This is a genomic window from Actinacidiphila oryziradicis (assembly GCF_005047355.1).
Classification (GTDB): Bacteria; Actinomycetota; Actinomycetes; order Streptomycetales; family Streptomycetaceae; genus Actinacidiphila; species Actinacidiphila oryziradicis.
In genome coordinates, this window is sequence record NZ_SUMC01000037.1 from 1 (window position 1) to 83,017 (window position 83,017).

Consider the following 83,017-nt stretch of genomic DNA (forward strand, 5'->3'; position numbering starts at 1 on the left):
GAACACCGCGGGGCGGCTCTCACGCGGAACCTGTCGACGACGCACCAGCGCCGCCGAGCGGACCGGCTTCCACCACCTGTACGCCACCGGAGTCCACACCCTCACCCCGAGGTTCGGACCCCACCGCCACGACAGACGGCCACGCCGCGCCCGAAAAGCCTGAATCACTCAGGCACACACAGAGTTCCAGAGACGCTGCGGTGCGCAAGATTGAGCAGGGCAGGAACCCGGCGGGCGTCACGGTCGAGCTCCGCGACGGCACATACCGGTTGAGCAAATCGTGGGAGTTCGGTGCGGCCGACTCCGGCAGCGCCGGTCACCCGGTCGTGTGGCAGGCAGCGCCGGGCGCGCACCCGGTGATTTCCGGCGCCACCCGGGTCACCGGCTGGTCCCAGGTCGGCAGCACCGGCGTGTGGTCGGCGAGCATGCCCGTGGCAGCGCCAGCTGGCAGCTCTACGTCGACGGCACGGAAGCGTCCATCGCGCAGGCCACGCCGGCGGGCTGCTGTTCACCCAGCACACCACGATTGCGCACAACGACCTCTACGACCTGCCGTACACCGGCATCACCGCGGGCGTCATCGAGGGCCACGTCGACGACGCCAACCACCCACAGAACTCCACCAACATCAACGCCGACAACACGATCAGCGACAACCTGATCTTCAACGTCATGCAGGTGCTCGCCGACGGCGGGGCGATTTACATGGAAGGCCACCAGGCGCAGTACGTCTACCAGGCCGACGGCACGATCGACGCGGCGGCCACGCTCGCCAACGGCCTGCACGTCACCGGCAATGTCGTGTACAACGATGGCGCCAGATACAACGCGTTCTATGACGACGCGGGTTCGGAATGGATCACCATCAGCGGCAACGCGGAGTTCCACCCGCTGAGCTCACTCGGCCAGGGCGGCTGCTCGGCCACCGGCCACTTCTAGCGTGGATGGGCGAGACAGGAGTACACCCCAGCATGGTCAGCACCACCACCCCCGCTTCGGCTCCCGGAGAGGATCCGGCACCGCGCCCGCTCCGGTTCCGGCTGACGCGGACCCGGAAATCGGCCGCCCAGCAATCCTGCAGCTCGGGGACGGCCATTCCGCCGACCGGACCGCCGAATACCGAGCCGGTGCCCCGTGGTCGGCCGCTTCACCGTACGGGCGTGCCCGTTGCCCCCGTGGGGAATTCCTCGATGCCGAGTACCCGCAGCAGCTCCAGCCGCTCGCGGGCCTCGGCGTCCCCCGGGGTGAGCACCAGCAGTTGCTGGCCCTGGTCGGGAGTGACCAGGGTCTCGCAGTCCATCAGCAGGCGGCCCACCCTCGGGTGCAGGAAGGTCTTGCGGTCGGCGCGCCGGACCGCCACCTCGTGCTCGGCCCAGAGTCGGCGGAAGTCGGCGCTCGCGGCCTGCAACCGGTCGACGAGTCCTGCGACCGTGGGGTCGCCGGACCGGCGGCCGACGACCGCGCGCAGGTCGGCCACGAGCTGGCGGGCGTGGTACTCCTGCTCCTCGGGCGGGTGGACGGCGCGGGCAGCGGGGTCGGTGAAATAGCGGTGCACGACGTAGCGCCGGTCGCCGGAGAAGCCGGTGTGGTCGCCCATCAGCAGGACGGCTGCCCGGTTCTGGGCGAGGACCTCGCCCAGGTCGGACAGCACCAGGGCCGGGGTGTCGCCGAGCAGGTCGAGCATGCGGATCAGGCCGGCGCGGGCCAGGCGGGCCACCCCGTCGGCGGGCGGGGGCCGGTGGCCGGCCAGGTGGAACAGGTGGTCGCACTCGTCGTCGGAGAGGCGCAACGCCCGGGCCAGCGCGCCGAGCAGCTGGGTCGAGGGCTGACTGCTGCGGCCCTGCTCGAGGCGTACGACGTAGTCCACCGACATGCCGGCGAGCATGGCCACCTCTTCCCGGCGTAGGCCGGTGGTGCGGCGGCGGGGGCCGTCGGCGATGCCGACCTCGGCCGGGCGGATCGCCTCGCGGCGGCGGCGCAGGAAGTCGGCGAGCTGGTCACGTTCCATGGCCCCATGGTCCCTCGCGAGGGCGAGCCGAGCCAGGGAGCGGCTCTCCCATGATGAACGCTCCGCTCCCGTACGTCGCGGCGCGGGCGCAAGGTGGGTGACAGATCGACGACGAAGGAGAACGCGATGCAGATACGAACCCTGGGCAGCACCGGCCCGGCCGTTTCCGCGCTGGGCCTGGGTGCGATGGGCATGTCGGGCGCCTACGGCGCGGCCGACCGCGCGGAGAGTATCGCCACCGTGCACGCCGCGCTGGAGGCCGGCGTCACCCTGATCGACACTGGCGACTTCTACGCCATGGGCCACAACGAGTTGCTGCTCGCCGAGGCGCTGCGCGGCCGGGACCGGGACAGCTACAGGCTGAGCGTCAAGTTCGGCATGCTGCGCGGGCCGGGCCCGGAGTCCGGCGGGACTGATGGCCGTCCCGAGGCGGTGAAGAACTTCCTGGCCTACTCACTGACCCGGCTGGGCACCGACCACATCGACATCTACCGTCCCGCCCGGCTGGACCCGGCGGTGCCGATCGAGGAGACGGTGGGCGCGATCAAGGAGATGATCGACGCCGGGTACGTGCGGCACGTCGGCCTCTCGGAGGTCGATGCGGCGACGATCCGCCGGGCGCACGCCGTGCATCCGGTCGCCGACCTGCAGATCGAGTACTCGCTTCTGTCCCGCGCGGTGGAGGCTGAGATCCTGCCCACGCTGCGGGAGCTCGGCATCGGCCTGACCGCGTACGGCGTCCTCAGCCGCGGCCTCATCTCCGGGCACTGGTCCGCCGGCCACACCGCCGGCCCCGGCGACTTCCGCGCCTTCAACCCGCGGTTCTCGAGCGGGAACGTGGAACACAACCTCGCCCTCGTGGAGGCGCTGCGCCGGGTCGCCGAGGCGAAGGGGTGCACCGTCGCCCAGCTGGCCATCGCCTGGGTGGCTGCACAGGACGAGGACATCGTTCCGCTGGTCGGCGCTCGCACCCGCGAGCGGCTGGCCGAGGCGCTGCCCGCGATGGAGCTGAACCTCACGACGGACGACCTCGCCGAGATCGAGAAGGCGGTGCCGCAGGGCGCGGCGCGCGGCGACCGATACCCGTCCGCGTTCATGTCCAGCCTCGGCGTGGGGAACTGAGTCCGGCTCTCCGGCGGGGCCCGCTCCGGCGCGGGTTCCGCCCTGAAGTCGGCACCCTGGGCAACGAGGTTCTGTCCCGCAAAGTGTGAGCCTGGGCAGAGCAGGGCCACGGCGGCAAGCGTCCGGCCGTAGCCAGCGGCATCCCGGTTCCGCAGGACGCACCAGCCTGGACCGTCTTGATCAATCACGGTTGAGGGGACAGAGCCCTCTTCTCGCGAACGGAGCCAACCGTTGACGCGGTTCGCGGATGGGACCACCTCGGCGACTGCCGCTCCTGACTGGCGGCCAGAATGCCATCGGCGTCCGGTCGAGGGTCAGAGCGCGCTGGTCGGGGCTGCGGTGGTCGCGCAGGCGACGCGCGGCGTCGGCGCAGCGCATCGCAGTGCGTTCGCCGATGCCGAAGACAGAAGCCAGGTGCAGCGCGTCCGGTCCGTGGCTCAGAGCTTCTTCCAACTGGCGGTCCATGCTGCAGTCGGCGGTCCTGCCGTCGGTGGCGGGATGCGTCAGGCGGCGGTGCGTTCGCTGACGGGTCGGCGGCGGAGGCTCGCCTGCTGGAGAGCCGGCGGCACGTATGCCTGGTCGGCGTGCCGACGTCGGTGCCCGGCGGGACGATCTCGTCGATCCGGTCGAGGATGTCGTCGGTGAGTGCAACGTCGATGCCGGCGAGAAGGTCGTCGAGGCGGCAGTGGCGCAGGAAGTCGGCCAGTTCGGTTCTGTCCACACCTCCCCCATGCCCCGGGACGCCGGACGCAGCCAGGGACTGCCCGTCCCCGGATAAGGACGTCTCTCCCGCCGGCGCCCGCACCGCCGCACGCTGGAAGCCGGCTCGGCGGACCGGCGGCGCCCCGCAGGTGCGACGAGACGAGCACCGGAGGGGTGTCGCGTGCCACAGGTGCCGAGGGCTGGCCCGTCGCGGGGTTGAGGGCCTTCATCGTGCCATCGGATGCCGGTACGGACGACGAGCCGATCAGCATGTCTCCGGTCAGTGTCATCTCAGTGCTCTCCCTTCTCCAGCGCCTGCAGGAGTTCTGCGGTGGTGGTGATGGTGTGGGCGTAGGCGGGGCCGTTGAGTTCGTGGGCGGCGTGCATCATCTCGGGCTCGAAGGCGGCGGTGGCGTCGCGGACGAGGGTGACGTGGTAGCCGAGTTCCATGGCGTAGCGGCCGGTGGTGCAGGTGTTGGCGAGCATGCCGATGACGATGACGTGGGTGATGCCGTGCTGCTTGAGCTGGAAGTCCAGGTCGGTGTTGGCGAAGCCGCTCTGGGCCCAGTGCTCCTGGGCGATCACGTCACCGTCGGCGGGCCGGAAGTCCGGGTGGAACTCCCCGCCCCAGGTGCCCAGCGCGAAGATGTGGCGCTGCTGCCCATGCACCCGCTGGCTGGGGCTGGGGTGGTCCCAGTCCTCGTAGTCGCCTTTCTGCCAGCGGCGGTGGGGGATGAAGAGGATCTGCAGGTGTGCCTGGCGGCCGGCGGCGACAACGGCGCGCAGGTTGTCCAGCAGGCCGACGTCGGTGGCCACGGGCTTGGCCTGGGGCCAGAGCTTGCCTCCCTCGGACAGGAAGTCGTTGTAGGGGTCGACCAGCAGGACCGCGGTGCGGGTGGGGTCGTAGGTGTCGGTCACGGTGCGTCCTTTCCCAGCGTGGATGAATTTCATCATCCACATTCGGGGCGCTAGACGTCATCCCGAATGTCAAGGGAGGGTGTACCTCCCTCGGGAAACGTGTATGATGTTCGTCATCCACATTTGATCGGTGCAGCCTGCCGGATATCGGGGAGGTCACGAGATGGGTCACTCCCAGGCAGCCAAGACGGAGTCGCGTGAGCGGGTCCTGCGGATCACCGCCCGCCGTATCCGCGAGGAGGGGATGACCCGCCCGGGCGTCGCGGACCTGATGAAAGAGGCGGGTCTGACCCACGGCGGGTTCTACAAGCACTTCGCATCACGCGACGACCTGATGAATCAGGCTGCGGCGCTGGCTCTGGCCGACGGGGAGACCAAGATGACGGAGGCCGCTCGTCGGAACCTCGAGGAGCCCCGCACGGGATTGATCGACGATTACCTCAGCACCCGCCACCGTGACGCTCCTGGAACAGGCTGCGCCGTGGTGACGCTCGGCGCTGCGGCAGGCCGCGGCGGTGCCGAGATGAAGGAGGCGTACGAAAAGCAGGTACAGAGCTATCTGGCGCTCATCAGCGAGACGGGGGACGGCGACGACTCCGATGAGGCGCAGGCCGACGCCATGCTCACGCTCAGCGCGATGGTCGGCGCGTTGCTGATGTCGCGGGCGGTTGCCGACCCGCAGTTGTCCGATCAGCTTCTGCAGACGGTCGCCGAGCGGCTCAAGCGCTCGACCGCGAAGGTCTGACCCGGCCGGCACCGACGCCGACCGAGCCGCCGTCTACCAGCTGGCTGCCGTCCTCGCCCCGACCACCCGTCCACCGGCCTGACCTGCCACTACTCCACCCCGGACAGCCTCATATGCTCCGCAACCAACACGTCTTGGAGAAGAATCGTGGCTTCGACTTCGGTAAGCCGGGTTGTCCCCGCCTCCTCTGAGCGCGTGTGGCAGCTCATCGGCGGCTTCGGCTCCCTGCCGGACTGGCTCCCCTACATCCCGCAGAGCACGGCACTGGAGGGCGGCCGGGTACGCCGGCTGAGCAACCCCGGGGGAGAGGTGATCATCGAGCGCCTGGTCGAGTTCAACGAGCAGGAGCGCTGCTACTCCTACGCCATCCTCGAAGCGCCCTTCCCCGTCACCGGCTGCATCTCGACGTTGCGCGTGCACGCCGTGCCCGGCGAGGCAGAGGTCGCCGAGTGCAGTGGTCCGGACGGTTCGTCCCCCAAGGGGTGACCGACGCCGAGGCGGTCGACCTGTTCACCGGCATCTACCGCGGCGGCCTCGACGCCCTGCACAATGCATTGGGCTGAACGCCCTCTCGCACAGCAGGCGCCAGGCGGTGGGGGGTCGGTAACTGGTGGCGGTTGAGTGTCCATGAGTGTCCTTTACTGGTCATGAGTGGTGTATGGGGTTTGCTTATGAACCTGACGGAATGGGCACGGGCGCAGGGGATCGCTCCCCGGACTGCGTACCGCTGGTTCCGTGAGGGCACGTTGCCGGTCCCTGCGGAACGCGTGGGCCCGCGCACGATCCTGGTCAGGCCCTAGGCGTATCGAACGCGGGTCGTCGGATTCACGGCCGCGGAGATCGGCCGGAGCGACGGGGCGGTCACCTCGGTCATCATTAGCTCCCGCCCGCAAGCCGTCGCGGGATCTGCTGGCCGACGTGGAGGTCGAGCTGATCGGGAAGATCTTCGAAAGGAACCGCGATCACGCCGCCGGGCGTCGACGCCTGCCAGGGAACGTTCACTGCACGCCGCGCAGCGCGATCCGCGGCGGACGATCCGTGGCGGCAGTTCCACTGGGAACGCGCTGTCAGGATCTTTGGCCCTGCAGGAGCCGGCGCCTTCCGGGACGACCTCTCTGAAGCGGAGATTCTGGAGCTGGGCGGCGGGCACTTTCTGCTCGCAAGCCATCTGGACGGGAGGCTGACATGGATCGGTTCGTGATCGCCGGCAGTGTTCGACGGCGACCGGCTACTGGGCCAGGTCGACGTGCGGGTGGCGGATGGGCTCATCACCGAAGTCGGCGGCCGGCCCCAGGATGGCGAGCGTGTGGTCGACGGCTCAGGGGCAACTTTGCTGCCCGGCCTGATCGACGCACACACCCATGCCGACCGGGACGCGCGGCGAGCGGCGCTGACCTTCGGGGTGACCACCGAGCTCGACCTGCTGTCGATGCCCGAGGTGATGGGTGCGCTGCGCCGCGAGGTCGCCGCCCGTACCGAACCTGGCCGACGTCCGCGGCGCCTCGGTGGGCCTCAATGTGCCACACGGCCAACCGCACCAGCTACGCCGGGGAATGGGCGATCCGGTCTGGCCGACCGCGACACGGCCGGACGAGGTGCCAGGCTTCGTGGCCGACCGGCTGGCGGAGGGAGCCGACTTGTGGGACTCTGTCGCCCGATCCGCGGTGAGAGCCGATTCGATCAGCCTCACCAGCACGTTCACCGTGAGCCGCCGGTCGGTTGCGTCGAACTCGAAGAGGCCTACCGCCTCGCGCCGCGGCTGCGCTCCCACGAGATGTCCGAGGAGACGTCGTTCGAGCCCGGCGACGTGGTCGCTCACTGCAGTTGGGTCGTGCACGGCACCGACGCCAACGTCGGCACCCGGCCGCGGTGGGTGTACCGGCCGCTGTTCTTTCCCGCCGACGCGGTCTACATGGGCGTGCCGTCGCCGACTATCGCGGGACGCGGCATCGGGCCGTTCGAGATCCTCGACCATCCCGACTTCCCGATCACCTACGAGCCCACGGCGGCTCGTGCGGGCGGATGATCGCACGAGCCGGTGCGGTCACTTGCGGACGAGCATCACTTCGGTATCACCAGGCCAGTCCCAGAAGACCCCTTCGGGGGAGCGCTCCTTCAGTAGTTCGCGCACCTCGTCGGCGAACTCTTCGATGTGATCGCCGAACAGGTGCGGCGCCGCGAAGGACATGGAAAAGTAGTTGGACAGCACGCCGTCGATGTCCTGCACGTGGTCGGGGATGCCGGGGGCGAAGAGCACCCGGGGCGCGCCGAACCGGCTGCTGGCTAGGGCGTCCTGGAGGCTGAGGGCCTGAACCGGCGCAGTGCTCTGACCCGCTCGCCTCTTCGATCCGAGGTACTTCCGCACCAGTTCCCGGATCTCGTCGTGCGGGATGCGCGGCGGCCCGGGGCTCGCCGGGACGGCCCGCCCCTCGGCCTGATGCCCGACCAGGATCAGGGCGCCCCCGGGCTCCAACATGTCGTAGATCGCCTCGGCCACAGGAATCTCGTTGGTCCAGTAGAACGACTGGCCGAATGTAACCAGTCGGTACGGCCCGGGTGCCGCCGCGGGGAGCTCCTCGGCCCTGGCCTGGACCCAGGTGATGTTCGCGATGCCCCGTTCGTCCGCGGCCCGGCGGCCCTCGGCGAGCATAGCCGGATCCGGATCCAGTCCGACGGCCTCCCCGAACAGGTGGGCCAGCCGCACGGTCAGGACGCCGGGGCCGCACCCGACGTCCAGGAGTCTTCCGCTGCCGTCCAGGCCGAGTTCCTCAGCGAGGAGTGCCTCGAGCTGGGGAGAGTACGGGGGCCTTCCGCACCGATAGTGTGCAGCCGCGCCATCGTAGAACGTGGGGTCGTATTGCACCGCAGAACACTACAGGGACCCGCGTCGCGGCCGCTACCTCACGCGATCTCGACACGGATGAGTATGGACCCGTTGCAGTCGTCGCATTCGGTCCGTTGGAACGTCACGTCACGTCACGCCCGTCACGCGCCCGGCCGACGAGAAGCGCTGTCCAGCGTGTGGGCTGCCCAGGTCTCGACGCTCATGCCCACGTGGGCCGCGATGTCCCTGAAGCGCCCCAGTTGCTCAACGCTGACCTCTAAGTGCAGGTCTGCCCCCTCGGCTTGGGAGATTGCGGCCCCGGTCTCGTCGGGCGCGGCCGACTGCGCCGCCGCGCGGAGCAGGTCCCGCAGCATCTCCTTGGCCTGCAAGGCGGCCAGGTCTGCTTGCCGAAGGTCACCGTGAAGGTCAACCCGCGTATGAGGAGCTCGCGTTGGCCGCTGCAGAGGTCTTCGGCGTTGCGGCGCAGGAGCTTGCGGACCTCCCAGACGGGGTTGCCCTTGCGGGGGCGGCGTCCGTGCTGTTTCCAGGCGGCGCGCCGGCCGGGCGCCGGCCGGACAGCGCGGACCTGCCCAGTTACTCTGCGAGTTCGCCCGCTTCCTGGCGACTTCGATGAGCTCACCGAGATCCCGCCGCCGGGCCTGCTGCCCCGCAGCGCCGGGCGAGCGCCGCCGCCGTATCTGTATTCGCAGGCGGAGATCACCGCGCTGATCCACGCGGCCCGGCATCTGGCCCACCCCCTTCGCGCGGCGACGTTCGAGTCCTTCATCGGGCTGATGGCCGCGACCGGGATCCGCACCGGAGAGGCGATGGGACTGGACCGGGCCGACCCGGACCTGGACCGCGGTGTCCTGCTGGTGCGGGGGACCAAGTTCGGCAAGTCCCGGCTGGTCCCACTGCACCCCACCACCGTCGAGCAACTTGCCGGCTATCAGCGTCGACGCGACGAACTGTGTCCGCGCCCTTCACGGTGCCGATCAGCAGCGTGGGCAGGTCAAGCAGCTGCTCGGGGGTCACATCCGTTCCGTGCGGCTGGAGTTCGCGGGCCGCTCCGGCGCGGTCGCTGGTCGGGACGACGCGCTGCACGAGGACGTTGAGCTCCGGGTCGGTGCCGTACTCCGCGGTGAACCGCCGCGCGGTGGCCACCCGGTCGGCGAGGGCCTCCGGGCCCAGCAGGCGCATCGAGCCGTCCGTCTTCCCTGGGGCCGGCTCACCGCCGGTGAAGGCCACGATGTCGGCGTGCCGCGCGGCCAGCCGCAACAGCCGGTTGCCGTTGCCACCGAGCAGCAGCAGCGGGCGCGGGCGCTGGGCGGACGCCGGCTCGTGGGCCTCGTCGGACAGCAGCCGGTCCAGCTCCTCCACGGTCCGCTCCAGCCGGTCGGCGCGGTCGCGCGGGGAGCCGTACTCCAGACCGGGCTGCTCGAATTCCGCCCGTACGTACCCCGCGCCCAGCCTCAGCTCCAGGCGGCCGCCGGTGAGCTGGTCGGTGGTCCCCACCTCGCGGGCCAGCAGTACCGGATTCCAGAACGCCGCGTTGAGCACGAAGGTGCCGACCCTGGGCCGCTCGGTGGCCTGCGCCGCCGCGACCGGCGAGGGGAACGGCGCCGGCCAGCCGAGGTGGTCAGGGACCAGCAGTACGTCATAGCCGAGCGTCTCCGCGTGCCTGCACTTCTTCGTCCATTCCGCGCCGGAGGACGGCGATAGGAAATTGCCCCCGAACCTGAACCGCCGGCAGCCCCCTGAACCCTGGTACCCGCTGCCGTCGTGGACACCGCGACCCTAACTGTTGCCCCTACTAGCGGCAGAGCGCTAGCGTGGAGATATGGCCAAGACCCAGTTGAATGTGCGGGTGGACGAATGCACCGCCGCGACGGCCCGGGCGCGAGCCTCGCAGCGAGGGATCAGCGTGAACCGCTACATTGAGGAGCTTGTCCAGCAGGACGCGGGGGAGAGCGGCCGGATGTTCGTGGAGGCCGCTGCCGATTTCATGAAGCAGTACGAGGCCGTGTTCGCCGACGAGTTCGGAACCGAGCGCGAAGGCCGCCGTTGAGCCTCCGTATCGACCTTGCCTGGCTTCTCATGGTCGCCGAGCACAACACTCCCGGCGATCCGCAGGTCACCGACTGGGGCTCGCTGCTCGCCGCGGTCAGCCGCCATCAGGCCGAGATATTCGGCGTCCCCGTCTACCCCGACGCGCACGACCGCGCCGCCGCACTGTTACAGCTGCTGGTGCATGTACCCGCGCTGGAGCGCTCGAATGTCATGTTCGCCTCGGCGGTTGCCTACGCCTACCTGGTGGCGAGCGGGCTCAAGGTCGCCACATCGCCAGAGCAGGTCCGCGAACTGGCCCGAATGGTCAAGGACGGCACGGCCGGGGTCGGTGAGATCGCGGACGAACTGCGTGGCTGGGGCGTCTAGAAAAACGGCGGGAAGTTGATCGTCCGGTAGGACAGGCCCTAGTCCCACTGCCTGCCGACGGGGATCTCGTCCAGATGCGGCGTCGACAGATGCAGCAGCTCATAGCGCACTGCGTCCGCCTCCGAAGCAGCGTGTTCCCAAAGGGTGAGGCGCACGACCTCCCAGTGCCGGGGGTCGACCGCCACCACAGTGGAGTGCACCCCGGGCTCACCGGCCCGCTTCTCAGCCTCGCCCAGTGCCCGCCCCACCACCACCGCCGGATCCGCTCCGGCCGGGACGGGCTCGCTGTGGCGGCTGGCCGCCCGTGGGGCCGCGCGGCGTGCCGGGCCCTCCAGGAAGGCGGCACCTGTCCAGTGGTGGACCGCGGGCCGTCCGAAGTCGTCGATGATGCCGTTGAATCCGCCACCGCCCCACAGGAAGCGGTTCATGCCGGCGGTGTCGTCCCAGAGGTAGCAGGGCGCGTACTGATTGACCGGTGACCCGTCGGTGCCGCGCTCGCGGATGAGGTACGCCTTGAAGCCGAGGCCCTCGTACGCATCGGTGAGGTGGCCGCGGGTGGCCACCCGACGGCGGATGATCTCCATGTCGTAGTCGGCGGGCAGTGTGATTTCGTACTGCATGGCGTACATCAGCGGGCCCCCTGGGCCAGTAGAACGAGTATTCCGTCCACTGCCTGGTCGAACGGTTCCGTGGAATCCGCCGCACGGGCCAGCACATAGCCGCCCTGGAGTACGGCGACGATCGTGGCGGCGGTGCTTGCCGGATCGAGAGCGGACGCGATTTCGCCGCGCTGCCGTCCTTCGGTGAGGACCTCCGCGAGCCGCTGCCGCAGTCGGCCGAAGGTCTCGTCCACCGGCTGCCGCAGCGCTGGGCTGGCGACAATGTCAGGGTCCTGGGTAAGCCGCCCGATCGGGCAGCCCCGCAGTACGTCGCGCTCGCGCCGGAGATAGGCCGTGATGCGTTCCAACGCGGTGCCCGGCTCGGAGAACTGCTCCTCGGCCTTGGCCCGCATCTCCTCGGCCGTGCGCCGGATGGCGGCCAGTGCGAGGTCGGGCTTGCCGCTGAAGTGGTGGTACATGCTGCCCTGGCCGACGCCCGAGCGTTGGAGGATCGCTTTGGGACTGGTGCCCGTGTAACCGCGCTCCCAGAGCAGCTCCCGGGTGCTCTGGATCAGGCGTTCAGGAGTATCCATGGCCTGGACTGTACATACTGGTAGTTACAGAGGGCAAGACCTGGAGTCCGGCCGGTCGGTCCGGGCATGGCAGGTTCCCCGACGCCGGGGAACCTGCCATGCCCGGGACCGCCGGGCAGGCCCTGGCGGCACGTCAGGCGATGAAGTCCCGCACCTGCTGGTAGACCGCGTAGTCGCTGTTCATGTTGGTGTGGGACACACAGCCGACGTCGACATTGGTCGCGCCGGCCAGAATCGCGCTCGAGTTGGGGATCACGGCCTCGTCGCAGTCCGACCAGTAGCTGCCGTAGGTGACGCTGCCCGGCGTCTCGTCACCCGCGTTCAGCGTGGTGAGGAAGCTGCTGCCGGTGTACATCTCGGCACACGAGGTGTAGAGCAACGAGCACAATGAGGCGAGCGAGGTGCCGTGGTTCGTGCCCGCCAGGGAGACAAAGTCATCGACGTAGGAGGTCCCGCTGTCGAACTTCAGATACCAGCGCCCGACCAGGGCGCCCATCGAGTGGGTGACCAGGTCGACCTTGGACGCACCGGTCTTCGCGAGTACCGTCTGCACCTCGGTGGCGAGTTGCGAGGCCGAGGTCTTGTTCGACTGCGTCCAGTCGTAGGACCAGGCGTACAGCTGGTCCGAGGTGTAGCCGTCGGCCTTGAAGTCGGCGACGAACTCGTCCCAGCTGCTGGCTGAACCGCTCAGACCGTGCACGAAGATGACGGGGTCGTGTGTGGCGGCCTGCGCCGGGGGAACGGCGAGTAAGACAAGCAGAGACGCGAGCACGGTGGTGAAGACCGCGGCCGCTGAGCGGGTGAGGCGGTGCATGGTGCCTCCTGAGGCGTGGGGGGACGACAGGAGTGTGAGGGGCGGCCGGAAGCGGCGCCATCGGTGAAATCGCCGGTCTTTACAGGCAGGTGACTCACCAGTAACGTCCACTACGTGGTGAACCCCCCGCACCCCCCACCGCAATCGCCACTGTCACTGTCCCCGCCAGCGGGGGCGGAGCTCCCGGAGGGCGTCCGGGCACGCCTTTTCCACCTCGCTTACGGCGATCCCCGGATGGCCGCCGCCCTCGCCGCCACGTTGAACGCGCGTCAGCTGTCGGGAGCCGAACCCCTGCCGTCCGAACCGGCCGACTGGGACCCCGGGTTGCTGCGCGAGCACCGACAGCGGGTCCGCGGGCTGCCGGACGACACCCGCTATCTGCTGATGCTCGCCGCCGCCGACCAGCACCCCGTACCGACCCACGCCTTCCTGCGTGCCGTGACCGCCGCCGGGCTCGACACCGGCGTGCTCGAACCGGCGGAGGCGGCGGGCATCGCCCACACCGCCACCACCGGCGTCGTCTTCCGCGACCCCTGGACCCGCATCGCCGCCTACGAGACGGCTCCTGCCGAAAACCGCCGCGAGGCGCACCAACTGCTCGCTCGCGTGCTCGGCGGCGACTGGGAGACCCCGCAGCGCGCCTGGCACCGTGCCGCCGCAGCGCTCGGCCCCAGCCGCCGGCTCACCGCCGCACTGACCGCAGGGGCGGCCGAAGCCCGCCGGGGCGGCCGGCCAGCCATCGCCCGGCCCCTTCTCCAGCGCGCCGCCGAACTCTGCCCGGACCCGGGCGCCAGACCCGGACTGCTCGCCCAGGCCGCCGCCGACGCCTGGCGGTCAGGGCAGTCCGACCGCGCCCGCCACCTGATCACCGGCGCCAGGGACGGCCTGCTGCGAGGCATCCTCGCGCTGCGCGGCGGCGACGCCACCGACGCCTTCGCCGAACTCCTGCGCGCCGCCGACGCACTGGCGCCCGCCCACCCCGACCGGGCCGTCCATGTACTCGCCCGCGCCGCCGAAGCCGCCATCTACACCGGCGACCTGCGCCGTGTCCGCCAGGCCGCCGCCGTCGCCGCCCGCCACGGCCTCGAACCGCCCGGCACCATCAGCGGCCTCGCCGTCGCGGTCGAGGGCCGCTACGACGACGCCCGCGACGCCCTCCGCACCGCTCTCGGCCGCTGCGCCACCGGCGAGGACCCCACCCTCCTCATCCACGGCGGTCTCGCCGCCCTGCTACTCGGCGACGACGACCAGGCCGCCTCCGCCACCGTCCGGGCCGTCGCCGCGGCCCGTGCCCAGGGCAACGCCGTCGCTGTGCCCCAGGCGCTCGAATTCCGTATGTACGCCGAATTCTGGACCGGCCGCCCGCACGCCGCCGAGGCCGCCGCCCTCGACGCCCTCCAACAGTCCCACGAGACCGGCCAGGACAACGGCGCCTGCCATCTCCAGGCCGGCCTGGCCATGTTCGCGGCCATCACCGGCGACGAAGCCACCTGTCGCGCCCGCGCCGAGGCCGCCAGGGCTCACGCCCTGCCCCGCAGCCTCGGCCTCGCCGCCGCCCTCAGCGTCTGGGCCCTGGCCTTCCTCGACCTCACCACCGGCCGCCCCGAAGCCGCCGCCGCCCGTCTGCGCGCCCTGGCCGGCTTCGGGCCCGGCCACGGCCACCGCGCCATCCGGCACCTGGCCACCCCGCATTACGTGGAAGCCGCCGTGCGCACCGGCGATACGCGCGTAGCCCTGGCAGCCCTGGCCGACTACGAACACTGGGCCACCGTCGTCCGCAGCCCCTCAGACCTCGCCCTCGCCGCCCGCTGCCGCGCCCTCCTCGCCACCGGCCCGGACGCCGACGAGCACTACCGCACCGCTCTCGGCCTGCACGCCACCAGCCCCCGCGACTTCGAACGCGCCCGCACCGAACTGCTCTACGGATCCGCCCTCCGCCGCCTCCGCCGCCGCGCCGAAGCCCGTGACCGCCTCCACAGCGCCCTGGAGGCCTTCACCTATTTCGGCGCCCCCCACTGCGCCGCCCAGGCCCGCGCCGAACTCCGCGCCCTCGGCGAGCCCGCCCCCCACGGCCGCACCCCGCCCGGCATCATCCGCACCCTGACCGCCCAACAGCTCGCCATCGCCCGCATGGCCGCCGACGGCGCCACCAACCGCGAGATCGCCGCCAGCCTCGTGCTCAGCCCCCGCACCATCGACCACCACCTCCGCGGCGTCTTCGCCCGCCTCGGCATCCGCTCCCGCATCGAACTCGTCCGACTCCTCGCCACCGTCACCGACCCCTTTGTCTAACGCCGCCCTCGCCCCGCTCTGCGGACTCCGACCGGCGAGCGGGGGGGGGCGCCGGCGCGTGTTCCCGCCGACGGTGAGAGGCGATACGGCGCGGCAGGGTGGTTCGGGAGCGGCGGCCGTGCAGGGCACGTATGCCCCCGCAGGGGAGTCGGTTCGGCGACCGCTGGTTCAGCACCGCCCGCCGTGAGCCCGGCGGCCGGCCGCGCGGTTGGCCGCGCGGTTGGCCGCGGGGCCGCAGCGCCGGGCGGAGGAGTTCCTGTCCGCCCGGACCGGCAGCCGCCGACGGCGGGCGTTCACTTGCCCACTCGGAAACAGTCGGTGACGTGGCTCTCCGCCCAGCGGGGCCCCGGGGCCCGGTTATTGGCCGCCGCCGGCACGAGGCACGTGCTCTGCCGCCCGGCGCGGGATGCGGCTCCCCCGGGCGGCCGAAACCCGCGCCGAGGGCGCGGCCCCTCACGCTCCCGGCGTCCACCTCGCGGCGAAGCCGTCCGCGTCCCACACCCCGCCGAGCTGTGGCGCCAGCCACCCCGGCGCCGCCGAGCGGAAGCCCTCCGGCGGCAGCCCACCGGCACCGTCAGGCACCGCGCCGAGCAGCGGCGCACCAGCCGACTCCGGCAGATCGGCGAGGTTGCAGCGGGCGGCGAGGTCCGGGTCGTCGGGCCAGCTGCCGATGACAACGCCCGCGCACCGCAGTGACCGCGAGCGCAGTGCCTCGGCGGTGAGTGCCGCGGAGTTGAGCGTGCCGAGCCCCGCCGGGACGACCAGCAGGGCCTGGGCGCCGAGGATCCGGGCGGCGTCGGCGAGGGTCGAGCCCTCCTCGTCGTAACGTACGAGCAGCCCGCCCGCACCCTCGACCAGCACTACATCGTGGATGGCGGCCAGCTTGGCCGCCGCCTCGGCGATCTCGTCGGGGTGGACCGGGGCCAGCCCGGAGCGCCGGGCGGCGGTGGCGGGGGCCAGCGGCTCGGGGTAGCGGGCGAGTTCCACCGCGGTGACCGGCCCCGCGAGCCGGGCGGCCTCGGCGGCGTCACCGGGCTCGTCGCCGAGGACGCCGGTCTGCGCGGGCTTGAGCACGGCCACGCTGAGTCCCTGCGCGAGCGAGGCCGAGGCGACGGCCGCGGTGACCACGGTCTTGCCTACCCCGGTGTCGGTGCCGGTAATGATCACAATTGCCATGACGCTCCTCTGTTCCCCGTTTCAACCAGCTGCCGCGGCGTCGCATACCGACGCGCAGATCCGGGCCACGTCCTCGTTCCCGGTGACATACGGCGGCATCGTGTACACCAGGTCGCGGAACGGCCGCAGCCACACCCCGGCGCGCACCGCGGCCCGCGTCGCCGCCGCCATGTCCACCTCATGCTCCAGTTGTACGACGCCGATCGCGCCCAGCACCCGTACATCCTTCACTCCCGGCACTCCGGCTGCGGCAGCCAGCCCTTCGCGCAGCCCGGCCTCGATCCGCTTGACCTCCAGCGCCCAGTCCTGGCCGAGGAGCAGGTCCACGGAGGCGCAGGCGACCGCCGCCGCGAGCGGGTTGCCCATGAAGGTCGGGCCGTGGGCGAGGACCGGCACCTCGCCCCGGGCGATGCCCTCCGCGACCCGCGTGGTGCACAGGGCCGCCGCCATTGTCAGATAGCCGCCGGTCAGGGCCTTGCCGACGCACATGACATCGGGGGAGATCCCGGCGTGCTCCGCCGCGAAGAGCGTGCCTGTACGCCCGAAGCCGGTCGCGATCTCGTCGAGGACCAGCAGCACCTCGTGCTCGTCACAGGCCTCACGCAGCACGCGCAGATACGCGGGGGAGTGGAAGGACATCCCGCCCGCGCCCTGCACCACCGGCTCGACGATGACCGCCGCCAGCTCGTCGGCGTGACGGCCGATCATCTCCCGCAGATGCGCCTCGTACGCCGGGTCGGGACCGGCGTCGAAGCCCGGCGGCGGAGCGTCGGCGAAGACCTGGCGGGGCAGCACCCCGGACCAGAGGCCGTGCATTCCGCCGTCCGGGTCGCAGACGGACATCGGCTGCCAGGTGTCGCCGTGGTAGCCGCCGCGCCAGGTCAGCAGCCGCTGCTTGGCGGGACGGCCGAGCGAGCGCCAGTACTGGAGGCACATCTTCACCGCGACCTCGACCGACACCGACCCGGAGTCGGCGAGGAAGACATGCCGCAGCGGCTCGGGGGTGATCTCCACCAGCCGGGCGGCGAGCCGCACGGCCGGCTCATGGGTGAGCCCGCCGAACATCACATGGCTCATCCGGTCCAGCTGGCCGCGTACAGCCTCGTTGAGCACCGGGTGGTTGTAGCCGTGGATCGCCGACCACCACGACGACATTCCGTCCACCAGCTCGCGGCGGCCCTCCGCCGGCTCGGCCAGCCGCAGCCGGACTCCGGCCGCCGACTCGACGAGCAGTGGCTGCTGACGGCCGGGCATGGGTCCGTAGGGGTGCCAGACATGCTCCCGGTCCAGCGCCAGCAGGCCGGCCGTGTCGTGTGCCAAGTGCGGCTCAGGCATTGGGGGGCAGGTCCGTGCCCGCGCCGCGCCGGCGCACGGCGACCAGGTCCGTACGCGCACCGGCACCGGCACCGGCACCGGCGCCCGCGCCTGCCGCCACCGGCTCCGAGGAGCCGGCGTCATCGCACGGCGCGCAGCCTCTGCCCGATCCGCACCCGGCCGCGGCGGTGTCCGCCCGGTGCTCGGGCAGCGTCACCGTGTCCGTCCCCTCCACCTCGAAACCGGCGTCGGCGATCATCTCCAGATCCGCCCGGCCCGCCTGGCCCTCGCTGGTGAGGTAGTCCCCGAGGAAGATCGAGTTGGCGAGGTGCAGTGCCAGCGGCTGCATGCTGCGCAGGTGCACCTCGCGGCCGCCCGCGAGGCGTACCTCCACATCAGGGCAGACAAACCGCACCATGGCCAGGATCCGCAGGGCATGCCGCGGGGTGAGATTCCACTCCTTGGCGAGCGGAGTTCCCTCGAACGGGATGAGGAAGTTGACCGGCACCGAGTCCGGGTCCAGTGCGCGCAGCGCGAAGACCACGTCCACCAGGTCCTCGTCCGACTCGCCCATCCCGGCGATCAGGCCGGAACAGGCCGAGAGCCCCGCCGCCTGGGCCTGCTGCACCGTATCCACCCGGTCGGAGAACTCGTGCGTGGTGCAGATGTCGCCGTATGTCGCTTCCGAGGTGTTGAGGTTGTGGTTGTACGCGTCGGCCCCGGCCTCGCGCAGCCGCTCGGCCTGACCGCCGCTCAACAGCCCGAGGCACGCGCAGACCTCGACGCCCTCGTTCTGCTCCTTGATCGCCTCGATGGTCCGCGAGACCCGGTCCACGTCGCGGTCGCTCGGCCCGCGCCCGCTCGCCACCAGGCACACCCGCTTCGCCCCGCCGGCGACCCCGGCGGTCGCGGCGGCGGCCGCCTCCTCGGGCTTCAGCCAGGTGTACTTGAGGATCTCGGCCTTGGAGCCGAGCCGTTGCGAACAGTACGAGCAGTCCTCCGGGCACAGCCCCGACTTCAGGTTCACCAGGTAATTGAGCTTCACGCGCCGGCCGAACCACTGCCGCCGCACTTTGCCGGCCGCGGCCACCACGTCCAGCACATCGTCGTCGGAGGTCGCCAGCACCGCCAGCGCCTCGTCGCGGGTGGGCAGCTCACGGCGCAGCCCCTTGTCCACCAATGTCGTCAGCAGATCCATTCCTGAATCTTCGCAGGGAATCCTGGCCTTCAGGTCGCAGGGAACGTGATCCTCGGCTTGTTGGCTCGGAGCGCCACTGCTCCGCTACAGTCTGTATTGCGCCGTTGGCGCCGGTCAGGGCTTGGCCGTCATGCAGGTCGCCACGGTGGCCGAGTGAGAAGGCCCTTCCGTCGGGAGGGGAAGGAGTCACAGGGGCGATCCTGGCGTACTGCCCGCCCTGGGCCGAGGACGGCCGCACAACGTGGGCCGTTCGGGGTCGACGCCCACACCGTGACGGACCGGATAGCGCTACGTTGCTGATCCAGGGCCCCGCCGACCTCAGGGACGAACCGATGAGCCGCCACCCGTTCGACTGGATCGACGCCCGTGCCGAGCAGCGTGCCCGCGCCGGACTCGTCCGCACCCTGCGCCCCCGTCCGGCCGAATCGCCCCTGCTGGATCTGGCGAGCAACGACTACCTGGGGCTGGCCCGGCATCCGGAGGTCACCCGGGCGGGCGCCGACGCCTGCCTGCGCTGGGGCGCCGGCTCCACCGGCTCCCGGCTGGTCACTGGCAGTACCGAGCTGCACGCCGAACTGGAGGCGGAGCTCGCCGGATTCTGCGGCTTCGAGGCGGCCCTGGTCCTGGCCTCCGGGTACGCCGCCAACCTCGCCGCCGTCACAGCGCTCACCGGATTCGGCACCCTGATCGTCTCGGACAGCGGCAATCACGCGTCGCTCATCGACGGCTGCCGGCTCTCCCGGGCGGTGACCGAGGTCGTCCCGCACACCGATCCCGAAGCGGTGCGCAAGGCCCTGGACGGGCACGACGGCCCGGCGGTCGTCATCACCGACTCCGTCTTCTCCGTCGACGGCGACGCGGCCCCGCTCACCGAGCTCGCCACCGCCTGCCGCCGGTACGGCGCGGCGCTGCTGGTGGACGACGCCCACGGGCTCGGAGTGCTCGGGGACGGCGGCCGGGGCGCCGCGTCGGCCGCCGGGCTGGCCGGCGCGCCGGACGTCGTGTGCACCGCGACCCTCTCCAAATCGCTCGGCAGCCAGGGCGGTGTGGTGCTCGGACCGGCGCGGGTGATCGAGCACCTGGTGAACTGCGCCCGCACCTTCATCTTCGACACCGGTCTCGCCCCCGCCGCCGCCGGGGCCGCGATGGGGGCGCTGCGCCTGCTGCGCCGCGAGCCGGAACGGGCGGCCAGGGGCCGGGCTGTCGCCCGGGAGCTGTACGAGCGGCTGACCACCGCCGGCCTGGACTCCGTCGCCCCGGACGCCTGCGTGGTGTCGGTACGGGCGCCCTCCGCCGAGGCGGCGGTGCGCTGGGCGGCCGACTGCCGGGCCGCCGGTCTCGCGGTCGGCTGCTTCCGGCCGCCGTCAGTGCCGGACCGGATCTCCCGGCTGAGGCTGACCGCCCGCGCCGACCTGACTGACCAGCAGATCGCGGACGCCGCCCGGGTGATCGTGACGACGGCGCCCCGCGGCTGAGGTCGGTGCCGTCCGCCGGGTGCTGTCTGCCGCGTGAATACGCCTGCGCGTCGCAGTGTTCACCGTTTTGAGCGACAGATGGATGCGTATCGCTGTGGATCGTCCCGAATAGCGGCACGATGGGTGGACTCTGGCGCGAAGCAGCCGCCCGTGGCCGCACCGCTTGCCGGAGGCCCGGTCACGGCGGGAAAGGGAAGCGTCGCCATGGCAGACCGTCAGGAAGCATCCATCACTCTGCCGAGCGCTCCCGCCTCGGTCGCCGCCGCACGCCGCTACGTATGCGAACTTCTGACGGAATGGGGGATGCCGCAAGACGCCTCCGCCGTCCACACGGTGCGGCTCATCGTCTCGGAACTCACCACCAACGCCGTACTGCACACGTTCGGCCAGTCCCCGACCTTCACCGTCGACGTCCGGCTGGAGCGTGACGAGCGGCTGTGCGTCGGTGTCACCGACAGCCATCCACGCTGGCCCCAGCGGCTCCCGGCGGCCGTCCAGGAGGACAACGGACGGGGCATGGTCATCATCCGGCACCTCGCCGCCGAATCCGGCGGCAGGCTCTCGGTGACCCCGACCGCCGAGGGCGGCAAGACCGTCTGGATCATATTGCCCTGGGCCGCCGCCGCGCGGTGACCCAGGGCGCGGTGACTCGCGGCCGGCGGCTCACCGCACCGGACGGTCGCGGCTCAGCGTCCACGGCAACACCGCCCACAGTCCGGCGCACACCGCAAGCGTGGCCACGGCCGCCGCGATGCCCGCGGCCCGGCCGAGAACGACGTCCACGACGAGCAGCACCGCTCCGGTGAAGGAGAGCGCCAGGACGCCCAGCCCGATCCCGGCCAGACGCGAGGACACGCTCACGAGCTCGTGCTTGGCCCTGCGGCGGAACAGCACCCGGTGCAGCGCCGCCGGAGCGGTGAACAGCGCGGCGGCGAGCATCGCCAGCAGCAGTGCCGCGACATAGATGCCGCGCTGCATCGCGTCCAGGGAGGGGAAGCGCTGGGTGAACGCCAGGGTGAGCAGGAACGCGAACAGTATCTGCACCCCGGTCTGTGTCACCCGCAGTTCCTGCAGCAGCTCCCCGAAGTTGCGATCGTCACGCTCCGTCGCCGTCTCATGGCGCTCCGCGCCCGCTGGGATATCGTTCATACCCTGCATCCTGCCCGGAAGGACCGTGCCGGATGTCCTCCGGCACGAGCAGCGCCTCCGCGCCGACGGGTACGAACCCGGCGGCCAGCAGCGCCCGTACGCTCGCCGCGTTGCCGGGCGCCACCTGGGCCCACAGCGGCCCGGCGTCCGGTACGAGGTGCCGGGCCGCCCGGGCGAACAGCCGGCCGAGACCGGTGCCGCGCGCTTTCGGATCAACCTCGACCGCCACCTCCCATCGCCCCGCGACTCCCTGCCCGACCAGCACCATGCCGCCGGGCGTCGTCCGGGCCCGTACGTTCTCGCGGTGGCGCAGCGCCCGGTCGATCCTCGGGTGCTCGTGGTCCACGGCCGGCTCCAGCCGCAGGCCCAGTCCGGACGGCGGTGGTCCCTGCGGGGCGGTGGTGAGCATCAGGATGTCGATGTTGTTCACCCGGCGGCCGATGCGCTCGCACAGCGCACCCAGGAACGGCGGGTTCAGCGGCGCCGAAAGGCTGTCCGGCGGCAGCAGCCCCCGTATCCACCCGGGATCGGTGTCCGCGAAAACCACGGTGTGCCCGGTGAAGGAGATCACCCCCGCGTCGCGTTCCGACGGCTGTGGCACGATGCTCACGCTGCCGTCCGTCGGCGGGAAGACGCCCCGGGCGGCGTCGGCCAGTATCCGGCGCTGCGGCAGCCACCGGCCCGCGGGCGCGCGCGTCGGACGTGATCTGGCGGACGGGATCGAGATACCGCACGTGCACCTCTCGGCGGACGAGGAGGTTCCCGGGCGGCCTCAACATATCCGCCGACAGCTTCCGGCCGCCCGGGAATAGGTTTCGAGGGGCACCGGGGCCGGGACGGCGCCGCCCCGGCCTCCGCGCTACTTCCCTCGGTTCACGTCAGGTCACATCAGTTCACCCGGCCGTACCAGACGCTCCGCGTCCAGATCTTCTCCAGCCGCACCCTCGCCCCGGTCTTGGGTGAGTGCCAGATCTTCCCGTGACCAGCGTAGATGCCGACGTGGTAGACGTAACGCCCGGAGTGAAAGAAGACCAGGTCGCCGCGTTTGCGGTTCTTGCCGGAGATGTGATGGGTGCTGTTGTACTGCGAGGCCGCGGTGCGCGGCAGCTTCTTCCCCGCTTTCTTGTACGAGTAGAGCGTGAGGCCCGAGCAGTCGAACCGGTTGGGACCGGCAGCACCGTACTGATAAGGGGATCCCTTCTTCGACGCCGCGATGTTGAGCGCTTTCGTCGCCAGTGTCGCCGCGTCGGCCTGTGGGGTGAGCCCCGGCAGGACTGCCGGGCCGACCACCGCTGCGGCGGTGAGGGCCGAGGCGGCCCCCATCCGGGAGAGAAGTGCGGACACACCTGTGAGCGCGGTCATTCGTAACCCTTCGTCGTCCGCCTGCGAAGGATGACCTGTCGGGTTCGGGCAGGCGAAGATGCCCGGCCGCAAAGGCGGCTTCACCCCAAGAGGTCGGCCCACAATCCCGTTGGCCGGCCCCGTCGTGCTGGGTCCTCCGCTCCTGCCGAGCCACTCATGTCGACCTGGCATCCGCGGCGGCGGCAGGATTCGGCGTCCGCGCGGACCGCCCCGTCTGGATGGCGGGGGCTTGTCGGTCGAAATGATGATCACCCATAGATGTGCCCGGTTCACAGCTGAAAGGGAGGAATGTGAGTCTCTTCACGGCTCACCTATCCGGGTGAAATGCCGGTGATAACACCATTGTTGTAGGCCCCGTAACAAGCCCGTTACCAGGGCGGTAACACCGCGCTTAGCACACCATGCGGGCGGAGCGCTCGGCTTGAAGCCGCCAAAATACCCGCCCACCGGTACTCCGAAGGGGGTATGGTGCCCGATCCCGCCGCCCCGGAGTGCCTCAGCGAGGCGGTTCCTGAGGCGGTGTCACCAGCCGTGTGCGCCGTTCGCCGTCCAGCACTTCCAGGGCCCGACGCAACGTCGTCGTGTGCATCTCGCTCTCGCCGCGCGTGTGCATCAGCGTCAGCGCGTCACGCAGCTCCGTGGCGCGCCCCACCAGTGCCTGCGCGGCACGCAGCCCGCTGTAGGTGTCGGTGGCCCGGGCGGGGTTGATCCTGCCCAGCAGGTCCACGATCGCCAGATAAGCGTCTATCAGTTCGCCCTCGGCCCTGGTCAGCGCCGGGAGCGGCGGAAGTTCCGGTACCACGACGGGTCACCGCGTCTTGCGGCTGAGGGTGAGCTGGTCGACCAGCCCGTACCCGAGCGCCGCCTCGGCGTCGAAGATGGTGTCCCGCTCGATGTCGGCACGGATCCGGCCGGGGTCCTGGCCGGTGTGCCGCTCCAGGAACATCTCCAGCTGCTCCCGCATGCGCGTGATTTCCCGGGCCTGGATCTCCAGGTCGGAGGTCTGTCCCTGGACCATGTCGTCGAACGACGGCTGACGGATGAGGACCCTGGCGCCCGGTGTGGCCATCCGTTTGCCCGGGGCGCCGGCGGCCAGCAGTACCGCGGCGGACGAGGCCGCCTGGCCGATGCATACCGTCGCGACATCGCAGGTGACGAACTGCATCGTGTCGTAGATCGCGGTCATGGCGGTGAACGAGCCGCCGGGGGAGTTGATGTAGAGGTTGATGTCCTGCTCGGGAGCCGAGCTCTCCAGATGGATGAGCTGGGCCATCACATCGTTGGCCGAGGTGTCGTCGATCGGTGTGCCGAGGATGACGACACGCTCCTGCAGGAGCTTGGAGTAGGGATCCATGGTTCGAACCCCGCTGCTGGTGCGCTCGGTGAACTCGGGCAGGACATAGCGGGCGGCGGGGCGGAGCATGGTGGTACCTCCATGTAAAAAATGTACAGGACGTACATCTCGTTATGATGGGGAGCATGGCCCATGAAGTCCCGGTGACACAAGCGCGTGCAGAGCTCGCGGAACTCATCAACCGTGTTGTCTATGGCGGTGAACGCGTGGTGGTGACCCGCCACGGCAAGCCCCTCATCGCCCTGGTCTCCGCCGCTGACCTGCGGCAACTCGAGGAGGCCGAAACGGCCCCGGAGGAGCAGGTGATCAGCACGATCTCCGCGGTACGCCCATCGGTGTCCGCCACGGGCGAACAGCGGCGTTTCGGCATCGCTGCCGAGTACCGCGGCACGGTGAACGCGCGCCGCGACGACACCTGAACGCCGTACCGCACCAGGGCGCGCGTAGGACGACGCGAGCGCGTGCCCTGTATCCGTCGTGGCCGCCCGGGCCCGGGTTGCGCGTCGCTCTACGCGCGCTGACAGGGCGCGCCGGGAGCACTTGAGTTAACGCGTACGAAACCCTGCCGAACTAGCCTGCGACTTCCGGACAACGGAAGCTCGGATCCGCGGACCAGGGAAGTTCTGCGGTTTCCGCGCGCCGGGACGACAGCGAGGTGTGGCCATGCAACTGACTCCCCACGAGCAGGAACGCCTGCTCATCCACGTCGCCGCAGACGTGGCGGAGAGGCGCCGCGCGCGGGGACTGAAGCTCAACCACCCCGAGGCGATCGCCCTGATCACCTCACATATTCTCGAAGGCGCGCGGGACGGCCGCACCGTGGCCGAACTCATGGCCTCCGGCCGCAAGGTGCTCATCCGTGCCGACGTCATGGACGGCATCCCCGAGATGATCCACGACGTCCAGGTCGAGGCCACCTTCCCGGACGGCACCAAGCTGGTCACCGTCCATGAGCCGATCGCCTGACGGGGAGGAACCGCGCCGATGATTCCCGGAGAGATCCTGTACGCCGATGACCCGGTGCCGCTGAACGCGGGCAAGCCCGTCACCAGGCTCACCGTCCTGAACGCGGCCGACCGCCCCATCCAGGTCGGCTCGCACTACCACTTCGCCGAGGCCAATCCCGGCCTGGAGTTCGACCGCGCCGCTGCCCGCGGCCTGCGGCTGGCCATCGCCGCCGGAACCGCCGTGCGCTTCGAGCCCGGCATCCCCGTCGAGGTCGACCTGGTGCCGCTCGGCGGCGCACGCATCGTCGCCGGACTGCGCGGCGAGATCGGAGGCGCGCTGTGAGCACTGCCCGACCGCCCGAGGGACACGGGGCGCACGAGGCGCACGCTCGCCGAACGGGCGACTGTGACATGAGCCGCTGCCGCGGCGGAGCGAACGGAGCCGAAGGTGCCTGAGCTGTCCCGCGCTGTCTACGCCGACCTGTTCGGCCCGACCACCGGCGACCGTATACGACTCGCCGACACCGACCTGCTGATCGAGATCGAACGCGATCTGTCCGGCGGCCCCGGCAACGCCGGCGACGAAGCGGTCTTCGGCGGCGGCAAGGTGATCCGCGAGTCGATGGGCCAGTCCCGCGCCACCCGCGCCGACGGCACCCCCGACACGGTCATCACCGGCGCCGTGATCCTCGACCACTGGGGCATCGTCAAGGCCGACATCGGCATCCGCGACGGCCGCATCGCCGCCATCGGCAAGGCCGGCAACCCCGAGACCATGGACGGCGTCCACCCCGGCCTCGTCATCGGCCCGGAGACCGAGATCATCGCGGGCAATGGCAAGATCCTCACCGCCGGCGCCATTGACGCCCACGTCCACTTCATCTCCCCGACCATCGTCGACCAGGCGCTGACCGCCGGCATCACGACGATCGTCGGCGGCGGCACCGGCCCCGCCGAGGGCACCAAGGCCACCACCATCACCCCGGGCCCCTGGCACCTTGCCCGCATGTTCGAGGCGCTGGAGGCGTACCCGGTCAACATCGGCCTGCTCGGCAAGGGCAACACCGTCTCCTCCGAGGCGATGTACTCCCAGCTGCGGGGCGGCGCCGTCGGCTTCAAGATCCACGAGGACTGGGGCTCCACCCCGGCCGCCATCGACGCCTGCCTCACCGTCTGCGAAGCGACCGGTGCCCAGCTCGCCATCCACACCGACACCCTCAACGAGGCAGGTTTCGTCGAGGACACCCTCGCCGCGATCGCCGGGCGCGGCATTCACGCGTACCACACCGAAGGCGCCGGCGGCGGGCACGCGCCCGACATCATCACCGTCGTCTCGCAGCCCCACATCCTGCCGTCGTCCACCAACCCGACCCGGCCGCACACCGTCAACACCGTCGAGGAGCATCTCGACATGCTGATGGTCTGCCACCACCTCAACCCCTCCGTACCCGAAGACCTCGCCTTCGCGGAGTCCCGGATCCGGCCTTCCACGATCGCCGCCGAGGACTTCCTGCACGACATGGGCGCGATCTCGATCATTTCCTCGGACTCCCAGGCCATGGGCCGGGTCGGCGAAGTGGTCCTGCGCACCTGGCAGACCGCGCACGTCATGAAGAAGCGCCGCGGCTCGCTCCCCGGTGACGGCCGTGCCGACAACCACCGCGCCCGTCGCTATGTCGCCAAATACACTATCAACCCGGCGGTGGCCCAGGGTCTCGACGGCGAGGTCGGCTCGGTCGAGCAGGGCAAGCTCGCCGACCTCGTGCTCTGGCAGCCCGCGTTCTTCGGCGTCAAGCCGCAGCTCGTGATCAAGGGCGGCCAGATCGCCTACGCGCAGATGGGCGATGCCAACGCCTCCATCCCCACCCCCCAGCCGGTGATGCCCCGCCCCATGTTCGGCGCCATCGGCCGCGCCCCGGCCGCCAACTCCGTCAACTTCACCACTGCGACCGGACTGGACGACGGCCTCGCCGAGCGCCTCGCGCTGGGCAAGCGGTTCGTGCCCATCCGCAACACCCGAGCCGTCACCAAGGCCGACATGCGGGAGAATGACGCCCTGCCGCGTGTCGAGGTCGACCCGGACACCTTCACCGTCCGTATCGACGGCGACGTGATCGACCCCGATCCGGCGACCGTGCTGCCCATGGCCCAGCGGTACTTCCTCTTCTGACGGCCGCCGACGACTGCTGACGATGACCATGAACGCATCCGCCCGCGCCGCGCTGCTCGTCCTCGCCGACGGGCGGTTCCCGGCCGGGGGCCACGCCCACTCCGGCGGGGCCGAAGCCGCCGTCAAGGCGGGCCGCATCACCGGTCCCGGCACGCTCGAAGCGTTCTGCCGGGGACGGCTGCACACCTCCGGGCTTGTCGCCGCGGCACTCGCCGCGGCGGCGGCCGCCGGACTCGACCCGCTGCTGCTCGACGAGGCCGCCGACGCCCGCACCCCATCACCCGCCCTTCGCGCCACCGCCCGCAAGCTCGGCCGCCAGCTGATGCGCGCCGCCCGGGCCGCCTGGCCGTCGCCCGCCCTGGACGCCCTCGCCGCCGCCCGGCCGCGCGGCGCCCACCAGCCGATTGTGCTGGGCCTCACGGCCCGCTCGGCGGGCCTCGGCCCGCCGGACGCCGCGCATATCGCCGCGTACGAGTCCGTCACCGGCCCGGCCACCGCCGCCGTACGCTTGCTGAGCCTGGACCCCTTCTCCGTCAGTGCGGTCCTCGCCCGCCTCACCCCCGACCTCGACGACATCGCCGGCCAGGCCGCCGAGGCGGCGGTCCACGCGCTCGACGAAGGAGCCGACGCGCTGCCCGCCACCACCGGGCCGCTGCTCGACATCTACGCCGAACAACACGCCGGCTGGCCGGTACGGCTCTTCGCCTCCTGAGCCTTCCCGAGCCGCCCCCACCCCCGGAGCCGACCATGCACCTCGACCACGACCACACCTACCCCGAACGCCACACCTACAGCACCCCGGCGAACCGCCCCGACGGCACCCGTCGCGCCCTGCGCATCGGCCTCGGCGGCCCGGTCGGCTCCGGCAAGACCGCCACCGTCGCGGCCCTGTGCCGCGCCCTGCGCGACAAGCTGTCCATCGCCGTCGTCACCAACGACATCTACACCCGCGAGGACGCCGAGTTCCTGCTGCGCAACGCCGTCCTGCCGCCCGAGCGGATTACCGCCGTCGAGACCGGCGCCTGCCCGCACACAGCGATTCGCGACGACATCTCCGCCAACCTCGAAGCGGTGGAGGACCTGGAAGATGCCCTCGGCCCGCTCGGCGGCCTCGACATCGTCCTCATCGAGTCGGGCGGCGACAACCTCACCGCCACCTTCTCCAAAGGCCTCGTCGACGCCCAGGTCTTCGTCATCGATGTCGCGGGCGGCGACGACATCCCCCGCAAGGGCGGCCCCGGCGTCACCACCTCGGACCTCCTGGTCATCAACAAGACCGATCTGGCCCCCTACGTCGGCTCCGATCTGGCGGCCATGGGCCGCGACGCCAAGGTCCAGCGGGGGGATCTCCCCGTTGTCTTCACCTCCTTGGTGACCGAGGGCGGTATCGCCCCCGTCGTCGACTGGATCCACTCGCAGCTGGCGGCGTGGACCGCCGCGGTTCCGGCGTGACCGCGCCCGGCGCCCTGCGGGCGGCGACCGGCTGCCACGGCGTACGGGCCACCGCCCGCATCGTCGCGGAATCCGACGGCCGTGGCCGCACCGCGCTGCCGGTGCTCGCAGGGGAGGGTCCGCTGGCCCTGCGCCGCACCCGCGCCACCGGGCCGGAGGCCCGCGTCATCATCGTCGGAGCCATGAGCGCCCCGCTCGGCGGCGACCGGCTCGCCATCCACGCCACCGCCGGGCCCGGCGCGGTCCTGCACATCGGCTCGGCCGCGGCCACCGTCTCCCTGCCCGGCCGGGCGCGGGAGCAGGCCCGGTACGACGTGACGCTGGCCGTCGGCGACGGCGCCGAGCTCCATTGGCTCCCCGAACCGCTCATCGCCGCCGCCGGCAGCGACCTGCGCATGACCACCCACGTCGAACTCGCCCCCGGGGCCCGCCTCGTGTACCGCGAGGAGCAGATCCTCGGACGCACCGGCGAGCAGCCCGGCCGGCTCACCACCCGCCTCACCGTCCGGCTGGCCGGCCGGCTCCTGCTCGACCAGCAGCTGTCCTTCGGCCCCGGCGCCCCCGGGTGGTCCGGACCGGCGGTCCTGCACACCCACCGGGCGGCTGGGCAACTCCTCGTTGTGGACCCGGCGTTCGCTGAGAAACCCGCGCAAATCCGAGTCCTCTCCGACGATGAGGGCGAAGCCGTCCTCACCCCCCTCGCCGGCCCGGCCGCCCTGGCGAGCGCTGTTGCTCCGGACGGGCTGCGACTGCGGCGGCTGCTGTCGGCTAGCGTTGCCCCGTGACCAATACGATCAACGACGATTCCCCCGGACGCCACGGCTCCACCGCCACCACGGAGGCCGCCCCGGACCGTGTCGGCCCGGTGCGTACCGAGTACTCCCCGGCCCACGACGGCGACCCCGACCCCGGCGAAATCGTCTGGACCTGGGTCCCCTTCGAGGAGAACGACGGCCGCGGCAAGGACCGCCCGGTGCTCGTCGTCGCCCGCGAGAAGACCGGCACCCTGCTTGCCGTCCAGCTGTCCAGCAAGGAGCACGACTCCGAGCGCGAATGGGTGCCCATCGGCATCGGCCCGTGGGACAAGGCGGGCCGCGAATCGTGGGTCAACCTCGACCGTGTGCTCCGCGTTCACCCTGAGGGCATGCGCCGCGAGGCCTGCGCCCTCGACCGAGGCCGCTTCAACCTCGTGGTCAACCGCCTCAAGGAGCGCTACGGCTGGCGCTGACCGTCACTGCGCCAACAGCCTTGCGATTGCGTTTCTTTGAACGAGCTGTGCCGGGACGATCCTCCTGCGATTCTGTGATCACGCCGCCATAGGCGGTTCGTCACGGCAGGGGGAGGAACCATCGTGAGACGCACAGTCGTGCTCGGCGTCACCGGCGCCCTGATAGCGGGCGCGGTGGCCGCCGCACCAACGGCCACCGCCACCGCTACCCATCGCGCACCGAACAGCCCCGCGGAAGCGTACGGAGTGAAGACCGCCGCGGCGCGCGCCGCCAAGGCGGGCATCGACTGGGCCGCGTGCCCAGCCGACTGGGGCTTCGAGACACCCATCCAATGCGGTTACGTGACCGTCCCGGTCAACTACGCGAAGCCGAGCGGCAAGACGATCAGGATCGCCGTCGACCGCATCGGCAACACCGGCACCCCGGCCGAACGCCAGGGCTCCCTGATCTACAACCCCGGCGGCCCCGGCGGCTCCGGCATGCGCTTCCCGCGCCGGGTCACCACCAACAGCGCGCTGTGGACGAGCACCGCCAAGGCATACGACTTCGTGGGCTTCGACCCCCGCGGCGTCGGCCCACTCGGCGCCCATCTCCTGCGCGGACCCCCAGGAGTTCGTCGCGGCGCCCAAGGCGGACCCGGTCCCGGACAGCGAGGCGGACAAGCTGGCGCAGCGCAAGCTCGCCAAGGAGTACGCGGAAGGCTGCAAGGAGCGCACCGGCGCCGCGATGCTCTCGCAGATGACCACGGCCAACACCGCCCGTGACCTCGACGTCATCCGCGCCGCGCTCGGCGAGAAGAAGCTCAACTACCTGGGCGTGTCGTACGGCACTTACCCGCGGTGGAGTGCACCGATTCCAACTGGCCGACCAGCTGGAAGAAGTGGGACCGCGACAACACCGCGCTCCACAAGAAGTACCCCTTCCTGACCTGGGCCAATGCCTGGATGAACCTGCCATGCGCCACCTGGGGCGTGCCCCAGCAGACCCCCGTCGACGTCAAGTCCCGCCACGGGCTGCCCAAGGTGCTCATCGTGCAGAGCACCCGTGACGCGGCGACCCCGTACTCCGGCGCGGTCGAGGCGCACCGCCGGCTGAAGGGCTCGGAGCTCATCACGGAGAAGGACGCCGGCTCGCACGGTGTCACCAACCTGGTCAACCCGTGCATCAACGACCGGGTGACCGCTTACCTGGTCAACGGCGCGCTCGACGGCCACGACGTGACGTGCGCCCCGCACACCGCCCCGGTGCCGGCCACCACCGGCTGACGCCGCGGTCCCGCACCCCGGAACCCCGGGGTGCGGGACCACAGCCGCTCCAGGGGTACGGATTCTGAACTGCGGGCCAATTCTGGCCCATCCTCCGGTCAGGAAGAGCGTTCCGGCCCGAGGGGATGCTTAACATGACCGGCGTGTTCGATATAGAACCCGGCCCGATATCCCCTCCGGCCGGCCCCTCCACCCGGCGGCGCCAGGTGCTGGTCGCCGGCGGGGCGGTCCTGGCGGCCGGGGCGGTGATCGCGGGAGTGCTGACGGCCGGGAGCTCCGGCCACGGCCGGGCCCAGCATGCGGCGGTCACCTCCGACGGTCTGCCGCACACCTCCGTCGAGGTCTCGCCCAGCGCCTGCGGGCACGGATGGAGCCGCCCGAAGACGGGGCAGCAGGTCTTCGACCTGCGCAACACCTCCAGCGCGGCGTCCGAGGTGGATCTTACCGACCCCAGGACCGGAGCCGTTTACGGCGAGATCGAGGGGCTGGCACCCGGCACCGCACGGCCGATGCAGGTGACGCTCGGTAACGGCACGTACGCCTTCAAGTGCCTGCCCGACGACGCGGACGCCGTCACAGGCCCCACGGTCCAGGTGACCGGCGCCACCGGGAAGAGCGGTCCGGCCGCCGTACCGGTGACCCAGCAGGACCTCATTCCACTCACGCTCAGTTACCAGAAGTGGATCCAGGCCCGCACCGTCGAACTCGCGAAGAAAACCGAGGCCCTGAGCGCCGCGATCGACCGCGGTGACCTCAGGGCTGCCCGCGCCGCCTGGCTGTCCGCACACCTGGTGTACGAGCGGATGGGCGCCGCGTACGGGACCTTCGGCGCTGCGGACAAGGCGATCAACGGCACCACCGCCGGGCTGTCCGGCGGTGTCCACGACACCCGTTTCACCGGCTTCCACCGCATCGAGTACGGCCTCTGGCACAGCGAGCCGGCCGGGAGCCTGCGTGGCCCGGCGGACCGCCTCGTCAAGGACGTGCGCGCCCTGCGCGACAACTGGCCGCAGCAGCGCATGGACCCGGCCGTCCTGGGTCTGCGGGCGCACGAAATCCTGGAGAACACCATGCAGTCCGAGCTCACCGGCCGCACCGACTACGGCAGCGGTACGAACCTGGCCACGGCCCGCGCGAATCTCGACGGCACCCGCGTCCTGCTGGGCTGTCTGCGCCCGCTGCTGAAGACCCGCGACACCGGGCTCACGCTTCTCGACTCCTCGCTGAACCGCACCCAGCAGACACTCGACGAGCAGCAGCACGACGGCCGCTGGACCCCCGTGGCACAGCTGGACCGTACCCGGCGCGAGAGGGTGAATTCCGCAGTGGGGGCACTGCTCGAGCAGTTGGCCGATGTCGCCACGCTGACCGACGTACGGAGGACAGCGTGAACGAGGTGAGACGCCGCGGCTTCCTTGCCGGCGCGGCAGCCGTGGCCGGCGCCGGACTCGTCACCGCCGACCGCAGCGCCGCGGCCGCCGCGACGGTCTCCGCGGCCACCGCGCAGCAAGTACCGTTCCACGGCGCTCACCAGGCCGGGATCCTCACGCCGGCGCAGCGCGCTACGGCGTTCCTGTCGTTCGACGTCACCGCCGACGGGCGCCGGGAGCTGACCGATCTGCTGCGTACGGTCACCGACCGGGCCCGATTCCTCACCACCGGCGGCACACCGGTGTCCGACGGCATAACCGCCCCGCCGACCGACTCCGGCACCCTGGGCCCCCAGGTCGAGGCGGACGGGCTGACTGTCACGGTCGGTGCGGGTGCGTCACTCTTCGACCACCGCTACGGGCTCGCGGACCGCAAGCCGCGACGGCTCGCCACCATGTCAGCCTTTTCCGACGACGACCTCGACCCGGCCTGGTGCCACGGTGACCTGAGCGTGCAGTTCTGTGCGGGCGGTACGGACACGGTGCTGCACGCCCTGCGCGACGTCGCCCGGCACACCCGGGGCGGCATGCAGGTGCGCTGGCGTATGGACGGCTTCGCCAGCCCGCCCCGACCATCCGGCACCCAGCGCAATCACCTGGGCTTCAAGGACGGCATCGCCAATCCGGATGTGCGCAGCGCGCGCGAGACGGACCGCCTGGTCTGGGCGGGGAAGAATTCCGGCGAGCCGGACTGGGCGGCGGGCGGCAGCTATCAGGTCGTACGGCTGATCCGGATGCTGGTGGAGTTCTGGGACCGGGTGTCGATCAACGAGCAGGAGCGGATATTCGGCCGTGCCAAGGACACCGGTGCGCCGCTGGACGGGACGCACGAGTCCGACACACCGCAGTACGCGCAGGACCCGAAGGGTGACGTGATCCCGCTGGACAGCCACATCCGGCTGGCCAACCCGCGTACCGCCCGGACTGACGACGAGCGGATCCTGCGCCGTGGCTACAACTACGACCGCGGCATGGACACCAACGGCAACCTCGACATGGGGCTGATCTTCTGCTGCTACCAGCAGGATTTGGTCCGGCAGTTCGAGACCGTGCAGAAGCGCCTGGCCGGCGAGCCGCTCGTCGACTACATCACGCCGTTCGGCGGCGGCTACTTCTACGCCCTGCCGGGCGTCCGCGACCGGAACGACTGGTTCGGCAGGACCCTGCTGGCGTAGGGGCCGGCCGGACAGGTTAAACACAGGGTCAAGCTTTCCCCTTGTGTTCATGACCACATGTTCACCAATGCGCCACCGGCGCGATTCTGAAGCGCTGTGCGGCAGGCGGAGTATCCCGCTCGTACCGTTGGGAACGCACGCGAAACACTGGAGAGCGAGCCATCATGGCAAGACCAGCACGCTGGGCAGCATTCGTCGGAGCTGCGGCGCTCACTGTACTCGGCGCAGCCGGGCCGGCCGCGGCGTCCGGTCAGGCGGGGCAGAAGTCCGGCGGTGGCACGGCCACGCCGATCAAGCACGTGGTGGTCATCTACGGCGAGAACATCTCGTTCGACCACTACTTCGCTACGTACCCGCAGGCCGCCAACACCGATGGAACGAAGTTCACGGCATCGAAGCGGACCCCCAAGTCCGACAACCTCCTGAACGCCGGACTGCTGAAGACCAACCCGAACCTGTATCTGCCCAAGCGGCTTACCTCCTCGCAGGCCATGACCTGCGACCAGAACCACTCCTACGGTGCCGAGCAGTACGCCGCCGACGGCGGCAAGGCCGACAAGTACGTCCAGAACACCGAGACCAGCAAGTGCAGCGCCGGTCTGTTCGGCGAGCCGGGCCTGGTCATGGACTACTACGACGGCAACACCGTCACCGGGCTGTGGAACTACGCCCAGAACTACGCCCTGAACGACAAGTCGTTCAGCTCGGTCTACGGTCCGTCCACCCCCGGCGCGATCAACCTGATCTCGGGGCAGACGCACGGCGGGATCTCCGTCGACCCGAAGACGGGGCAGCAGACCGCCACGCCGGACACCTCGGTCCTGGCGGCGGGCTCGGTGAACGCCAAGGGTGTGGGCACTGTCATCGGTGACCCCGACCCGGCGTACGACGACTGCTCGGGCAAGGACCACACCTCCACCAGCAACCTCCTGGCGATGCAGGGCAAGAACATCGGCGACCTGCTCAACGCCAAGGGCGTGACATGGGGCTGGTTCCAGGGCGGTTTCCGGCCCGGCACGGCCTGGAACGGTACGTCGGGCACCTACGCCACGTGTGCCAATGTCACTCACACCAACCTCGGCGGCGCCGCGGTCGAGGACTACAGCCCGCACCACAACCCCTTCTCGTACTACAAGTCCACCTCCAACCCGCACCACTTGCCGCCTAAGAGCATCAGCGAGATCGGCCACAACGGGCAGGCCAACCACAACTACGATGTGACCGACTTCAACTCTTCGTTGAAGGCGGGCAACCTCCCGGCGGTCAGCTTCCTGAAGGCGGCCGAGTACCAGGACGGCCATGGGGGCTACTCCGATCCGATCGATGAGCAGCATTTCGTGGTCAACGAGATAAACGCGCTGCAGCAGTCCCCGGAGTGGAAGAGCACCGCGGTCATCCTTGCCTACGACGACTCCGACGGCTGGTACGACCACGCGTACGCCAAGCCGAAGAATGGCTCGACGGACACCAGCCTGGCCTCCAACGGCCTGGCCACCGACAGCCCCGCGTGCCAGACCGGCCCGGCCGCCGCGGCCGGTTACAACGACCGTTGCGGTCCCGGCACCCGGCAGCCGCTGCTGGTGGTCTCGCCCTACAGCAAGGTCAACGCGGTCGACCACACCGCGACCGAGCAGGCCTCGATCACCCAGTTCATCGAGAACAACTGGGGTACCGGCCGGATCGGTGACGCTTCGTTCGACAAGGGGGCCGGCACGCTCACCAACATGTTCGACTTCAAGCACCCCAACAACAAGCAGGTGCTGCTGAACTCGGACGGCTCGGTCAAATCGGTGAAGAAGATCCCGCACTACACCGCCACGGCCGCCAGCACCTTGGCCACGGACAACATCGCCGCACAGCCCCTCGCCGCCACCAGCACTTCCTCCCAGTCCCTGCCGATCGGCATCGGGGCCGGGGTCCTGGTGGCCGGGGGAGCGGGCGTGGCCCTGGCCATGCACCGCCGTCGCGCCCGCGGCGCCTGACCCGGCGCACCGCCAAGCCGGTTCCGGCCCGTCCCGAGGGGGCGGGCCGGACCGGCGCGGTGCCCGGCTGTTGGCGTGCTGGCTCCGCCCCGTCTGCCGGGGGTGGCGGTCCTCCCCCAGCTACCTCCCCCAGCCTTCGGCCGGGAGGTGCCCCCAGCCTTCGGCCGGGAGGTGCCCCAGGAGGTGCCCCCGCAAGCGCCGGACGGGCTGGGTGGTCGTGCGTGCCGGCACGCGATGTGGTGGTGGGGGTCGGGGCCGCTGTGGGGTGATCTCCTCGGGGCTCGCGCGTACGGGTCCGCAGTGAGGGCGCCCGGGGTGTATGTGCCTCCCCTGCGGGGACACCCCGGCGCGTCCCCTCCCGGCCGGACAGGCGCGTGACGTCCTCGCCGTGGCGGAGACCGTAAAACCAAAGGCACCGCACCCCGGGGTTCGGACCGCAAGGAACACGCACCGTGAGGCGTTGAACCGGGCTGAGGGTGGCCGCGGGTCTGCCCGAATCCGGCGGTGCGGAGGGTCTGCTGGAAACATAAGGCCGCGGCCACGCGAATCTGCGGGCCGCGGCTGAGGTACTGGCAGGCCACCATCGGGTCTGAAGAGAACCGAGGACAAGCTTGCGCCTACGAGGTGGGCTTCCTTCGTCGGCATTGTCCGAATCAGGTATTGGAGGTCGCCTTCTGGTCTCACTGGCCGTCCGGCCTCTCAGCGCTTCCTTGGCGACACTTTCCAGAAAACCGTAGCTCTCCAAAAAAACCCTGCCGCTTCGGTCGAGCTCCCTCGCTCGCCCCGCAGGCTTAAACCCAGGATAGCTCCGTCCATATTGTCTGACTAGTCCGAATCGGAATAAATCTCGGATTTATTCCGATCCCGGCCGCCCCATCACCTCCGTGATGCCACGTGCGTCGAGGTACGACGCGTCGTCCGCCCGTGCGGCCAGGACGACAGCCGGCCGGACCCCTTCCGTACGCAGCCGCATCCACGCCTCGAAGTAGCCTCCGCCGGGTCCGGACACCGAGCGGGTGGACGCAGTGCAGTCCAGGGCCAGCGCGGTGGTGCGCGGCTGCGGGGCGGGCGGCTCCCTGCGCAGGTCAGCGACGGTGCCGGCCAGAGCGTGGGCAATCGGCTTGGCGCTGCCCGACGAGTCGAACAGGCCCAGGGTGTACTCCAGCTCCGGGTAGTCGGCCAGGGAGCGGTCCACGTCGTGGGAGGACCACCAGGTCACTCCCCAGAGCCCGGCGCAGCCGGAGGCGTTGAGTAGGGTCTGGCGGGCGAAGTGCGGCGCGTCCGCCGCCGGGATGTGTGGCTCGGGGGCGCCGGTCTCCTGCACCCAGACCGCGCGCCCGGTGTCTTCCGCGTAGGCCTTGGCCAGTTCGACCCCGTACTCCGCGAGGTGCAGCACCTGGGGGGAGCGGGGGCCGTAGCGGCGGGCGCAGTCGCTGGAGAAGACCCACGGGTGGACGGTGGTCACATCGCCCTTGCGGGCCGAGGCCTCCGGGGTGAAGGGATGATCGTCGTCGTACCAGGCGGCGTCGAAGGCGGAGTGCGTGGCCAGCAGGCCCGGCCGCCCCCCGGAGAGCCCCTGGCGGGCCGCGGCGAGCAGTGTGTCGAGGTAGCGGTCCACTTCCCCGGCGGTCACCGGATTGTGCTCGACCATGTTGTTGAGCTCGTTGCCCAGCTGCAGGCCGATGAGATTGGGCCGGCCGGCGAGGGCGCTGCCCAGCACTCGCAGCAGTTCGGCCTGTGCCTCGATGGCCTCGGCATCGGTGAAGACGTTGCGGTGGTGCCAGCTGCGAGTCCACTCCGGGTAGAAGTCGAAGCTGGACAGATGGCCCTGGACGCCGTCCACCAGGACGTCGAGACCGGCCTCGCCCGCGAGGTCGACCAGCTGGACCAACTGGTCGACGGCGCTGCCGCGGATCATGGTCCGGTTGGGCTGCAGCAGTGGCCACAGATGGAAGACCCGGATGTGATCGAGGCCGAGACCGGCGATCTGCGCCAGGTCATCCCCGGCATGCGCGGGGTCGAAGTCGTACCAGGAGTGGAACCAGCCCCGGCGGGGTGTGTAGTTCACGCCGAAACGGAGCGCGGTGGCAGAGTTCACGGTGGCTCTCCAGAGTTTTTGATGTCCGCCGGGGCTTGTCCGCGCTGAATGTATCAACCACCATGGTCGCCGATGAAGAAAAATCTGAACCAGGATTTCGTCGTCGGTGTGGACGCGGGCGGTACCCGCATCCGTGCCGTCCTGGCCCGCGCTACGGACGGCAGCCCGCTGACCGAAGGAGCAGCCGGACCGGGCAACGCCCTCACCGTCCCCCTGCCTGAACTCACCGACCACCTCGCCACGGCCGTCGCCGAAGCCGTCCCGCCGGAACTGCGCCCCCGCGTCTCGGTCGTCGTCGCGGGGTTCGCCGGAGCCGCCCGTACCTCTCCGGACGAACCCGGCCGGCTCGCCGCGGACTCCGCGCTGAACGCCGCACTGCGGCGGCTCGGCATCACACCGTCGGTGACCGACATCTACGGCGACACCGAGGTCGCCTTCGCCTCGGCACCCGGCGCCCCCGCCGACGGACTCGCGCTGGTGGCCGGCACCGGCGCCGTCGCCGCCCGGATCACCGCACGCGCATGCGCGGCGACCGCTGACGGCAACGGCTGGCTGCTCGGCGACGACGGCAGCGGCTTCTGGATCGGCCGCAGCGCCGTACAGGCCGCCCTGCGAATGGCGGACGGGCGCGGCGGGCCCACCATGCTCGCCGAATCGGTCGCCCGCACGCTGCTGCAGTCCGGGACGCTGCCCGGCACCCGGCCCGGATCGTGGTCGGAGAAGGAACGCGAGGCATACCGCATGTGGCTCGTCCCGGTCGTCATGGCAGAACCGCCGGTCCGGCTCGCCCGGCTGGCGCCGCTGGTCGTCGACGCCGCCGGCCGGGGAGACGCCGTGGCCGGGGCGATCCTCGAAGAGGCCGCGTGGCTGCTGACCGCCACTGTACGGGCCCTGGACCCCCGGCCCGGCGAGCGGCTCGTCGTCACCGGCGGGCTCCTCGGCCCGAACGGCCCCCTGACGAACGGCCTGGAGCGCCGCCTGGAGCCTCTCGGGCTGCGCATCGACCGGGCCGAGGACGGCCGGCGCGGCGCCGTGGCCCTCGCCCGCCTCACCCATGGGGCCGTGCTCCAGTGAGCGGCACCGACGTCGGGAGCAGGGTCCGCGTCCTCCTCGCCAGGATGACCCTGCGTGAGAAGACAGGCAGCTCAACCAGCGGACCGACGCCTTCCCCGCCGGGACCGACCGCTTCGCCGGGTCCGGCGCCCTGCAAGGCCTCTTCCGCGCCGACGCCTGGTCCGATGTGGACCAAGCCCCCGGACCGGGCGCCGGCGCCGAAGACAGCGCCGCCCTCGCCGAAGGGGTGCAACACCATGTGGTGGAGAACAGCCGGCTCGGCACCGGGCCCGCGAGGCCCCGCACCTCGCTTCGCCGGACAGGGCGCCCCCATCGGCGGCCGCAACTTCGCGGAGACCGAACTCGGGCCCGGGGAGTTCCACGAGATCCACCTACCCGCGCCGCCGCTGGGGCTTCGGGGCCTGGTCATGGCAGACGGCGTCGCGATCGACCGGCTCGCCCGGATCACCGGCGACACCAGGCCGGTCGTCAAAGGGCTGGGCGCAGCCAGGGCGGCCCCAGGGGAAAGCTGCCGTCCCGCCGTGGCCGCCGCAGCCTCCGCGGGCGGACCCGGCCGGTCGCCCTCCGCCAAGTCTCCAGTGCCGTGACTGCGATGTTCGCCCGTCGGAGAGCGGTGTCCGGCGGTCCGGTCGCAAGGCCGGGCCGGAGGCCCCCGTAGCGGCTGAGCCACCTGGGCTTTTGTCCAACGCGGCGAGCGCGCGCGGGCCGGCTGTCGCGCCGGGGGACTCCGGCTAACGGGGCCGGAGAGAGCACTAAGCTGCACGCGTGTCCACCGAACATAGAGTGAATTTCCAGTCGGCGCCCCGTCGGGCCCTGCTCTGGCTGGTCGTGATCGCAGCCGTATTCATAGTGGCGCAGGCGGCGTCCGGAGCCGTGCGGCTGCCGCTGGGCTGGGACGAGGCGGTGTACGTCAGCCAGGTCAGCTCGCGGGTGCCCGCCGCGTTCTTCAGCGCGCCGCGCGCCCGGGGCATCACATGGCTGGTGGCCCCGGTGGTGGCGCTGACGTCGTCGACGGAGGCGTTGCGTCTCTGGATGATGCTGCTGGCTGCCGCCGGTCTGGTCGTGGCGTTCTGGCCGTGGCTGCGGTTGGCAGGCCGCCGGGTGGTGCTGGTGGGGGCGGCTGCCTTCGCCGGGCTGTGGGTGGTGGAGTTCTATGCCGCGTCGGTGATGCCCAACCTGTATGTGGCGTATGGGGCGCTGGCCGCCGCGGGGTGGTTCCTGCGGGTGGCCGACGACCGGCGGCGGTGGCCGCTGGCCGCGCTCGCCGGGAGTGTGGCGTTCACCGCGGTGCTGCGGCCGCACGACGCCGGGTACCTGATGCTGGCCCTGCTCGCGGCGGTCGCGGCGGTGCGGGCCTGGCGGCGCTTGGCGCTCGTCGTGGCGGTGGTCGCGGGGCTGGTGGCCGGCATCGTTCCGTGGCTGGTCGAGGCGTACATGAACTACGGTGGTCCGCTGGCCCGGCTGCGGGCCTCCAGCGGTGTGGAGGGCGGCCTGGGCTGGCACCTGGCGGCGTTTATGCAGCTGCGCTCCGTCAACGGGCCACTGCTCTGCCGGCCGTGCACCAACGGGTGGCCGCAGGCGGCCGTGCTGTCGGTGTGGTGGCTGCTACTACCGGTGCTGGCGGCCGGGGGCCTGGTGTTCGCCGCCCGCGCCGGGCGGCTGCGGGTGGCCGGGCTGGCGGTGTGGTGTGCGGTGGTGCTGACCGTGCCGTACTTCTTCCTCATCACCTACGCCGCCCCGCGTTTCCTCATCCCCGCCTACGCGCTGCTCGCGGTGCCGGTGGCCGAGTGCGTCATCGGTCTGGCCGGCCTGATAAGGGGCCGGTGGCGGCCGTACGTTGTCGGGGTCGCGGCGGTGTGTGTCCTGGCCCAGCTGGCCGGCCAGTACCTTGTGCTGGAGAGCCGGGTGGCCGGTCAGCAGCGTGCCCGCGCAGGCGACCAGTGGATGGTCGCCCGGCTGGCGCGGCAGTACGGTATCCGCCCGCCTTGCGCCATCACCGGCGACCAGTCCCCGCTGCTGGCGTTCTACGCCGGCTGCTCCTCACCGGCCGTCGGCGGCAACAACGCTTCCACCACCTCTGCGGGCCTGCTGAAGATAACCCGCACCATGCCCCTGGCGCTCGCCCGCCACAACCCGCACCCGCCGACCTACGCCCAGCACTGGCCGCGCCACCAGCTCACCGCACCCAGCGGGGAGAAGTGGTACGTCTTCATCGCCCCCCGCTGAGCCTGCCGTTCGACCAACCCCGACATCGTTGTGCCCACACCCATCGTCGGGCGGGACAAACGGGCCAGGCCGACTTGGGGCGATGTAGAGGTCGTCCGGTGGTTCCACCAAACGCCGCAATCCGCGAGCCCCTCCTGGAGGAGGGGCTGGAAGGTCCGCGCTTGTTGCGGTCGCCGTAGACTGCGACTTCACCGGCTCACAGACGTGTCAGGACGCGGATTCCACGGGAGCGCTCTGCCGCCTACCGGCCGCTCTGGCGTCCAGAGCCTTGCGCAGACACTCCAGTTGCCGCATGGTCTGCTCCGCCTGATCCGCGGAGGACTCCGGGAACAGTGTGGCGACCAAGGGCAGCGCCTCCTGCTGCCTGGCCTCAACCGCCACCTCCTCGGCCCGGGCGCCGAGAACCACCATGGTCTTCCGTCCGTCCGTAGCGTCCCGCTCTATGTCCGTGTACCCGCGTCTGCACAAGGACGCCACAGCGGTGGAGACACGACTCTGGGCGAAGCCGGCGTGCTTCGCGATGTCGCCGATGGACAGCTTCCCGTTCGCGAACAGCGCCGTCAGCACGGTCACTTCGGTCGGCTTGAGGTCAAATCCCGCGGTCTCGGTCATGGCGGCTTCCGTCTCAGCCACAAGCCGCTTGCCGAGTTGGCGCAGGTCGGTCAGGTTCATACCGGCATTCTTCCATCCCTGTACCAATCCCAGGAGATGTATCCCCTCCATATGCATCTTGTCGGATGCATATGGACACCGCTCTCTCCCGGGCGGGCCCTCCCTCCGGCGAACAGTGGCTCCGGGAACGTTTCGCCGGGGCTGCACCCCGGACCGGTGGCGTTTCGCCGGGCCTGGTGGCCGGGGAGGTGGGCGAGATCGACCAGCAGAACCGATGTGACGCGCATGCGTTGGGCTCAAACAACCACTTGGCGCGAATTTTAGTGGCTCAAACATGCAGACTTGGAGCGCGCCGAGTGAATGGGCGTACCGCTTCAGTGGCCGCGCCGGGCCTTGACGGCGTGCTGGGGCGTGATGTGGTCGGTGAGCGCCAGGGAGGCGCTCGCTCGCGCGTACGACAGTTGGGCGACGCGCACGTACAGGCAGTCGATCAGCACGAGTACGGAGTGCCGGGCACTGATGCTGCCGGTGCGGAAACTGGTCTCGGCGGACGAGGAGATGAGCCGGATGTCCGCCGCGCGGGCAAGCGGCGAGCGGGGGTCGGCGGTGATCGCCAGGGTGGTGGCGCCGCGCGTCTTGGCCAGCTCGAAGGGCTCTATGGTTTCCCGCGTCGATCCGGAGTGGGAGATCCCGATGGCGAAGTCGGCGGGCGTGAGCAGGGCCGCGGAAGTGGCCGCCGCGTGCACTTCGGTCCAGGCGCGCACAGTGCAGCCGATCCGGAACAGCCGGACCTCGGTCTCCAGGGCCACCGCCCCGCTGCCGCCTACGCCGTACACATCGATCCGCCGGGCGCGAGTCGCCGCCTGGGCGGCGCGCTCCAGTGACGTCAGGTCGATCCGCTCGACCGTCTGCTGCAGCGCGCGTAGATCTGCCTGGCCGACAACTGCGACGACGCGTTCCAGGCTGTCATCGGGGGAGATGTCCGGGCCGATCTCGGCGGTGCCCCAGTTGGAGGACTCGCCGCGGCCGTGCTCCTGGGCCAGCTCGATCAGCAGATGCTGGTACGAGTCCAGGCCGATGGCCCGGCAGAAGCGGGTCACCGTCGCCTGCGACGTGCCGGTGCGGCGGCCCAGTTCGGCGGCCGAGCAGTGCGCGATGGCGGCCGGATCGGCGAGGATCAGCTCGCCCACCTTGCGAAGCGAGCCGGCCAGGCGGGGCAGCTCCGTCCGGATCAAAGTGGTGACGTCCGTCGGTGCCATGGTGTCCCCGGTCTTCGTTGTCTGCGTACGGCAAACTCAGAATGTACCAGCCACCCATAGGGTGGAGGATTGAAATTCACGACCAGCCTATGGTTTATTGAATCGGTAGAGGCAAAGTATCCGGTGGTTCAAGCCACCTAAGGAGTGTGACGTGTCCGACGATCCCGCCGTCAGTGCGAGCGGCTTCGCACGTGAGAGCCTGGCCGTCCTCCAGAACATCACCGGGGCTGCTCAGCCCCAGGTGGCAAGCGCCGCCGAACTGTTCGCCGAGTGCGTCACCAACAACGGTGTGATCCAGACCTTCGGCACCGGCCACTCCCAGGCCACCGTCATGGAGATCGCCGGCCGCGCCGGCGGGCTCGTCCCGACCAACCGGCTCAGTATCGCGGACCTGGTGCTCTTCGGCGGTGAGGACCCCGCCGTACTTGACGACCTCCTGCTCGAACGGCGCCCGGGCATCGCCGAACGGCTCTACGCTCTCGCCGCACCCCGCCCCGAGGACCTCTTCGTCATCGTCTCCAACTCCGGCGTCAACAGCGTCATCGTCGAGATGGCGCTCCACGCCAAGGGGCGCGGCCACCGCATCCTCGCCATCACCTCCCTCGCCCACACCGACTCCGTCCCCGCCACCCACCCCAGCGGCCGCAAACTCGCCGACCTCGCCGATGTCGTCCTCGACAACGCCGCCCCACGCGGCGACGCACTCCTCCCCCTCCCCGCCGGCGGCGCCGTCTGCGCACTCTCGACGCTGACCGCCGTCATGCTGGTCCAAATGGTTGTCGCCGAGGCCGCCGCCCTGCTCATCGCCGCCGGCCAGCGGCCCCCCGTCTACGTGTCCGCCAATGTGCCCGGCGGCTTCGAGGGCAACCTGGAGCTCGAGCAGCGCTACGAAGGCCGGCTTCGCCGCACCGCGAGCTAACGCCTGCCGCGGCCCCGCGCGGCGTCCGGCGCCTCCGCCCGGGTGTCCGTGTCCGGGCCCACGCTGGAAACGGGGCCTGGGCCGGAGCCCCGGTTTCGGGAAGGGGCGGGGAGGGGAGAGCGCCGCAGGTGCCAGGGTCCGCCGGACATGGCTGGCTGGCGCCCGGCCCGCGCTGGTCCCGCCTACGCCGCCCCGCCGGTATCCCGCCGGGGCGGCCTGAGGCGGGACGGCGGGGTCAGGAATTCAGCGTCCCGCCAGCCAGCGGTCCTCGGCCGCGTAGTCGAAGATGCTGCCGTAGAGCGTGGCCATCCGAGGGAACACCTCGCGCCAGTCGCGCTCACGCAGGGCGTCCAGGGTCCAGCCGATGGTCTCCGGCAGCGAGTCCTCGTAGGTCGTCACCGCGCGGTAGCCCAGCTCCCGCTCCGCCGCGGACATGTCGGACACCGCCGGCCGCGGTACGGACCACGGCGAAGCCCCGACATTCTCCGCGGGCGGGGGACCGTCCACGAGCACCGTCTCGCACGAATACCCCAGCACCGCGTCGATCGCCGCCCCGATCTCCGCCACCGTCGGGGTACGCGGATCCACGGCGTTGAGTACCCGGGAGCCCGGCCGGTGTGCCGCGAGCCGCACCAGCTCGGCGATGTTCGAGGTGTGCGCCGGGCTGAAGAGGCTCTCCCCGTTGTAGGCGAGGACCCGCACCGGCCGCTTGTCCAGTGCCCGCTTGATGAAGTACAGCTCACGCAGCATCGGGCTGTACCGGCCATGGATCGCCCCGGCCCGCAGCAGCGTCGCCGGCAGCCGGTCGCCCGCCGCGAGCAACTCCTGCTCCAGGGCGACCTTCTTCGTGCCGTAGCTGAGCTCGCCGGGCTCCACGGTGCGGTACGTCTCCGGAATCGGGACAGGGTAATGGGGGAAGCCGTCCGGTTCCTCCTGGGTGTCGAAGCCACGGCCCTGGTCGTCCTCGTACACCGCGCAGCTGGAGATCACCACGGCCGATCCGATCCGTTCCGCCAACCCGGTCAGCTGCCGCGCGTGTTCCTGTCCGTACGCGACGCAGTCCAGCAGCACGTCGGTGCCGTCCCCGAGCGCCGCCGCCAGCGCCGCGGTGTCCTCGCGGTCCACGGCGACGCTCCGCACCCCCTCAGGCCACTCACTGTCGGCGCCACCCCCGCGTGAAGCCGCCCGCACCTCCCAACCGTCCTTCGCGAGCGCGCGTACCGCTGCCCGGCCGATCTGCCCCGTCGCCCCGATCACAAAAGCTGTTCCCCTCATACCCGGGACGCTATGGCGAGTGGGGCGCCCGCGGCCAGAGGAGTTCGCCCTGCGCTGATCAGCCGGCAGCGCAACCGCGCCGCGTTTGACCGCCGTTGCTCCGAAGCTGAGGATTCGTCGGGCATTCAACAAATACTGTGACGCCTCTCGACTCCCGCGCGGCGATGGCGGAATACTGCTTCCGCATGCCGGGCACATTAACGCGGAGGCACAGATGAGTTCATGGGGCGTCCCCCAGGTCCTGCACCGTTCCAGGACCGTTGCACCCCCGGGCTGGAGTCGCTGGCTGGTCCCGCCTGCCGCGCTCTCCATCCACCTCGCCATCGGCCAGGCCTACGCCTGGAGCGTCTTCAAGCCCCCGCTGGAGTCCTCGCTCCACCTTTCCGGCACCCTCAGTGCCCTCCCCTTCCAGCTCGGCATCGTCATGCTCGGGCTCTCCGCCGCCTTCGGCGGCACACTCGTCGAGCGGAACGGCCCCCGCTGGGCGATGGCCGTCTCGCTGGTCTGTTTCTCCTCCGGCTTCCTGATCGCCTCCCTCGGCGCCGCCACCCGCCAGTACTGGCTGGTCGTCCTCGGCTATGGATTCGTCGGCGGCATCGGACTCGGCATCGGCTACATCTCACCGGTCTCGACCCTCATGAAGTGGTTCCCCGACAGGCCTGGCATGGCCACCGGAATCGCCATCATGGGCTTCGGCGGCGGCGCCCTCATCGCCTCCCCCTGGTCCGGCCAGATGCTGTCCTCCTTCGGCAGCGGAAACGGCGGAATCGCCGAGGCCTTCCTTGTCCACGGGCTGGTCTACGCCGCCTTCATGTCACTCGGCGTCCTCCTGGTCCGCGTGCCGCCCGACGGCTGGACCCCCAAGGGCTGGACGGCCCCCACCGCCACGCTCCGGCTGGTCAGCGCCGCCAACGTCTCTGCCCGCAACGCCATCCGCACCCCGCAGTTCTGGTGTCTGTGGGTGCTGCTCTGCTGCAACGTGACCGCCGGCATCGGCATCCTGGAGAAGGCCGCCCCCATGGTGACGGACTTCTTCACCGGCACCTCGCAAGCCGTCGGCGCCGGCGCGGCCGTCGGCTTCGTCGCGATGCTCTCCCTCGCCAACATGGCCGGCCGGTTCATCTGGTCCAGCACCTCAGACGTCATCGGCCGTAAGAACATATACCGGATCTACCTCGGCGCCGGAGCCCTGTCCTACCTGGTCATCGGCCTCGCGGGGAACGCCTCCAAACCGCTCTTCATCATCTGCACCATGCTCATTCTCTCCTTCTACGGAGGCGGCTTCGCCACCATCCCCGCCTACCTGAAGGATCTCTTCGGCACCTACCAGGTCGGTGCCATCCACGGCCGTCTGCTCACCGCCTGGTCGACAGCGGGCGTCCTCGGACCGCTGATCGTCAATGCCATCGCCGACGCCCAGAAGTCGGCCGGCCACACCGGGCCCGACCTCTACACCGTCTCCGTGTACATCATGGTGGGCCTGCTGCTCGTCGGCTTCGTGGCGAACGAGCTGATCCGCCCCGTGAACGCCCGATACCACGAGCCGTCCGTCGCCGCCCAGCCCGCGGTCGGCGTCACCGTCACCGAAGGAGGCAAGGCATGAGCGGCCCCGCCCCGTCCCCCGCCCCCGACACCGCCGCGCCCGCGAAGGACCGCCGCCCGCTGATACTGCTGGCCTGGCTATGGGTCGCCGCCCCCCTCGCCTACGGCTTGTACGAGCTGTTCCAGAAGGTGGCCAAACTCTTCAACGGCTGACCGACTCGGCCCGACCGGCCCGCCGACCGACCTACCGGCCCTTGCGCAGCCGCGCCCTGACCCCGTGCGGCTGCAGCTCGGCTTTGACGTCCGAGGCGTACTGGTCCACATACTCCTGTCCCGACATCGCCAGGATCGCGTACATGATCTCGTCGGTGGCAGAACGCACCACATACCGCTCGCTGTCCATCCCGGCGAACCGCGAGAACTCCAGCGGCTCACCGAACCGGATCGTCACCCGCCCGATCCGCGGCAGCCTCCTCCCCGGCGGCTGGATCTCGAACGTTCCCACCATCGCGCAGGGAATGACCGGCACTTGCGCCTTCAGCGCCATTACCGCGACCCCGACGCGCCCCTTGTAGAGCCGGCCGTCGGGCGAGCGGGTGCCCTCCGGGTAGATACCCAGCAGCTCCCCCCTGCTCAGTACCCCGAGCCCTTCCCTGATCGCGGCCTGTCCGGCGCTCCCCCCGGAGCGGTCCACCGGGATCTGCCCCGCGCTCCGGAAGAACGCCGCGATCAGCCGCCCCCTGAGTCCGGGACCGGTGAAGTACTCCTGCTTGGCGAGGAAGGTGATCCGGCGGGGCAGGATCGCCGGCATCAGGAAGTGGTCGGAGAACGACAGATGATTGCCCGCGACGATCGCCGCGCCCTCGGCCGGGATGTGCTCCATCCCTTCGATCGCGGGCCGGAACAGCAGCCGCAGCAGCGGCCCGAGGATCACGTACTTCAGCAGTCGGTAAAACACGGCAGGTCCCCCTATGCTCCCGGTGACTTCCGAAACCGTAGTGCGGAAGTCACCGCGAAGGGAGAGGACGCGCGGCCCGCGAGCCTCCCCCCGTCCCCAGTGGAGGGCGCCGCCACGCCGGAAAGGGCAGGCACGCGGGGACACTGACCCCCTGCGGCCTCACCCGCAACGGCATCAGGAACGCACGAGGAACGCCACAGCGAAGGCGCCGCCCGAACCGCCCGGCCGCTGCACGGTATTCGAGAAGACCGGAAGCCGAGCCGGCCCCGAGGCCGCGGACTCCGGCGACCGCGATATCGAAGAACGGCGTCATCACCAGGCCCATGGTGAAGCCGGTGGCCTGACCGGGGTGAGCTGACAGGCGGTGGCGCCTGTGCCTGCGAGGCACACGGACAGCGACAGCGCGGCGACGGCGACCGTTCTGGCCCGCCGCATAGCCGAGCCAGGCCTGGCCGCGCCGGGAGGCGCATAACGTACGGTCGGCGCGGCCCGCAGCCGTCAACGCTGCCCACCGGTCGCGAACACGCCCACCGTCGCCAGGCCCAATACCACCCAGGCGAACCACAGCCAGCCGTTCGCGCCCAGCGCAACCGAGTACGCGCTGATCACCACCAGGCACGCGACGGTGCACACCGTCATCGTCTTCGCGGATGTCGGCATTCGCGCCCTCTTCCCCGGCGGCCTGCGGCAGCCCGGACTCCATAGTCCCCCGGGCGCCGCCCGCGCGCTACCACTCGCCGTCCGTCACCTGTCCCTTGTCCCTGCCCGGGTTCGAGACCTGGCCGGGCTGCGGTTGCGTCCACGGCTGCTGGTCCTCGCCGAGCCGGTCGCCGACGGGACGGACGTCCGCCAGCGGCCCCGCCGCCGGCAGATCCTCCGCGTCGGCGTCGTAGTAGTCGAACCACGGCAGTCCCGCCTGGGTGTACGCGGCCCGGTCCACCGGGGACGGCGGCGGCCCCTCGCCGGTGATCTGCCGCCACTGCGGAGCTGTCGCCAGATGCACGAAAACCCGGCCCGACGAGCGCTCACGCCAGTCGCCGGGCCCGCGCTCGTCCCGGTACACCTCCTGCCGCATCCGGCCACCGGCACCCAGCCCCATCGCCGCCGCGGGCGCCCGCGGCGGCCCTCCCGCCGGCGCAACCATCGGCACCGCACCGCCGTGCGCGGCCTCCTCGGCCGCGACCCCCCACGGCCCGCGCGAGGACACGCTGCGCCGCGCCTGCTCGGCCCGCCATGCCACCAGCGGCCCCTCGCCCAGCTCGAAGACCTGTAACTGCACCCCGCCCCAGACCTCCTCGCCGGAGAACTGGCCCTCCACGGTCGCCCCGAGTCCCAGCGGCACCGCGACGAACTGCCGGATCGTCCCGGAACCGGAATTGATGCCGTCCAGCCATGGCTGGCGGGGGAGTACCACGTAGTTCTGCGGATCCTGCGAGAGCTGGTCGCTCCACGGCCGCCCGGACACCGCGCACACCTTGCCCACCCCGACCTGCAGCGCCGCGGGGGCCGCGGCCGAGAAGCTCAGCCACATCGCCTCCCGCTGGTACACCGGCAGGAACACGCCGCCGCGCGTCATCCACTCGGCGGGTGCCCGGTCCGGATAGTCCGCCACCGCCCGCAGCGGGAACGCGCCCAGCCCCGGTGGCAACGGATGTGTGCCGGTCTCCGGCAGCCGCAGCGTACGCATGAAGCGCACCGTCACCCCGCCCGGCAGCTGTAGCGCAGCCCCCGATATCCGCACCGCGCCGCCCATCCGGGCCTCCGTCCCCTCAGCCGCGGCTGCGCCCCTGCAACGATGCCAGGTAGTCGTTGTAGGCGGTCAGTTCCGCGTCCCCGTCCCGATCCGCCGCACGGTCCTGGCGCCGCGTCTGGCGTTGCTCGGAGGTGTACCACTGGAACAGTAGCGCCACCAGCACGATGACCGACGGGATCTCGCTGAACGCCCAGGCGATCCCGCCGGCCGCGACCTGGTCGCCCAGCGGATCGATGCCCAGCGACGCCGGCGGGTGCAGGAAGGTCGTCACCATGGGCTCGCTCGCCATCATCAGAGCGATTCCGAAGAACGCGTGGAACGGCATGCCCGCGAACAACTCCAGCATGCGCATCACATATCCCGGCCGGTGCGGCCCTGGGTCCACGCCCATGATCGGCCAGAAGAACACCAGGCCGACCGCCAGGAAATGAACCATCATCGCGATGTGCCCGGCCCGGCTGCCCATCAGGAAGTCGAACAACGGAGAGAAGTACAGCCCGTACAGGCTCGCGATGAAGAGCGGGATCGTAAACGCCGGATGCGTGATCACCCGCATATAACGGCTGTGCAGGAAGGCCGCCAGCAGCTCGCGCGGGCCCTTGTGTCCTCGCGCTGCCGTCGGCAGCGCGCGCAGCGCGAGGGTGACCGGCGCGCCCAGCAGCAGGAGGATCGGGGAGACCATGCTGATTATCATGTGTTGCACCATGTGCACGCTGAACATCACCATGCCGTAGTCGTTCAGCGCGGTGCACATCGCGACGCCCACCGTCAGCACCCCGCAGACGAAGGCGATCGTGCGGCCCACCGGCCAGCGGTCGCCGCGCCGCCGCAGCCGGACCACCCCGTACCCGTACAGGGCAAGGGCCAGCAGGCAGCCGACGAAGAAGAACGGATCCGCGCTGAACTCCAGCCCCCGCCCGAGAGTGAACGGCGGCAGGTCCGTGTTCATGTGCATGCCGTGTCCGCCGTGGTCCATCCGTCACTCTCCTGATACGCGCCCGCGGTGGCCGCCGCCCGAAGTCCGGCATTGTGCCGATTCGACCGGTCCGCCCGCACCAGCCTAGAGCCGCCCCCGCTCGCCGCCCGCGCCGGGGCCCTGCGGCACGCCGCCCGCCCACCGGGCGGCGGCCGACAGCGGACGCACCGGCCCCCGGCCCGCCGTCGGCCGAGCAGCCGGCGTCAGAGCACGCACTCCGCCTCGGTGTACCGCTCGGCGGGCACCGTCTTGAGGTGGTCGACCGCCTCGGCGAGCGGCACCAGCTGGATGTCCGTGCCGCGCAGCGCGGTCATCATGCCGAAGTCCCCGTTGTGCACGGCCTCCACCGCGTGCCATCCGAAGCGGGTGGCCAGCACCCGGTCGTACGCGGTCGGGGTGCCGCCGCGCTGCACATGGCCGAGGATCACCGGGCGGGCCTCCTTGCCCAGCCGCTCCTCCAGCTCGACGGCGAGTTGGTTGGCGACCCCGGCGAAGCGCTCGTGCCCGTAGATGTCCTTGCCGCCGCTGGCGAACTCCATGGAGCCCGCGCGCGGCTTGGCCCCCTCGGAGACCACGACGATCGCGAACTTCTTCCCCGCCTCGAAGCGCTCGCCGACCCGCTGGGCGAGCTCGCCGATGTCGAACGGGCGCTCCGGAACCACGATCGCGTGGGCGCCGGCCGCCATGCCGGAGTGCAGCGCGATCCAGCCGGTGTGGCGGCCCATCACCTCGACGATGAGCACTCGTTGGTGGGACTCGGCCGTGGTCTTCAGCCGGTCCAGCGCCTCGGTCGCCACCATCACGGCGGTGTCGAAGCCGAAGGTGACATCGGTGGAGGAGATGTCGTTGTCGATGGTCTTCGGTACGCCGACGATCGGCAGCCCGCTGTCGGAAAGCAGCCGCGCCGCCTTGAGCGTGCCCTCGCCGCCGATCGGAATGATCGCCTCCAGGCCGAGGTCGGCCACATGGCCCTTGGCGCGCTCGACGCCGTCACGCAGTTGCTCGGGCCGGACCCGCGAAGAGCCGAGGATGGTGCCGCCACGGGCCAGGATGCCGCTCACGGCGTCCAGGTCCAGCTTGCGGTAGTCGCACTCGAGCAGGCCCTTCCAACCGTCGTGGAATCCTATGACCTCGTCGCGGTGATCGACGACGGCGCGGTGCACAACGGACCGGATGACAGCGTTCAGGCCGGGGCAGTCGCCGCCGCTCGTCAGTACACCAATACGCATTGCTTTCGTAACTCCCGCAGCTCAACCGGAGGACCGGACCCCGTTGTCCGGCTGGACCGCGGCGCGACGCCGCATTTCTCACGATACCGAGCCGGGTGCGGGCGGCGCGGGGCCGCCCGCACTACGGACAGGTGCGCGCGAGTGAACATCAGGTGCCCGGGGCCTTAAGAGGCCGCGCGAATAGGTGGGGCGGCGTCGCGTGCCGAGCTGTGACATCAGCCGACTCCGTCGGCGGGGGCGCCTGGAAGTGTTGCCGTCGGTGTCGGTCGACGACTCTCCCCCAGACTCCGTCCGGGAGGTGCCCCCACCAAGCTCTCGGCTCCGCTCGAGCAGGGGGCACCCCCATCGCGTCGCCTCGCCCCCAGCCTTCGGCCGGGAGGTGCCCCCACCTTCCTCCGCCCCACCTATTCGCGCGGCCTCTTAATGGCCGCGCGCCTCTTACGCGGGCTGGCTCGCCGCCGCGATCCGCTCGGTGCGCAGCGCCTCGTACCACTGGTCGTCGACCGGCGGCAGGGCCTTCACATCCAGCGCAAGCTTGATCAGCATGTCGGCGATGAGGGGGTTGCGGGCCATCACCGGGCCGTGCATGTAGGTGCCGAAGACGGTGTCGTTGTAAGCGCCCTCGGTGCCGTCGCCAGTGCCGTTGCCATTGCCGTAACGCGTGGTCGCGAAGGGCCGCGCGGAGGGGCCGAGGTGGGTGATGCCCTGGTGGTTCTCGAAGCCGGTGAGCGGCGGCAGGCCGAGCCGCGGGTCGATGTCGGCCAGTACGTCGCCGACGCAGCGCTCGCCCTCGCCGCGCACGCTGACCACGTCGAGCAGGCCGAGGCCCGGCTCGGGCTGCCCGAGGTCGTTGACGAACTCGTGACCGAGAATCTGGTAGCCGGCGCAGACCGAGAAGACGATGGCGCCGTTCCCGACTGCCCGGGCCAGCCCGCCGTCCCGGCGCAGCCGCTCGGCGGCCAGCCGCTGCGGACGGTCCTCGCCACCGCCGATGAGGTAGATGTCGCCGGAGGTGGGCACCGGCTGATCGGACCGTACGTCGGTCCGGGTGACGGGGACCCGGCGCTGCTTTGCGCGGCGCTCCACCACCAGGGCGTTGCCCTGGTCGCCGTAGGTGCTCAGCAGGTCGGGGTAGACCCACACCAGGCGCAGGCTGGACTCGCTCATGCTCTCTCTCCTTAGCCTTTGGCCGTCCGGCGGGCTGGTCAGTTGCCGACCCGGCGGCGCAGGTCCTGGAACGCGGTGTAGTTGGCGATCGTCTCGATCCGCCCGGCCGGGGCCGCCCGCACCGCCTCGTCGATGTCGGCGCAGACCCGGAACTGCAGTCCCGCGACCTCCAGACGCACCGCGAGGTCGAGCTTGCGGTCGCCGATGACGAAGATCGGGTGGCCGGCGAGCCGGGTGTAGTCGACGTCCCACAGCCAGGAGGTGTCGGTGCCGTCGGCGCCACGCGCGTTCACCGACAGCAGGACCGGGGCGGGCGGGGCGTCGATGAGGGAGAAGGTCTCCAGCCACCCGGCCGGGTTCTTGGCCAGCAGCAGCCGCAGTTCGCGGCCGAGGTAAGTGACCACGTCATAGCGGCCGGCGACGGCCTGTACCTTGTACATCCGCTCCAGGGCGACCTTGGGGTCGATGCCGAAGACGGCCGCCGCCGCGGCGGAGACGGCGGCGTTGGACTTGTTCGCCCGGCCCGGCAGCTGGAGGTGGATCGGCCAGGCGGCGCCATAGGGATCGATGACGTAGTCGCCGGACAGGGCCCAGGTGGGAACGGGCCGCCGGAAGCCGCACTCGCCGCAGAACCAGTCGTCCGAGGGGCGCTGCAGGACGCCGCCGCAGGAGGGGCACGACCAGGCGTCGTCCTTCCACTCCTGGCCGGCCGCCACCCACACCACGGTGGGGCAGGACGACGCCGCCCAGGTGATCAGCGGGTCGTCGGCATTGGCGATGACGACCGCCTCGGTGCCGGCGAGGCCCTCGCGCCACTTCTCGGCGAGCATCCGGGTCTCCGCCGCCCGGTCGAGCTGGTCGCGGGAGAGGTTCAGCAGGGCGATCGCCTTCGGGGTGACGTCCCGGGCGACGCCGGCCAGGTACTTCTCGTCGACCTCGATGACGCCGTAGCGGGCGTCGGAGCCGCCGGCCAGCGCAGAGGTGATGCCGGCCGGCATGTTGGCGCCCAGCGCGTTGGAGACGACGGGGCCGCCTGCCCGCAGGGCCTCGGCGAGCAGACGGGTGGTGGTGGTCTTTCCATTGGTCGCCGATACCAGCACGACGTCGAGGTGTGTGGCCAGCCGGGCCAGCAGGTCAGGGTCGAGTTTGAGGGCCACCCGGCCGCCGATCACCGATCCGCTGCCGCGGCCCGCCGCGCGCGACACCGCTGCCGCGGCCCTGCCCGCCGTCACGGCCAGTTTGGCCCGCGGCGACAGCGGCTCCGAGTTGCCTGCCATCGTCTCCACAACCTCCTAGTGTCCGCTCCCGCGCGTGCCCCGCGGGCCGTCCGCGGATCAGCCTATCGACTCCGCGCGCCGCCCCCGCACGCGCCGCCCCCGGGACGACCGGCGGCAAGTCCCCCGTCCCCGTCCGCGACGGGTCTCAGAACCCCACCCCGCAATAGCCGGGTGCCCTTACGCTGGCCCGCATGCGAAACGGCACCATCCCCGGCAGCACCGGAACCGTCCGCCCGATGCGGCTGCTGGGCGACCCGGCACTTGGAGCGACCTGCCGCGAGATCACCACCTTCGACACCGGCCTCGCGCGCCTGGTCGAGGACCTGTACGCCACCATGTACGCCGCCGGCGGTGTCGGTCTCTCCGCCAACCAGATCGGCGTGCCGCTGCGGGTCTTCGTCTACGACTGCCCCGACGACGATGACCGGCGCAACCTCGGTCACATCGTCAACCCCCGCCTCATCCGGGCCGACGGCATCACGGTCACCGGCCCCGAGGGCTGTCTGTCGCTGCCGGGCATCAATGCCGGGACCACCCGCTTCGACGAAACGGTGATGGAGGGCACGGACCTCCAGGGTGCGCCGGTAAGGATCGAGGGCACCGGGTTCTTCGCCCGCTGCCTGCAGCACGAGTACGACCACTTGGAGGGCACGCTGTTCACCGACCGGCTCACGGGCCTGCGCCGCCGCCGGGCACTGCGCGCCGCCCGGCGGGCGCCCTGGGCGACCTAGGTCCTGCCCGGGCCCAGGGTCTGTCCGGCTACAGCCCCGGGCCGCCCGGCAGGTCGGCGGCGGCGGCCAGCCGGCCCCACAGCAGGTCGGCGAGCTGGCGTACCAACTCGTCGCGGGAGCAGGGGCGTTCGCCCAGCCACCAGTCGCCCGCCGCGTGCATCATGCCGACGATGCCGTGCCCCCAGACCAGGGCCATCTGCCGGCTGTCCGGACCCAGGTCGAGGCGCTCGGAGATCCACTCGGCCAGTTCCTCGCCCATCCGGCGCAACAGGGGGGCCGAGTGCTGGCCGGCGCCGAACCCCTTCTCGTCGTCCGGGACGCTCTCGCCCGGGTGCATCAGGAAGCGGTACATCTGCGGATTCGTCTCGATCGCGGCGAGGTAGGCGTGCAGGGTGGCCTCGACCCGCTCACGGCGCTGGTTGGGGGAGTCCAGCGCGGCCCGTAGCATGGCGATCAGGGCGTCGGTGTGCCGCTTGGCCAGCGCCCGGTAGAGGCCTCCCTTGTCGCCGAAGTGCCGGTAGAGAATGGGCTTGGTGATGCCCGCCTCGGCGGCGATGGCGTTCATGGAGGCTTCTGGGCCGTCCCGCATGACAACGCGGTCGGCGGCCTCCAAGAGCTCCCTCCGTCGTTGCTCCGTAGCCGTCCGGCGGCCGTGCCGCTGGCTGGTGTCCACCCGAGCCTCCCCGCCCGTTCGAATCGCATCACGCCTGCGCAACGTAACACCCCGTGCGCCGCAGTCAGGTCCGCCGGACCCGGGTTGACATCGCTTACCGGCGGGTAACAGACTGTTGTTACCGCTAGTAACAGGTACGTGGAGGGGATCGATGGGCGACTTCACGCTCGAACTCAACGAGGACCAGAAGGCCTTGCGCGACTGGATCCACGGCTTCGCGGCCGACGTGATGCGCCCGGCCGCCGCGGAGTGGGACGAACGCGAGGAGACCCCCTGGCCGGTGATCCAGGAAGCCGCCAAGATCGGCCTGTATTCGATGGACTTCTACGCCCAGGCGTTCTTCGATCCCACCGGACTCGGCATCCCGGTCGCCATGGAGGAACTCTTCTGGGGCGACGCCGGCATCGGCCTGTCCATCGTCGGCACCACCCTCGCCGCGGTCGGCGTCCTCGCCAACGGCACCGAGGAGCAGATCGGCACCTGGGTCCCGCAGATGTTCGGCACGGCCGACGACGTGAAGGTCGCCGCCTTCTGCTCTTCGGAGCCGGACGCCGGGTCCGACGTATCCGCGATGCGCACCCGCGCCGTCTACGACGAGGCCAAGGACGAGTGGGTGCTCAACGGCACCAAGACCTGGGCGACCAACGGCGGCATAGCCAATGTCCATGTCGTTGTCGCTGTCGTCGACCCGGCGCTCGGCTCCCGGGGGCAGGCCTCCTTTGTCATCCCCCCGGCCACCAAGGGTCTCTCCCAGGGCCAGAAGTTCAAGAAGCACGGTATCCGGGCCTCCCACACCGCCGAGGTCGTCCTCGAGGACGTGACGATACCCGGCTCCTGCCTCCTCGGCGGCAAGGAGAAGCTCGACGACCGCCTCGCCCGCGCCCGTGAGAAGCAGAAGGCCGGCGGCGAGCGCTCCAAGAACGCCGCCATGGCCACCTTCGAGGCGTCCCGCCCCGCTGTCGGCGCCCAAGCCGTCGGTATCGCCCGCGCGGCCTACGAGGTCGCCCTGGAATACGCCAAGACCCGCGTCCAGTTCGGCCGCCCCATCATCGACAACCAGGGCATCGCCTTCGCCCTCGCCGACATGCGCACGCGCATCGACGCCGCCCGGCTGCTGGTCTGGCGCGCCTCCTGGATGGCCGCCGCCGGCCGCCCCTTCACCGCTGCCGAGGGCTCGATGTCCAAGCTCTACGCCGGCGAGACCGCGAAATGGGTCACCGCCTCCGCCATGCAGATCCTCGGCGGCAACGGCTACACCCGCGAGTACCCGGTCGAGCGGATGCACCGCGACAGCGCCATCTACACCATTTTCGAGGGCACCAGCGAGATCCAGCGCCTGGTCATCGCCCGCACGATCTCCGGCTTGCCGATCCGCTGACGGCGTCTGGGGCCTGCCCGCTCTCAGGCGTCGGACGGGCTCGGCTTCCCGAGGCCGTCCGACGACGGGTCCAGTGGCCTCGTCCAACGGCTCCGGGCCGAGGGGGCAGCCGGGCCGTGCCGCAGCCGTCGCGCGTGGCCGGCTCGGCGGCGAAGGCGCTGGCCAGGGCGCCGCGGCGAGGCCCCCGGCGAAGTGCTGCCAGCCACCGGCGCCCGGCGCCCGGCGCCCGGCGCCGGCAACGGGCGAGGCCGCCTGCCGCGCCGGAAGGTCGCGCTGCCCGAGCAGAGAGCGCCGAACGCCGACGACACGAGTGGCTCCACAGCGGACCGGAAACCCCACTTCGGCGACCCTCTGCCGCTCGCGGCGCGATTTCTGGTTCAATGGGTCCCATGGCCAGCTTCATTGACACCGCGACAGCTCGCAGCGCAGGGCGCAGCGACCTGGAGCCGTTCTGGCCGTCTCGGCAGGAGAATCAGTTCGACCGTGAGTGTTGCCGCGCGACTTCCGCGCGGACCCGCGTCATCCGCTGACCTGCCGATCCCGGCCGCCTCTGTCAGCATCCCGGTCCCGCGCACCTCGTCGTCATCCGACCCTTCGCGCGAAAGAGCCGAGACTCCATGCCAACGACCCAGACTCTGCCCGTACCCCCGCAAGGCCGCCAGCGGCTGCGTGCCGTCCGGCCCGACGAAGTACCACCCGTCCCCGACTTCCTGCCGCCCGGCGCGACCTGGCTGCCGGCTCCGGGGCATGTGATGCCCGACGTGGCCGGCCAGACCCCAATGGTCGGCTATCTCGTCCTCGTCCCCGCCGACAGGGTGCCTGCCACGGTGGCCGCTCCGCCCCCGGCGGATCCGGCCATCTCCGTCCGTATCGACAGTGAGCGCCGTATCGCGCAGGTGTTTGGCCGCTCCCTCGACCTCACCTACCTGGAGTTCGAGCTCCTGTCCCACCTGGTCGCCCACCCGCACCGGGTGCACACCCGCGACCAGCTGGTGACCACGGTGTGGGGCTACGGACACGTCGGCGACGGCCGCACCGTGGACGTGCACATCGCCCGTTTGCGCCGCAAGCTGGGCCCCGATCACCGCGGCAGTATTGTCACTGTGCGTCGTGTGGGTTACAAGTACGCACCGCCGGCCTCGGGCTGAGCCGGTAGCCCCGCGCACGGGCCGTGCCTGTCGTACCCTTCGCGGTACGACAGGCACGGCCCGTCTTGTTGCTCTCTGCGATGCGGCAGATTCCGGCGGGTGCAGAATGTCCCTTTGTGGGGTAGACCGGAGAGCGGCATGGCTTATCAGGAGGAATGGACCGTTACCGAGCATGTGCTCGGCGCGTGGCCCGCACCGGCCGCCGCGTACCTGGACCTCAACAACTTGGGGGGCTTCGACTGGGACCTCGACCGGGGAAGGGTGCACCTCGACCCGCCCGGCCTGCGTGTCCTCGGCCTGGCCCCCGCGGACCACGACGGGGATCCGCGCAATCTGCTGTCCCGGCTGGCGCCGACCGAGGCCGATCGTCTCAGACGGGAGGTCGCCCAGGCTCTGGGGAACGGCCACGCCTCCTGGAGCGTCCACTTCCGCCTCACCCGCCACGACGGCATCCTCAGCTGGATCCACGCCCGCGGCCGGATCATCCGCGATGCCACCGGCAGCCCCTGCCGGGTCATCGGCATCGTCAACGACGCCACCGACGATCTCGACCGGGCCGCCGCGTGCCTCCGCGAGGACGAGGAGCGCCCCCGGCAGAGCGATCTCGTCATGGAGGTCACCGCCTCCCTCGCCGAGGCCGTCACCGTACGGGACGTGACCGCCGCCCTGATCGACAGCCGCCGGGTGAGCCGCCTGGGCATCGTCAGTCTCTTCCTCGGTCTGGTCGAGGGGGGCCGGGTCCACGTCGTCGCCGAGGGAAAGTCCGACAGTTTTGTACCGGAGCTGCAGTACACCCGGATCGACGACAACTTCCCCATGAGCGAGGTCGTCCGCACGCAGGAGCCCCGCTTCATCACCTCGAAGGAGGCCTTCGCCCGCCGCTACCCCAAGATATGGCCCTTCCTGGAGCCCCTGGACGCGTCCGCCGCCGCCTACCTGCCGCTGATCGCCCAGGGACGGCCGATCGGTGCTCTCGGCCTTCTCTACCGCAACAAGCACTCCTTCGCCGTCCAGGAGCGCGACCTCCTCATCGCATTGAGCGGCAGCATCGCCCAGAGCCTGCAGCGAGCCATGCTCTTCGATCAGGAGCACGACATCGCGCAGGGGCTCCAGACCGCCATGCTGCCGCGCAGCATCCCCGAGGTCCCCGGCACCCGGATAGCCGTCCGCTACCGCTCCGCCCGCCTCGCCCGCGACGTCGGCGGCGACTGGTACGACGTCGTGGCGCTGCCCGGCGGCCGGGTTGCCGCCGTCATCGGCGATGTGCAGGGCCATGACACCCACGCTGCCGCCGTCATGGGGCAACTCCGGATAGCCCTGCGGGCCTATGCCGCAGAGGGCCACCCGCCCGCCACCGTCATGGCCCGCGCCTCCGCCTTTCTCACCGAACTCGACACCGACCGCTTCGCGACCTGCCTCTACGCCCAGATCGACCCCGCCACGGGTGCCACCGCCATAGTCCGGGCCGGCCACATCAGCCCCATGCTCCGCCACGCCGACGGCACCTGCTCGCAACCGGCCGTCGCCGGCGGGCTGCCGCTCGGACTCGCGGGCCGCCTGGACGACGCCGGCTTCCCCGTCACCACGACCGAGATCGGGCCCGGCGAGATGTTGCTGATGTTCAGCGACGGGCTCGTCGAACGCCCCGGCGCCGACCTCGACGACGGCCTCAAACTGCTCGCCGACGCGCTCCGCGACGGCCCGGACGACATCCAGCTCCTCGCCGACCAGCTGTGCGAGGCCGTGGGCGACCAGGGCTCCGACGACGACATGGCCCTGCTCCTCCTGCGCCGTGACTTTGACGGCTCGCCCACCCCCGCCCGCCGCCTCCGCCACCACATCGGCCCCGGCGATCCGAAAGCCCTGGCCACCGCCCGGACCATGATCCACCAGGCCTTGGACATCTGGGAGCTGCCCGAACGGGCGGACGACACCGTCCTCGCCGCCGACGAACTGATCACCAACGCCCTCGTCCACACCGACGGCGGCGCCGTGCTCAACGTCCGTCTGCTCCCCGGCGCCACCGCCCGCCTCCGGGTCGAAGTGCACGACCTCGGCGGCAACTGGCCCCGCCGCCGCGAAGCAGGCGACGGTGAGGTGTCCGGCCGTGGTCTGCTCCTCGTCAGCCAGCTCGCCGACGCCTGGGGCGTCGAGCCGCACGGCGGCGGCAAGGTCGTCTGGTGCGAGTTCAGGACCGCACAGCCCCGTTAAGGGGGCGACTGACGAATCCCGCTGGGCCCCACGACGTACCGGTACCGCCCCGGCGCGCGCCGTCCCGCCCGGCGCTTCTCAGGGGCTGTCTGAGTGCCGCGCCCGAACCCGTGTCGTCGCCGTGACATGAGCATCCCCCAGCCTTCGGCCAAGAGGTGCCCCACGGCTGGACGCCGCAGGCCGACCGCGGGGTATCCCGCCGGCCGCCCCCTCGGCCCATCCACCCGGCCGGAGGCCGGCAGCTTGCGTCCCCGGGCAATGGGTGGGCGGCCGGGAAACCCCGCGCCGCAGCGGCGGAAACACCGCCCACCGGCTGCTTTCCGAACGCGCGCCCCGGCCCGCCCCGGGCCGGCCCGGCGCGGCGCCCGTCACCCGAACGGCCCACTCGCCACGACACGCTGCGCATTCGGCCGCAGGCTTTCCGTGAAGAGCCAGAGAGAACACCCGTAATCGCCAGGCTCTCGGGTCCGCCGGCACGCCGGCGTGCAATCCCGTCCCGAAGCGCTGTCACGACGCCGGCCAGCCCGGCACCGGGGAGGTTCGCGATGCCGACGGTGTCCACGAGCACAATCGTGCCCCGCCCGGCCGAAGAGGTCTTCGACTTCCTGGCCGACGCACGCAACCTCGCCCTGTGGAGTTCCGGCGTCGCCGCCGTGGCGCCGGACGCCGTACCGCCGGGCGAGAACGCCGAGTATCACTACCACTTCCCCGGCCGTCACCGCGAGCACCGCCTGGTGTGCTCGGTCTTCCAACCCGGCCGGCGCATCACCTTCCGCGGCCGCCGGATGTGGAGCCCGCTGGGCACCCAGGTCCCGGAGTACGGCTTCCGCCTCGTCCCGCACCCCCGCGGCACGCTCGTCGGGCTCACCGTCACCTGCATCCTGCACGGCCCGATGGTGCTGCTCGCCCCGGTGATGGCCATGGCCTGGCGGCGCGACCTCCCAGAAGACGCCCACAAGCTCCGTGAGCTCCTCCGCGGCCCCAGCACCGCCCCTCCCGCCCCCTCCCTGTCTGCTCTGTCCGCCCTGCAGGCCGACGGCGCCTACGGCATCGCCCCGGCCCGGCCCGCCCCCTCGGTCAGGGCGGGCATCGGCACGTAGAACCGGTACGAACACCGCCCACGACGGCAGCCGGCGCACCACCACACCGGAACCCGCACAGGTACCGCACCCACCACCGGAAAGGAACCCGCAGATGGCGCAGCAGGCGGCGCAGCAGGCCCGGATCGGCGTCACCGGACTGGCGGTCATGGGCCGCAACCTAGCCCGGAACCTGGCGCGCCACGGTCATCCCGTGGCCGTCCACAACCGCACCGCGGCCAGGACCCGTGCGTTCATCGAGGAGTTCGGCGACGAAGGCGTCTTCCTGCCCGCCGAATCGATCCAGCAGTTCGCCGACTCCCTGGAGCGCCCCCGCCGCGCCATCATCATGGTCAAGGCCGGTGCCCCCACCGACGCCGTCATCGACGAGCTCGCCGCCGTCCTCGAACCCGGCGACATGATCGTCGACGGCGGCAACGCCGCCTTCCAGGACACCCGCCGTCGCGAAGCCGCACTGCGGAGGCGGGGACTCCACTTCGTCGGCACCGGCATCTCCGGCGGCGAGGAGGGCGCCCTCAACGGCCCGTCCATCATGCCCGGTGGCTCCGACGAGGCGTACCAGGCACTCGGCCCGCTCCTGGAGGACATCGCCGCCAAGGCCGACGACGGTACCCCCTGCTGCACCCACGTCGGGCCCGACGGCGCCGGGCACTTCGTCAAAATGGTCCACAACGGCATCGAGTACGCCGACATGCAGCTCATCGCCGAGGCCTACGACCTGCTCCGGCACGCAGCCGGCCTGCGCCCCGCCGAGATCGCCGAGATCTTCCGCGGCTGGAACGAAGGCCGCCTGGAGTCCTACCTCATCGAGATCACCGCCGAAGTCCTGGCCCATACCGACGCCGCCACCGGCGGCCCCTTCGTCGACATCGTCCTCGACCAGGCGGAACAAAAGGGCACCGGCCGCTGGACGGTACAGACCGCGCTCGATCTCGGCGCCCCTGTCTCCGGTATCGCCGAGGCCGTCTTCGCCCGCTCCCTGTCCGGCAGCGCAGAACTGCGTGCGGCGGCCCGCGGACTGCCCGGACCGGGGGAGACCTGGCTCGACAGCGCCGCCGGAGACCGCTTCGCCGACGACGTCGAACAGGCTCTGTACGCCTCGAAGATTGTCGCCTACGCCCAGGGCTTCAACGAGATCCAGGCCGGCAGCGCCGAATACGACTGGGGCATCGACCCCGGCGCCATGGCCGCCATCTGGCGCGGCGGCTGCATCATCCGCGCCCGCTTCCTGGACCGCATCAAGGAGGCCTACGACAGCGACCCCCACCGCCCCACCATCCTCACCGACCCGCACTTCTCCGATGCCCTCGGCGACGCCCAGGCGGCCTGGCGCCGCGTCGTCTCCACAGCCGCCGAACTCGGCGTCCCCGCCCCCGGCTTCTCCGCCGCCCTCGCCTACTACGACGCACTGCGCGCCGAACGCCTCCCCGCCGCGCTCATCCAGGGCCTGCGCGACTACTTCGGCGCCCACACCTACCGCCGCACCGACCGCGAGGGGTCCTTCCACACACTCTGGGGCGGCGACCGCAGCGAGGTACCGGCGGGCTGAGGCCCCGCCGCCCGCCGCCCGCACCGTCGTGCAGGATGGCTGCCGTGCAGCTGAACCCGATCTCCTGGCCCGCGTTGACCGAAGCACTCGCCGACCGCATCACCGATCTCACCCCCGCCGACGGCAGCCCCTGGCCACGCGTCGCCGTCGACGGCGCCCCCGCCGCCCGCACCGGCGAACTGACCGAGGCTCTGGCCGCAGCCCTGCGCACCCGCGGCCGCCCGGCCCTGCGGGTCAGCACCACCGGGTTCTGGCGCGCCGCGTCGCTGCGCCTCGAACACGGCCGCCACGACCCGGACTCGTACTACGACCTCTGGCTCGACACCGGAGCCCTGTGGCGCGAGGTACTCGGCCCCCTGTCCCCGGACGGCACCGGCCGCGTGCTGCCCTCCCTCCGCGACCCGGCCACCGACCGCGCCACCCGCGCCCCGTACACCGAACTCCCGCCCGGCGCCGTCCTCCTGCTCGACGGCTCCCTGCTCCTCGGCCACGGATTCCCCTTCGACCTCGCAGTCCACCTCCGCCTCTCCCCAGCCGCCCTGGCCCGCCGCACCCCCGAAGCCGACCGCTGGACCCTCCCCGCCTTCGCCCGCTACGACAACGAGCTCCACCCGGCGCAGACAGCCGACATCCTCGTCCACGCCGACGACCCCCGCCGCCCCGCCTGGACCACCTGACCCCGGCAGCCGACCCCCGCCGAGGGGCGCCGCACGCCCGCCGGCCGCTGAACCCGGACCGGCCCGACCCGCCGCCGGAGGCCGTCAGCGTGAAGGTGCCGTAATGGCGGCAGGGGCAGGCCCGGGCAGCGCCGCCGCAGAGGACCGCACCCTCCTTGCAGCCGGGCGCCACAGACCGTTAGCGTTCGGCTGCACCATGACTCTCGCCATCGTGCCGCTGACCACCGAGCACATACCCGAGGCCGCCGCCCTCCACGACCGCTGGTACGCCCGGGCCCGCAGAAGCCTCCCGTACCAGTCCGGCCGGACCACCGCGCCGCCCACCGGCGAGGAACTCCTCGGCAAGATCCTCGCCGAACCGCACGTGGAAGCCGCCTCCGCCCGCGCCGCCACAGGCGGCTTCGGGGGCTATCTCGCTGCCGTCCCAGTCGACCTCGCCGAGGACGAGCGCGCCGTGCTCGACACCCACCCCCGCTCGGCCCTGATCCCCTTCGGCGGCCACGCGCTGCGCGCCGGACAGGAGACCGAAGCGCTGCGCGGTCTCTACGCCGTCGTCGCCGAACGCCTCGTCGCCCAACGTCGTCTGGTCCACTACGTCGACCTGCCCGCCGACGACGCCGCCGCGCTCGCCTGGTTCCGGCTCGGCTTCGGCCTGGAACAGGTGCGCGGCCTCATGCCCGTAAAGGCCCGGGGCCGCCAGCCCCGGGGCGTGGACGCCTTGACCATCCGCCGGGCCGGCCCGGGTGATCTGCCGCAGATCGGCCGGATGGCGGTCGAGTCGGCCCGCCACCGCCAGAGATCCGCCGTTTTCCTCCCGCAGCCCGAGCCGGCCCTCGCCACCCTGCGCACCCACTACGTCCGCGCCCTCGCCGACCCCCGCAGCGCCGCCTGGGTCGCCGCCCGCCGGGGCGAGGAGGTCGCGATGGTCGTCCTCACCCCGGCCACCACCGGCCCCGTAGTCCCCGAGGCCAGCGCCGAACTCGCCGAGTCCTATGTCACCCCGTCGGCACGCGGCGAGGGGGTCAGCCGGGTCCTGCTCGCCACCGCCCTTGCCTGGGCCTACGACAACGACTACCGCCACATCACCGCCCGCTGGCACGCCGCGTCCCTGCCCGCCGCCGGGCACTGGCCGGCGGTCGGCTTCAAACCGGTCGCTCACCGCCTGCACCGGGTCCTCGACCCGCGAATCGCAGCGGGCTGACATTTCCGGCAGCACAGGAATAACGACCGGTTGGCGAACCGGACACAATTAATTGATCGTTAGAAGATATGTGTGTCCCCGGGTGAATTCTCCCCTTCGGCCGCCCGGGGCTCCGCCGCCACCAGCCGCGCCAACCGCCGGTAGGATTCCAGCATTTCCTCCCGGTCGTACGTACTAAGGGTGACCAGCACCTCATCCGCGCCGGTTTGCTCCAGAAGAGAGCCCAGCGACTCGGCGACCTCGTCCTCCGTGCCGCTGATGCGGCCGCTGCGGGCCTGCTCGAACAGCGTGCGCTCGCGCGTGGACATCTCCAGCCCCAGCACCGCCTCCGCCGGCATCAGCGGCGGGAACACCCCGTGCGTCCGCGAGTACGCGCTCGACCAGGCCTCCGGCACCAGCAGCCGCCGCGCGGCCCCGCCGCTCCCGGCGACCGCGACATCGGCCGCCACGACCACATAGGGCCGCTGCGCCCACGACGACGGCCGGAAGGCCGCCCGGTACGCCTCGATGGACCGCAGCATGGCCTCCTCGCCCCGGGCCGCGGTCATCACCAAGGGCAGCCCGGACGTCGCCGCTTGGTCCGCCCCCGAGCCGGTGGCCAGTACGAAGGCCTGGACCCTCAAGCCCTCGGCGGGCACCGCGTGCACCTGCGGGTACACCCGCTGTTCCCCGGTGAAGTACCCGAGCAGCTCGTCCAGTTGCTCGCCGAAGTCCTCCGCGGCGTTCTTGTCCCGGCCCAGCGCCCGCCGGATGCCGTCGGTGAAACCGACCGATCGCCCCAGCCCCATGTCGATCCGCCCGGGGAAGAGCGCCTCCAGCACCCCGAACTGCTCCGCCACCACCAGCGGCCGGTGATTGGGCAGCATCACACCGCCGGTGCCGACCCGGATCCTGGAGGTCGCCGCCGCCACGGCCGCCGCCAGTACGGTCGGCGCCGACCCCGCGACCCCGGGCACACTGTGGTGTTCCGAGACCCAGAACCGGTGGTAGCCGAGCCCCTCGGCCTGTCGCGCGAAGTCGACGGTGTCCCGCAGTGCCTGCGACGGATCCTGTCCCTGCCGGGTGCGCGAGCGGTCCAGTACCGAGAACCGCGTCGCGTGGAGTACTGGGGTCACCCCCGTTTCAACACCGTCCCGGCCAAAGGATTCCCGCGTTCCAACTACCCCCGTCTACCCCCGCTTTGAGGAGACGGTAATCACAACCTGTAAATTGCAAACGCACCGGTGCAGGCTGTGGTCTCCATCAACGGCATGGCAGACTTCTGGTGCGCCGCGCAGGCACGGATCGCCGAGGCAGTCCTCGGTGCACTTCGCAAGGAGATCTGAAAGACGTGGATCGGATATACAACGGCATGCCCGCCACGGACCTTGGGAACGAGGGCTGGCGTAAGCCGTGGAGCGGCGGCAACGGCGGCTCCTGCGTCGAGGCGAAGAAGCTCAACGACGGGCGGGTGGCGCTGCGGCAGTCCACCGACCCGGACGGCCCGGCGCTCATCTACACCAACCACGAGATCACCAGCTTCATCCAGGGTGCGAAGAACGGCGACGCCGACTTCCTGCTCGCAGGCGAGACCGGACGGAGCACGGCGTGACCGGCCCGGGCCGCACCGGCCGTCCGCCGAAGCGCCACAGCCGGCCTCAGGGCCCGTCAGGTGGCCGGTTAAGAACCACGGCACAAGGCGGCCCCCCTTGACGGACGATCCCGGCAGCATCGGCCACCACCCGCGCGCCGACCGCAAGACCGCTTTCGACTAGGCACTTCGCCGCCCGCAGGACCGGAAAAGGGGGACCGACCGTTGACCCAAGACCTCGCACGGCTGCAGGAACCGGGGATGGCATATGTGTTCATCGCGGCCGCGGACGCGGCCACGGCGCACCGCATCGCCGATCTGATCGCCGCCCGCCATCCGAAGACCAGCCCGCCGCGGGTGCGTACCGCCGCGGACGGCACCGTGGAATTCGACCTCTACACCTACACGCTCGAGATCTCCTCGCAGCACCCGTCCAACACCTGAGCCGAGCTCACCCCGGGGCGGCGGGCACGGGCAGCGGCCTGGACGTCGGCCGGTGGTCCTTCTTGTTCGCCCTCCGTGCGCCGATGCCGGGTGGTCTTCCTCTCCGGAGGGCCCCCGGACGCGGCCGGCGGTCGCCTCCGGCGGTTCCCCGGCGGCCCGGCCGTCCTGTCACGACCCGGCATTCCGGCCGTGTGCGGCACCGGGACCCGGGGACGACTGGTATGGCGTGTGCGGGTTGGAGCCCGGACCGGTTCGCCTACGATCACCTCGTGGCCCTGATCCGTGTTGAGCGTCAGTCGCGGCTGTCCGTCGAGGAGGCGTGGCGACGGCTCACGGATTGGCAGCGCCATGCTGCCCACGCACCCCTCACCACGATCATCGTGACGACGCCGCCGCCGACGGGCCCGGGCACCCGGTTCGTGGCGCGCACCGGCGCCGGGTGCTTTGGGTTCGACGATCCGATGGAGGTCGTCCGCTGGGAACCGCCTTCCGGGGGCCGGCCGGGGCACTGCACCCTGGCCAAGCGGGGTTCCGTGATCACCGGATGGGCCGAGATCGAGGTACGCCTCCACGCCCGCGGATCACAGGTCGTCTGGCTCGAGGACCTGCGGGTGGCGAAGCTGCCACGGCTGTTCGACACCCCGACGGCCTGGTCCGGCCGTCTGTTCTTCGGCCGCGCCGTCGCGGGCCTGCTCTCCGAGCAGGCCCGCGACGTCATCTGACTCTGGTTGTCCGGTGGTCTGCGGTCGTGGGGGTCGTGGAGCGTCTGGTGCTGCCTGCTCGCCCGCCCGGCCGAGGAGTTCGACCGTGCCCGGCTGCTCCAGATAGACGTTCGAACTGACCGTGTAATCGCGCCAGCTGGTGTCGCCGAGCAGCGCGAAGGCATCGCTGTCGTCCTGCCACTCGATCGGCTGCTGCGCCGCCATCTGCCGGACACAGCGCCCCGGACGGCCGCCGTCGCAGCTGGCGATCTGGAAGGAACCCTGCATGTCGGAGAGGTACTTGGCCTCCCGGCCCGGGCTCTTGTGATCGAAGCTGTCGGCGTAGGGGAGGGCGAGCCGGCTCTCGGACGGGCCGGCCACGCGGCCCTTGCCCTGCCCCGAGGTGGTGGTCAGCGAGTAGATGTAGCCGGGCTTGAGGGTGAGCGAGAAGTGCCCGCCGTCCGGCGTGATGTCGCCGGTGTGGACGAAGTCGCCGGCGGTGTCGGTGGGGTTGAGGCCGGTGGCCCACACGTGCACGGTGCCGGTCGGCAGGCCGCCGGCGACGGTGAAGTTCGCGGTCTGCGCGCTGCTCGCGGTCGAGGTCTCGAGGATGGTGCTGTACGCGGAATCGTCCGGTGACTTCGGCGTGACGTAGCTGCCGTTGGTCCGGTCGCCGCTCAGGTAGCCGCTCGCCGAGTCGATGAATGCCAGCCGGGCCGGGTCACCTGGGTGACCTGCGCGGTCGTGAGCGGTGGTGGTAGAGGCGGCGGGGGGCGCCTGGGCGCGAGCGGTGCCTGCCGGTCCCGCGCACAAGGACACGAGTAAGGCCAGCGCGGTGAGGGCCGCGCCGTTCAGCCGGCGAGCGCGACCGCGAACGGACTGAGGCATGCGACCTCCCGGTGCGACGGGGCGACGGAGGACAAGCCTCCGCGCTGGACCGCCCAAATAGCTACAGCAATCCAAGCATGCGAACAATAGAACTCACAGGATGCAACAAACCGTCTCGTCAGACCTGTTGACGGAGCGGGTCCAGACCGAAGCGCGGACGCCCATTTCTGCGCGGCGCGAGGGCGCTGGTCGTGGGTGGCTCGCGGCGTAGCGCGCGGATCGCCCTGCTGCCCGTACGCGAGGACACCCGCACCGGCCTGCCGGTGATCCGCCGCTCGATCAAACCGCGGCGTGGCCCGCTCGCCCCGCCCGGCGGGTTCATCGACTACGGCGAGACCTGACAGCGACAGCAGCCCGTCATCCGGGAACTCGCCGAGGAGACCGGCCTCAGCCGAAATCGCGATGACGAACACGCCGGTCCGGTGCTCGGGGCCAACGGCTGCCCCGTTGTTCCCCGAGGCCGGGGATCACCGTCCAGGACTTCGCGGTCGTCGCTCATGCCGCCATTATCCCGGCCACGGCCGGTAAGGGAGGGCGTAGGAAGGCGCCGTCGAAGGCAGCACCGATGGAACGGCCCGCGAGAGGCGAATCCATTCCTCGTGATCAGTCCCCGCCGCCGATCGGGCGGGCTGAGGGGTGAGCCTCGGCGCGTAGCCGATGGTCTGTCCCTGCACCCAGTTATCTGGAGTGGTGGTCTGCGCTGACACATGGCCTTCTGGCCTTCGTCGCCGAACTGGATTGGTGGGTGACCGTGGTACACGGAGCGAAAAAGGGATCTTCCTACAAGGGGACCTCGTCGCAGGCGATCCTTCATACCTACGATTTCTTGGGTGACTTCTACCGGCTGACGCTTGGCCCAGAGCTGGTCTATTCCTATGGAATGTGGGAGGAGGGCGACACGCTTGAATCGGCTCAGCTGCGGAAGCTCGACTACCACGCCGAAGCCGCGCACGCCGCGGGCGCGGGGCGTGTGCTCGACGTGGGCTGCGGGTGGGGCAGTCTCATGCGCCGACTGGTGGAAACGCACCACGTCGATCACGTGGTAGGGCTCACGATGAGTCCCGGACAGGCCGCTTGGGTGGACGACCAGCGGTGGCCCGGCTGCGAGGCCCGGGTCGAAAATTGGTTTGATCACGAACCGGATGGGCCTTATGACGCCATTATCGCCATCGAAGCAATCGAACACTTCGCTGGAAATACCATGTGGCGAGCAAAGCGCATCGCTCGCTACCGCGAGTTCTTCCAGCGCTGCCATTCCTGGCTGCGGCCGGCCGGACGTCTGTCGCTCCAGGCCAACGCGTGGAGCGACCGCGGGTGGCTCGCTTCCCTGGTGCTGCCTCCGCAGCAATTGCTCCCGCAGGCTGGGACGCGCGGCAGCCAGGAGCGCCCCGGTCTCAAGGCCATCTATGGCGGTGTCAAGAACGTACGCGAGGGCCTTCATGCTTCACGGAAGGTGTTCCCCGAGTGCTTCCTTCCGACCCGGGCCGAACTGACCGAAGGCAGCCGCGGCTTGTTCAATGTCCTGGAGACGCGAAGTGACCCCCGCGACGGCGTATCCACGGTAAAGAGCTGGTTGGAACGGGCGGAGGCCAACCGGACGCGAGGTGCCGAACTCATCGGCGAGAGCGCAGTGTCCGACATCATCAGGGAGCAGAGGACAGCACTCCGATTCATGAGTGAAGGCCGCTTCACCGTCGTTCGTATGGTCTTCGAGAAGGCGTGACTTGGCCCGCATCCATGCGATGTGGCTACTGACGATCACGATCGCGGCGGCCGTACCCGTCCCCCCAGCGACCCCTACCACTGCTGATCAGCGGCAACACGCTACAGATCACGTTCCACGACCTGGGTCTGACTCAGACATACCGGACCACTCATCAGCGCTTCGAGATCGACGGTGCGAACGAGGCGCGTCGGAGGGAGGTACCGGGACCGACCCCATGCGTGCCACTCTGCGGTGAGCCGCCCGCTCACGCCGGGTAGTTCATCCTGGCGGGACACCATGCCCGATGACCAGCACGTACGGCCCGATAGCCGAGTCCGGCACCCGGCGCCGAGACCGACCCGCCGCCGTTTCTCCCCGGAGTACAGGGTCTTCAACCGTTGGGCGCTTCGCTTATGGATCCTTGTTGATGCTGCATAGCAGGGTTGGGGTGGATCTGTAGGTAATCCGGCGGTCTGTCATGCGATTGTGGAGGGTTCACGCTGGTTTGGGCTGTTTGGTAGTGATGCGGTCGTAGGGTCCGTGGCCATGGAGCTTCTTCGTTTGGCGGTGGCCGCGCGCAGGGTGGGTGTGCACCCGGGGACACTGAGCGCGGCCCCGATCGCCCAGGACGTGCGAGGGACTGTCAGGGAGCGTCAGCGACGGCCGAGGGCGGTACGGGGCGTTCCCTCAGCAAGAAGGTGAGCCCTTCGGATGCCGTGGGGTGGGCGAATATCGCACTGCGCAGCGCCGTGTACGGGGTGCGACTGATCATCGCCGTCTGCACGGCGGCCATGAGTTCGCTGGCTTCGGCCCCGAACGCGGTGAATCCGAGAATCTCGTCACCGTCCGCGGCGATCAGCATCTTCATGAACCCGCGCGGCTCGGACAGCGTCCTGGTCCGCAGGACGGCCGCCATCGGCAGGGTGAGCACGCGGTACCCGATGCCGCGGTGCCTGGCCTCGGACTCGTTGCAGCCGACCCGCGCCAACTCGGGATCGGTATACATGCAGTACGGCACCAGGCGGTCGGTGGTCGTGCTGCCGCCTCCGTGCAGATTGTCGTGCACCACCCGGAAGTCGTCGAAGGCCACATGGGTGAAGTGCGGGCTGCCCGCGCAATCGCCCATGGCCCACACCCCAGCCGCTGTGGTGGCGAGGCGCTCGTCGACCGCGACGTAGCCCGTGTCGGTCAGCTTCACCCCGGCCCGCTCCAGCCCGATCCCACCGGTGTTCGGCGTGCGGCCGACACCGACCAGCAGGTCAGTGCCCTCGATCATGTGCTCGCCGTCCGGCCCGTCGGTGACGGCGCGCACATCACGGCCGGAGTCGCCATCGACCCTCCGGAGGTGTGTCCGGAGGTGGACGGTGATCCCCTCGTCGCGGAACAGTTCGAGGATCGCCTCCGCGACGTCGGCGTCTTCGCGGCCGGCCAGCTGCGGTCCATACTCGATGACGGTCACCCGCGCGCCGAAGCGGCGCATGGCCTGCGCCAACTCCAGCCCGACATAGCCGCCGCCGATGACGATCAGATGCTCCGGCAGGCGGTCCAGATCCAGCAGCTCGACGTGGGTCATCGGCCGGGCGGCAGCCAGACCGGGCACATCGGGCACGGTCGCGTGCGTGCCCAGGTCCAGGAACACCCGCTCACCACGGATCCGGCGCTTGCCGCCGTCAGCCGGCTCGACATCGACCGTCCTCTCGCCGACGAAGCGCGCCTCGCCCATGATCAGCTCGGCGCCGCTGGCCTGGAAGCGGTCCAGATGAAGCCGGCGCAGGCCCTCGACCATCGCCCGCTTCCTGGCCTGTACGCCCTTCATGCTGGTCGCCGCTGACTCCAGCTCGACCCCGAATTCGGCGGCGCGCCTGGTGAAGGAGCGCACCTTCGCCGAGTGGATGATGTTCTTGCTCGGCAGGCAGGCGATGTTCGGGCAGGACCCGCCGATCAGCTTCCGCTCGACCACAGCCGTACGGTGCCCCTCACCTGCCATCGTCCAGGCGAGGTATTTCCCCGCTTCGCCGCTGCCGATGACGAGGAGGTCGTAGTTCTCGGTCACGGACATTCGACCGGCTCCTCCCGATTGAAAGCGGCACCCTTCCGGCGATCCGCGTCTCGCGCCGCGGCCTGGTGATGCCGCCGGTGTACTCACCACGATCGCGCACAGCGGGCGGCCGGACAAATCCGAGCAAAGAGGCACCTCGCGGTAGCAGCGTCACCCTGCCCGATCAGCCGGGGCGCCCGGCGGGAACCGCCGGCACGGTGCACCTGACAACGGCTGACGAAGGCGCGCGGGCCTTCCCGGAGCGCGGGGTGTTCGCCTCCCAGGTCAGGGGTTTCGCCCGGACCAGGCCCCGCGATCTGCCCTGTGGCGGGCGGGGGCTGGAGTTGGTATGGCGCAAACGAAACGCCGCTGATTGTGCGCCGAGCCGCGATGCCCCAGGAAGCCATTGAGCATTTTCTACCTGAAGTTGCAGGTCGCGGGGCTGGTGTGAGGTGGCGTGGGGTGCTCGTGCCGGTCGGGGCCTGACCGGTAGCAAGTGATCGTTCGTCGTGTGGCCGGTTCGCGGGAATCGCGGTGCGGGGCTGTAGCGGCCTCCTGTCTCTCCGAAGGAGAGGACCCCGGTGCGGGGAGGGGCTGCTGGTGGCGGATGTGCTGGTGTGGGTGATGGAGCGGCGGGTGGTGCTGGCCGAACGCGCGGAGCGGCTGCGCAAAGAGCTCGCTGAGATCGATGCCGAGGTGGGTCGGCTGGAGGCTGCCGAGGTGGTGATCGGGCAGTTCATCGAGGCCGAGCGCAACGGGCAGGCCGACGACCGGCCATGGCCGAGGAACTGGAGCGGGTCACGACCGGCCCGGGAGCGGGTGGAATGTTACTGGTCCCGCACCGCGAGCTAGGGCATGGATGCGAGTGCGCTGCCCGCGGACCACCCGGCGATCATGGAGATCGTGACCGCGACGGCGGAGCCGCTCCCGGCCAAGGACGTCAGCATGAAGCTCGACAGGGGCACCGGGCCCGGGCAGGTCGAACCGGTACGCGACAAGCTCAGGCGCCTGGCGGACCGGGGCTGGCTGCACCGCATCCCGCCGGACGCTTCACCGCCGTGCCCCCACCGCCCGCCTGACCGAACCTGGCCGGACTTCGACGTTCACGTATGCCCAGGCTGGGGATTCCATGCGAAAGAACACCAGCCCCGCCGACGGCCCTGACGGGTTTGTCTACCAGTGCCGACTTCCGCTGTCGAGCGCCACCCTCGACCTGGTGTCCGATCTGATCCGCGGCCACCTGAAGAAGATCGGCTCGCGCTGGCGCAAGCTCCCGCCCGGCCGGATCGCCTTAATCGTCCTGGCCGTACTCCGCCATGACCAGCGGCTTTCCGACATGGCAGGCGGCAACGGCGTGTCGGCCACCACCGTGCGCCGCTGGCTGCTGGAAGTCATCGGCCTGCTCGCCGCGCGGGCCCCGCGCCTGGACCGTGCCTTGAAGAAAATCGCCCGGAAGGGTGGCGTCGTGGGGCTGCTCGACGGCACCCTGGTCCGCACCCGCAGACGCACCGGGGACGAGAACCGGCCGAACTACTCGGGCAAGCACAAAGCCCGCGGCCTGCTGTTCCTCGCCATGACCGACGAGCGGGGCAACCTGGTCTGGATCTCGGCGGCGAAGCCGGGGCGCTCCAGCGAGGTCACCACCGCCCGGCACAACAAGATCACCGCCCACCTGGGGGAGGCCGGCCTCGGCGCCCTGACGGGCCTCGGCTTCACCGGCCTGGACGACGACCCCGACGACCCGGTGATCGTCACCGGCCGCAAGGCGACCCGGGGCAATCCGCTGACCGCCGCCCAGAAACAGGCGAACAAGCTGGTCAGCCGCGAGCGCGACGAATGAACACGGCTTCGCCGATCTCAAGAACTGGCGGATTCTCACCAAGGTCCGCATGAACGCACGACACGCGACCACACTCCTGCGGGCCCTGCTCGTGCTGATGAACACCGAGGTACAGCGCTGACGGGCGATCACCTACCGACTATCACGCCCCCGACCGGCACGAGCGGCCCACCTCCGACTCGCACCAGGCCCCGTGACCTGCAACTTCAGGTTGAACAATCCTCAACAGGGAGTCATCAGCCGCAAGAACCCCCGGTCGCCTCCGACCCGTCCGCCGCGGAACGTGGGCGGGGCACGGTGACCTGTTGCAGCAGCAGGGCATCGATATGGACGAGACCGCTCTGGAGCAGCTGGAGAGCGAGCATCGAGGTCGGTGTTCCCGCCGTTCCAGTTCTCCACGACCCGGAGCCCGCCGTGGATCTCTCGGCCTGGGCACCCTCGTCCGAGGGCTTCAGGATTCCGTCGGCTCACGGTTTCCTGCCTACGCCGCACAGCGCGTCAACGGGTTCGGGCTCACTCCACGGGCCGTCTTCGAGACGCCACTGGGAGACCGAGACGACGCCGGGTGGCAGCACCTCCAGACCGTCGAAGAACCGGGCCATCTGTTCAGGGGTGCGTAGGCGATAGGGGTCTCCCGCCTCGGCGCGGCGGCGTTCAGCCTCGGCCGCCGCTTCGTGGTGGACCACGTTCGTGCCGTCTTCGAAGACCAGGTAGCTGCCTGGTGCCAATGCATGCAGAAGGCGGTCCTCGATGGCGTAGGCCTCTTCGTCGTTGAGGACGTTGCCCATGACCCCCAGTTGCATCAGCGCGATGGGCTGGCTGAAGTCCAGCGTGCGGGCGGCCTCTCGCAAGATCCGGTCGGGGTCGCGCACGTCGGCTTCGATGTAGTCGCAGGCGCCCTGCGGGCTGGAGGTGAGCAGGGCCTGGGCGTGCACCAGCACGAGCGGGTCGTTGTCCACGTAGACAATCTTGGATTCTGGCGCGACCCGCTGGGCGACCTCGTGGGTGTTGTCGGCGGTCGGCAGCCCGGTACCGATGTCCAGGAACTGGCGGATTCCGACCTCGCCGGCCAGATGCCGCACGGCCCGGGAGAGGAACGCCCGCGAGTGGCGGGCGATGTCGACGATCCCTGGGTAGACCTCACGAACCTGGTCACCGATCTGGCGGTCAATGGGATAGTGGTCCTTGCCACCCAGAAAGTAGTTCCACATCCGGGCCGAGTGCGGCACGGTGGTGTTGATCTTGGATAAGGGCTGCTGGCCAGCCGATTCATCTGTCACGAGCTCATGATCCCTTGGCGCGCGGGTAACTTCTGTCTGTCACCGCACAACCTAGTAGACTCACCAGGTGGGCCGCGTCCGAGGTCTTGTGTTTCCTGGCCCCCAGCCAGCCATGCTCAGAGCGCGGGTTCGGTTCCCGTCATCCCAGGCAGCATCTGGCGACCGGCTGTCGCGGCCGGGCCGGCGGGCTCCGGCGGGACCGCGAAGGCCAAACTCGAACAGCCTCCATCTGCCCGGCAACGCCAGCCACGGCTTTATGGACTTCATGCTGATGATGGGCGTCGCGGGCGAGGGCCGGAAGGCCGACTACGTCGACGCCTTCGACCTGTTCCACACCATGGAGGCGTACTTCACCTGGTACCCGGACGGAGGACGGTCGTGAGCAAGTACCTGCTGAACAAGTTCCTTTTCACCGTGGACCGGGACCCGGATCTGATCGAGCGCTACCGCCACAATCCCCGGGAGACCGTCGCTGAGTGGGAGGCCGAGCACGCCAACCGCATCCTCAACTGCATCGACGCCGAGCACTCCACCTGGCTCAAGTTCGACGGAACCGAACGGGAAGCGCTGGCCACCCACGACTATCCGACCCTGTTCGAGCTCGGCGGGCACCCGTCCTCACGCTCACTTTGTTCATCGGCATGTTCGAGCGTGACTACGAGCCCATGGGATTCCAGACCGAGTACGCCCAGCGGCTGGCCCACGCGACCATGCCCCATCCCGACATCGCCACCTGAGTGCGCGCCGCAACGAATCCACGAGCCGGGCCGGCCACGCGGGTCGCTTTCCAACTGCGCATTAACCAGGAGGTAACTTCATTGTTGCGGTGACGAAACCACTACTCAGTTAGCTGTTCTCGATTCACCCGACGGGTGAGGCGCACCTAGGGTTCCGCCGCTGCAGGCAATGCAACGGGTTTTCTGGTCCGAGAGGTGCAGGCGCGGACTCAGTGTTCGCGTTCCACGGCGGGAGAAAAGCCCGGGAGACCAGGTAGATCCGGCAATGCCGGACCCCGGCCCTGGGAGATCGATTGGTTTCTTCACACCATCGCCGCCTGTTGACGGGCCGCCCGACGATCCCGCCAGAAGCTTTCTTGTCGTCAGGTCACGGGCCGGTCAGCGAAGGAATTTGGAAGTGAGAAAACTCGTTGCCGAGGTGATCAACCGCGACCAACTGGTCAAGGACGCCTACGGCTCATACGGTCGCCCGACGGACACCACTGACCCGCAGGGGATTGTCAAAGGCGCGGCGGCACCGGTCAGCTGTCCGCCGAGCAACCCGGTGCCGTACTCGGGCGGTCCCGGGCCTGACGGTGCGCGTCGCCGGCTCACGCCCGGGCCGGAGGTGACGCCCGGATGAGTGTGGTGCTGTCCTCGGCGGGGATCACGCCGGAGGAGGTGGCGGCAGTCGCCGCCGGGAGGACGTTGACGTGGGCGGCTGACCTTGCTGGCACCGTAGGCGCGGGCCAGGCCGCGTTCGACAGGGTGCTGGCCGGTGGTGCCAGGATCTACGGCGTGACCACCGAGGTGGCGGGCCGGTCCTCGTTCGACGTCCCGACGGGGAGTCGGGGCGCCTACCAGATAGCGATGCTGCGCAGCCACGCGTGCGGAACCGGTCCGCTGCTCGACCGCCACGCTGCACGGGCCGCCTGGGTGACCAAGGCAGCGAGTCTGGCGGCCGGCCGCGCCGGATGCTCAATGGCGCTGCTGACCGCCCTGACCGATGTGCTCAACCGCGGCCTGGCGCCGGCGGTCCCCGTGACCGGCTCTCTTGCCGCGTCAGGGGATCTGGTCCCGAGTGCACACGCCGGCCTGCCGCTGCTCGGCGAAGGAGATCTCCTGGACGAGTCGGGAGACGCGGTGCCCGCCGGGCCGCTGCTGGCCGCTTGTGGCCTACACCCGTTGACTCCCGGTCCCCGTGACGGGCTCTCGCTGGTGAACGGCACGTCCGTCACCGCCGCGCTCGCCACGCTCGCCTTGCTGGACGCCGAGCGGCTTGTGACCACCGCGGACGTGCTGGCCGCTGCTGGGGTGGAGGTACGGCGCGGGCACCGGGACGCCTTCGCGCAGGCGATCGTCGACGCCCGTCCCCACCCTGGTGCGCTCCGAACCGCCGACACCGTCGAGCTGGTACTCGGCGCCGCCGAGACGGCGCGGCGCGAATCGGGGCGGAGCTTTCACGACGCGTACGCCTGGCGCTGTGTCCCACAGGTTCACGGCGCAGTGCACGACGCTTTGGTCCCCGTGCGCGCCGCTGTGTCGACGGAGTTGCGTAGCTGCACCGACAATCCGATCCTCGACGGGGATTCCATCGTCTCCGGAGGGAATTTCCACGGGGCCCCGCTCGGCATTCCGCTCGACTCCGCCACCACGGCGATGACCGTGCTGGCGGGCCTGTCGCGGCAGCGCCTGGTCGGGCTCATGTCCAGCCCCGGCCTGCCCAAGTCGCTCGTGGGGGCCGGCGGCAACTTCGGCCTGGGCATGCTCGTCACCACCGTGACCGCCCACGTACTCCAACTGAGCGGGCTGGTACCGGCAAGCACGCGCTGGCTGCCTGTCGACGAGGCGGAGGACCACGTCGCGAACGCGACTGTCGCGGCCTTCCAACTGCGCACTGCCCTCGACGGAGTCCGGCACGTGCTCGCCGCGGAGGCGATCGCCATAGCAGCCGCCGCAGATCTTAGCGATCGGCCGGCCGCCGGACCCGCGCTGCGCGCCGTCCATGCGCTCACCCGCCGGACTGTCGCACCTCCCGGCCCCGACCGGGCCATGTCGGTGCCGTTGACGGAGCTTGCGCCGCACATTCACGAACTGGCCGCGTTGCCCGACTCGATCAGGCGCCCGGTGTGACCCGCGCCGGCGCGGCGGCCGCCACTCGGGCAGAGGCGTGTCCGCACCGCGTCCCCATCGGGGCAGGAGGGCCCGGCGGCCGAACTGCTCGCCGCGACGATGGTGTGGGGCTCAAAAACCCGAATCGTCGTCCGGCTTTGAAGTCCTTCGCCGTGAGGAACCGGGAGCGAAGATCCCCCGCGCTGTGATCAGAACGGCTCTCACATCGACTCATCAGCAGCTCTCGCGTCGTTACCGTGCCCGTGGGGACGATCGTTTGGCTGAAGCCCCACGGAGCCTTTCGCCGAGATCACTTGAACATCGCCATGCTCTCCGAGGGGGGCCCGGCGGTCACGCGTCCCAGCCACCCCATAGGTGGTCTGGACGGAGGAGGCCACACCACAGCTGCTGCTCCACCTCCAAGCCTGGTCCCTTAGGACCGGGTCAAGTTGACTGCGTATTCAGCGGTGGTTTTGTGGCTCGTTCTCAGCCGAAGACCTTGAGCTCGTAGATGCGGGTTGCGGGGTCGGTGCTCTGGGTGGGAGTGGTGACGTTGAGCCGGACGTAGCGGGCGGAGGTGCCGGTGAGGCTGTGCGTGGTGGCGCCGGCGGTGTTGGCGTTTGCTTGGGCGACGGTGATCCAGGTGGTTCCGTCGGTGGAGGCCTGCACGGTGTATGCCCTGGTGTTGTAGGACGCGGACTCGCCGCCCGCGCCGGCGTGGTCGATCTCCAGGCTGGTGAGGGAGTACGCGGAGCCGAGGTCGACGGTGAGCTGCGAGGGGGAGGCGAAGGAGCAGAATTTGTCGCTGTTGCCGCCGCTGACAGTGCCGTTGACGGCTTTGGCGGGGGTCTCGTTGCTGTTGCACGGGGCGCTGCCCGTGACATTCTTGCCGATGGCGAGGTCGGTGGGGCCGGTGCCGCCGCCGCTGCCCATGGCGGCGCTCACCGAGGCGGCCCACTGCCAGGGCGCGCTGGTGCCGCCGGGCTCGGAGTTGAAGTACTCCCAGCCGGCGACGCCGCCGAAGGAGGGGTACTTGGCGGTGAGCGCGGCGAGGGTGCTGCCCAGAGTGGTGGGATCGACGTAGCCGCTGCCGCAGTTGGCCGCATTGGTGAGGGTGCCCGCGACGACTTTGTCGGCGGGGACGACACCGTGGTTGATGATCGCGTCGTAGCCGCTGGTGGAGCTCAGCGAGCCCCAGCCGCAGTAGAACTGGGCATTGAACCAGCCGATGGAGCTGCCGCGGTCGCGATAGAGCTGGTCGTAGCTGAAGCCGGAGAGGTTGCCGCCCCCGCTCAGCGCGGTGGCCACCGGCGCGAGGGTCACGATGAAACCGGCGCCGAAGTCGGTGTGGAGCTGGTCGATGAGCCGCTCCACACCGCCAAGGGACATGGACTCCTCGACGTCCAGGTCCAGGCCGTCGAGGTGGTACGTGGACACTACGTTCTTCAGCAGCGGGTAGTAGGTGGCGAAGTCGGTGTCCAGGCGCTGGAAGCTGCCCGCGGCGGCCCCGCCGACCATTCCGAGGGCGTGCACGCCCTTGGCCTGCATCGCGGCGACGTCCGTCCACATCTGGCTGAACTTCGCATCGCCGGGCGGGTTGTCGTTCAGATGGACCGAGCCGTCGCTGTTGAGGTGGAAGGCGCCGATCAGCAGGTCGGTGGCCCCGGTACTGTGGTCGGTCAGGCCCAACGGGGAGACGTATGAACCGTTGTAGTACTGCGTCTGGTAGTAGACCACGACCCGCTTGCCGCTTGCCGCCGCCGCCGGTGTCCCGCTGCCGAACAGCACGGCCGCGGCCGTGACTAATGCGGCCACCAGCCCGGTGAGAGTTCTCCTGACAGTCATGCCTTGGCCTCCTTGGACGGGGGTGCTCACGCTGCCTCACGTTCCCAGTTGACCATGTTGTCATCGATGTTGCTGATGTTGTAGAGGCCAGCGGGCGGCGACGGCCGGCTCGAAGTCCTGACCCCCCGGCATCCCCACGGCACCGGCACCCTGCACGCCCTCCTCCTCACCCCGGCCGCACACGCCGCGGGACGTCATGGGCTCGGACAGCACGGCCTTCTCTGTTGCTGCCGAGTCACGCGCTGCTCCTGGGGGTCCCGCAAGGGCCGTGGGTGAAAATCCGGGGTGTCGCGGACAGCGACCCCCTCATGTGCGTATATAGTCACCGCTGCTTGTGACCTGCTCTCCCGGACCGCCCTCAACGCCGTCCGGGCGCTGATGAGCGGGCTCATGGTCGCGGCGATCAGCGAGTACTGGGAGGACGAGCACTTCGCCCCGAACCCCGACTTCGCACCCGGTGACGGCGGTGCCCGCAGGCAGAGCTTCGGCGCCTGCGCCTCAAGGTGTTGACTGCAGCGGCGAAGATCAGGTGACCCGCGCTCTGCGGGTGTCCGGGACCTGCTGCGCCGCCTGGACGGTGACAGCGTTAAGTTCGGCGTGGACGGCCTGCCCGCCGACACGGTGGCGGAGCCGTGTGAGGCGTTCGTGCGGGAGGGCTGCCGCCTGGACAACGACTTGCGCCTGCGCACCGCCCGGGTCGCCCGCCTGACCGTGCACGCCGAGACCCTGAGTGAGGCATCGGGTGTCCACGCCGAGCTGAAGCGGGTCCGCTCGGCCGTCGTCCTGTGGGAGAGGCGGCATCGCAAGGGGCCGGTCAACGCCGAGGTGCCCGGCCTCTAAAGTTGAGGCGTGCGCGGAATCGCACAAGGCGCTTCACCGTGGAAGCACACTTTGCGCGCACGCGCACTTCAGAGCACCCCCCATCGCGTAGACGTGATTCGAGGAGCCCCGCACATGGCGCTGCCGCAAGGCACGCTCAGCCACCGCTACCGTGGCGAGCACCCCCTCCATACTCTCCTCTACCTCTTCCAGCCCGACCGGGGCCGCGTCGTGCTCGCCATGCTCGCGTTCTTCGGCAAGCACACCCCGGTATGGCTGCTCCCGCTCATCACCGCGAACGTCGTGGACGTCGTCGTCCAGCACCGCCCGATATCCGTCCTGTGGTGGAACTCCGCGGTCCTGCTGGTGATCCTGCTGCTCAACCTGCCGCTGCATCTGGCCTACGTACGCTGCATGCAGGGCTCGATCCGCAGGACCGGCACCCGGCTGCGTACCGCGCTGTGCCATCGGATGCAGCAGTTGTCCATCGGCTACCACTCCCGGGTCAGCGCCGGCGTCCTGCAAGCGAAGGTGATACGGGACGTCGAGAGCATCGAGACCGCCGCCCAGCAGACCGCCGACAACGCTCTGGCCGCCATCGCCACCCTCACCGGCGGTCTGGTGGTGATCGGCATCCAGGCGCCCGCCTTCCTGCCGGTCTACCTGATCGTGGTGCCCGTCTCGGCGCTGCTGGTCGTCAGGCTCCGCCAGCGGCTGCGGGACCGCAACGAGCTCTTCCGCCGGCAGGTCGAGCAACTGTCCTCCCGCGTCACCGAGATGACCACCCTCATCCCCATCACGCGCGCGCACGGCCTGGAGAACACCGCGCTGCACCGAGTGGACCGCACCCTGGGCGAGGTGCTGCACGCCGGGCTGCGGCTGGACCGGCTCAACGGCTGGTTCGGCTCGATCGCCTGGATCCTGCTCAACGCCATCGGTGTCGCGTGCCTGTCGGGGTCGGCGCTGGTCGCGTACTACGGCTGGCTGCATGTCTCGCCCGGCGACGTGGTGATGCTCAGTGCGTACTTCTCCACCCTCACCGGCTCGGTCACCACGCTGCTCACCCTCACCCCGCAAATCGGCAAGGGCCTGGAGTCGGTGCGGTCCATCGGCGAGGTGCTCCAGGCGCCCGACCTGGAGGAGAACGACGGCAAGGCCGAAGTGACCGCAGTGGTGGGCCGGTTCGAGTTCCGCGGGGTCGGTCACACGTATCCCGACAGCGTCCGGCCCTCGCTGGTGGACTTCGACCTGGACGTGCGGCCGGGTGAGACGATCGCCCTGGTCGGCGGCTCGGGCGCGGGCAAGTCTACGGTGCTGAACCTGGTGATCGGCTTCCTGCGGCCCTCCGAGGGCCGGATACTCCTGGACGGTGTCGACATGGAGACCATGGACCTGCGCGACTACCGCAGCTGGCTGTCGGTCGTGCCGCAGGAGTCGATCCTCTTCGAGGGCAGCGTCGGAGAGAACGTCACCTACGGCATGGAGGACGTGCCGGAGGATAGCGTGCGGGCGGCGCTGCGGGACGCCAACGCGCTGGAGTTCATCGACCGGATGCCGCACGGCCTGGATACGGTGGTCGGGGAGCGGGGCGCCCGGCTGTCCGGCGGGCAGAAGCAGCGGCTCGCGATCGCCCGTGCGCTGATCAGGGACCCGCGGGTGCTGATCCTGGACGAGGCGACCTCGGCGCTGGACTCCCGCTCGGAGGCGCTCGTGCAGCAGGCGCTGACCCGCCTGGTGCGCGGCCGTACGGTGTTCGTAGTCGCACACCGGCTCTCCACAGTCAGGAACGCCGACCGGATCGTGGTCCTGGACGACGGCCGGATCGCGGAGATCGGCTCGCATGCGGAGCTGCTGCGCAGCGGTGGCGCGTACGCGGGGCTCCAGGCCGCCCAACTGGCCTGACAGCCTTCGCCGGGCTCCGGGCCCGAGGCCCGGAGCGGACAGGAAGGGGCGGGAGGAGACCGGAGCGGGCCGGAAGGTGGCGCCACCGCCCGTTCTTCACCGACAGCCCGTTCGCCACCCTCCAGGCCGAGCGCCCGCACCGCCACCACGCGCTGCATGCCCTGCGGGTAGCCACGCTGCCGCCGCTCCCAGGATCGACGGGCGTCGGGGTCTGACCGGCCGAATATATTAGCCTGCGTCGTTGGGGGATGGCGGCCGGGTCGGGATGCATCCGTGCAGGAGGAGGTTGACGATCTGATCGATCGCCACGTCGTCCAGTGGTTCTCGGCTCACCGTGGCGCGGTAGACGACGGTTCCTGCATAGAGGTCGACCATCAGGGCGGTGTCGGTTTC

General features: G+C 70.6%; 80 protein-coding genes, 9 pseudogenes and 2 riboswitches. Of the genes and pseudogenes, 53 read left to right on the top strand and 36 right to left on the bottom strand.

Annotation, left to right across the window (positions count from 1 at the left end; genetic code table 11):
• Window positions 1-453 precede the first annotated feature (453 nt).
• The gene (locus FCI23_RS56810) at window positions 454-609 is read right to left on the bottom strand and encodes a hypothetical protein (protein WP_169317007.1); all 156 of its coding nucleotides are present in this window, start codon (window positions 607-609) and stop codon (window positions 454-456) included.
• 63 nt (window positions 610-672) lie between these two features.
• Here FCI23_RS56810 and FCI23_RS30935 point away from each other — a divergent pair, with 63 nt between their 5' ends.
• Window positions 673-939 carry a hypothetical protein gene (locus FCI23_RS30935; protein ID WP_136727261.1) on the top strand — a complete coding sequence of 89 codons (267 nt, stop codon included), beginning with the start codon at window positions 673-675 and terminating at the stop codon, window positions 937-939.
• 208 nt (window positions 940-1,147) lie between these two features.
• Here FCI23_RS30935 and FCI23_RS30940 read toward each other — a convergent pair whose 3' ends face one another.
• Window positions 1,148-2,008, bottom strand: a complete 861-nt coding sequence (locus FCI23_RS30940; RefSeq protein WP_136727262.1) for a helix-turn-helix transcriptional regulator — start codon at window positions 2,006-2,008, stop codon at window positions 1,148-1,150.
• A gap of 126 nt (window positions 2,009-2,134) precedes the next feature.
• On the opposite strand from FCI23_RS30940, the gene FCI23_RS30945 reads away from it, so the two are divergent.
• The gene (locus FCI23_RS30945; protein ID WP_136727263.1) at window positions 2,135-3,130 is read left to right on the top strand and encodes an aldo/keto reductase; all 996 of its coding nucleotides are present in this window, start codon (window positions 2,135-2,137) and stop codon (window positions 3,128-3,130) included.
• 503 nt (window positions 3,131-3,633) lie between these two features.
• Here FCI23_RS30945 and FCI23_RS60300 read toward each other — a convergent pair.
• Together FCI23_RS60300 and FCI23_RS30960 are read right to left on the bottom strand one after the other, a co-directional pair.
• Window positions 3,634-3,809, bottom strand: a pseudogene (locus tag FCI23_RS60300) (aldo/keto reductase); the annotation flags it as partial.
• Window positions 3,810-4,123: 314 nt separating this feature from the next.
• Complete coding sequence (locus tag FCI23_RS30960) at window positions 4,124-4,750, bottom strand: isochorismatase family cysteine hydrolase (protein ID WP_246144218.1); 627 nt, start codon at window positions 4,748-4,750, stop codon at window positions 4,124-4,126.
• Between the two features lie 163 nt (window positions 4,751-4,913).
• Between FCI23_RS30960 and FCI23_RS30965 the strand changes: the two genes are divergently transcribed.
• The 4 genes and pseudogenes from FCI23_RS30965 (at window position 4,914) to FCI23_RS30985 (ending at window position 7,521) form a co-directional block, all read left to right on the top strand.
• Window positions 4,914-5,495, top strand: coding sequence for a TetR/AcrR family transcriptional regulator (locus FCI23_RS30965; RefSeq protein WP_136727265.1), 582 nt, complete (start codon window positions 4,914-4,916; stop codon window positions 5,493-5,495).
• Window positions 5,496-5,642: 147 nt separating this feature from the next.
• Window positions 5,643-6,058, top strand: a pseudogene (locus FCI23_RS30970) (SRPBCC family protein).
• Between the two features lie 108 nt (window positions 6,059-6,166).
• Window positions 6,167-6,286 (top strand): annotated as a pseudogene (locus tag FCI23_RS30975) (IS607 family transposase); the annotation flags it as partial.
• A gap of 848 nt (window positions 6,287-7,134) precedes the next feature.
• Entirely contained in the window at window positions 7,135-7,521 is a 387-nt protein-coding gene (locus tag FCI23_RS30985; RefSeq protein WP_136727266.1) for a hypothetical protein, read from the top strand.
• Between the two features lie 18 nt (window positions 7,522-7,539).
• Here the strand turns inward: FCI23_RS30985 and FCI23_RS30990 are convergent, their stop codons facing one another.
• Window positions 7,540-8,358 (bottom strand): class I SAM-dependent methyltransferase, encoded by an 819-nt coding sequence (locus tag FCI23_RS30990; RefSeq protein ID WP_136727267.1) that lies wholly within the window; start codon window positions 8,356-8,358, stop codon window positions 7,540-7,542.
• A 122-nt stretch (window positions 8,359-8,480) separates the two neighbouring features.
• Window positions 8,481-8,708, bottom strand: coding sequence for a hypothetical protein (locus FCI23_RS30995; RefSeq protein ID WP_136727268.1), 228 nt, complete (start codon window positions 8,706-8,708; stop codon window positions 8,481-8,483).
• A gap of 48 nt (window positions 8,709-8,756) precedes the next feature.
• Here FCI23_RS30995 and FCI23_RS63960 point away from each other — a divergent pair.
• Window positions 8,757-9,206 (top strand): annotated as a pseudogene (locus tag FCI23_RS63960) (hypothetical protein); the annotation flags it as partial.
• Here the strand turns inward: FCI23_RS63960 and FCI23_RS31005 are convergent.
• Window positions 9,103-10,050, bottom strand: a pseudogene (locus tag FCI23_RS31005) (TIGR03621 family F420-dependent LLM class oxidoreductase); the annotation flags it as partial. The pseudogenes FCI23_RS63960 and FCI23_RS31005 sit on opposite strands and share 104 nt — an antisense overlap.
• Before the next feature lie 109 nt (window positions 10,051-10,159).
• On the opposite strand from FCI23_RS31005, the gene FCI23_RS31010 reads away from it, so the two are divergent.
• Window positions 10,160-10,387, top strand: coding sequence for an antitoxin (locus FCI23_RS31010; RefSeq protein WP_136727270.1), 228 nt, complete (start codon window positions 10,160-10,162; stop codon window positions 10,385-10,387).
• Window positions 10,384-10,755, top strand: coding sequence for a fic family toxin-antitoxin system, toxin component (locus FCI23_RS31015; protein ID WP_136727271.1), 372 nt, complete (start codon window positions 10,384-10,386; stop codon window positions 10,753-10,755). Before FCI23_RS31010 ends, FCI23_RS31015 begins: the two co-directional genes overlap by 4 nt.
• A gap of 38 nt (window positions 10,756-10,793) precedes the next feature.
• Here FCI23_RS31015 and FCI23_RS31020 read toward each other — a convergent pair whose 3' ends face one another.
• From FCI23_RS31020 to FCI23_RS31030, 3 genes are all read right to left on the bottom strand, one after another.
• Complete coding sequence (locus tag FCI23_RS31020; protein ID WP_136727272.1) at window positions 10,794-11,384, bottom strand: DUF4865 family protein; 591 nt, start codon at window positions 11,382-11,384, stop codon at window positions 10,794-10,796.
• Window positions 11,384-11,947, bottom strand: coding sequence for a TetR/AcrR family transcriptional regulator (locus FCI23_RS31025; protein ID WP_136727273.1), 564 nt, complete (start codon window positions 11,945-11,947; stop codon window positions 11,384-11,386). The genes FCI23_RS31020 and FCI23_RS31025 overlap by 1 nt, the downstream gene beginning before the upstream one ends.
• A gap of 133 nt (window positions 11,948-12,080) precedes the next feature.
• The gene (locus FCI23_RS31030) at window positions 12,081-12,761 is read right to left on the bottom strand and encodes an esterase/lipase family protein (RefSeq protein WP_136727274.1); all 681 of its coding nucleotides are present in this window, start codon (window positions 12,759-12,761) and stop codon (window positions 12,081-12,083) included.
• A 234-nt stretch (window positions 12,762-12,995) separates the two neighbouring features.
• Here FCI23_RS31030 and FCI23_RS31035 point away from each other — a divergent pair, with 234 nt between their 5' ends.
• A complete protein-coding gene (locus tag FCI23_RS31035) occupies window positions 12,996-15,053 on the top strand; it encodes a helix-turn-helix transcriptional regulator (protein WP_136727275.1) in 2,058 nt (685 codons plus the stop codon).
• 453 nt (window positions 15,054-15,506) lie between these two features.
• Here the strand turns inward: FCI23_RS31035 and bioD are convergent, their stop codons facing one another.
• Genes bioD through bioB form a run of 3 tightly spaced genes read right to left on the bottom strand, consistent with a single transcriptional unit; the run spans window position 15,507 to window position 18,741 of the window.
• On the bottom strand, window positions 15,507-16,229 hold the full coding sequence (gene bioD / locus FCI23_RS31040; RefSeq protein ID WP_136727276.1) for a dethiobiotin synthase: 723 nt from the start codon (window positions 16,227-16,229) through the stop codon (window positions 15,507-15,509).
• Window positions 16,230-16,250: 21 nt separating this feature from the next.
• Window positions 16,251-17,564 carry an adenosylmethionine--8-amino-7-oxononanoate transaminase gene (locus FCI23_RS31045; RefSeq protein ID WP_136727277.1) on the bottom strand — a complete coding sequence of 438 codons (1,314 nt, stop codon included), beginning with the start codon at window positions 17,562-17,564 and terminating at the stop codon, window positions 16,251-16,253.
• Entirely contained in the window at window positions 17,557-18,741 is a 1,185-nt protein-coding gene (bioB, locus tag FCI23_RS31050; RefSeq protein WP_136727278.1) for a biotin synthase BioB, read from the bottom strand. The genes FCI23_RS31045 and bioB overlap by 8 nt, the downstream gene beginning before the upstream one ends.
• Window positions 18,742-19,073: 332 nt before the next feature.
• Between bioB and FCI23_RS31055 the strand changes: the two genes are divergently transcribed.
• Entirely contained in the window at window positions 19,074-20,216 is a 1,143-nt protein-coding gene (locus FCI23_RS31055) for an 8-amino-7-oxononanoate synthase (RefSeq protein ID WP_136727279.1), read from the top strand.
• 204 nt (window positions 20,217-20,420) lie between these two features.
• Window positions 20,421-20,849, top strand: a complete 429-nt coding sequence (locus FCI23_RS31060) for an ATP-binding protein (RefSeq protein ID WP_136727280.1) — start codon at window positions 20,421-20,423, stop codon at window positions 20,847-20,849.
• Between the two features lie 30 nt (window positions 20,850-20,879).
• Here the strand turns inward: FCI23_RS31060 and FCI23_RS31065 are convergent, their stop codons facing one another.
• From FCI23_RS31065 to FCI23_RS31085, 5 genes are all read right to left on the bottom strand, one after another.
• Window positions 20,880-21,365: a DUF6328 family protein gene (locus tag FCI23_RS31065; RefSeq protein WP_136727281.1), complete on the bottom strand. Its 486-nt coding sequence runs from the start codon at window positions 21,363-21,365 to the stop codon at window positions 20,880-20,882.
• Complete coding sequence (locus tag FCI23_RS31070; protein WP_246144220.1) at window positions 21,331-21,975, bottom strand: GNAT family N-acetyltransferase; 645 nt, start codon at window positions 21,973-21,975, stop codon at window positions 21,331-21,333. The genes FCI23_RS31065 and FCI23_RS31070 overlap by 35 nt, the downstream gene beginning before the upstream one ends.
• Window positions 21,976-22,253: 278 nt before the next feature.
• The gene (locus FCI23_RS31075) at window positions 22,254-22,727 is read right to left on the bottom strand and encodes a C40 family peptidase (RefSeq protein WP_136727282.1); all 474 of its coding nucleotides are present in this window, start codon (window positions 22,725-22,727) and stop codon (window positions 22,254-22,256) included.
• Between the two features lie 3 nt (window positions 22,728-22,730).
• Window positions 22,731-22,907: riboswitch (cyclic di-AMP (ydaO/yuaA leader) on the bottom strand.
• Between the two features lie 316 nt (window positions 22,908-23,223).
• The gene (locus FCI23_RS31080) at window positions 23,224-23,529 is read right to left on the bottom strand and encodes a hypothetical protein (protein WP_136727283.1); all 306 of its coding nucleotides are present in this window, start codon (window positions 23,527-23,529) and stop codon (window positions 23,224-23,226) included.
• Window positions 23,530-23,535: 6 nt separating this feature from the next.
• Window positions 23,536-24,150: an ATP-dependent Clp protease proteolytic subunit gene (locus FCI23_RS31085; protein WP_136727284.1), complete on the bottom strand. Its 615-nt coding sequence runs from the start codon at window positions 24,148-24,150 to the stop codon at window positions 23,536-23,538.
• Between the two features lie 56 nt (window positions 24,151-24,206).
• On the opposite strand from FCI23_RS31085, the gene FCI23_RS31090 reads away from it, so the two are divergent.
• The 12 genes and pseudogenes from FCI23_RS31090 to FCI23_RS31145 all read left to right on the top strand — a co-directional run bounded on the left by FCI23_RS31090 (window position 24,207) and on the right by FCI23_RS31145 (window position 35,731).
• On the top strand, window positions 24,207-24,500 hold the full coding sequence (locus FCI23_RS31090) for a type II toxin-antitoxin system Phd/YefM family antitoxin (RefSeq protein WP_136727285.1): 294 nt from the start codon (window positions 24,207-24,209) through the stop codon (window positions 24,498-24,500).
• A 244-nt stretch (window positions 24,501-24,744) separates the two neighbouring features.
• The gene (locus FCI23_RS31095) at window positions 24,745-25,047 is read left to right on the top strand and encodes an urease subunit gamma (protein WP_136727286.1); all 303 of its coding nucleotides are present in this window, start codon (window positions 24,745-24,747) and stop codon (window positions 25,045-25,047) included.
• A gap of 18 nt (window positions 25,048-25,065) precedes the next feature.
• Window positions 25,066-25,371 carry an urease subunit beta gene (locus tag FCI23_RS31100; protein ID WP_136727287.1) on the top strand — a complete coding sequence of 102 codons (306 nt, stop codon included), beginning with the start codon at window positions 25,066-25,068 and terminating at the stop codon, window positions 25,369-25,371.
• Window positions 25,372-25,476: 105 nt separating this feature from the next.
• Complete coding sequence (locus tag FCI23_RS31105; protein WP_136727288.1) at window positions 25,477-27,198, top strand: urease subunit alpha; 1,722 nt, start codon at window positions 25,477-25,479, stop codon at window positions 27,196-27,198.
• A 22-nt stretch (window positions 27,199-27,220) separates the two neighbouring features.
• Window positions 27,221-27,910, top strand: a complete 690-nt coding sequence (locus FCI23_RS31110) for an urease accessory protein UreF (RefSeq protein WP_407646053.1) — start codon at window positions 27,221-27,223, stop codon at window positions 27,908-27,910.
• A gap of 35 nt (window positions 27,911-27,945) precedes the next feature.
• The gene (gene ureG / locus FCI23_RS31115; protein WP_136727290.1) at window positions 27,946-28,650 is read left to right on the top strand and encodes an urease accessory protein UreG; all 705 of its coding nucleotides are present in this window, start codon (window positions 27,946-27,948) and stop codon (window positions 28,648-28,650) included.
• Window positions 28,647-29,435, top strand: coding sequence for an urease accessory protein UreD (locus tag FCI23_RS31120; RefSeq protein ID WP_246144222.1), 789 nt, complete (start codon window positions 28,647-28,649; stop codon window positions 29,433-29,435). Before ureG ends, FCI23_RS31120 begins: the two co-directional genes overlap by 4 nt.
• Complete coding sequence (locus FCI23_RS31125) at window positions 29,432-29,878, top strand: type II toxin-antitoxin system PemK/MazF family toxin (RefSeq protein WP_136727291.1); 447 nt, start codon at window positions 29,432-29,434, stop codon at window positions 29,876-29,878. Before FCI23_RS31120 ends, FCI23_RS31125 begins: the two co-directional genes overlap by 4 nt.
• Before the next feature lie 123 nt (window positions 29,879-30,001).
• Window positions 30,002-31,144: pseudogene (locus FCI23_RS31130) on the top strand (alpha/beta hydrolase).
• A 143-nt stretch (window positions 31,145-31,287) separates the two neighbouring features.
• Entirely contained in the window at window positions 31,288-32,535 is a 1,248-nt protein-coding gene (locus FCI23_RS31135) for an EfeM/EfeO family lipoprotein (RefSeq protein WP_407646054.1), read from the top strand.
• Window positions 32,532-33,749 carry an iron uptake transporter deferrochelatase/peroxidase subunit gene (efeB, locus tag FCI23_RS31140; protein WP_136727294.1) on the top strand — a complete coding sequence of 406 codons (1,218 nt, stop codon included), beginning with the start codon at window positions 32,532-32,534 and terminating at the stop codon, window positions 33,747-33,749. The genes FCI23_RS31135 and efeB overlap by 4 nt, the downstream gene beginning before the upstream one ends.
• A gap of 164 nt (window positions 33,750-33,913) precedes the next feature.
• Window positions 33,914-35,731, top strand: a complete 1,818-nt coding sequence (locus tag FCI23_RS31145) for a phospholipase C (RefSeq protein WP_136727296.1) — start codon at window positions 33,914-33,916, stop codon at window positions 35,729-35,731.
• An 853-nt stretch (window positions 35,732-36,584) separates the two neighbouring features.
• Here the strand turns inward: FCI23_RS31145 and FCI23_RS31150 are convergent.
• Window positions 36,585-37,829, bottom strand: a complete 1,245-nt coding sequence (locus tag FCI23_RS31150; RefSeq protein ID WP_136727297.1) for a glycoside hydrolase 5 family protein — start codon at window positions 37,827-37,829, stop codon at window positions 36,585-36,587.
• 72 nt (window positions 37,830-37,901) lie between these two features.
• Here FCI23_RS31150 and FCI23_RS31155 point away from each other — a divergent pair, with 72 nt between their 5' ends.
• The 3 genes and pseudogenes from FCI23_RS31155 (at window position 37,902) to FCI23_RS31165 (ending at window position 41,129) form a co-directional block, all read left to right on the top strand.
• Window positions 37,902-38,903, top strand: a complete 1,002-nt coding sequence (locus FCI23_RS31155) for an N-acetylglucosamine kinase (RefSeq protein ID WP_136727299.1) — start codon at window positions 37,902-37,904, stop codon at window positions 38,901-38,903.
• Window positions 38,904-38,947: 44 nt separating this feature from the next.
• Window positions 38,948-39,358 (top strand): annotated as a pseudogene (locus tag FCI23_RS31160) (hypothetical protein); the annotation flags it as partial.
• 310 nt (window positions 39,359-39,668) lie between these two features.
• Complete coding sequence (locus tag FCI23_RS31165; RefSeq protein ID WP_246144225.1) at window positions 39,669-41,129, top strand: hypothetical protein; 1,461 nt, start codon at window positions 39,669-39,671, stop codon at window positions 41,127-41,129.
• Between the two features lie 207 nt (window positions 41,130-41,336).
• On the opposite strand, the gene FCI23_RS56820 is transcribed toward FCI23_RS31165, so the two are convergent.
• Window positions 41,337-41,801, bottom strand: a complete 465-nt coding sequence (locus tag FCI23_RS56820) for a MarR family winged helix-turn-helix transcriptional regulator (RefSeq protein WP_169317010.1) — start codon at window positions 41,799-41,801, stop codon at window positions 41,337-41,339.
• A gap of 314 nt (window positions 41,802-42,115) precedes the next feature.
• Window positions 42,116-43,000, bottom strand: coding sequence for a MurR/RpiR family transcriptional regulator (locus FCI23_RS31175; RefSeq protein ID WP_136727302.1), 885 nt, complete (start codon window positions 42,998-43,000; stop codon window positions 42,116-42,118).
• A gap of 151 nt (window positions 43,001-43,151) precedes the next feature.
• On the opposite strand from FCI23_RS31175, the gene FCI23_RS31180 reads away from it, so the two are divergent.
• A complete protein-coding gene (locus tag FCI23_RS31180) occupies window positions 43,152-43,919 on the top strand; it encodes a sugar isomerase domain-containing protein (protein ID WP_136727303.1) in 768 nt (255 codons plus the stop codon).
• A 243-nt stretch (window positions 43,920-44,162) separates the two neighbouring features.
• Here the strand turns inward: FCI23_RS31180 and FCI23_RS31185 are convergent, their stop codons facing one another.
• Window positions 44,163-45,194 (bottom strand): NAD-dependent epimerase/dehydratase family protein, encoded by a 1,032-nt coding sequence (locus tag FCI23_RS31185; RefSeq protein ID WP_136727305.1) that lies wholly within the window; start codon window positions 45,192-45,194, stop codon window positions 44,163-44,165.
• A gap of 214 nt (window positions 45,195-45,408) precedes the next feature.
• Here FCI23_RS31185 and FCI23_RS31190 point away from each other — a divergent pair, with 214 nt between their 5' ends.
• Together FCI23_RS31190 and FCI23_RS56825 are read left to right on the top strand one after the other, a co-directional pair.
• A complete protein-coding gene (locus tag FCI23_RS31190) occupies window positions 45,409-46,797 on the top strand; it encodes an L-lactate MFS transporter (protein ID WP_136727307.1) in 1,389 nt (462 codons plus the stop codon).
• A complete protein-coding gene (locus FCI23_RS56825; protein WP_169317011.1) occupies window positions 46,794-46,949 on the top strand; it encodes an MFS transporter small subunit in 156 nt (51 codons plus the stop codon). The genes FCI23_RS31190 and FCI23_RS56825 overlap by 4 nt, the downstream gene beginning before the upstream one ends.
• Window positions 46,950-46,980: 31 nt before the next feature.
• On the opposite strand, the gene FCI23_RS31195 is transcribed toward FCI23_RS56825, so the two are convergent.
• The 7 genes from FCI23_RS31195 to FCI23_RS31220 all read right to left on the bottom strand — a co-directional run bounded on the left by FCI23_RS31195 (window position 46,981) and on the right by FCI23_RS31220 (window position 54,096).
• Entirely contained in the window at window positions 46,981-47,694 is a 714-nt protein-coding gene (locus tag FCI23_RS31195) for a lysophospholipid acyltransferase family protein (protein ID WP_136727308.1), read from the bottom strand.
• Window positions 47,695-48,192: 498 nt separating this feature from the next.
• The gene (locus tag FCI23_RS56830) at window positions 48,193-48,354 is read right to left on the bottom strand and encodes a hypothetical protein (protein WP_169317012.1); all 162 of its coding nucleotides are present in this window, start codon (window positions 48,352-48,354) and stop codon (window positions 48,193-48,195) included.
• Between the two features lie 67 nt (window positions 48,355-48,421).
• On the bottom strand, window positions 48,422-49,447 hold the full coding sequence (locus FCI23_RS31200) for a hypothetical protein (protein ID WP_136727310.1): 1,026 nt from the start codon (window positions 49,445-49,447) through the stop codon (window positions 48,422-48,424).
• A gap of 16 nt (window positions 49,448-49,463) precedes the next feature.
• Entirely contained in the window at window positions 49,464-50,423 is a 960-nt protein-coding gene (locus FCI23_RS31205; protein ID WP_136727311.1) for a cytochrome c oxidase assembly protein, read from the bottom strand.
• 203 nt (window positions 50,424-50,626) lie between these two features.
• The gene (locus tag FCI23_RS31210; protein WP_136727313.1) at window positions 50,627-51,652 is read right to left on the bottom strand and encodes a 6-phosphofructokinase; all 1,026 of its coding nucleotides are present in this window, start codon (window positions 51,650-51,652) and stop codon (window positions 50,627-50,629) included.
• A gap of 438 nt (window positions 51,653-52,090) precedes the next feature.
• A complete protein-coding gene (locus tag FCI23_RS31215) occupies window positions 52,091-52,819 on the bottom strand; it encodes a type 1 glutamine amidotransferase (protein ID WP_136727315.1) in 729 nt (242 codons plus the stop codon).
• Between the two features lie 38 nt (window positions 52,820-52,857).
• Window positions 52,858-54,096, bottom strand: coding sequence for a Mur ligase family protein (locus FCI23_RS31220; RefSeq protein ID WP_136727316.1), 1,239 nt, complete (start codon window positions 54,094-54,096; stop codon window positions 52,858-52,860).
• A 191-nt stretch (window positions 54,097-54,287) separates the two neighbouring features.
• On the opposite strand from FCI23_RS31220, the gene def reads away from it, so the two are divergent.
• Window positions 54,288-54,827 (top strand): peptide deformylase, encoded by a 540-nt coding sequence (gene def, locus FCI23_RS31225; protein ID WP_136727317.1) that lies wholly within the window; start codon window positions 54,288-54,290, stop codon window positions 54,825-54,827.
• A gap of 28 nt (window positions 54,828-54,855) precedes the next feature.
• Here the strand turns inward: def and FCI23_RS31230 are convergent, their stop codons facing one another.
• Window positions 54,856-55,500, bottom strand: coding sequence for a TetR family transcriptional regulator (locus FCI23_RS31230; protein ID WP_136727319.1), 645 nt, complete (start codon window positions 55,498-55,500; stop codon window positions 54,856-54,858).
• A 151-nt stretch (window positions 55,501-55,651) separates the two neighbouring features.
• On the opposite strand from FCI23_RS31230, the gene FCI23_RS31235 reads away from it, so the two are divergent.
• The 7 genes from FCI23_RS31235 to FCI23_RS31265 all read left to right on the top strand — a co-directional run bounded on the left by FCI23_RS31235 (window position 55,652) and on the right by FCI23_RS31265 (window position 64,764).
• Window positions 55,652-56,878 (top strand): acyl-CoA dehydrogenase family protein, encoded by a 1,227-nt coding sequence (locus FCI23_RS31235; RefSeq protein WP_136727320.1) that lies wholly within the window; start codon window positions 55,652-55,654, stop codon window positions 56,876-56,878.
• Window positions 56,879-57,495: 617 nt separating this feature from the next.
• Complete coding sequence (locus tag FCI23_RS31240) at window positions 57,496-58,026, top strand: winged helix-turn-helix domain-containing protein (protein WP_136727321.1); 531 nt, start codon at window positions 57,496-57,498, stop codon at window positions 58,024-58,026.
• Between the two features lie 138 nt (window positions 58,027-58,164).
• Complete coding sequence (locus FCI23_RS31245) at window positions 58,165-60,237, top strand: SpoIIE family protein phosphatase (protein ID WP_136727323.1); 2,073 nt, start codon at window positions 58,165-58,167, stop codon at window positions 60,235-60,237.
• A 554-nt stretch (window positions 60,238-60,791) separates the two neighbouring features.
• Entirely contained in the window at window positions 60,792-61,337 is a 546-nt protein-coding gene (locus tag FCI23_RS31250) for an SRPBCC family protein (RefSeq protein ID WP_169317013.1), read from the top strand.
• Window positions 61,338-61,431: 94 nt separating this feature from the next.
• Window positions 61,432-62,886 (top strand): NADP-dependent phosphogluconate dehydrogenase, encoded by a 1,455-nt coding sequence (gndA, locus tag FCI23_RS31255; protein ID WP_136727326.1) that lies wholly within the window; start codon window positions 61,432-61,434, stop codon window positions 62,884-62,886.
• Between the two features lie 35 nt (window positions 62,887-62,921).
• Window positions 62,922-63,563, top strand: a complete 642-nt coding sequence (locus tag FCI23_RS31260) for a nucleoside/nucleotide kinase family protein (protein WP_211265522.1) — start codon at window positions 62,922-62,924, stop codon at window positions 63,561-63,563.
• Window positions 63,564-63,759: 196 nt separating this feature from the next.
• On the top strand, window positions 63,760-64,764 hold the full coding sequence (locus tag FCI23_RS31265; RefSeq protein ID WP_136727327.1) for a GNAT family N-acetyltransferase: 1,005 nt from the start codon (window positions 63,760-63,762) through the stop codon (window positions 64,762-64,764).
• 59 nt (window positions 64,765-64,823) lie between these two features.
• Here the strand turns inward: FCI23_RS31265 and FCI23_RS31270 are convergent, their stop codons facing one another.
• Complete coding sequence (locus FCI23_RS31270) at window positions 64,824-65,879, bottom strand: MsnO8 family LLM class oxidoreductase (protein WP_136727328.1); 1,056 nt, start codon at window positions 65,877-65,879, stop codon at window positions 64,824-64,826.
• A gap of 236 nt (window positions 65,880-66,115) precedes the next feature.
• Here FCI23_RS31270 and FCI23_RS31275 point away from each other — a divergent pair, with 236 nt between their 5' ends.
• The 3 genes from FCI23_RS31275 to FCI23_RS31285 all read left to right on the top strand — a co-directional run bounded on the left by FCI23_RS31275 (window position 66,116) and on the right by FCI23_RS31285 (window position 67,500).
• The gene (locus FCI23_RS31275; protein ID WP_136727353.1) at window positions 66,116-66,355 is read left to right on the top strand and encodes a DUF397 domain-containing protein; all 240 of its coding nucleotides are present in this window, start codon (window positions 66,116-66,118) and stop codon (window positions 66,353-66,355) included.
• A gap of 240 nt (window positions 66,356-66,595) precedes the next feature.
• On the top strand, window positions 66,596-66,778 hold the full coding sequence (locus FCI23_RS31280; RefSeq protein WP_169317014.1) for a hypothetical protein: 183 nt from the start codon (window positions 66,596-66,598) through the stop codon (window positions 66,776-66,778).
• Window positions 66,779-67,047: 269 nt separating this feature from the next.
• Window positions 67,048-67,500, top strand: coding sequence for an SRPBCC family protein (locus FCI23_RS31285; RefSeq protein ID WP_136727331.1), 453 nt, complete (start codon window positions 67,048-67,050; stop codon window positions 67,498-67,500).
• 141 nt (window positions 67,501-67,641) lie between these two features.
• On the opposite strand, the pseudogene FCI23_RS63175 reads toward FCI23_RS31285, so the two are convergent.
• Window positions 67,642-68,367 (bottom strand): annotated as a pseudogene (locus FCI23_RS63175) (hypothetical protein); the annotation flags it as partial.
• A 191-nt stretch (window positions 68,368-68,558) separates the two neighbouring features.
• Between FCI23_RS63175 and FCI23_RS56835 the strand changes: the two are divergent.
• The 3 genes and pseudogenes from FCI23_RS56835 to FCI23_RS60310 all read left to right on the top strand — a co-directional run.
• Window positions 68,559-68,708, top strand: coding sequence for an NUDIX hydrolase (locus tag FCI23_RS56835; protein ID WP_169317015.1), 150 nt, complete (start codon window positions 68,559-68,561; stop codon window positions 68,706-68,708).
• A gap of 404 nt (window positions 68,709-69,112) precedes the next feature.
• Window positions 69,113-70,090: an SAM-dependent methyltransferase gene (locus FCI23_RS31295; RefSeq protein ID WP_136727333.1), complete on the top strand. Its 978-nt coding sequence runs from the start codon at window positions 69,113-69,115 to the stop codon at window positions 70,088-70,090.
• 113 nt (window positions 70,091-70,203) lie between these two features.
• Window positions 70,204-70,284, top strand: a pseudogene (locus FCI23_RS60310) (HD domain-containing protein); the annotation flags it as partial.
• Between the two features lie 431 nt (window positions 70,285-70,715).
• On the opposite strand, the gene FCI23_RS31305 reads toward FCI23_RS60310, so the two are convergent.
• Window positions 70,716-72,131 (bottom strand): FAD-dependent oxidoreductase, encoded by a 1,416-nt coding sequence (locus tag FCI23_RS31305; RefSeq protein ID WP_136727334.1) that lies wholly within the window; start codon window positions 72,129-72,131, stop codon window positions 70,716-70,718.
• Between the two features lie 579 nt (window positions 72,132-72,710).
• Here FCI23_RS31305 and FCI23_RS31310 point away from each other — a divergent pair.
• From FCI23_RS31310 to FCI23_RS31320, 3 genes are read left to right on the top strand one after another with little or no spacing between them, the layout of a single operon-like run.
• Window positions 72,711-72,962: a hypothetical protein gene (locus tag FCI23_RS31310; protein ID WP_136727336.1), complete on the top strand. Its 252-nt coding sequence runs from the start codon at window positions 72,711-72,713 to the stop codon at window positions 72,960-72,962.
• 3 nt (window positions 72,963-72,965) lie between these two features.
• A complete protein-coding gene (locus tag FCI23_RS31315) occupies window positions 72,966-73,274 on the top strand; it encodes a hypothetical protein (RefSeq protein ID WP_136727338.1) in 309 nt (102 codons plus the stop codon).
• On the top strand, window positions 73,240-73,950 hold the full coding sequence (locus tag FCI23_RS31320) for a transposase family protein (protein WP_246144226.1): 711 nt from the start codon (window positions 73,240-73,242) through the stop codon (window positions 73,948-73,950). Before FCI23_RS31315 ends, FCI23_RS31320 begins: the two co-directional genes overlap by 35 nt.
• Before the next feature lie 236 nt (window positions 73,951-74,186).
• Here the strand turns inward: FCI23_RS31320 and FCI23_RS62485 are convergent, their stop codons facing one another.
• Window positions 74,187-74,315 (bottom strand): hypothetical protein, encoded by a 129-nt coding sequence (locus tag FCI23_RS62485; RefSeq protein WP_265737776.1) that lies wholly within the window; start codon window positions 74,313-74,315, stop codon window positions 74,187-74,189.
• Window positions 74,316-74,417: 102 nt separating this feature from the next.
• Window positions 74,418-75,230, bottom strand: a complete 813-nt coding sequence (locus FCI23_RS31325; protein WP_136727339.1) for an SAM-dependent methyltransferase — start codon at window positions 75,228-75,230, stop codon at window positions 74,418-74,420.
• Between the two features lie 256 nt (window positions 75,231-75,486).
• On the opposite strand from FCI23_RS31325, the gene FCI23_RS62490 reads away from it, so the two are divergent.
• The 3 genes from FCI23_RS62490 (at window position 75,487) to FCI23_RS31345 (ending at window position 78,079) form a co-directional block, all read left to right on the top strand.
• Window positions 75,487-75,612: a hypothetical protein gene (locus tag FCI23_RS62490; RefSeq protein WP_265737777.1), complete on the top strand. Its 126-nt coding sequence runs from the start codon at window positions 75,487-75,489 to the stop codon at window positions 75,610-75,612.
• A 490-nt stretch (window positions 75,613-76,102) separates the two neighbouring features.
• Window positions 76,103-76,217: riboswitch (guanidine-I (ykkC/yxkD leader) on the top strand.
• A 147-nt stretch (window positions 76,218-76,364) separates the two neighbouring features.
• Window positions 76,365-76,589, top strand: a complete 225-nt coding sequence (locus FCI23_RS31340; protein ID WP_136727340.1) for a hypothetical protein — start codon at window positions 76,365-76,367, stop codon at window positions 76,587-76,589.
• Entirely contained in the window at window positions 76,586-78,079 is a 1,494-nt protein-coding gene (locus tag FCI23_RS31345; protein WP_136727341.1) for an aromatic amino acid ammonia-lyase, read from the top strand. The genes FCI23_RS31340 and FCI23_RS31345 overlap by 4 nt, the downstream gene beginning before the upstream one ends.
• 465 nt (window positions 78,080-78,544) lie before the next feature.
• On the opposite strand, the gene FCI23_RS31350 is transcribed toward FCI23_RS31345, so the two are convergent.
• Window positions 78,545-79,903, bottom strand: a complete 1,359-nt coding sequence (locus FCI23_RS31350) for a discoidin domain-containing protein (protein WP_136727342.1) — start codon at window positions 79,901-79,903, stop codon at window positions 78,545-78,547.
• Window positions 79,904-80,188: 285 nt separating this feature from the next.
• Between FCI23_RS31350 and FCI23_RS31355 the strand changes: the two genes are divergently transcribed.
• From FCI23_RS31355 to FCI23_RS31365, 3 genes are all read left to right on the top strand, one after another.
• Complete coding sequence (locus FCI23_RS31355) at window positions 80,189-80,413, top strand: hypothetical protein (protein ID WP_136727344.1); 225 nt, start codon at window positions 80,189-80,191, stop codon at window positions 80,411-80,413.
• Window positions 80,414-80,500: 87 nt separating this feature from the next.
• Window positions 80,501-80,743 carry a hypothetical protein gene (locus FCI23_RS31360; RefSeq protein WP_136727345.1) on the top strand — a complete coding sequence of 81 codons (243 nt, stop codon included), beginning with the start codon at window positions 80,501-80,503 and terminating at the stop codon, window positions 80,741-80,743.
• A gap of 114 nt (window positions 80,744-80,857) precedes the next feature.
• Window positions 80,858-82,624: an ABC transporter ATP-binding protein gene (locus tag FCI23_RS31365; protein ID WP_136727347.1), complete on the top strand. Its 1,767-nt coding sequence runs from the start codon at window positions 80,858-80,860 to the stop codon at window positions 82,622-82,624.
• Window positions 82,625-83,017: the final 393 nt, after the last annotated feature.

What these genes read in the sequence shown, in the direction of transcription:
- FCI23_RS31265 (WP_136727327.1), top strand. Translation starts at nt 63,760, where the DNA reads ATGACTCTCGCCATCGTGCCGCTGACCACCGAGCACATACCCGAGGCC.
- FCI23_RS62490 (WP_265737777.1), top strand. Translation starts at nt 75,487, where the DNA reads ATGGACTTCATGCTGATGATGGGCGTCGCGGGCGAGGGCCGGAAGGCC.
- FCI23_RS56830 (WP_169317012.1), bottom strand. Translation starts at nt 48,354, where the DNA reads ATGCCGACATCCGCGAAGACGATGACGGTGTGCACCGTCGCGTGCCTG.
- FCI23_RS62485 (WP_265737776.1), bottom strand. Translation starts at nt 74,315, where the DNA reads ATGCTCGCTCTCCAGCTGCTCCAGAGCGGTCTCGTCCATATCGATGCC.
- FCI23_RS31020 (WP_136727272.1), bottom strand. Translation starts at nt 11,384, where the DNA reads ATGTACGCCATGCAGTACGAAATCACACTGCCCGCCGACTACGACATG.
- FCI23_RS31145 (WP_136727296.1), top strand. Translation starts at nt 33,914, where the DNA reads ATGGCAAGACCAGCACGCTGGGCAGCATTCGTCGGAGCTGCGGCGCTC.
- FCI23_RS31185 (WP_136727305.1), bottom strand. Translation starts at nt 45,194, where the DNA reads ATGAGGGGAACAGCTTTTGTGATCGGGGCGACGGGGCAGATCGGCCGG.
- FCI23_RS31010 (WP_136727270.1), top strand. Translation starts at nt 10,160, where the DNA reads ATGGCCAAGACCCAGTTGAATGTGCGGGTGGACGAATGCACCGCCGCG.
- FCI23_RS31035 (WP_136727275.1), top strand. Translation starts at nt 12,996, where the DNA reads ATGGCCGCCGCCCTCGCCGCCACGTTGAACGCGCGTCAGCTGTCGGGA.
- FCI23_RS31215 (WP_136727315.1), bottom strand. Translation starts at nt 52,819, where the DNA reads ATGAGCGAGTCCAGCCTGCGCCTGGTGTGGGTCTACCCCGACCTGCTG.
- FCI23_RS31045 (WP_136727277.1), bottom strand. Translation starts at nt 17,564, where the DNA reads ATGCCTGAGCCGCACTTGGCACACGACACGGCCGGCCTGCTGGCGCTG.
- FCI23_RS31090 (WP_136727285.1), top strand. Translation starts at nt 24,207, where the DNA reads ATGGCCCATGAAGTCCCGGTGACACAAGCGCGTGCAGAGCTCGCGGAA.
- FCI23_RS30945 (WP_136727263.1), top strand. Translation starts at nt 2,135, where the DNA reads ATGCAGATACGAACCCTGGGCAGCACCGGCCCGGCCGTTTCCGCGCTG.
- FCI23_RS31240 (WP_136727321.1), top strand. Translation starts at nt 57,496, where the DNA reads ATGCCAACGACCCAGACTCTGCCCGTACCCCCGCAAGGCCGCCAGCGG.
- FCI23_RS31095 (WP_136727286.1), top strand. Translation starts at nt 24,745, where the DNA reads ATGCAACTGACTCCCCACGAGCAGGAACGCCTGCTCATCCACGTCGCC.
- FCI23_RS56825 (WP_169317011.1), top strand. Translation starts at nt 46,794, where the DNA reads ATGAGCGGCCCCGCCCCGTCCCCCGCCCCCGACACCGCCGCGCCCGCG.
- FCI23_RS31275 (WP_136727353.1), top strand. Translation starts at nt 66,116, where the DNA reads ATGCCCGCCACGGACCTTGGGAACGAGGGCTGGCGTAAGCCGTGGAGC.
- gndA (WP_136727326.1), top strand. Translation starts at nt 61,432, where the DNA reads ATGGCGCAGCAGGCGGCGCAGCAGGCCCGGATCGGCGTCACCGGACTG.
- FCI23_RS31060 (WP_136727280.1), top strand. Translation starts at nt 20,421, where the DNA reads ATGGCAGACCGTCAGGAAGCATCCATCACTCTGCCGAGCGCTCCCGCC.
- FCI23_RS31205 (WP_136727311.1), bottom strand. Translation starts at nt 50,423, where the DNA reads ATGGACCACGGCGGACACGGCATGCACATGAACACGGACCTGCCGCCG.
- FCI23_RS31025 (WP_136727273.1), bottom strand. Translation starts at nt 11,947, where the DNA reads ATGGATACTCCTGAACGCCTGATCCAGAGCACCCGGGAGCTGCTCTGG.
- FCI23_RS31315 (WP_136727338.1), top strand. Translation starts at nt 72,966, where the DNA reads ATGGATGCGAGTGCGCTGCCCGCGGACCACCCGGCGATCATGGAGATC.
- FCI23_RS31065 (WP_136727281.1), bottom strand. Translation starts at nt 21,365, where the DNA reads ATGAACGATATCCCAGCGGGCGCGGAGCGCCATGAGACGGCGACGGAG.
- FCI23_RS31030 (WP_136727274.1), bottom strand. Translation starts at nt 12,761, where the DNA reads ATGCACCGCCTCACCCGCTCAGCGGCCGCGGTCTTCACCACCGTGCTC.
- FCI23_RS31190 (WP_136727307.1), top strand. Translation starts at nt 45,409, where the DNA reads ATGAGTTCATGGGGCGTCCCCCAGGTCCTGCACCGTTCCAGGACCGTT.
- FCI23_RS31075 (WP_136727282.1), bottom strand. Translation starts at nt 22,727, where the DNA reads ATGACCGCGCTCACAGGTGTGTCCGCACTTCTCTCCCGGATGGGGGCC.
- FCI23_RS31210 (WP_136727313.1), bottom strand. Translation starts at nt 51,652, where the DNA reads ATGCGTATTGGTGTACTGACGAGCGGCGGCGACTGCCCCGGCCTGAAC.
- FCI23_RS31110 (WP_407646053.1), top strand. Translation starts at nt 27,221, where the DNA reads ATGACCATGAACGCATCCGCCCGCGCCGCGCTGCTCGTCCTCGCCGAC.
- FCI23_RS31350 (WP_136727342.1), bottom strand. Translation starts at nt 79,903, where the DNA reads ATGACTGTCAGGAGAACTCTCACCGGGCTGGTGGCCGCATTAGTCACG.
- bioD (WP_136727276.1), bottom strand. Translation starts at nt 16,229, where the DNA reads ATGGCAATTGTGATCATTACCGGCACCGACACCGGGGTAGGCAAGACC.
- FCI23_RS31155 (WP_136727299.1), top strand. Translation starts at nt 37,902, where the DNA reads ATGAAGAAAAATCTGAACCAGGATTTCGTCGTCGGTGTGGACGCGGGC.
- FCI23_RS31175 (WP_136727302.1), bottom strand. Translation starts at nt 43,000, where the DNA reads ATGGCACCGACGGACGTCACCACTTTGATCCGGACGGAGCTGCCCCGC.
- FCI23_RS31235 (WP_136727320.1), top strand. Translation starts at nt 55,652, where the DNA reads ATGGGCGACTTCACGCTCGAACTCAACGAGGACCAGAAGGCCTTGCGC.
- FCI23_RS30965 (WP_136727265.1), top strand. Translation starts at nt 4,914, where the DNA reads ATGGGTCACTCCCAGGCAGCCAAGACGGAGTCGCGTGAGCGGGTCCTG.
- FCI23_RS56820 (WP_169317010.1), bottom strand. Translation starts at nt 41,801, where the DNA reads ATGAACCTGACCGACCTGCGCCAACTCGGCAAGCGGCTTGTGGCTGAG.
- def (WP_136727317.1), top strand. Translation starts at nt 54,288, where the DNA reads ATGCGAAACGGCACCATCCCCGGCAGCACCGGAACCGTCCGCCCGATG.
- FCI23_RS31365 (WP_136727347.1), top strand. Translation starts at nt 80,858, where the DNA reads ATGGCGCTGCCGCAAGGCACGCTCAGCCACCGCTACCGTGGCGAGCAC.
- FCI23_RS31280 (WP_169317014.1), top strand. Translation starts at nt 66,596, where the DNA reads ATGGCATATGTGTTCATCGCGGCCGCGGACGCGGCCACGGCGCACCGC.
- FCI23_RS30940 (WP_136727262.1), bottom strand. Translation starts at nt 2,008, where the DNA reads ATGGAACGTGACCAGCTCGCCGACTTCCTGCGCCGCCGCCGCGAGGCG.
- FCI23_RS31085 (WP_136727284.1), bottom strand. Translation starts at nt 24,150, where the DNA reads ATGCTCCGCCCCGCCGCCCGCTATGTCCTGCCCGAGTTCACCGAGCGC.
- FCI23_RS31245 (WP_136727323.1), top strand. Translation starts at nt 58,165, where the DNA reads ATGGCTTATCAGGAGGAATGGACCGTTACCGAGCATGTGCTCGGCGCG.
- FCI23_RS31320 (WP_246144226.1), top strand. Translation starts at nt 73,240, where the DNA reads ATGCGAAAGAACACCAGCCCCGCCGACGGCCCTGACGGGTTTGTCTAC.
- ureG (WP_136727290.1), top strand. Translation starts at nt 27,946, where the DNA reads ATGCACCTCGACCACGACCACACCTACCCCGAACGCCACACCTACAGC.
- FCI23_RS31345 (WP_136727341.1), top strand. Translation starts at nt 76,586, where the DNA reads ATGAGTGTGGTGCTGTCCTCGGCGGGGATCACGCCGGAGGAGGTGGCG.
- FCI23_RS31100 (WP_136727287.1), top strand. Translation starts at nt 25,066, where the DNA reads ATGATTCCCGGAGAGATCCTGTACGCCGATGACCCGGTGCCGCTGAAC.
- FCI23_RS31220 (WP_136727316.1), bottom strand. Translation starts at nt 54,096, where the DNA reads ATGGCAGGCAACTCGGAGCCGCTGTCGCCGCGGGCCAAACTGGCCGTG.
- FCI23_RS31055 (WP_136727279.1), top strand. Translation starts at nt 19,074, where the DNA reads ATGAGCCGCCACCCGTTCGACTGGATCGACGCCCGTGCCGAGCAGCGT.
- FCI23_RS31200 (WP_136727310.1), bottom strand. Translation starts at nt 49,447, where the DNA reads ATGGGCGGCGCGGTGCGGATATCGGGGGCTGCGCTACAGCTGCCGGGC.
- FCI23_RS30935 (WP_136727261.1), top strand. Translation starts at nt 673, where the DNA reads ATGCAGGTGCTCGCCGACGGCGGGGCGATTTACATGGAAGGCCACCAG.
- FCI23_RS31260 (WP_211265522.1), top strand. Translation starts at nt 62,922, where the DNA reads ATGGCTGCCGTGCAGCTGAACCCGATCTCCTGGCCCGCGTTGACCGAA.
- FCI23_RS31305 (WP_136727334.1), bottom strand. Translation starts at nt 72,131, where the DNA reads ATGTCCGTGACCGAGAACTACGACCTCCTCGTCATCGGCAGCGGCGAA.
- bioB (WP_136727278.1), bottom strand. Translation starts at nt 18,741, where the DNA reads ATGGATCTGCTGACGACATTGGTGGACAAGGGGCTGCGCCGTGAGCTG.